The sequence below is a fragment of the Falsiruegeria litorea R37 genome, from assembly GCF_900172225.1.
Lineage (GTDB): Bacteria > Pseudomonadota > Alphaproteobacteria > Rhodobacterales > Rhodobacteraceae > Falsiruegeria > Falsiruegeria litorea.
In genome coordinates, this window is the sequence record NZ_FWFO01000002.1 from 396,229 (window position 1) to 506,468 (window position 110,240).

Here is a 110,240-nt window from a genome sequence, read left to right on the forward strand (position 1 = left end):
CGCGTCGGTGTGCGCTTGGCGTTGGCGTTCATGAAATCGATGACCAGCGGACGGATGTTGTCTCGCCAGCTGCGGCCCGCAAAAATACCATAGTGACCGGCACCCGGCTCAACGTGGCTTGCTTTTTTGCTGTCCGGCAGCCCAGTGCACAAGTCCAATGCTGCAATGCACTGACCGGGGGCAGAAATGTCATCATTTGCGCCTTCGACGGTCTTCACCGCAACATTGGTGATCTTGCCCATATCGACCTTGTGGCCATTCACCACAAACTCGTTCTTGGCAATCTCGCGGTTCTTGAACACGCGCTCGACGGTCGACAGGTAGAATTCGGCAGGCATATCCATGACGGCCAGGTATTCATCATAGAAGCGGTTGTGAGCATCGTGATCCGACGCTTCCCCGCGCATGACGCGCTGGATCTGGTCCGAGAACGCTTTGGAGTGACGTTCGGCATTCATCGACATGAAGGATGTCAGCTGCAACAGGCCCGGATAGACCATGCGGCCCACGCCTTTGTACTTAAAGCCAACACGCTGGATCATCGTCTCTTCGAGCTGGCCCATGGTCACGCGACGGCCAAAATCGGTCACTTCCGTGGGGGTTGCGTCCGGGTCAACAGGGCCGCCGATCAGGGTCAGCGACAGGGGCTGTGCATCCGGATCCTGTTCAGCAAGATAGGCGGTCGCCGCCAGTGTCAGCGGCGCTGGCTGGCATACGGCGATCACATGGGTATCGGGACCCATTTCGCGCATGAAATCAACCAGATACTGGGTATAGTCCTCGACATCGAATTTGCCGGCCGACACCGGGATGTCGCGCGCATTATGCCAATCGGTGACATATACCTCGCAATTGACGATCAGGCTTTTGACCGTGGACCGCAGCAGGGTGGCATAGTGCCCGGACATCGGCGCCACCAGCAAGACCTTGCGGGGCTGTTCTTCGCGTCCGTTCACCTTGAAATGCACCAGATCGCCAAAGGGGCGTTCCACCACCGATGCGATGTCGACCAGGTGGTCTTTTCCGTCTTCGCAGGTGAAGGTGCGGATACCCCAATCGGGTTTGACGACCATGCGCTGATACGTACGTTCCGTCACTTCGCCCCAGGCTGCCATCCAGTTCAACGCAGGGTTTGGCATCATGGAAAAGACCGGGTACGATGCTAATGAGTTCGCCGATGCGCCAAGCCATTGGTTGGTGTTGCGCATGGTCTCCATGAAGTCGTAGGTCAACATATAGCGCATAAATGGGTCTCCTAATTGATAGCACCGAACAGTTCGGACCATTCGTCGCTTTGTCCCCGCAAACCCACGACGTTATTCTGCATAGCAGCGAGATTAAGAGGGTTTCCTTAAAATGACAACTAGCCAAGACACCGCACCGGAATTGACCGGCGAACATATTGATCGGCTTAAGGAAAATATGACCAAAGTCGAAGCTCTGTCGAAACGCCTTGTCGAGATCATGGCGCAGAAAACGCCGCACAACCCGGCTTTGGATGGTCCGAATCAAGAACTTTTTGCAAAAGCAGCAACGGCCTATTGGAACGACGCAATTCACAACCCTGCCAAGCTGTGGGAGCAGCAGATCGAGTTCTGGGGAAAATCTGTGCTGAACTTTGCCGAGGCGCAGAAAGCCATGGCCCAAGGCAATATCGAAGCCCACGAAGAGGCCCCCAAAGATCGTCGGTTTGCCAACCCCATGTGGGACACCAACCCTTACTTTCATTTGATTAAACAACAGTACCAAACCAACGCCGAAGCCATCTCGCAGGCCGTGGCAAACGTTCAGGACGATCTCGAGCCCAAAGATCGGCGTCGACTGGCTTATTTTTCGCAACAGATCATTGATATGATGGCGCCCACCAATTTCCTGGCGACCAACCCCGATGCCTTGGAGCGAGCGGTTGAGACCGAAGGGCAATCCCTGATCAAAGGGCTGGAGAACCTGGTTGCCGATCTTGAGGCCAACGATGGCGAACTGGTTGTGCGCTTGGCTGACGAAAGCGCCTTTGAGTTGGGCGGCAACATTGCCACCACACCGGGCGAAGTCGTGTACCGCAATCGGATGATCGAATTGATCCAGTACAGCCCGGCCACGGAAACCGTGCATGAGACACCAATCGTTCTGTTCCCGCCCTGGATCAACAAATTCTACATTCTCGACCTGAAAGCTCAGAACAGTCTGATCAAATGGGTGACCGATCAGGGCTATACGCTCTTTGTTGTCAGTTGGGTGAACCCGCAGGTCGAATTGTCGGATGTCGGCATGGAGGACTACATCCAAGAAGGGTTCTTGGCCGCAATCGACACAGCAAAAGAGATCTGCAAGGTCAAACAGGTCAACGCCGTGGGATATTGCATCGCGGGCACCACGCTGAACCTGACGCTATCCCTGCTCAAACAGCGCGGTGACAAGTCGATAAAGTCAGCAACGTTTTTCACCACATTGACGGATTTTTCGGAGCAGGGGGAGTTCACGCCCTTTTTGCAGAACGATTTCATAGACGGGATCGAGGAGCAGGTGAGCAAGGATGGCATCCTGCGGTCCTGGGTGATCGGACGTACTATGTCGTTCCTGCGGTCCAACGACCTGATCTATACGCCGGCCATTCGCAGCTACATGCTGGGCGAGACACCGCCCGCGTTTGATCTGCTCTATTGGAACGGTGACGGGGCAAACCTGCCTGCGAAGATGGCGATGCAATATTTACGCGGTCTGTGTCAGCGCAACGAATTCGTGACCGAAGGGTTCGAACTGATGGGGCACAAGCTGCATATCAGTGATGTGGACGTGCCGATGATGGCGATCACCTGTCAGACCGACCACATAGCTGCCTGGAAGGATTGCTATCGCGGCGTACAGCAAACGAGCTCGCGCTCGAAAACCTTCGTGGTTTCCGAGTCAGGTCATATCGCCGGCATCGTGAACCCGCCGAGTAAAAAGAAATACGGCCACTACCTGAACCCCGACCTGAAGGGGGATGCCGATACCTGGATGAACGAGGCGGATTACCACGAAGGCTCGTGGTGGCCGATGTGGGAAGCCTGGCTGAAGAAGCGGTCTGGCAAGCAGGTTCCAGCGCGTGAACCCGGCGATTCGAAGCATCCGCCCCTGTCACCGGCGCCGGGAACCTATGTTGCCGTCAAGGCAAGTGGTTGATTTTATGAGATAAGCGAAGTTTTTTCTGCATCGCAGCAATAAAATTCTTGAAATGCTGCGATGCAGAAAGCATATTCCTCTCAAGCTGATGAACACCGGGGTGGGCCCGGACAGCAAAGAGGATTAAGACAATGGCAAAGACCCAAGACTTTACCGCGATCATGAAAGACGTCATGGGCGCATTCCCCGTCGACACCACCGCAATGGAAGACGCGTTCAAGTCGACCGCGACCCTGAACGAAAAACTGTCGGGCGTTGCTCTGGAAGCTGCTGAGAAATCGGCCGAGATCTCGAACAAATGGACCAAGGACACCCTGGCCAAGCTGAACGAAGTTTCGAAAGCCAAAACCGACCCGGCCGACTATGCCAAAGCTGCAACCGACTTCGCATCCGCGTCGGCCGAAGTTGCTGCTGAAAACATGGCTGCCTTTGCCGAGATCGCGAAGAAAGTTCAGATGGACACCGTTGAGTTGTTCATGGCTGCCGGCAAAGACATCACCGAAGACGCAACTGCTGCTGTGAAAAAGGCCACCAACGACGTGACCGCCGCAGCCAAAAAAGCAGCTGCCAAGTAAGCGACAGAGCGGGTCGCACCGAACCCTCTCCTCCCACTTTTTTGGTGCATCCCGTGCAGGGCAGGTCAAACGACCTGCCCTTTCTTTTTGGTCCGGGGCCGGATCTGCTGACGCGCAAGTCAATAGCTGACCTCTTTTCTTTTGTTCTGCGCTCGCATAGGCTCTTGCTGCAATGCATCATTCCTGGGGAGGAAACTCGGTGGCAGAACAAGAAAAACCACTGCTGATCAAGCGCTATGCCAGCCGACGGCTCTATAATACAGAAACCAGCGATTACGTGACGCTCGAAGATATCGCGGGCTTTATCCGAGACGGGCGCGAGGTTCAGATCGTTGACCTGAAAACCGGCGATGACCTGACACGACAATATCTGCTGCAAATCATTGCCGAACATGAAAGCCGGGGCGAGAACGTGCTGCCGGTGAATGTGCTGAACGATCTGGTGCGCAGCTATATGGTGCCCGGCGGGGGAATGATGCCCCAGTTCCTGCAATCGTCATTCGAGATGCTGCGCGAAAGCCAGTCCAAGATGATGGAGAACATGAACGCCATGAACCCGATGGCCCAGATTCCCGGGTTCGAGGCCATGCAAGCCCAGCAAGAGGCGTTTCTGAAGGCGATGACTGGTGGTCTGTCCACCAATTGGTCGGCCCCGGATCAGTCTGAAAGCGCCAAGTCCGACGAGGGCGGCGAGGATCTGGACGAGATCAAGAAGCAACTGGCGGATTTGCAGAACAAGCTGTCAAAGCTGAGCTGATTTACCGGCCTTCAAGTTCAAAGCCGCGCACGGAGACGAGCGCGGTTTTTTGGTGTTCCGAGGGGCTCCCGCCCGTCGTTGGTGTTCCTGACGGAACGCCGCCTCCCGTTGGGCCGGGCGCCGCGCGGCGCGCGGCGCGGGTGGCGTTTGGTGCAGACGGAGCGCGCCCTCAGGTGCCGTAACAGCGTACCGGACCTGCTGTTTCGGCTATCGCGGCCAGCAGGATATCGGCAATCGCATCCAGCTCGTCTCGGGACAAGGCGACTGGCAAGCGCACGTCGCAGGCGCGCATCAGCATCGCGCGGGTCTGCGGTAACTCGGGCAGATTGGGGATGAACTGCCAGTTCCAGAAGGCCCGCGCGTTGTCATCGCTGAGCCCAAAGACCTGTACCTTGACGCCTCGGGCCTCTGCCGCTTGGGCAAACTGGCGTGTTTCGGCCTCGTCCAGTCCCTGCAAGTTGAACTGGATCGAATCCGGGGCGCGACGTTCAGGGGCAAGCGGGGCGGGCACGGTGATATAGGGCGAGGTGCCGAGCCGTGCGGCTACATAGTCGTGGTTGGCCAGGCCGTCGGTTACACGGCGCGCCAACTCGGGCAGCTGCGGTCGGATCACGGCGGCACTGAGGTTGCTCATCCGCAGGTTATACAGCGGCAGCTGGTTCTGCCATTTGGCAAAGCTGTCCTGTAGCACCGGATGTTTCTTCCAGTTGTGCTCATAAGCTCCAGACATGATGATCGCGCGCGCCACCAGATCGGCGTCATCCGTGATCAGGATGCCGCCTTCTCCTGCGTTGATCATCTTGTAGGACTGAAAACTGAAACAGCCGATCTTGCCGATGGTGCCGATGTTCCGCCCGTTCCAAGTGGTGCCAAGCGAATGGGCTGCATCTTCGATCACGGGAATGCCGCGCGCATCACACTGGGCCATGATGGCATCCATGTCCGAGGTGTGGCCGCGCATGTGGCTGATGATCACGGCTTGCACATCGGGCAGCTTGGCTGCGAAATCGCTCAGATCGACGCGGTAACTGTCGTTCACCTCGCACAGGACCGGCACGCAGTCGGCATGCACGACCGAAGATGGCACAGCGGCAAAAGTGAAGCCGGGGATCAGGACGCGGGCATCACGCGGCAGGCCAAGCGCCTTGAGCGATAGAAAGAGAGCAGCCGAGCAGGACGACACTGCCAGGGCGTATTTCGCCCCCAGCAGATCCGCAAACTCTTGCTCTAGCAAGGCAACCGGCGCGTCCTGTGGCGCGGTATAGCGAAACAGGTCACCAGAGCTCAGCAAGGCGTCGATGGCGTCACGGGCCGCGGCGGGAATGGGTTCGGCCGCATGCACATTCGGGGGCAGTGTCATATTTCAAAATCCTACAGGGTCCCTTTGGGAAACCTAAAACAAACCCTGTGACCTGCCAAGCCAAAGTTCTGTGACACGATGCAAGTTTCTTGGTGAGATGACGCGATTTCCGGGTTGTACGGCATGTGTCCGTTCCCAGGCCAGTTGTGTATCCTGACCCTGCCGTTTGAGGTTTTGAAAGGACGTGAGGAATGATTGCCTATGTGACAGTCGGCGTTGACGACATCACCCGCGCAGAGAGGTTCTATTCGGCGTTCCTGCCCGCATTGGGGTTTGAGTTGGAATGGTATCATGGGGATCTGAGCTATGCCTTGCCGGTTGAACCGGGAAAGGCGCCGACTTCGCCCGACTTTTACGTCAAATCGCCGTTTGACGGGCAGGGCGCGTCGGCCGGGAATGGCACGATGGTGGCCTTTGAGGCGCGCAATCAGCAGCAAGTGCGCGAATTGCATGCTGCGGCCCTGGCCGCAGGGGGCACGGACGAGGGCGCGCCGGGGTTTCGGGCTTCATACGGGGCGAATTTTTATGTGAGCTACCTGAGAGATCCCCAAGGCAACAAGATCGCCTTGTTTTCGAGCGACCCGGATGATCTCGGGCGGGATGGGTAATGCAGGCGCATCGGCGGTCGGTGCCCAAAAAGAACCCGCCGCCGGAGAGATCCGGGGCGGGTCAGTTCGATACCTCCAGTCAAAACTACAGGGATCAGACGTTCAGCAGCAAATGCTCCCGCTCCCAGGGCGAGATCACTTGCAGAAACTCTTCGTATTCAGCGCGTTTGACGATGGAATAGACGCGCGCAAACTCGGGTCCCAGCACTTTGTGCAGGGCCTTGGCACCGTCAAACATATCCAGCGCTTGGCCCAGAACCTGTGGGATGTCGCCTTCGCCCTCATAGGCATCGCCATAGAACTGACGGCGCGGACGCATCTGTTCTGTCAGACCCAGATAGCCACAGGCCAGGGACACGGCGATGCCCAGATAGGGGTTGCAGTCCATACCCGCGATCCGGTTTTCCACCCGGCGCGCCTCGGGTCCTGACAGGGGGACGCGAATGCCGGTTGTCCGGTTGTCGCGCGCCCATTCCAGATTGATGGGTGCGGCGTGGTCTTTCACATAGCGGCGGTATGAGTTCACATAAGGCGCCATGACCGCAAGGCCCGAGGGCAGGTGGTTCTGCAGCCCCGCGATGAAGTGATAAAACGCGTCCGTCTCGCCGCCCTGAGGGCCCGAGAAGATGTTTTGACCCGTTTCGATGTCGATGATCGAGTGGTGGATGTGCATCGCACTGCCAGGCTCATCCTCGATCGGTTTGGCCATGAAAGTGGCGAAACAATCGTGGCGCAGCGCGGCCTCGCGGATCAGGCGTTTGAAATAGAACACCTCATCCGCCAGCTTGACTGGATCGCCGTGCAGCAGGTTGATTTCCAACTGACCGGCGCCACCCTCTTGGGTGATGCCGTCGATTTCAAATCCTTGGTGTTCGGCAAAGTCATAGATGTCGTCGATCACCGGACCAAACTCGTCCACGGCGGTCATCGAATAGGCCTGACGTGCCGCTGCTGGCCGACCTGAACGGCCCATCATCGGTTCGATTGCCTTGGCGGGGTCGACGTTGCGGGCAACCAGAAAGAATTCCATCTCGGGGGCCACAATCGGCTCCCAGCCTTGGTCCCGATAGAGCTGAACCACGCGTTTGAGCACATTGCGCGGCGAATAGGGGATCGGGTCGCCGTCGCGGTCATAGGCGTCGTGGATCACCTGCAGCGTCCAGTCGCCTGTCCAGGGCGCGGCCGAGGCTGTGTCCATGTCCGGTTTCAGGATCATGTCCTTTTCGATGAAACCGTCCTCGCCCGCGGCCTCACCCCAGTCGCCGGTGATGGTCTGATAGAAGATGCTGTCGGGCAGGTGAAAGTAGTCCTGTTTGGCGAACTTGCTGGCTGGCACCGCCTTGCCGCGGGCGATGCCGGGAAGGTCCGAGATCACGCATTCAACTTCATCCAAGCGCCTCCCGTCCAAATAGGTTTGCGCTGCTTGCGGAAGATTGTCTTTCCAATCGGTCATGCTGCACCTGCTTTAGCAAAGAAATGGGCCATCTCTTGCCCGATCTGAGGGCTGTCGATGGGGTTTTCCAGACGCGTCACGGCCGCGTCCAAAAGGGGATCGGGGACCAGCCCGCGCCCGCGTGCCTTGATCAGCCCGTCGACAAAGTCGTTGCTGAATTCGGGGTGGGCTTGAACCGTCCAGATCCGATCGCCATAGGCCAGCATCGCGTGTTTGCACATCGCATTGCTGCCCAGAACCTGCGCACCTTCGGGCAGTTCGGTAACCTGATCCTGATGCCAGGCGTTGATCACGACTTGCCGGTCGCCATAGTCGTATTCGGTTGGACCAACGACCCAACCGCAGCTGAATTTCTCGACTTTTCCCCCCAGGGCCTGGGCGATGATCTGGTGGCCAAAACAGACCCCAATCATGGGAATGCCCCGCGTGTGGATATCGCGGATCAGTTGCTCTAGCGGGGGGATCCAGTCGTGGTCCTCATAGGCGCCATGCTTTGATCCGGTCAGCAGCCAACCGTCGCAGGCGTCAGCGCCGTCCGGGAATTCATTGTCCACTACAGCATAGGCGGCATAGTCAAAGTCATGCCCGTGTCCGTCCAACAGGCGTGCAAAGATCTTGTCATAGTTGCCCGTCTCGCCGATCAGGGCGTCCGGGGCGTGGCCGGTTATCAGAATACCGATTTTCATGGGTCACCAAATTTGATCAAATTTTACGATACCCGAGCAAGGGAGCGCTCGCAAGGGTGTCAGACGGTTTCCAGATAGCTTAGCCAGTGACGTTCCGTCGGGCGCTGTGCAAAGAGCGCGATTTCCTGTCGCTTGGTCATGGCCATGTTGCGGATCAACCCGGGCGACAAGATACGCGCGACAATGGCGCTGTTTTCGAACTGTTCGACGGCTGATGGCAGGGTCGGGGCAAGCTGTGGAACACCATCCAGCGCATAGGCGTTTCCAGTGATCGGGGTCGGCGGCTCCATCGCGTCTTCGATCCCGACCATGGCAGCACCCAAGATGGCAGCCAGCATGAGGTACGGGTTGGTATCACCTCCCGCAACGCGGTGCTCGATCCGGCGCGCGGCTGCGGCACCGCCTGGAATGCGCAGTGCGGCGGTTCGGTTCTCATAGGCCCAGCACGCGCCGGTGGGGGCGTGGGCTCCGGGCACCAGCCGGGTGTATGAGTTCCCGTGAGGAGCAAAGATCAGCGTGCAATCGGGCATCGCGGTCAGACATCCAGCCACCGCATGTCGCAGCAGATCGGTGCCTTCGGGGCCGCCGTTGTCCAGGACATTGGTGCCATTTTCGTCAACAATGGAAAAATGCACATGCATCCCGTTGCCGGCATCATCAGCATAGGGTTTGGCCATGAAGGTTGCTGCAAACCCGTGTTTGCGGGCCAAACCGCGCACCAGAACCTTGAACAGCAGCGTATCATCGGCACATCGCATTGCATCCTGGTGGTTCAAGTTGACTTCGAACTGCCCGATGCCCGCCTCTGAAATTGCGGCCTGTGCGGGGATGTCCATCTGGGCGCAGCTCTCGTAAAGGTCCGAAAAGAAGCCGTCAAAGGCGTCGAGTTCCGTCATGGACAGCACGGCCTCATCTTCAAGCGCGCGGCCTGAAATGGGGTTGCGCGGTGGTTGTGGGGCCTCGCCACTGTCGTCGAGCAGTGTGAACTCCAATTCGGTCGCCGCGATGACGGTCCAGCCGCGCGCGGCGTAGCGGTCCAGCACATCGGCCAGCGCGTGGCGGGGATCGCCATCAAAACGCGTGCCGTCATCGTGATACAGCGCCATGGGTACCAGCGCCGAAGGCCGTGTCAGCCAAGGCATCGGCACCGCCCCCCGCTCGGTCGGGCGCAAGACACCATCGGCATCACCGCTTTCGAACACCAGCGGGCTGTTTTCGATATCCGCGCCCCATAGATCCACATTCAGTGCCGAAAACGGAATGCGGACGGCGCCCTTGTCCAGCTTTCCGGCATAGGCCGCGGGAACCCGTTTGCCGCGCAACTGCCCATTCAGGTCAACGGCGGCGACGCGAAAGGTGTCGAACTGTGCAAGGTCCATGGGACGCTCCGTTATAGTTTGTCGACAGATAACCGAGCTGGAGGGGTCTTGTCACTAGATTTGATCAAATTTCGAAGGGCAGCAAACTGCGCCGTGTTAAACAGGATAGGCGCGGTTCAGGGTCTGTTGTGCCAACCGCAAAATTTTCTTGTCGGATGTTCTGGCCAGATCACGCGCGGGTCCCGCCCCGTTGAAGGCGACCAGAACGGGTTCATCAATATAGGGGGCAAGGTTGAGCCACTGATTGAATTGCCCCGGTGGCAAGCCGTTTTCGGGTGTGAGGATCCATGTGGCATCGGCATCCCAGAACACCGTGTCATAGCGCAGATAGACCTTATCCAGCAGTCCCATGCCGAGCCTCTCAATCGCTGCCCGTTTCTGTTTGGGCAAGGCAGGGACAAAGCGGATGTGATCGGTTTTCAGAACGCCCAAGGGCACGGTGACGATGACGGCATCGACCCCGGTTTCCTGACCTTGCGCGTCGCGCAATCGTACTTTGGTCGGCGTCGTCTCGATCTTGCGGATGTCCGTGTTCAGGCGAATGTCCAGGCCACGATCAAAGGCGCGCAAAATTGCATCATACCCTTTGGGGAATATCCACTCTTCCCCGTCGTAGTCATTGTCTGTTGCATATGCCAGCAAGTTCATTTGGTTCAAACTGGCCCCGGCGTCGTGCTGAACCTCGGTCACTTCGTCAAGCCAATCGGGGGCGTCGGCGTCGCGCATCAAGCGCCCGCCTTGGCCGCGCAGGACGTAGCTTTCGTCGGTGGTGCGATGAGGCATGCCTTGGGATCTGGTCAAGCGGGTCAAAGGGTTGCCATCTGTGCCGTGCAGCCAACTGGCCCCAAGGTCAAGCGGCAGACCCAACCGCCTGTCTGTCCAAATTCGCCCGCCCGTGCGATTGCGGGCCTCAAGCACGACAACATCTGCGCCCGCCTCCGACAGATACCGCGCGGCAGCCAGGCCGCTTATGCCTGCGCCGATGATGGCAATGCGTTTGTGCCCGATACGGGCGGCGGCCTTGCCTGCGAACTGCCCCGATTCCAAAGCCGCATGAACGGTGCCGTTGTATTCGGGATGCGCGGCCTCACCGGCAAAGAAGATCCTCTCGCCCACAGGTTCAGCCAAATCACCAGAGTGCCGGCGGCGCGATCCTTTGGCGAAGAACGAATATGAACCCAGGCTATAGGGATCACGGCTCCAGTTGGTGCGGATATAGCCATTGGCTGAGCGGCCCTGGGTCGCCATTGCAGGCAATGGAGTGAACCCTGCCGTGGCTGTTGCACAAAGTTGCGCGAGAAAGGCACGACGCTTCATTTCCTAACCTCCATTGGTCCCTTCATGGGCGTAGCATGATGGGGTGAGGCCGGGAAGCCATGCGGGCCATCTGTGGATGGCTGTTCTAGCGCACCAGGTTTGGCCGAAACCGCATCTTGGCCTTGCGAGCCTTGGGCAAGTGGCGGTTCAAACGCGTGTTGATCAGCCCGAAAACACCCACGATCACAAGCGTCAGCAGGATGAAATAGAACGCCAGGATCGGGTACGGCACAAACGGATTGAATGTCTTGTCCGCGAAATAACTGGCGTAATAGAGCGCATCGCCTTTTTGCCTCCAGGCCGGGAAGGCTGAAAAGAACACGAGCGTCGTGGCGTGGAACAGAAAGATCGCCTCGTTCGTATAGGCGGGCCAGGCCAGCCGCAGCATGGTGGGCCAGATGATGCGGCGAAACCGCGACCAGCCCGACATGCCATAGGCATCCGCCGCCTCGACGTCGCCCTTGGGGATCGAGCGCAGCGCGCCGTAGAAGATCTCACCCGAATAGGCGGCAGTGTTGAAGAACAGCACAATCAGCGCCCCCAGCCAGGCCGAGGTGAAGGCGTCGAACATTGGATAGGCCTTCTTCAACGACAGGAAGAAGAAGTAGGCAAAGAAGAACTGGATGAAGAGCGGCGAGCCCCGGAAGATGAAGATGAACCATTCCGAAGGTTTGCGCAGCCAGATGTTGCTCGATGCCTTGCCAAGCGCCAGGGCAGTGGCAAAGAAAAACCCGGTCACCAGTGCCATGGCGCCGAAATAAACGTTCCAGATCATGCCCGAGCCGATCAGGGTGAACTGTTCGCACAGGGTAAAGTCGGTCTTGGGCAGCAGGCGCTCGCCATAGCCAAGGGACCGCAGGCCATAGTCCTGGATGGTCTGAAAACAGCTCATGCCCGGTCTCCTTGCAAAAGAGACCGCGCGCGCGAAAGCGACTGCAACGCAGTCGCGTGCGGCGCCCATTGGCAATTCTTGCGAAGAGGGATCATACTGTTGCCTCCTTGCGCTGTGCTTCGCCACCGGTGGTGGCCTGTCCGTGGCTGAGCTTTTGCATCAGACGCTCCAGCGCGATCTCGGACACACGGGTGAAGGCCAGGTAGAATACCAACAGGAACAGGAAGTACCACATGCGCCAGTCGCCATGCGGATAGGCGGTGAACTTGGATGTCTTGGTGCCACCCAGTTCGCGCGCCCAATAGACGATGTCTTCGACACCCAGCAGGAACAGCAGCGGCGTGGCCTTGATCAGCACCATCCAGAGGTTCGACAGGCCGGGCAGGGCATAGACCCACATCTGCGGCACGAGGATGCGCCAGAAGGTCTGGCGGCGGCTCATGCCATAGGCTTCAGCCGTTTCCAGCTGGGCATGGGGCACGGCACGCATGCCGCCAAAGAGAACGTTTGCGGCAAAGGCGCCAAAAACGATGGCAAAAGTGATGACGGCGAGGAAGAAGCCGTATGTTTCATGCACCCATTCGGGTGACGTGCCTAAGGGCAGTTTGGCCTGCGCGCAGACCAGGAAGTCATTGCCCTGCCGGATCGGATCGGTCCAATCGGGGCAGAGGATCTGGTGCCGCGTCCATTCGAATGCCTGATCCAATGCGATGACAAAGAACAGGAAAAACGCGATGTCCGGCACGCCACGCACGATGGCGATGTACCCTTTGCCCAGCCAGCTGACGGGCGGAATATGCGACCGGGCCGACATGGCCCCCGCAAAGCCAAAGGCCAGCGCCACGGGTGCGGTGATGGCCAGCAAGGCCAGAACCTTGATGAAGGACAGGTAGAACGACATGTGCACGCCGTTGGTCAGATAGCACGAGAACCAACGAAAGGTGCCAAGCGTGTCGGGATCGGCGCAGTAGGAAAACATCAAGTCAGCCTTGGGCGGGGCAGGTTTGGCGATCGGGGGTGATCAGCCACAAAAAACCGGCAAAAGAAACGGTCCCGCGCGTGTGACGCACGGGACCGCAAGGATCAGAGATCAGTAAGTGCGGGTGTCTTCGCCGAACCACTTGATCAGCAATTCGTTCAGCGAGCCGTCCTCTTTCATCGAGGTGATGGCCGCATCGAACTTGCCACGCAGTTCGCCGTCGGATTCACGCAGGCCCATGCCAACGCCACCACCCAGCGGAACCGGGTCGCCGACGAAGACCAGCTCGCCGTTCGATTCCTCGACCAGCGGCGCCAGATAGTCACGGTCGGCCAGAACGGCATCCGCTTCGCCGTTGCGGACGGCTGCGATGGTTTCTTCCGGAGTTGCAAACTCGACCAGGGTTGCGCCGGATTCGGCCACGTGACCTGCCTGGATGGTCGCGGTCTGAGCGGCGACAACGCCACCGGTCACGTCAGCACCTTCGGCAGCGGCAACATAGGCCGACGCCGCGGGGGGCTGATAGTTCTGGGTGAAGTCGATGACCTCATCACGCTCGGCAGTGATCGACATGCCGGCGATGATGGTGTCGTAGTTGCCCGAGACCAGGTTCGGAATGATCGAATCCCAGTCGTTCTTGACCCATTCGCAGGTCAGACCGGCGCGTTTGCACATCTCATCGCCCAGCTCACGCTCGAAACCGTCGATCTCGCCGGCGTCATTGATGAAGTTGTACGGAGGGTAGGCGCCCTCGGTGCCCATGCGGACGGTTTCGGCCATTGCCAAACCGGCGCTCAGTGCCAGTGCAGCTGTTGTCAGGATCAGTTTTTTCATGTTTTCACTCCCCTATTTTTGGTTTCGTTTCTAGTTAAGCAGCCTGCGTGGCAGACAAAAAGCCCTGCAGGCGTTCGGATTTGGGCGCGCCAAACAAGGCGTCGGGCGAGCCCTCTTCTTCGATCAGCCCCTGGTGCAGGAACACCACGTGGCTGGAAATATCAGCGGCCATTTTCATGTCATGGGTCACGATGATCATCGTGCGCCCCTCGGCCGCCAGGTCCTTGATCACCTTGATCACTTCCTGTTCCAGCTCGGGGTCAAGCGCCGATGTGGGCTCGTCAAAGAGCAGCGCCTCGGGCTCCATGCACAGGCCCCGCGCAATGGCGGCACGCTGTTGTTGGCCACCTGACAGCTGCGCAGGATAAACGTCGCATTTGTCGCCAATGCCCACCTGGTGCAGGTATTTGCGTGCGCTTTCCTCGACCTCGGCCTTGTCGCGGCCCAGGACAGTGACAGGCGCCTCCATCACGTTTTGCAGGATGGTCATATGGGCCCACAGGTTGAACTGCTGGAACACCATCGACAGGTTCGTGCGGATGCGCAGCACCTGTTTGGGGTCGGCTGGGCGACGCCCGTGGTGTTCACCCTTCCATGCGACGGGCTCGCCCTTGAACAGGATCTCGCCCTGTTGGCTGTCTTCCAGCAGGTTGCAGCACCGCAGCAATGTGGATTTTCCCGATCCCGATGATCCGATCAGCGACACCACGTCGCCCCGGTGGGCCGTGATATCAACGCCTTTGAGCACCTCGAGCTGGCCAAAGCTTTTGTGCAGGTTCTTGATCTGGATGACAGGAGGTGTGTCTGACACGTGGAATCCGAAGGTTTGTACCGGTTTTGGTGGGCTAATAGGGCTGAATTTTTGTCGCAATGCAACTTGCAAAACGAATGTTTCGCCCCGGAAAGCGCCGAATTGACTATACGGAACTGTCTTTTTCGGCGGGCGAAGGCGGTGTTGGGACAGCCAAATATACCTCTGCGGGTATGTCGATCAGCCCCCGGATGTGCAGCAATTGCCGGGTGTCTTCGTCCATCGCAGCAATCGCAGCCCGAACGGCGGCCGCAATCGGTGCAGGGTCGTGTGACTGCGCAGTCACAAAGGGCAAGGTTGGCGTGGGCTCCGTGCGGGTCACAACGCGCAGCTTGCTTGCCAGATTCGGTTCATGTTCGGTCAGCAGAACCCAAGTCAGCGCATCCAGAGCGGCAAGGTCTGCGCGTCCCTCGGCCACCGCCTTCGCCGACAGGGCATGGCCGCCGGATTGCAGCAAAGTGTCTACTTTCAATCCCAGTGAGTGCAGATGTGTCGTTGGCGCAGCCCATCCCGATTGCGACAGCGGCTCGTTATAGGCGAATGTGCCGGTCACCAATTCGTCCAGCGGTCGGGGATCATCCGAGCGGGCCACAAAGGTTGAATAATAATAGCCGGGCGGGCAATCGGGCAGGCCATAGTCGGGCGTACCGATCAAGGTAACCGTGCCATGCAGCTTGGTGCGATACGGCATGCCGCAGGTCTGCGAAAACACCATGCTTGGGTCGTGCCAGATGTCCCAGAAATCCCGCTCTCGATCCAACATCTCGGGGCCGTCCCCCAAATGCGTGCGGATCGCAGCCCAGAAGGCGTCATTGGCGTCTTGCAGGGCGGGCATGTCATACATGCCGAGCATCGCGGTCATGAACGGGCCGCCTTTTGCCGGGCAAGCGCCGAATCGCGGTCATTCACACCCAGCAAGTTGGCCACCAGCCGCAGCAGCGCGTCTTCTTCCTCGGCCCGTTCGCCATCGGCCAGAACCACCGACCACAGCGCCTCGACCACGGCGCGGCGGTCTTCATAGGCCACCGCATCCTTGATCGCGCGGGTAAAGCGCACGGTGTCGGGGGCTTCGGCCTCCAGCCCTTCGGCCTGCGAGCGCAGACCCGCCGCTTCGAACGGGGACAGGCCATAGCGCGCCGCGGTGATGCGGTCGATGCGGGCCATCTCTTCGGGGGCGTAATCATTGTCCGATTTGGCGATGCGCACCAAAAGCGCGGTCAGCGCAAGGCGGGCGTCTTCGTCGGGCAGTTGGGCGGGGTCCGGCTGCGTCAGCCGCGTCAGGAAATCACGAAACATGTAGAAAGGTATAGGCGTGCATCTGCAGTGCGCCAAGAGGCGCCGTGCGCTGCGGTCAGACTTTTTCCATCGCGCGGCGGCGGGCTGCTTCGCTGTCCTTGAAGCTCAACCCCATGGCGATTCGCGCCTCTTCTACAATCTTAAGCTCGCCTTCCTGCTGTTCGCCATCGGCCAGAACGACCTCCCACAGGGCGTCCAGTGCGGCCAGACGCTCCTCAAGACCGGTCGTCTCGCGGATCAGGCGGCCAAAGGTGTCGGTCTCGGGCGCTGCCGCATGCAGCTTTTCGCAAGTCGCACGCACTTTGGCGGCCTCAATCGCGTTGTGTTGATAAAGCCGGGCCAGAATGCGGTCGATCAGGCTGATTTCTTCGAGCTGATAATCGCGGTCGGACTGCGCCACGCGCACAAGCAGTGCCCCAAGGGCCAACTCGGCATCCGGGTCGGGCAGCGGGGCAGGGTCAGATGGGCGAAACGCCTGGAAAAACTTCTTCAGCATGATCTGAAATTACCCCATATTTTGCGTTTCGCCAAGGGCGAACTACCCGGTATAGCCTTCGACGATAACCAGATCCCCGGTTGAAACCGGATCGCGAATGTCCTTGGCTGCCTGATAGCCGATACTCTCATAACACTCGATCGCCTTTTCATAGCTTTCGAATTCCAGCACCACGGTACGGGCCCGCGCGTGACCTTCGCGGACTTGCTGCTCTCCGCCACGCACCAGAAACTTGGCACCATATTCCGCAAACGGCGCGGCGTTTGCCGCGACATAGTTCTTATAAGTCTCCATGTCGTCCACGTCGACATGCGCCACCCAGTACCCTTTGGCCATCTGCCTCTCTCCCCTTCAGTTTGACGTAGAGTGCGGCGGGGCTATGAATAACGCAACCGAGCATCTTCCTCTTGCCAGAAATATCCCGGGGGAGGCGCGCAGCGACGGGGGCAGAGCCCCCATCCAACGTTACACCAACCGCGAGGTGTCCTTGGCTGCGCGCACAAAATCAGCAAACAGGGGGTGCGGCGCAAAGGGCTTGGATTTCAGCTCGGGGTGGAACTGTACGCCGATGAACCACGGATGGTCAGCCCATTCCACGATCTCGGGCAGACGGCCGTCTGGTGACATGCCCGAGAATTTCAACCCGGCGGCTTCCAGCTTTTCGCGGTACTTGATGTCGACCTCATAGCGGTGGCGGTGACGCTCTTCGATCTGGGTCGATCCGTAAACTTCCGCCACATTCGACCCATCGGCCAGTGCCGCGTCATAGGCCCCCAAGCGCATGGTGCCGCCCTTGTCGTCATCGGCTTTGCGCTGCACCGTGTGGTTGCCCTGAACCCATTCTTTCAGGTGATAGACCACCGGCTCGAACCGTTTCTCGCCCGCCTCGTGGTCGAATTCCTCGGACCCAGCGGTCTTGATGCCCGCCACATTACGAGCCGCTTCGATCACCGCCATCTGCATGCCCAGACAAATGCCCAGATAAGGGATCTTGCGGGTACGGGCGAACTCGGCCGCCTTGATCTTGCCTTCGGTGCCGCGCTCGCCAAAACCACCAGGCACCAGAATGGCATGGAAGCCTTCCAGATGCGGGGCTGCGTCGCTGCGGTCGAATACCTCGGCATCAACCCAGGACACGTTCACCTTGACCCGGTTCGCCATCCCGCCATGGGTCAGCGCCTCTTTGATCGACTTATAGGCATCTTCGAGCTGGGTGTACTTGCCGACGATGGCCACGTTCACTTCACCATCGGTGTTGTGGATGCGGTCCTTGACGTCGTTCCAGGTCGCCAGATCGGGCTTGGGCGCGGGCGAGATGTTGAAGGCATCGAGCACGGCCTGATCCAGACCCTGCTCGTGATAAGCCAGCGGTGCCTCATAGATCGAGCTCAGGTCATAAGCCGCGACTACGGCCTCTTTCCGGACGTTACAGAACAAAGCGATTTTCTCGCGTTCCTTGTCCGGGATCGGCTGTTCCGAGCGGCAGACCAGGATGTCGGGCGCTATGCCGATGGATTGCAGCTCCTTGACCGAGTGTTGGGTCGGTTTCGTTTTCAACTCACCCGAGGCCGCCAGATAGGGCAGCAGCGTCAGGTGCATGAAAATGCACTGACCGCGGGGTTTGTCGTGGCTGAACTGACGGATGGCTTCGAAAAACGGCAGGCCTTCGATGTCGCCAACGGTGCCGCCGATCTCGCACAGCATGAAATCGACCTCATCCTCTCCGATCGAGATGAAGTCCTTGATCTCGTTGGTGACATGGGGAACCACTTGAATGGTCTTGCCCAGGTAGTCGCCGCGGCGTTCCTTTTCCAGCACGTTTGAATAGATCCGGCCCGACGACACCGAGTCGGTTTTGCGGGCAGGCACACCAGTGAAACGCTCGTAGTGGCCCAGGTCCAGGTCGGTTTCCGCGCCGTCATCGGTCACGAAAACCTCGCCGTGCTCAAATGGCGACATGGTGCCGGGGTCGACGTTCAGATAGGGGTCCAGCTTGCGCAGGCGGACCGAATAGCCACGTGCTTGCAGCAGCGATCCCAGGGCGGCGGACGCCAGACCCTTGCCAAGCGAAGATACAACACCGCCAGTGATGAAGATAAAACGCGCCATGAGTGTTCGGCTGCCCCCGTGAGTGGTCAAAATTCAGCTGCCCGGTGGCCTCGAACACGTGCTCAAAAACCACTGCATCACGGGACTTCACGTATAAAGGATTCGCGCGCCTAACGCAAGAGAACCGCAAGATGCTGTTGCGGTTCTCATCCAGAATTCAAGGTGTAGTGGTTCAGTCGGCTTTGGGAACCAGCGGTGCGTTGTCGCCTTGTGTGGGCGGCAACAGGTCGGACCCTGCCGGAACGTCAGGTGTGCTCTGCTCGGATGCAGGTGCCGGAACGCCCAGACGGTCGATGACCGACGAGCCTGCGGACTTTTGCGCGGCCAGAATGGTCAGCGTGATCGAAGTCACGATAAAGGCCGCCGCCAGAATCCAGGTCAACTTGCCAAGTGCCGTGGCCGCTGCGCGACCCGAAACGGCACCGCCGCCACCGCCGCCCATGCCCAGGCCTCCACCCTCGGACCGCTGCATCAGAACGACGGCGATCAGGCCAAGAGCCAGGAGAAGGTGAATGATGAGGACGACGTTTTCCATGGAGACCCTGCAGAGCGTGGTATGTACCGCGCGGTATGTAGGCAAGTTTGCGGTCAGGGGCAAGGGAGGAGTTTGCGATCACGTGGCGTGATGAGCCGCATCACGGATTTGACACTGGACTTGGGGCGATGGTGGTTCAATCATGCGCCCCATGCCACATGATGACCACGACCACCCGCACGCCCTGTTGCCGCCCGAGCCCGCCTTGCGGGTCAAGGCGCTGGAAACGATTCTCACCCGCAAGGGGCTGATTGACCCTGCCGCGCTGGATGAGTTGATCGACACCTATGAGAACCGCATTGGTCCCAAGAACGGTGCGCGCGTTGTTGCGCGAGCCTGGGCGGACCCGGAGTTCAAGGCCGCGTTGCTGGCAGATGCCACACCGGTGGTGGCCGACCTGGGCTATTACGGGCGCCAGGGCGAACATATGGTGGTGGTCGAAAATACCCCTGAGCAGCACAATATGGTCGTGTGTACCTTGTGCAGCTGCTACCCGTGGCCGTTGCTTGGCATCCCGCCGGGCTGGTACAAATCCGACGCCTACCGCGCCCGCGCTGTGCGCGAGCCGCGCAAGGTGCTGGCGGATTTCGGCGTGACCCTGCCCGAAGGCACATCCGTGCGGGTTTGGGATTCGACGGCCGAGGTGCGCTATCTGGTGCTGCCGATGCGCCCCGAAGGCACGCAAGGAATGACCAAGGACGAACTGGCCGAACTGGTGACCCGTGACAGCATGATCGGCACCGGCCTGGCGGAGGTGCCGTCATGACCCGCGTGCATGATATGGGCGGGCGATTTGGCGACGGACCCGTCGCGCCCGAGGGCGAAGACGCGCCAGTGTTTGAGAAGGACTGGCATGCACGGGCGCTGGCCGTGACGCTGGCCTCGGGCGCTTTGGGAAAATGGAACATCGACGTCTCGCGCCATGCGCGCGAGCGGTTGTCACCCAAGGATTACACGCGGTTCAGTTACTACGAGAAATGGATCTCGGGGCTTGCGGATCTGCTTGTGGAAACCGGCGTGCTGACGCTGGAGGACCTGAAGGGAGAGGGCGAGGATACCCCACACCCCCTGGCGCATAAGGCGATGACGGCCGAGGCGGTGCCGGGTGTCCTGGCCAAGGGCGGCCCGGCGGATCGTCCGTCGAATGTGGCTCCGGCCTTTGTCGTCGGGCAGGCGGTGCGTACGGCGCGTCCTGCCGCCAATCGGCTGGTGGACGGCGGACACACGCGCTTGCCTGCTTATGCTCAGGGAGCTGTTGGGCGTGTGCTGCTGATGCATGGCGCCCATGTTCTGCCCGACAGCAACGCGCACGGACTGGGAGAGGCCCCTGAGCCGCTCTATGCGGTGGTGTTCCCGGCAACCGAGCTTTGGGCCGACGCGGAAAGTCCCGACGATGAGGTCGTCTTGGATCTTTGGCAAAGCTATCTGGAGCCGGTATGAGCGATTGTGTCGAATTCAGTGCGCCCGAGCCGGTTTTTGCCGAGCCCTGGCATGCGCAGGTTTTTGCGCTGACGGTGCATCTGAACGAGACCGGGCGGTTTGCCTGGCCCGACTGGGCGGAACGGTTTTCTGCCACCTTGAAACGGCATGGATTGTCGCGCGAGTTGGATGGGGGCGATGATTACTTCCACGCCTGGCTTGAAACGCTGGAGGCGGTTCTGGACGAAGACGGCGGGGCGTCGAGGGGCGAGGTGGCCCCGATCAAGGACGCCTGGGAAGAGGCCTATCTGACCACGCCGCATGGGGCACCGGTGTCGCTGGACGGCTAGGCAGGCGCGCGCTGCCCGCCCCATCGAGGGGCGAACACCGCGGCGTGGCCAGGGGCCACGCGGGCGTGCTCAGAGCGTCACGCAGATAATTTCGGTTTTGTCTGGCATGTAAATGTCGCCACTCGTTATCAACGCGGTGTCCCCGGGATTAAGGGTGGTTCCGTTCAAATCGACCGTCCCGTTGAGGCAGTGAACAGCATGATCTGCTGGCGCAAGGTTCAGTGTTTGCGGCCCTTGGTGAAGCCTGACGGACGGTCTCACATGCTGCGGATCGAAGATGAGGTTGAAGTTTCGGACTGGCCCGTCGATCAGGCGCCCGGTCACTGGTAGATCCCCGGCAAAGGCCAGCGGTTGATGAGGCTGCGCGCTCAGCGTTGCGTCATCCGTGTGCAGGGTCATCCCGTTCCCCTCTATCACTGTCAGAATCCTGGAAAGGCCCGGAAAACACGAAAATGGACCGTCCCGATCCACATCTGCGATGCTCAGACGCCAGTGTATGTCATCGATGTTCGAGTGGCTGGCAATCTCGCGTGTGAGGCCACCACCATTTTTCCACGGCGTCGGCACGAGATCTGCCGCCTTGATGATGCGTGTCATCCGCCGGGGTCAGTCGCGGGACCGGGGCCGCGAGGTCAGCCCTGCTTTTTGCAGGAACCGACGCAAACCTGCGCGGGTGGGCAGGGCCAGGCGCGGCACGCGCAAGCGGGGTTTTCCGGCCAGCCGGTTGAATTCGTGCACGTCGATGATCTTTTCGGCACAGCCGCAGCCTTCGCCAAGGCCGACTTTGGTGTAGTAGAACTGTTCGAAGTTTTGTTCAGGCTTACTCATCCACATCGTCCACATCGCTCTGCCCGGCCAGTTGGCGCCGGACGTGGCTCCAGCTTAGACCGATTCCCAGAACGATGGACAGGGCCAGGATGCCCAGCCAGACCTGCACATTCTTGTTATCCAGCTGCAGCAGGCCAAAATCATAAAGCACCCACAACAATGCGGCGACAACGGCCATGACAAGGATCATGCCAAAGCCGCCGATCGAGCGCAGGGTGGCGCGGATGTAGATGATGTAACCGATGGTCAAGAGCAGCCCCATCAGGACCGCCACGGACAAATGCGCCTGATAATTCTCAATGCTCCAGCGGACATAGTTCCAGTCCGTCGGATTATAGGTCAGCGTCAGCAGCGCGAACGCAAACAGCCATCGCAGAAACATGCCCATAAAAAATCACCGCCACATACTTTTTTGTCGCGCAGAATCGCTGAAACGGACGCAGCTGTCCAGTGTTTCGACGACCCTGCGGCGAATTTGCGGTTTCACTGTTGCATGTGCCTCTGTATATGAACGCGGGTTTGATACTTCGCAGCAAAGGACCGGATATGGCCAATGTCGTAGTAGTCGGCGCCCAGTGGGGCGACGAGGGTAAGGGCAAGATCGTGGATTGGCTCAGCGAACGCGCTGATGTGATCGCGCGATTCCAGGGCGGTCACAACGCCGGCCATACCCTTGTGATCGACAGCAAGGTCTACAAGCTGCACGCATTGCCATCCGGCGTTGTGCGCGGCGGCAAGCTGAGTGTGATCGGCAACGGTGTGGTGCTGGACCCCTGGCATCTGATCAAAGAGATCGAGACCGTGCAGGCGCAGGGTGTCGAGATCACGCCCGAGACGCTGATGATTGCCGAGAACACGCCGCTGATTCTGCCGATCCATGGCGAGTTGGACCGTGCGCGGGAAGAAGCGTCCTCCAAAGGCACCAAGATCGGCACCACCGGTCGCGGCATCGGCCCGTGCTACGAAGACAAAGTGGGCCGTCGTGCGGTGCGCGTGGCGGACCTCGCGGATGAAGCGACGCTTGAGGCGCGCGTTGACCGTGCGCTGCAGCACCATGATCCGCTGCGCAAAGGTCTGGGCATCGAGGCCGTGGATCGCGATGCGCTGATCGCGCAACTCAAGGAAATCGCGCCAAAAATCCTGCCGTTTGCGGCGCCGGTCTGGAAGGTGTTGAACGAGAAACGCAAAGCGGGCAAGCGGATCCTGTTTGAAGGGGCGCAAGGCGCACTCTTGGACATCGACTTTGGCACCTATCCGTTTGTGACCTCGTCCAACGTGATTGCAGGGCAATCGGCGACCGGCGTGGGCATCGGCCCGAACTCGATCGACTTTGTTCTGGGCATCGTCAAAGCCTATACCACCCGTGTAGGTGAAGGACCGTTCCCGACCGAGCTGCACGATGACGACGGTCAGCGCCTGGGTGAGCGCGGGCATGAATTCGGAACCACCACAGGCCGCAAGCGTCGCTGTGGTTGGTTTGATGCAGCCCTGTTGCGTCAGACCTGCGCGACCAGCGGCGTCAGTGGCATCGCGCTGACCAAGCTGGACGTGCTCGACGGGTTCGAGACACTGAAAATCTGCGTGGGTTACGATTTGGACGGCGAGCGTCTGGATTATCTGCCGACCGCAGCGGATCAGCAGGCGCGCTGCACACCGATCTACGAAGAAATGCCGGGCTGGAGCGAATCCACCGAAGGCGCGCGCAGCTGGGCCGAGCTGCCGGCAAACGCGATCAAATATGTGCGCCGCGTAGAAGAGTTGATCGACTGCCCTGTTGCGCTACTCTCTACCTCGCCCGAACGTGAGGACACCATTCTTGTCACGGACCCCTTTGCAGACTGATGACTGATCCAAATAAACCCGGACTAAGCTACAAGGCCCGCCGCCGGTGGGCTTTGGTCATCCTTTTGCTGGGGATGCCGATCTACATCATCATGGTGGTGTTCATCCTGAGCTTGCTGAATCGCCCACCGATCTGGTTGGAACTGCTGGTCTACATTGGTTTGGGGATTGCCTGGGTTTTGCCATTCAAGGCGGTGTTCCGCGGGGTTGGACAAGCTGATCCGGATGCACCGGATGATCGCAACACGTGAATTTGGCGCGTTGATCCCAAAAAGGCACCGGATGATCAGGTGCCTTTTTTCGTTTGAAGCCGCGCGCTTACACTCTGCTGTAACACGAAGCACAGGGGGCGCTCCCGCACCCGGGCGATCCTGACTACGTCAGCACCGCCAACGGCCTTGGGCCGGGCGCCTCGCTTGTCGCTCGGCGCGGTCGCGCCCAGAAGCAACCGCCGAGCGCAGCGAGGCCCGGCCCAACGGGAGGAGGTGTCCCGCAAGGGGCATCGACGACGGGCGGGAGGGCTTGCGGGCCGAAGGGGTGTGGATGCGATGGGTTCCGCGTTTTGTGGTTTTGCGGGGGATGGTGCTCAATGTGCTTGGTCGGCTTGGAGGAAAGACCGGCGTGGCATCTATGGTGGGTGGGGAAATGCAAAGGGAGCCGCTCAGATGAGCGACTCCCTTTGCAAATTCTCGGGGCATTACCCAGCGGCGCGCTTGTTTGGATGGAACCCGATGTCACCCGAGGCAACAAAGCGTCCTCCGCCTGCCTTCTCGATCTTGCCGTCGCGAAGTAGCTGACCAAATGACCGCAGGCCGTCTTCGCGGTTGAAGCTTTGATTGTCCAACTGGCGCACTTTGTTCATCAATTGCGGGCGCGAAAACTGCTCGCGACCTTCGACAAACGACATGTAAGCTGCCGCCGCCTCCAGCAGATCGGGCAGGGTCACGGCGCCGTTCTCCGCTGCATATTCGGCAAACCCTTTGCCGGTCTCTCCAGCGGTCTCGTCTGTGACCACCGAAGCCACGCGGCGCGGGCGAACGGGGCCACGGTTCTGTGTCTCGGTCGGCACGTCGATACGCTGCTCGGCCACCAGTTTCAGTGGGGCCGGGCGGTCGCCACCTGCGCGGGGACGCGGGCTGGACGCTTTGGCGGTGGGACGGCGTGGGCGTACAACACTGGCCAGATCTTCACGATAGTCGTCGTCGCTGGTGTGGGTGCCAACGGTGCCACCTGCCGAACGCTCGGCTTGGGCTGCCGCGACGGCGGCGCGCAAATGGGTATAGGCTTCGCGCGAGGAGGAAGTGTCGGGATCGTCCAGCTTCTCATCAGCGGTTGCCATCAGGCGAGACAGGTCGTCTTCATCGGCTTCGACTTTGGGCGCCTCTGTTTGTTCATCGACTTCTGGCTCTGGGTTCAGATCTTCGGAGACATCTTCAAACTCTGCATCGATGTCATCGGCCGCGCCCGTGGCGTCAGGCTCAATCTGTGTCTTCTCCCCGTCGCCTTCCTCGGGGGTGGCATTCAACTCCGCTTCAACGGCGGCCAGTTCGCGCATCAGGTCAGCTTCGTCTTCGGGCAACAAAGAGCTGTTGCTTGCCGCATCGCTTTGCGTTTCTTCATCTGCGGGATCGTCCGTGGCGCTTTCGTCGTCCGCAGGTTGCAGATCGCCAGCGGCAATGGCCGCTTCCAGATCCCGGCGCTTGACCTTCAGAACGCGCGCCGTGGGCTGCGCGGGTTTTTCCGCCGTCTCGTCCGAGCCAAGAATGTTGTCCAGCTCGTCGGTTTCATCCTCATCCTCTTCATCCAAGTCCGAGAACAGAGCTTCGTCTTCCATAGCCGATTTTGCGTCGGCGTCATCTTCTGCATCCAGCTTTTCCAGAATGGCGGAAACATCCTCCGCTTCATCCTCAACTGTGTCTTCGTCGTCTTGCAGCGCTGTGGTCAATCCCGCCGCTGCAGCAGTGACCACATCTTCGGCGTGCTCGTCCTCGGCATAGGTCTCGGACTGAGCGGCTTGCTCATTGCGCGAGACAACGGCCCGAATGCGCTGCAGCTTAGCGGCGATGCTATCGGCGGCCGGGACGGTGTCGTCCTGTTCGACCGGCTCGGTTTCGATCACCGGAGCTTGATCCTCGGGGTCGGATACGCGCGCAGCGATGGCAGCCAAGGCCGCGTCTTCGGCGCTGACTTCGGCGACGTCGACTGCTTCTTCCGAGGTGTCCTGAGACGTTTCGGGCTCTTCCTCAGTCGCTTCGTTCAGGGCATCCACAGCCTCGGAAACTTCGGCTTCGGAAACCTCGGTTTCGGTCTCTTCCGAAGTATCCTCCAGGGTTTCTTCGGCGTCCACGATCTTAGGTGCATTGATCTCGGCGGTTTCGTCAGCGGTTTCTTCGTCAGATTCCGTGATCTCAGCTGCGTCCGAGATCTCCTCGGCAATGGTTTCGTTGGCCGGGGCTTCCTCGGCCTCTTCGACGACACTCTTGTCTTCGAGACCTACGTCCTCATCATCCGTCGCTTCTTCAACGGCGGCTTCAGCGGACGTTTCTTCGACGGTTTCAATGTCGTCCTGGGGGGCTTCGGTTTCGGGCGCTTCTTCGGCAATCGGCTCGACCGCAGGAGCTATTACAGGCGCAGGTTCGGCATCGACAACTTCTGCAGCGGCGGGTGCTACGACGGGGGCTGCTTCGGCGGCGCGCAGGACAATTCCCTTTGAATCGGTGCGGGCCTCGACCTGGCGCGAAATCTCGCGCTGGGCGATCCGCGCCAGCATGTCCGCGTCGGGCTGTGGGGGTTCTGCGCCGAAATAGCGATCGTCCGCTGCGAGATCCCTAAAGTACTCGGCAATGGCTTTCATGGTGTCGAAGGAGTCTTCAAACCCCTCCAACGTGCAGGAAAATGTCCCGTATGAGACGGTCAATACCTTGTTGTTCTGTACCATGGGATGCTCGTCCTCTACATACTTATGGCAACCCGTTTACCATGCCCGAGGCGTCAATTTCGGCCCGAATCTGTGCAAATGAGCGTATCATTTTGTGACCAGATTGTGTCTCGTTTCCTAAATAAGGCTAAATCGACATATGAAACCCCCTATTGTTGAGCATTCGGAACCAATCACGCTGATTGGCGGCGGGGATGTAGGTGAAAACGACCTTAACCTCGCCTCGTCGGTGGCGCCAACGCTTGTGGCAGCAGATGGAGGGGCCGACCTTGCGGTGGCGCAGGGGCACATGCCACAGGCGGTGATCGGGGATTTTGACTCTGTCTCGGATGACGTTCAGCGTCTGGTCCCACCCGAGCGGCTGTTTCCGGTACGAGAACAAGAGACCACGGATTTCGACAAGGCGTTGCGCCACATCCATGCACCGCTTGTGGTGGGTGTGGGGTTTTTGGGCGGGCGCGTCGATCATCAGTTGGCGGTGCTCAACACATTGGTACGCAGGGCCGCGACGCCTTGTGTCCTGTTGGGTGCGCATGAGGTTCTGTTTCACGCCCCCCCCCGGATTGAGCTGGCATTGGATCCAGGCAGCGTGGTGTCATTGTTTCCGTTGGCGCGCGTAAACGGGCGATCGTCGGGGCTGGAATGGCCGATTGATCAGCTGACGTTTGACCCCTCGGGGCAGATCGGCACGTCGAACCGAAGCACGGGGCCGGTGACGTTGGAAATGGATCAGCCGGGGCTGTTGGTCATGGTGCCACGTGGCGCCTTTGATCTGGTCATGCAGGCGTTTCGTTCAACTCGGCACGTGCCGTGGCCCGCTCACGCAGGATGATGTAAAGGCCGGCTGCAATCGTGATGCAGATGCCAACGCTGGCCAGACCATTGGGCAGATCGCTGAAAATCAGCCAGCCAATGACCGTGGCCACAGGAATTTCCAGATACTGCATCGGCGCCAATGTGGCCGAGGGCGCATAGCGCAGCGACCAGGTCATCAGCAGATGCGCCAGCGTGCCCAGAAGCCCGATCGCCAGCATCAACCAACTGGTCATGACGTCGGGCATCACCAGCGTCAGCGGCTCGATACCCATGTTCTGACCGACCAGCAGAGCGGGCAGCAGCACTACCGAAGCCATCACTCCGGAAACCGCCTGCAGGCCCACAGGGTCGGTATCCTTTGCCAATTGTCGGGTCACCAGCATGAAGAGCGAGAAGACGATGGCCACCACCAGGGGCAGCAGCGCGGGCCAGCCGACCTCGACAAAGCTGGGCTGGATCACCAGAAGAGTGCCGATGAAGCCAACGATGCAAGCCCCCAGGCGGCGCGCGCCGACCTCTTCGTCCAGGACATATTTGCCCAGAAGCAGCATGATGAAGGGCATGACAAAGGCAATCGCTACAGCATCCGCCAGCGGCAGGTATTGCAGCGCCGTGAACATCGCGCCGATGCCCACGATATGCAGAACCGTGCGCAGGGCCGTCAGGCGCAAAAGCCGCCCGCGGATGCGCCAGGGGCGCCGCGTCACGATCACCAGCGGGATCAGGACCGCCGCCTGCACGGCAAAGCGGACCAACAACAGTTCTCCCAGCGGAATTGCACCACTCAAAAGTTTGGCCACGGCGTCGCCCATGGGGGCGACGACACAAAATCCCAACATCAAAAGGATACCCAGAACGGGGCGATCATGCGACATGCCGCCACGCTAGGGAAGGACAGGACGGGGATCAACCCACCCTAGAGCTGACCTAGGGTCAGTGCCCGCAATCAGCAGTTTGGAACGTTGACGGCCAAACCACCAAGCGAGGTTTCCTTGTACTTTTCGTGCATGTCATGGCCGGTCTGACGCATGGTCTCGATACAGGCATCAAGCGGCACGAAATGCTGCCCGTCGCCCCGCAAGGCAAGCGAGGCGGCCGAGACCGCCTTGATTGCGGCCAGTCCGTTGCGTTCGATGCATGGGACCTGCACCAGCCCTTTGACCGGATCGCAGGTCATGCCCAGATGATGTTCCAGCGCAATCTCGGCGGCGTTTTCCACTTGCTGCGGTGTTCCGCCCATCACGGCACACAGGCCAGCCGCCGCCATCGCAGCAGCACTGCCGACCTCGGCCTGGCATCCGGCCTCGGCGCCAGAGATCGAGGCGTTGAACTTGACCAGCCCACCGATGGCGGCAGCGGTGAGCAGGAAATCCTCGATGTGGGACTCAGACGCGCCGGGCACGTGGTCGAGGTAATAGCGGATCACAGCGGGCAGGGTGCCTGACGCGCCATTGGTGGGCGCGGTGACGACCTGACCACCGGCGGCGTTTTCCTCGTTCACCGCCATGGCGTAGACGCTCATCCAGTCGTTGATGGTGTGCGGTGCGTTCAGGTTCATGCCCCGTTCGGCCTGCAACGCATCATGGATGCCCTTGGCGCGACGGCGCACGCTCAACCCGCCGGGCAGGATCCCGTCGGTGACCAGCCCACGCTCGATGCAGCCGTTCATGACCTCCCAGATGCGGGCGGTGCCCTTGGCGAAGCTCACGGCGCAACCGCGTGAAATCTCGTTCTCGCGTTTCATCTCGGCAATGGACTTGCCGCTGGCATTGGCCATTTCCAGCATCTCGGCGGCGGATTTGAACGGGTAGGGAACCGGATCGCCTTCGTCCGTGGCCTTGCCCTCGGCCAGTTCCTCTTCGGTCAGGACAAAGCCGCCACCGATGGAATAATAGACCTGCCGCAGGATCACGTCGCCCTGCGCGTCTGTCGCCATCAGGGCCATGCCGTTGGCGTGGCCGGGCAGGGTGTTGTCGTAGTCAAAGATCAGATCGGTCTTTGGGTCAAAGTGCAGCTCGGGCAAACCCTCGGGCGACGCCCTGTGCGTCTCGGCAATCGCGGCAAGGGCGGCTTCGGCCTTGTCGTGGTCATAGCTGTCGGGCAGGAACCCGGCGAGACCCAGAATGGTGGCGCGGTCGGTGGCGTGACCCACGCCGGTAAAGGCCAGCGAGCCGTGCAGCGAGCCGCGCAGACCGTGGAATTCAAACGGCGAGGCGCGCATCAGGTCCAGAAACCGCGCTGCGGCCACCATCGGACCCATGGTATGAGAGGATGACGGGCCAACGCCCACTTTGAACATGTCGAAGACAGAGAGAAACATCTTACTGAGCTGAGCCTTCTGGAGGATTGGCATAGGTGGGTGACGTGAACGGTGTAGCGCCCAGACCTTCGGCCTGAACGGCGGCGCGTACGGCGGGGCGGGTTTCTAGCGCTTGCAGGATCCGTTGCAAATAGGGTGTGTCGCTGATGTTGTACCAGCTGCGGTCGCTGCCCGCAGGGTAGAGCGCCATCCACCGCATCATGCAGGCAACATAATAGGTCATCACCGACGGCGTGTCCGCGCTGAACCAGGACGGCGACTGTTGGGCGATCGCATCCAGCAGACCAAGGTGCTGCCGCAGACGCGGGCGAATGCCTGCGCGCAGGGTCTCGGCCTGGGACGCGTCGATGTATTTTTCCGCGTAGAACAGGATGCGCAAATCGGCATGCAACGTGTTCGAGGCAAAGAACAGCCATTTGAGGAACGCGCCACGCTCTACGTCTGCGGGTTTCAGCTGCTCGTATGTTTCGACCAGCCACAACAGGATCGCGGCGGTCTCAAACAGTGGCCTCTGCGGCGTTTCCAGAACCGGGATCAACCCGTTGGGATTGAGGGCGCGATAAGCTGCGCTGTCCTGTGCGCGGGATTTGCGATCCACCAGCACGGAATCAAACGGCACACCCATCTCAAGCAACGCCAGCCGGATCACCAGCGAGGCGTTGTCAGGGGCGTAATGAAGGCGCAGGTCCTGTGTCATGCTATCGTCCTACAGATCGACATGCCTTTAGGTGGGTTCGATTGCGACGTTTCCAATCGGAAACGCGCAATGTTGTGTCCAAGGCTGATGTTTACCTGACCTTAACCATGGAATCTCTAGCATCAGTCGCGCAGATGGAGGTGCGTCATGCGAAGGGTGCTTTTGGTTGTCGGGATGGTTTTGGCAACGGTTGTGCCGGTTTCGGCGCAACAGGCGTTGGTGGCGCTCGAGGATGAGTTGGCCGAGATGCTGCGCGACAAACCAGACGCGTTTTACGAGGCCGCGACCGAGTTGATCATCGGCTACGGCAGCAGCGGCCGCATTGATGCCGAAGGGATCGAGCGGATGATTGCCCTGCGCCGCGCCAGCCTGCGGGCCGGGCACATCCGGCGGCTGCTGGTGGCGGATCTCGACAACGATGGTTCCGTGACCCGAGCTGAGGTTGGAACGGTTCTGCCGACCCTGTCGGCCACCGTGCGATCCCGCCTTGTGCACGCACACCGGGCGGCGGATCAGAACATGGACGGCATCGTGCGCCCGGATGAACTGCGCGACACGGCGCAAGCAATGGCCCGTAAAACGGCGTCGGACCGGAGCTTTCTGAAGTACCGTTATGTCTTGATGGCGGATCTTGATAACGACGGCTGGGTTACCCTGGATGAGGTGAGCGAGATGATGGCGCAGGTTCTGCCCGAAAGCTGACGCCAAGCCGTGGATCGGCGGCATTTAGCAGATTTCACTCTCGCGCGTTCCAGTTAAGTTGCTATAACCGCTGCACGACCAGCGAGGGGGAGCCTGCCATGACCGGAGAATTGTCGCCCATCGACAAGGCCAAATTCGTGGCTGCCAAACGGGCCGCCGATTTTGTCGAGGACGGGATGCGCGTGGGTTTGGGCACAGGCTCGACCGCAGCCTGGCTTGTGCGTTGCCTGGGTGAGATGGTGCGCGACGAGGGGCTCAAGATCAAAGGCGTGCCGACCTCGACCCGCACAGCGGAACTGGCGCGCGACGTTGGCATCGACGTGATCAGCCTGGACGAGGCGCGCTGGTTGGATCTGACCATTGATGGCGCGGATGAGTTCGACGGCGACCTGAACCTGATCAAGGGCGGCGGCGGCGCGCTGCTGCAGGAAAAGATCGTGGCGACCGCCTCGGATCAAATGGTTGTGATTGCCGACATCGGCAAAGAGGTCGAAACCCTGGGCAATTTCCCCCTGCCGGTCGAGGTGATCCCCTTTGGCTGGCAGACCACACAGGCGCTGATCGAAGAAACGCTGATCTCGATGGACGTGCTGGGCCGCTCGGCCACCTTGCGGATGAACGGGGATACGCCGTTCATCACGGACGAGGGCAATCACATCCTGGATCTGCACCTCAACCGGATCGGCAATGCACGCCAACTGGCGCTGGTGATCAACCAGATGCCGGGGGTGGTGGAAAATGGTCTTTTCATCGATATCTGCGATACGGTTGTGATCGGCTATGGCGACGGCCGGGTCGAACTGCGCGACATCAACCAGGGCACGGTGGAACACGACCGGCTGGATTTCGTTGAAAGCGACAACCTGTTCACGGACCTGGCGGATTGATAGCCCTCAACGCTGCGCCCTTTGAGGCCCGCCTAAGCAGAAGAAAGCGCATAGCAAAGGTGGTGCTTGCCTTGGGGCTTGTGTCGCCGATGGCGGCGATGGCGATCGCATACTTTGGCTTTGCGCCACCTATCGAAGGCAGCCTGGAATGGCTCTGCAACATTGCTTTCGCGTTGATCCTGATGTCCTGCATCTGGCTGCCGATCCATGTTGCGCGTCAACCCGATCTGCTTGTTCGGGTGGACCAATCAGGGTTTTCCGGTGTGTGGTGCCTGTCCTTTTGGAGCAGAGTGGTCCTGTTTTTCCCGTTGTCGGAGATGGATGCCCTGCAAAGGTCTCATCGCAAAAGATGGTTGCGCGCCCCGGAACCAGTCCTGCGTCTTTATTGTGGCAAGACGTCAACGTCGGTCTCGTTGAATCCCCTCCCACAGCTCCTATTTGAGGATTTCGAAACAGCGCTGCGCAGGTTTTGGCCGGACCTGGATGATCCTATAGAACAGCAGCAGCACAGGCGGAACGGGCTGGACAGCAGCCCCCGATAAGATACACCCCTTCTGAGCCGCGACAGCGGTGCAGGTAGACAGATGAGGCGGAAACTCATGAGCTTTGACTATGATCTCTTCGTGATTGGCGGCGGTTCGGGCGGCGTGCGCGCGGCGCGTGTGGCCGCAGGTGACACCGGGGCCAAGGTGGCGCTGGCCGAAGAGGACCGCTATGGCGGCACCTGTGTGATCCGCGGTTGCGTGCCCAAAAAGCTGATGGTCTTTGCCAGCGAGTATTCCGGCATGGTCGAAGACGCGCAAAGCTATGGCTGGGACATCCAGCCGGGCGCCTTCAACTGGGACGCGTTCAAAGGCAAGCTGCATGCCGAGCTGGACCGCCTCGAAGGGATTTATCGCAACATTCTGAAAAACAACGGCGTCGAGAGCTTTGATCAACGCGCCACCGTGGTTGATCCGCACACGGTCGAACTGGCCGATGGCACCCGCAAGACCGCCAAGCACATCCTTGTCGCGACCGGCGGCTGGCCTACGATCCCCGAATTCCCCGGCTCGGACCTGGCGATCACCTCGAACGAGATCTTTCACTTGGATGAGTTGCCCAAGAAGATGTTGATCGTCGGTGGCGGCTACATCGCTTGCGAGTTTGCGGGCATCATGAATGGCCTGGGTGTCGAGGTGACGCAATATTATCGCGGGGCGCAGATCCTGCGTGGCTTTGATGACGAGGCGCGCGGTCTGGTCAGCGAAGAGATGTGCCAGAACGGTATTGACCTGCATCTGGGCACCAACGTGCTGGAAATGAGCAAAGAGGGCGATCAGATCCGGGTCAAGGCGACCAATGGCGACGAAAACCTGTTCGATCAGGTGATGTATGCAACCGGCCGCAACCCGAACTCGACCGGCTTGGGGCTTGAGGCGCTGGGCGTCGAACTGGGCCGCAAGGGTGAGATCAAGGTTGATCAGTACAGCCAGACGGGCGTACCCTCGATCTATGCCATCGGCGACGTCACCGATCGGGTGAACCTGACACCGGTGGCGATCCGCGAAGGCATGGCCTTTGTGGAAACCGTATTCAAGGGCAACCCGACCTCACCCGATCACGACTTGATCCCGACGGCGATCTTCACCCAGCCCGAGATGGGCACCGTGGGCCTGAGCGAGGAAGAGGCTGCCGAGCAGGAGCCGATCGAGGTTTACGCAACCTCGTTCAAGCCGATGCAGCAAAGTTTCGCGGGCCGGTCGGCACGGGTGCTGATGAAGCTGATCGTGTCCAAGGCCACGCGCAAGGTGCTGGGCTGTCACATCGTGGCGCCCGGCGCGGGCGAAATGATCCAGCTGGCCGGGATCGCGGTCAAGATGGGTGCGACCAAGGAAGATTTCGACCGGACCGTGGCGGTACACCCGACCATGTCCGAAGAACTGGTCACAATGAAGCAGCCTGTGCGCAGCGCTTGATTTGCAAGCCGGAACACACAGGTTTAGGTTGACGCCGCAATGTGCGGTCTGACGAAGGGATAACAACATATGGCGGGCAATAACGGTGGCCCCTGGGGGGGCGGAGGCTCTTCCGGCGGCGGCGGCAACCGGGGCAACAACGGGAACGGGCAGCGCCCGCCCGAAGGGGACAAACCCCAGATTCCCGAGATCGACGACCTGATGAAAAAGGGTCAGGAACAGCTGCGCGTGCTGATGGGTGGTCGTGGCGACAACCGCGGCGGCAGCGGCGGACCGGGCCAAGGGGGCGGCGGTGGCCCGCTGTTTACCCGTGGGACCATTGGTCTGGGCCTTGTTGCGGCTGCGGTCCTGTGGGGCTTTGCCAGCATCTATACCGTCAAACCCGAAGAAAAGTCTGTGGAACTGTTCCTGGGTGAATTTTCGGCCATTGGCGAGCCGGGCCTGAACTTTGCGCCCTGGCCGTTTGTGACCGCTGAGGTCATCCCGGTCACCCGCGAACAGACCGAGGATATGGGCGGTGCGCGTGGGGGCAATGATGGCCTGATGCTGACGGGCGACGAAAACGTCGTCGACATCGATTATCAGGTTGTCTGGAACATCAACGACCCTGCCAAGTACCTGTTCAACCTGCGCGACCCGCGTCCGACCATCCGTGCGGTGTCGGAATCAGCGATGCGTGAAATTATTGCTCAGTCCGACCTGGCGCCAATTCTGAACCGCGATCGTGGTATCATTGGCGACCGTTTGCAGGACCTGATCCAATCGACTCTGGACAGCTACGATTCGGGTGTGAACATCATCCGTGTGAACTTTGACAAAGCGGACCCGCCGCCAACCGTGATCGACGCCTTCCGCGACGTTCAGGCGGCCGCGCAGGAACGCGACCGACTGCAGAACGTTGCCGATGCCTATGCCAACCGTGTGTTGGCCGAAGCGCGCGGTGAAGCGGCGCAGCTCTTGGAAGAGGCCGAAGGCTATCGCGCGCGCGTTGTGAACGAGGCTGAAGGTGAAGCCAGCCGATTCTCAGCGGTTCTGGAAGAATATTCCAAGGCGCCCGAAGTGACCCGCAAGCGTCTGTATCTGGAAACCATGGAACAGGTTCTGGGTGATGTGAACAAGGTCATCCTTGATCCCAACACCGGTGGCGAAGGTCAGGGTGTTGTTCCCTACCTGCCGCTCAATGAACTGCAGCGCAAATCCAGCGAGGGGTCGAACTGATGCGGAAAACAACTTTTGTTCTGCCCGTGATCGTGGTCGCCGTTGTGGTGGCCCTGTCGGCACTGTTCATCGTGGACGAGCGTGAAAAGGCGCTGGTCCTGCAATTTGGCCGTGTGATCGATGTCAAGGAAGAGCCGGGTCTGGCGTTCAAGATCCCGCTGATCCAAGAAGTCGTGCGCTATGACAGCCGCATTCTGTCGATCGACGTCCAGCCGCTCGAAGTGACGCCGCTGGATGATCGTCGTCTGGTGGTTGACGCCTTTGCCCGCTACCGGATCCGTGACGTCAAACAGTTCCGTCAGGCTGTTGGTGTTGGTGGTCTGGCCACGGCCGAGGATCGCCTGGACAGCATCTTGCGCGCTGAAACACGCGAAGTTTTGGGTTCTGTCAGCTCCAAGGATATCCTGAGCTCGGACCGTGCGGCGCTGATGCTGCGCATCCGCAACGCGGCCATTGCCGAGGCTATGGCCCTGGGTCTGGAAGTCATCGACGTGCGCTTGAAGGCCACGGACCTGCCCAGCCAGAACCTTGAAGCGACATTCGACCGGATGCGCGCCGAGCGTGAACGTGAAGCGACCGACGAACGTGCCCGTGGTAACGAGGCGGCGCAGCGCGTGCGCGCGCAGGCCGACCGGACCGTGGTCGAGCTGGTGTCCGAGGCCAAGCGTGAGGCCGAGGTCACCCGCGGTGAGGCCGACGCCGAGCGGAACGCCATTTTTGCCGAAGCGTATGGCAAGGATGCAGAGTTCTTTGAATTCTACCGTTCGCTGACCGCCTATGCGCGTGCGCTGAAAGGGGACAACAGCTCGTTGGTGATGAGCCCGGATTCCGAGTTCTTCAACTATCTCAAGTCATCCAACGGCGCGGCGGCGTCTGAATGATGGCAACGATCCTTCTGGCCCTTGGGCTGGTACTGATTGTCGAGGGGCTGGCGTACGCGCTGGCCCCTTCGCTTATTGAACGTATGCTCGAGGCGCTCCGCCAGATCCCTCAGGGTGCGCGGCGGCAGGTGGGACTGCTGGCGCTGGTCAGCGGGCTGATTTTGGTCTGGCTGGCCCATCAAATGGGCGTCTGAGGTCACGAGCGGTTGAATTGACTGCGATCTGACGTTGCGGGGGCGCTCTTTCTGACTACATTAGATGCAAATGCAGGCGTCCGGCCAAACGGGTGACCTGATATATTTGTTCCAAGGAGGCTTCCAGTGCAGTCAAGAGCACGTGCAATTTCCATCACAAAGGACCGCGACACATGGATGTCCCAGGCACGCCTGATGTGGCTTGTGGCCCTGTCGACGCTGTTCGTGCTGGCGCAGGCCCTTGTGGCCCAAGCCCGTCCCGAGAGCCTGGCGCCGCTGGCTGAGAAAATCAGCCCGGCGGTGGTGAACATCACCACCTCGACCTTGGTCGAGGGGCGCGCTGGCCCGCAAGGCATCGTGCCCGAAGGCTCGCCGTTCGAGGATTTCTTTCGCGAGTTTCAGGATCGCAACAACAATGGCAACGGGGATCGCCCGCGCCGCAGCTCGGCCCTGGGGTCGGGCTTTGTGATTTCCGAGGATGGGTTCATTGTCACCAACAACCATGTGATCGCCGAAGCAGACGAGATCCTGATCGAGTTCTTCCCGGGCGAGGGTCAACCCGTCAAGGAATTGGTCGCCAAGGTCATCGGTACTGATGAGAAGACGGACATCGCCCTGTTGAAGGTCGAGGCCGATGGCCCGCTGAAATTCGTCAAGTTTGGTGACAGCGACACAGCCCGTGTGGGCGATTGGGTCATCGCCATGGGCAACCCGCTTGGGCAGGGCTTTTCGGTCAGTGCCGGCATCGTATCGGCCCGCAACCGGGCGCTCAGCGGCTCGTACGATGACTACATCCAGACCGATGCGGCCATCAACCGGGGCAACTCGGGTGGTCCTTTGTTCAACATGGACGGCCAGGTCGTCGGTGTGAACACCGCGATCCTGTCGCCCAATGGCGGCTCGATCGGGATCGGGTTCTCGATGGCGTCCAATGTGGTGACCAAGGTGGTCGATCAGCTCAAGGAGTTCGGCGAGACCCGCCGCGGCTGGCTGGGCGTTCGCATTCAGGACGTGACCGATGATGTCGCCGAGGCCATGGGCCTCAGCAAAGCTTCCGGCGCGTTGATTACCGATGTGCCGGACGGTCCTGCCAAGGAGGCCGGGCTTTTGTCGGGTGACGTGATCATGACCTTCGATGGCGTTGACGTCAAAGATACCCGGGCGTTGGTGCGTCAGGTTGGCGAAACCACCGTGGGCAAGGCCGTGCGCGTGGTGGTTTATCGCGACGGCGGCACTCAGACCGTGCTGGTAACGTTGGGGCGCCGCGAGGACGCAGAGCGCGCCGAAAATGGCGTTGCGACAGAAGACGGTGACGCACCGGACAGCGTGCAGAAAGATGTGCTGGGTTTGACATTGGGGACCCTGACACCGGATCTGCGGTCCGAGTTGGGGCTTGATGAGGACGCGACCGGATTGGTGGTCATGGACATCGACGAGACCTCGGAGGCCTTTGAAAAAGGTCTGCGTGCGGGGGATCTGATCACCGAAGCAGGTCAGCAAAAAGTCACCTCTTTGGCGGATCTTGACGACCGGATCGAAGAAGCGACCGAGGCCGGGCGCAAGTCGCTCTTGCTGCTGGTGCGCCGCGCGGGCGAGCCGCGTTTTGTGGCGCTGACACTCGAACAATAATCACGCGTCCCGGACGTGGGAAACAGGACGGTCGCAGCGGACAAGGCTGCGGCCGTTTTTCTTTGCGGGTCGAAACGCTGCGCGCAAATGAAAAAGAGCCATGCAGCCCGAAGGTGCATGGCTCTTGGTTGTGGTGCGGTGGCGCATTGGGACAGAACACTGGGGATGTTCTTGCGCCCCCTGGTACGGTTACCAAGGTCAGGTTGACATAAGGAGACGGACGCGTCTGTGAACCATATCACAGGGTGCGGGTCTCAGATCTGATCTGGTTCGGCCAGATCGCGCAGCGCGTCGAAATCTCTGATGATCAGCGCGCCCCGTGTGGCGTCGAGTACGCCCATGCGCTTCCAGCCTGAAATGGTTTTTGAAACTGCCTCACGCGTGGCACCTACATATTCCGCCAGCTCTGTTTGCGACAGGTTGATGGTCTGCGGACAGTGGCCACCGACCGACGCCAGGTGCAAGAGCTTGCGCGCCAAACGCGTGGGAACTGGAAGAAACACCTGTTCGTGCAATTGCTGTCCCATCCACCGCATGCGCTGACCGGCCAGGCGGATCAGGTCGCCTGCCAGTTCGGGGTGGGCCTGGATTTGGGCCAGAACATCCGCGCTGCGCACCCGAAGCACGCGGGCAGGCTCGGCTGCTGTAACAGTTGCGGTGCGGGGGCCGGGGTCAAACAGGGCAATCTCACCAAAAATGGCACCGGGCGCCATCAGGTCCAGGGACAGCTTGCGTCCGTTTTGTGACAGGATCGAAAACTCCAGCGTGCCAAGAGTAATCGCATAGAGCGCATCGCCCTTGTCGCCTTGCTCGAACAGGACAGAGCCGCGCTCGAGACTGATTTCGGTCGCTTGCGAGGACAGCATTGCCTTTAGACGTTCTGAAGCCTGGGCCAGAAAGCCGGTCTCAGGTAGTGATGTCATACAAAGCCCCCCTATTTTAGGTCTAGGGGCAGTGAATTTCCAATGCAACGGTTTAGGCGGGTGTTGATTGCACAGCCTTTGGGATGCGCGTCCTGCGGACGGCGGGGGGCGTGGCACCTTGTGGGCAAAGCCCACAAGGTGCCACGCCCAACAGGAGGAGAGGTCCCGTCAGGGACCGCGACGACTGGCGGGAGCGCCCCCGGAGTCGTTTCTCAGGCGTCTTCGTCCTTATCGGGCTCGATCAGATACTGTTGCAACAGGCTGAACTGCATCATCAGGAACGCCATCAGCGCGATGGGAAAGCCAAAGGTCTCGATCTTGACCCACAAGTCGGTCGACATGGTGCGCCAGACCAGCTCGTTGGCCACCGCGAGCAGGACAAAGGCGGCGCAGAGGCGTTTGGTCAGGATCATCCAACCTTCGTCGCGCATGGGCAGCATTTCGTTCAGGATGAACGCCAAATAACTGCGCCCCTGCAACAGGCCGATGCCCAGGATGGCCGAGAAGCAGCCATAAACCAGGGTGGTTTTCATCTTGAAGAAACGCTCGTCGTTGAACCAGGCGGTCAACCCGCCAAAAAAGATCACCATGAAGGCCGTGAAAATCTGCATCCGGCTGAGCTTGCCCGTGAGGAACCACAGCACCCCCATGGCAGCCAAAAGGATGGGAACAAAAATGATCGTGGCCACGATGAAGCCCGAGTATTCGGTCCCCGCGAACACATAGCTGTCGTCGCGGATCCGCAGGTAGATGAGGAAGAACGCCACGGTCGGGCCGAGCTCAAGCACCTGTTTCAGGATCGGGTTGATTTCCATTTTTTCGGCCATGCCAGACTTTCCGTTCTTTATCCGCCCATCTCAACTATCACGGCCCCGAGCGCAATCAACGCCATAAGTGCAATACGACGGGGGCCGACGGTTTCTTTCAGCACCAGCCAACCGATGAGGGCGGCAAACACGGTCGAGGTTTCGCGCAGGACAGCGGCCTCACCCACCTTGTCCAGTCGTGTGGCCAGCATGACCGAGCCAAAAGACATGAAGGCCACCAGGCCACCAATCACGCCGCGCAGCATCAGCGGGGCGGGGGCCGGGCGGTCTGGCATCTTGCGCCAGCGTGCGTAGGCGATGAAGGGAAAGGTTGCCCCGTCGATCATGAAAAACCACGCCAAAAAGGTAAACGGGTCGGCGGTGGCGCGGATGCCATAGGCGTCATAGGTCGTATAAAGCGCCACAAAGAACCCGGTGAACAGGGCCAGCCCCAAGGCGGCCTTCAGGGTGGCGCGGTCGGTTTCGAGGTTCCGCAAATTATACAGCGCCAGCCCAAAAATTCCGGCCAACAGGACCGCGACACCCATCCATTGTGTGAGTGTAAAGGTCTCGCCAAACAGCAGATAGGCGCCAATCACCGTGAACAGCGGCCCGGTGCCGCGCACCACCGGATAGACCACCGTATAGGCCCCGCGGGTGTAGGCCATGGATTGCAGCACCTTATAGGCGATGTGGATGGCCCAGACGGTGGCAAAGATCACCCACATATGCGGCTCGGGCCTGGGCACCACAAATAAGGCAAAAGGCGCGGCCATGAGGCAGTACGAGAAATCAATCGCCCCGCGTGTCAGCCAGGGATCATGGCGACCCTTTTGGAGCGCGCCAAAGACCGCGTGCAAAAATGCCGCAAGCAGGGCCAAGGCCAGGGCCATCTGATGCCCGGCTTCGGTGCCTTCCAGAGAGATCAGCCAGTCGCTCACAGTGAGAGGTCTTTCTAGGTGGAGAGGCTGGGGGCTGTCTGCCCCCAGACCCCCGACCGTATTTTGAACAAGAAGAAGCCAGGGCGGAGGAGGTTAGAGGCCAGTCAGGGCCTTGGCAAAGTCTTTGGGGTCAAACGGGGCCAGGTCGTCGATCTGTTCTCCGACACCAATGGCATGGATCGGCAGGCCAAACTTGTCGGCCAGCGCCACCAGAACGCCGCCCTTGGCGGTGCCGTCGAGCTTGGTCATCACCAGGCCCGAGACGTCCGAGATGTTGCGGAAGACCTCGACCTGGTTCAGCGCGTTCTGGCCGGTGGTGGCGTCCAGCACCAGCAGGGTGTTGTGCGGCGCGGTCTCGTCTTTCTTGCGGATGACGCGAACGATCTTGGCCAGCTCCTCCATCAGGTCGGCGCGGTTCTGCAAGCGGCCTGCGGTGTCGATCATCAACAGGTCAGCACCGTCCTCTTGTGCGCGGGTCATGGCGTCGAACGCCAGGCTGGCGGGGTCGGATCCTTCGGGGGCGGTGAGCACGGGGACGCCCGCGCGCTCGCCCCAGACCTGCAACTGTTCCACAGCCGCCGCGCGGAACGTGTCGCCTGCGGCGATCACGACTTTCTTGCCTGCAGATTTGAATTGGCTTGCCAGCTTGCCGATGGTCGTCGTCTTGCCCGAACCGTTGACGCCGACCACCAGTACCACTTGCGGACGTTTGGAATAAAGCGGCAGCGGCTTGGCCACGGGCTCCATCACGCGGGTGACCTCGTCGGCCAGCATCTGTTTGATTTCTTCGGTCGAGAGTTTCTTGCCATAGCGACCCTCGGCCATATTCGAGGTCACGCGCAGCGCGGTATCCACTCCCATGTCCGAGGCGATCAGAAGCTCTTCGAGTTGTTCGATCATGTCATCGTCCAGCACCCGGCGGGTGACAGTGCGCGCTTCGTCGCGTTTGAACAGGCGCCCCAGGATACCCTTGGATTCTTGCACTTGCGCTTGCGGTTCAGGCGTTGGAGCGGCAACCGGTGCTGCGGTTTGAACCGGGGCCGGTTCCGGGGGCTGCGAAGCGGGCGCGGGTTCGATCTCGGGCGCGGCGGACGCGGGCGGTTCCGCTGGTTTATCAGTCGACGGTGCTGGTTGCGGGGCAGGCTGAGGCTCGGCCGTCAGGGTTTCCTCTTCGCCGCCATCCTCGACAATTGCATCCAGCCCCTGTTCGAGCTTGGACGAGGATTTGAACAGCCTGTCTTTGAGCTTTGAAAAAAACGCCATCGTGATCTCCGCAAGGTGCTGTTCCCACCTAATGCCTATTCACGCGAGTTGCAAAGGGTCACACGAAGGCAATGATGAAGCCGGCCTGGGCACCCCAGTAAAGCGGCCACACTGCGTAAGGCGTGATGCGCAACAAAGGGTGCCCGGTAGGCAGCAGGAATTTCTCGGTCGCAAGGATCAGATCCGAGGCGACAAAGGACATGGCGGCAGGAAAAACCCAGATTAAGGGGCCGGTTGCGGGCAGCGCAAGTGCCGCGATCCCCATCCCCAGGATGATCGGGATATACGCCAGCACTGGCCCGCGCAGCTCGCCTGCTCGGGGCGGCAACAGAACGGCCATGGCCGCGCCAAAGCCAATCAGGGCCAGCAGGGGCAAGAGGTTGGCAGCGATCAGGGCCACGTCGCTTGTCGGCTGCGTCAGGAACACCACGATATAGGCCAGGTGTCCCAGAGCAAAGGCGCCGATTCCGGCCATGAATGTCTGATCGCTCTCTCGGGATAGCAAGGCATCGCCGAGCGCGCACAGTGCAAGGGCCAGGCACAAAAGCCAAAACCCTGCGAAAGCGGCGATCGCTGCCAAGGCGGCCACCGACAGGGTTTTGGTGGCCGTGCGCACCGTGCTGACTGGACGCGCGGTCAGGAACAGGTAGATAAAGGCGTTTGCGGCGGCAAACCAGAGCAGGGTTTGTGTCATGGGGCCTCAGGCAACGTGGACGTCTGGCTCAGAAGGCACCGAAAGGAGCAGGGGGGCAAGGGCAGTCGTTTGACAATTCAGCCTGGCTGACGCCAAGTTATGTTTCGATGGACGCCCCCCAATAGGGTCAAGATGGATCCTCGCCTGATGTTCTGGTTTGCCTTTGCCAGCCTCTCTCCCGTTCTGAGCCTGGGGCTTGCAGCCCTGTGGGGCGGTGGGTGGAGCCTGTGGGCGCTGACGCATATGACGGTGTTTGTGGTTGCAATGGACCGTCTGTCTTCGACCGCTCTTGCGAGCACAAACCAGACCAAAGGCGTGGCACGTTGCCTGAGTTGTTGTTTGGGATTGGTGCATTTCGCGGTTCTGATTGTCGCGGTGGCGGCTCTCTCTGGCGCGCAGCTGGGCGGTGGCAGCAAGCTGGCGCTGGCGGCAGCAGTGGGGCTGTTTCTTGGGCAGGTGTCGAATTCGAACGCGCATGAGTTGATCCACCGGTCCGGGCGGTTTGAGCGGGCTTTGGGCGTGGCGGTCTATGTCTCGCTTTTGTTTGGGCACCATGTGTCGGCCCACCGGCGGGTTCATCATGTCCATGTGGCCTCGGATCTTGATCCGAACTCTGCTCGACGGGGGGTGGGGTTCTATCGGTTCTGGCCGCGGGCCTGGATCGGATCGTTTCGGGCCGGGTATCGCGCAGAAACCACGATCAGGAGGGGGCGGGGCATACATCCCTATTGGGTATATGTCGGCGGGGCCTTGGTTTGTGTCGGTGGATCGGTCCTGCTGTCGGGCGGCAAGGGGGCTCTGATCTGGATTGGGCTTGCGGGGCTTGCCCAGACGCAATTGTTGCTGGCGGATTATGTACAGCACTATGGGCTGCGCCGGATGCAGGGGGCGGACGGGCGGCTGGAACCGGCGGGGCCTGCACACTCCTGGAATGCGCCGCAGTGGTATTCGGGCGCGATGATGCTGAACGCACCACGCCATTCGGATCACCACATGCATCCCGGGCGGATTTTTGCGGCGCTAGAGATGCGGGACGAGATGCCGACCTGGCCCTATGCCATGCCGGTAATGGCGGTGTTGGCCTTGGTGCCGCCTGTGTGGCGGCGGATCATGGATCCGCGTGTCGAATGCTGGGCAGGCGAGCGTGGCCAGAGGTGACGCAATTTGCGACACTTGCCACCATGTTGATGCGTTTCGTGATTCTCTTGTGCTTGTGGGGCGCGCCGGGTGCGGCGCAGACCCAGATGTCGGCGGAAGAGTTTGATGCCTACACCCGGGGCAAGACCCTGTTTTATGGCAATGGCGGAGAGGTCTATGGCGTGGAGCGCTATATGGCCGATCGCCGGGTCGTTTGGTCGTTTCTGGACGGGGATTGCAAGGAAGGCGTTTGGTTCGAACGTGATGGGCAGATCTGTTTCATCTATGAGGATCGCCTGGATCCGCAATGCTGGAGCTTTACCCGGACCCCGCGTGGTCTGATCGCTCAGTTCGAAGATGACCCCGAGGGCACCGAGCTTTATGAGGCAGAGGATATCGGCGAAGAGATGATCTGTTTTGGGCCCGATGTCGGGGTTTGACGCTCTGTTTCTCTGATACTTGATGTTGATTGTCGGCGTCTTTGCTTAGGCGTGTGTGAAGCAGAAACGGGGGGCTCCCGCGCCCGAGCAGGCCTGACTTCGTCAGCCCCGCTAACGGCCTTGGGCCGGGCGCCGCGCTGCGCGCGGCGCGGTTGCGGCAAGATGCACGCTGTTGCAAAAAAACAACGGTCGGTCGAAGCGGTGCGCAACAGAGGCGACCGAGCGCCAAATGCCGCGCGAAGCGCGGCCCGGCCCAACCAGAGGAGGTTTTTCGCATGAAAAATCGACGATGGGCGGGAGCGCCTCGCCCTTTGGCCCGCTTTATGAAGACGTGGATGTTACGCGCAGAGCATCATAGGACACCATGACATGCTCACGGTAGGCCGGCCGCTCGCTGAGGGCGTCATAGTAGCGTCTCAAATTGGGCAGTTTGGCCCGTTCGATGTCGATGTCGTAATATCGAAACAGGATATGACCCAGTTGTATGTCGGCCAGGGTCAAGGTTGTCCCTACCAAGAACGCGTGTTTTTCAAGTTGCCCGTCCGCAAGGGCCAGTTTGGTTTCCAACGTTTGCACGGCTGCGGCAATCGCCTTGGGGTTTTGACCCCAAGGCGCAGTGCGCACCCGCTGCCAGAACACCGGTCCGGTGAACTCCATTGCCACATTGATCTTGGCCCACTCAGCCCATTTGTCGACCTGTGCACGCCGGGCCGGGTCCTGGGGCCAAAAACCGTCCTTTGCATAGCGCGTGGCCAGGTACCGCAGGATCGCCCCGGTTTCCCAGATCGGCGCATCCTCGCCATCTTGTAGCACCGGGACCGTGCGGTTGGGGTTGAGCGCGCCAAAGGCGTCGGTGTCCAAACCGCCGTGGAGGTGGCCCACATCATGGCGCGTGAAAGACAGCCCAATCTCGCCCACACACCACATCAGGGCCTGCACATTCGATGACGTCTTGCGGCCCCAGATTGTCAGCATGTCAAAACAGCGATCCTTGGCTGGGAGGTGTCGGTTTGGACTTCTTAGCGGCAGGTTTGGGGGACGGTTGAGTCCCGTCGTGCCCCGTCGTGACACGCCCATCGTGGAACTGGATTTCCAGCGTTGTGGCCTGTTCGGCCTGCACTTTGGACGTCACCAGCTCTGTGCCGGACCGCACCACGGCAAACCCACGCTCCAACGTGGCCTCATAGCCCAGAGAGCTGAGCATCCTTGCGCTGTGCTCCAACTGCGCTTGCAGCCGGTCCATCTGTGTCTTGCCAATGGCCGAGAACCGTTGCGACAAAGTGGTAAAGTCAGATCGTTTGCGCAGCACATCCTGTGTCAATCGGTCGGTGTTCAGGCCCCTGGCCTGACTCTGGAACCGCTCGCGTCGCATGGCGATCATGCGGGTAAGGGCGGGGGCCGCGCGATCGCTTAACCGGATCAGGTTCTGCCCCTCGGTAGAAATGCGGCGTTGCAAGGTCGCGGCGCGCAGGGGGGCGGCAACCTCTGCCAACGACAACCTTCGCCTCTGTACGCCCTGTTTCAGAGCGTTCGGCAGTTTGTCGCCCGCCATGTCCAGCCGCTGGCGGGGGGTGTCCAACAGCGTTTCGGCGCGGGGCAGGGCGCGCGACAAATCGCGCAGGCGTTGGGATCGGCGTTGCACGCCGTCCGTGGTGGCACGCGACAGGCGGGCGCCTTGTTCTTCGATCCAGGCCGCGAGCTCCAGTCGCACGGGAACGGCAAGTTCTGCCGCAGCGGTAGGTGTAGGCGCCCGGCGGTCCGAGACAAAGTCGATCAGCGTGGTGTCCGTCTCATGCCCCACGGCCGAAATCAGGGGAATGTCGCTGGCGGCGGTGGCGCGGGCCACCACCTCTTCGTTGAAGCCCCATAGGTCCTCGACCGAGCCGCCACCACGTGCCACGATCAGCAGATCGGGGCGGGGCAGAGCGCCGCCTGGGGTCAGTTTGTTGAACCCTTCGATGGCGCGGGCCACTTCGGGGGCGCAGTTGGCGCCTTGCACTGCCACGGGCCAAATCAGCACCTTGCGCGGGAACCGGTCCCGCAACCGGTGCAGGATGTCCCGGATCACCGCACCCGAAGGCGAGGTCACCACCCCAATGATCTGCGGCAGATAGGGCAGCGCCTTTTTGCGTTCCGGCGCGAACAGCCCCTCGGCCTCGAGTTGCTTCTTGCGCTTTTCGAGCAGCGCCATCAGCGCGCCCTGACCGGCGACCGCCACCTCATCCACGTTCATGTTGTATTTCGACTGCGCGCCAAAGGCCGTCAAACGGCCTGTGACGACCACCTCAAGCCCTTCTTCCGGGACCACGGACAAGCCGCTGATTTGACCTTTCCAGGTGGTGCAGGCCAGCACACTGCGGTCATCCTTGACGTCGTAATACAGATGTCCCGAACGGGCCTTGAACACACGGCCCACTTCGCCGCGCACACGGATTCGCCCGAACGTGCCCTCTAGCGTACGCTTGACCTCGCCCGACAGCTCGGACACCGAATATTCAGGCATGTTTTGACCCGGAATTGGATCATCTAGAAGGTCGGACATTTCGGCACCTTGTGTGAATGGTCAGGCCAGCTTAGAACGCGCGGCAAGCAAGGCCAAGCAGATCGGAGCGCGTTTCATGAATATCCTTATCCTCGGCAGCGGCGGGCGGGAACACAGCTTGGCCTGGGCCGTGCTGCAGAACCCCAAGTGCGACAAGCTGATCGTGGCGCCGGGCAACGCAGGTATCGCGCAGATCGCCGATTGCGCGTCGATCGATATCGAAAGCGGTGGCGCGGTGGTCAGCTTTGCCGAAGAGAACGCAATCGACTTTGTGATCGTGGGCCCCGAGGCGCCTTTGGCGGCAGGCGTGGCCGATCGTCTACGCGAGGCGGGTATCCTGGTCTTTGGCCCCTCGGCAGCAGCGGCCCAGCTTGAGGCGTCGAAAAGCTTCACCAAGGAAATCTGCGCTGCGGCCAATGCGCCGACGGCTGGCTACGGACATTTCACTGATGCTGAGGCGGCCAAGGCTTACATCCTCGACCAAGGCGCACCCATTGTGGTCAAGGCCGACGGCCTGGCGGCCGGCAAGGGCGTGATCGTGGCGATGGATGAGCAGACCGCACTGGACGCCATCGACGACATGTTCGGCGGTGCCTTTGGCGGCGCGGGTGCCGAGGTGGTGATCGAAGAGTTCATGGAAGGCGAAGAAGCCTCGCTCTTCGTGCTCTGCGATGGCGAAGACATCCTGTCCATCGGCACCGCGCAAGACCACAAACGTGTGGGCGAAGGCGACACCGGGCTGAACACCGGCGGCATGGGCGCCTATTCCCCGGCACCGGTGCTGAGCGCCGAGATCGAAGCGCTCGCGATGGACCAAATCGTGCGCCCGACAATGGCCGAAATGGCCAAGCGCGGCATGCCGTTTCAGGGCGTGCTGTACGTCGGGTTGATGATCAAGGACGGCCAGCCGCGCCTGGTGGAATACAACGTGCGCTTTGGCGACCCGGAATGTCAGGTGCTGATGATGCGACTGGGCGCACAAGCGATGGACCTGATGCATGCAGCGGCGCAGGGGCGTCTGGGGCAGGCGCAGGTGAACTGGGCGGATGACCACGCGATCACCGTGGTCATGGCGGCCAATGGCTATCCGGGGTCTTATGAAAAGGGCACTGAGATCAAAGGGCTGGAGGGATTGCCCGAGGATAGCTCTAACATGGTGTTTCATGCAGGTACCAAGGCCGAAGCGGGGGCTGTCTTGGCCTCGGGCGGGCGTGTGTTGAACGTCACCGCACGTGGAGCGTCCCTGCAAGAGGCACGCAATCGGGCCTATGAAATGGTAGAAGCCATCGACTGGCCCGGCGGATTCTACCGCCGCGACATCGGCTGGCGCGCGCTGTAAGAGGTCTTGCGTTTGGTTGCGGACTGGAAAAGGTCCCGAGAGGGGCATTGGGGGGAGAGCGGCCAAAGATATCTGGCATGTCGCAATCGTGTGGCTGCAATCACATGTTTGGAATGAGCTTTTGGGGATCAATGCCTCAGCAGACCTGGGCGTGCGATTGCGCCGGTCAGTTCCCCGTGTCATCCAGAATGCGTGGGGGACAAATCGATGGACCAAGATGAATGACTTTGAAATCTATTGGGCTTGTGATCGCGGCCTTGTTTTTTGCCTCTGTGGAACATGTGCAGGCGCAAGAATTTGAGGTCGGGGCGAGGCTGGAGCAGTGCGTGTTGACAGCAGCTGAGGTGCAGGGTGTTGACAATAGCGACGGCAAGACGATGCAATTCAGTGTCACGAGTTGTCTGACGACTGCCCGGCGTACCTGCCAATTCACCACCGATGCAGAGGATTGCTTTTCCCAATATGTAGAGAGGGTTGAGGAGCTTTCTCGCGGCATCCGCGCAAGTCTTCCGTACAAAGTGGATGGAGTTGACGGGCAAAGCAACCGAATGAACCGCAGGTTATCTGAGGCCAAGAGTTCCGTCGACGCCTTCAGAGAATATTGTTTGAATTCTGTCGAAAGTGATTTGCCCGTCGAACTTTTGTATTTGCCTGCCGAACTTCGCTCTCCTGCCAAGGCTTGCGAAATCCTTGTTCCTTCATATGACCTAAGCAGTCTCCTCTTAACGAAAGCTCTACTCGATAGTATGAAGGCAAAGAAGTAACCTCAGGGATGCTGTCGGAGAAGCAAGGTGCGCAAACCCGCAATGCCAGCTTTCCCTGTCTTGCGGACATTTGCTGAGCGACACAACAGAAAGCCGTGATGTCGCTTTTCGTTTTCCCTAGGTTGTTCAGTTCTTTGTATCCTAGATTGGTGTCTGCGTCGGCCCTATGGGCAACGCCAAAGGTCGATTGCGGCTATAGGTAAGTTGGCAAGAGTTCTCTTTTTTGGTGATCTCGTGATTTGCAGGTGATGCGCTGAAATGGCCTGTGCTTCCGTTGGTGTCTTTTTCAGCGCCGATCGGGTGGATAAATAGATACGGAATATCCGTAGCCGTTGTTCGCTGTCGACATCTTGGCGATCGATACGGAAGCCAAAGGTATCGAAGCGTTGGAGGCAAAAAACGGTTGTTTCGCCGCGGGGGATGACGGGGGTGCTCCCGCCCATCGTTGACGCCATGCGGCGTCGCCTCTGGTTGGGCCGGGCGCCGCGCTGACGCGCGGCGCGGTTGCGTCTAGGATCAGCAGCTGCGCGCCGCCTCGAGGCTTTGGCGATCGGTGAAAGGTCCAAGGTCGCTTTGCTGCCAGGATTGCCCGTCATAACGGACCGAGATGATGCGGCGCCAGTCGCCTGAGGCGAGGATCAGCTCGGGTGTGCTACCGCAATCGCGCAATCCGCCCGAGATGAAGTCCTCGCCGATCCGATGGTTGGTCAGACCGGGTAGAGCGGCGATCTCGATGAGTGTGCCGTCCTTGTATCGCCAGATGCGCAGGGTCTTGGCCAGATGGGGGCGGTCGACATAGGCGAGCTCGACATGGCCATCGCCGTCCAGATCATCGACACCGGCAGGGGCCAACCACCGGTTGCGGGTGCCGATATGGGGCGTGGAGGCGATCTTTTTGCCGGTCAGATCATAAATAGCCAGTTGTGCCCCGGTTTGTGCCTGACTTTCGATGGTGACGATTTCGGGCACCTCGTCGCCATCAAGATCGGCAAGCCGGGGCGAGAGATCCTCGAACACGCGATCCTTGGGCAGGCGGACGGTGACTTTCTGTCCGTCGGCATGGATTACCAAAGCGCCGTATTCGATGTAATCGCCCAGCACACCATGGGGATAGCGCCGTGTCGGCTCATCATATTCGGCACTTACGGCCGTCTGTGTTGTTTGTGACGTTCCCGCTTGCGGAAGTGGCCACAGACACAAAGCCATCACCGCGCCGCGGATGGGCGCGGGCCAGGGGCGCGACGGTTGGCGCGGCGCCCCCTGTCGCATCAGATCTGTTTCTCGGGCATCTGCACGATCAGACCGTCCAGCGCGTCGGTCACCTTGACCTGGCAGGTCAGGCGCGAGCGGGCGGCGTCGGGCTCGAAGGCAAAGTCCAGCATGTCCTCTTCCATGTCGTCCTTGGCGGGCAGCTTCTCGACCCAGTCGGGGTGGACATAGACATGGCAGGTCGAGCAGGCGCAGGCGCCGCCGCAGTCAGCCTCGATGCCGGGAATGTTGTTGTCCCGTGCGCCTTCCATCACGGTCAGGCCGTTGGCGACATTGACGGTATGCTCTTTGCCACCGTGCTCGATGTAAGTGATCTTTGCCATTGCTCACGTCTTCCTTTGCGATGTTCCGCGAACTCCTTAGACAAGGGACATGGACGACGCCAGTGTCATTTGCGACCCCGAGCGACGCGTCTGGACTTTCGTAACGTATGTTCTATCTTTGTTCCTGTGATTGTGATCCAAAACAGGGCGGGACCGTGATGTTCGTGACACCGATTCACCAAACCTCTGGTTCAGGCGGTTGGCCACGCCCGCCTGCCTGCGTGATGGCCGCCCGGTTGGAGGAACCACCCGAGGGCGCGCGGATCACGGTAGCGGGGCTGGTGATCCTGCGCCAAAGGCCTGGAACCGCAAAGGGGGTGATTTTTCTCACGCTCGAAGATGAAACCGGTGTGGTCAACATCGTGGTCTGGCGCAAGATCTACGAACGCTTCCGCCGCGCGGTCATTGCCGGGCGGCTGTTGCGGGTGACGGGTCGAATGCAGCGGGCGCATTCGGTCACTCACGTGATCGCCGAAGAGATCGAGGACATCTCGGACATGCTGGACCATCTTCTAGCCCCGCAAGACGCCCCCTGATGTCTTCCTTTGCGCCGCGCGCCCTTTTGCGGTATGGTCACGCCAAACGCCCACAGAGGCCCGAGCATGACCCAGTTTCGCACCATCTTGAGCGCGCTTGCGCTGACGGTCTTGGCGGCCTGTGGCTCGGCTGTGCCTGATTTGGGTGGGTTGAACGAGCCGGAAGTCACGCGTTTCAACGCCGAGGCCCCGCCCGGTGCCGCACCCAACACCTGTTGGGGCAAGGATGTGACACCTGCCATCATCGAAACCGTCACCAATCAGGTGATGCTGCAACCGGCCGAAGTGCTGGCTGATGGCTCTGTACAGCAGCCCGCGATCTTCAAGACAGAAACGCAACAGCAGATCGTTCGCCCCCGGCAAGAGACTTGGTTTCAGACCCCCTGTGCGGACGAAATGACATCCGAATTCGTCTCTTCGGTTCAGCGTGCCCTGGCGGTCCGGTATTTGTACCGCGGGCCAATCAATGGCGAAATGGACGCGCGCACCCGGGCTGCGGTGCGCCGGTATCAAAAGCCCGAAGGGCTCGACTCTGGCATTCTGAGCCTTGCGGCTGCGCGCAAACTGGGACTGGTCACTGTTGAACTTGATGGTGTCGAAGCAGACCTTGAACCCGATAAAGTCCAGCAAGAAGACATCTGAGCCGCCTTGTTTCACTTTCGTTTGAACAGCGTATCCTGCGCCTGTTTGCTGCGGTGATCCCCTCGCAATTCGATTTTCAAGGATTGCCCAGCCTGCACGCCGGGGCGGTTGCCGACCTGCTCCAGCCAACGTGCGAAATGGGGTTTGTCCTCAAGCATCTGCTGCTGCCCCTCCCAAAGACAAGCCCATGGCCAGATCGCCATGTCCGCAATGGAATAGAAATCGCCAGCCACATATTCGTTTTCGGCCAAGCGCCGATCCAGAACGCCGTAAAGACGGCCCACCTCGGCGCGATAACGGTCCTTGGCATAGGGCAGGTCCTGCGGTGGATCCATGTTGGGCGCGTACTTCAGAAAGTGATGTGCCTGTCCCGCCATTGGTCCGACACCCCCCATCTGCCACATCAGCCATTGCTCGACGCTCAGGTGGTCGCGTTCGGATTCGCCATAGAACTGCCCGGTTTTGCGCGCCAGATACATCAGGATCGCGCCGCTTTCGAACAGCGACACCGAGACGCCATCCGGGCCATCAGGATCAACAATGGCAGGCATCCTGTTGTTGGGCGCGATTTTCAGAAACTCGGGGTCGAATTGATCCCCTTTGCCGATGTTGACCAGGTGCAGGTTGTAAGGCAGTCCCATCTCTTCGAGAGCGATCGACACTTTCCACCCGTTGGGCGTAGGCCAGTAATACAAATCAATCGGTTGTTGCATGTCACGCTCCCTTTGTCGCGCCGGATGGCCCGGATATCAGAAGCGGATCATGGGGTATTTTGTACAAACGGCAAGGGAAAGTCATAGCGCGGCATTGCAAACAAACGTGACCAACGCGCGTCGGTCTGTTCGGGCAGGGCATTTCGCAGCGTAGCCAAAGAAAGCGGTTTGTCTGAGGACAGCAGGCGGTCATACAGGGCAAACACGCCGGGGCGCATGTAGCTGGACCAATGACAGACCCGGCGGTCTGGGGCTTCGATCGACACGCCAAGGGCGGCCAAAGCGTTCAGGCTGTCGCGGCAATCCAACTGAAGCGTTACGGCATTTGCAGCGGCAATACCTTGGCCAATGGCCCGGTCATGGGGAAGGGGCGGTGCAATCAACCGTTCAAACAAAAAATCGAACAGATCGTTTTCGCGCGCGGTCACATTGATGAATTCCGCCGCTGCTCCGGCCGGCGTGGACAGCGCCGCAAGTGCCCGCGCCCGGTAGGTTGCGCCTGTCAGAGAGATGATCCGGCTCAGGTCACCCGGTTCCAAGTGGTGCAAGGCCTCCAGCGCCAGTTCGACGCCTAGGGAATGGCCAATGAAATGGATCGGGCGGTTCGGGTTCTCTTGTTTCAGGCCGATGACGACACGGGCCAGTGCCTGCCCGGCCTGCAGCGCACACCGCCGCGCGGACCAAAGGGTTCCATGTGCATTCCACCCAAAGGCAACGGTCAGTCGGTCGGTGCGGTCAAGCCCGAGCGCGCGCGGCCAGCTTTTGACGCGTTTGGGATAGGTTTGAGGCGTCATGGAAAACACAAGGTGGTGTGGGCAGTCGACCGGATCGTGGGGGCAGTAGGTGTACCCGTGGGTCATGATCACAACTGGTCCGGGAATGTCGCGTGTTTGCCGGATCAGGCTGTCCACCGATTGCGGGCTGTCATGCAATCCCGGCTGCGTTCCTTGCGCGTTGATCCGAAGTATCGTCATCCAGTTGCCCCAATCCAGATGTGCATGATCGGCTTTGCATGACGCTATGACGGTTGGGTGAAGCCCCGGTTACAGCTCCGTGACGGTTGGTGTTGCCAGCTGCAATAGATCGTGACCGAGGTAGGCTTGACGCAGCTTGTCGCGAGGCGTAAACGCTGAGACACGAGCTACGTGGCGATTTGTTACCGGATTGCGGGCCACGCTAAACAACACCGCTAAAAGGTCAGGATGAAAGCCCCCTTTCGCTTGACCGCGTTAGGGGTTTTTTATTTTGAGCTTTCCGCCGGAAAGCAGAGAAAGGAATGACGACATGAGCGACAGCTGGAATAAGCGGACCCAAGCCGTCCACGGTGGTGTGCGCCGCAGCCAATACAACGAAGTCAGCGAAGCGATCTTTCTGACCCAGGGGTTCGTCTACGATAACGCCGAAGCTGCCGAAGCGCGGTTCATCGAATGCGGTGATGATGAGTTCATCTATGCCCGCTACGGTAACCCGACTGTTTCCATGTTCGAACAGCGTATTGCGGCGCTTGAAGGCGGCGAAGACGCCTTTGCCACCGCATCCGGTATGGCGGCTGTCAACGGTGCGCTGACTTCGATGCTCAAGGCAGGCGATCACGTGGTGTCGGCCAAGGCGCTGTTCGGCTCCTGTCTCTATATCCTGGAAAACATCTTGGCCCGTTTCGGGGTCGAGGTGACGTTTGTCGATGGCACCGATCTGGCGCAGTGGGAGGCGGCGATCCGCCCCGACACCAAGGCTGTTTTCTTTGAATCCATGTCCAACCCCACACTCGAGGTGATCGACATCGAAGGTGTGGCCAAGCTTGCCCATGCGGTTGGGGCGCTGGTTGTGGTCGACAACGTGTTTTCGACCCCGGTGTTTTCCCGCGCGATCGAGCAGGGCGCCGACGTGGTCGTCTATTCGGCGACCAAGCATATCGATGGTCAGGGCCGCGCGCTGGGCGGTGTGATCATCGGCACCAAGGAGTTCATCCGCGGCACCGTCGAACCCTATCTCAAGCACACAGGCGGGGCGCTCAGCCCGTTCAACGCCTGGGTCATGCTCAAGGGGATCGAGACGATGGCTCTGCGTGTGAATGCGCAAGCGGCGTCAGCGCAAAAGATTGCCGAGGCGTTGGAAGGGCATGCGGCACTGGAACGCACGCTTTATCCGGGCCTAGCGACCCATGCGCAAAATGAATTGGTGCAACGCCAGTTGGGTGGCAAGGGCGGTACGGTTTTGTCGCTGGACATCAAGGGCGGTAAAGAGGCGGCATTTGCGTTTCTGAATGCACTGACGATCCCGGTGATTTCGAACAACCTGGGCGACGCGAAATCCATCGTGACCCACCCGGCGACAACCACTCACCAGCGTCTGAGCGAAGAACAGCGGGACGAGTTGGGCATCACCCCCGGCCTGATCCGCTTCTCTGTCGGTCTGGAAGACGCCGACGATCTGTTGTCGGATGTGCGCCAGGCGCTGGACAACCTGCAGGCATAACGCGCGGTTGGATTGACAGGACATGGCTCGGGGGGCTCCCGCGCCCGAGCAGACCTGACTGCGTCAGCCCTGCTAACGGCCTTGGGCCGGGCGCCGAGCCTTCGGCTCGGCGCAGTTGCGTCCAGACGGGATGTTTTCCAAAAACATTAACGTTGGAAGGACAGGTTTCCGAGATTTGGCGCCAACCGCCGAGCGAAGCGAGGCTTGGCCCAACGGGAGGCGGTGCATCTTCGATGCATCGACGACGGGCGGGAGGACCTCCGAGCTACCAAGCTACGCTTGTTATTTGCAGATCGGCAGCTCCAGCGGCGGTTGTTTTGGCAAGGACTGTCGCCACTGGTTGATCACGGGCTGCAAGGTTCGCTTGGGCCAGAAACGCGGCGCGCCTATGGCTTTTAGACAGGTTGCACTCCAGTAGAGCCCAGCACCTGGCACTGACATGCCTTTCTGGACCGCTTTGGCCACCGCGTTGATGTCCTTGCCTTCCGGGTAGATGTAGAGCGTTGTCGGGTTGCCATTGGTCAGCGCCAGAATATCGCGCGATTCTGATGGCGACCAAGTCGTGCAGCCGTTGCTGCGCCCGCCCGTATAATTCACCAACCTGCCATAGGGCACATAGCCCTCTTTGTCCGCATGGGGGCTTTGAGGCTTCTTCATCCGGCATTGCCATTTCAGAAACACAGCCTGATGCCCGCCAATCGCTCGCTCGCGCGCGTTTGAGGTTTCGCCTTCGCCATCAAACAGCAAAAACGTGCGATGAAAAGGCACTTTCCTGCCGCCCTGGGTGTAATACCCTTTGAAGGACGTCCGCGACTCGGCGGTGACATAGGCCCCACCCATCGTCAGCTTAGAGCCTTCGGCGTTGCTGAAATTCTTTGCGCATTGCCGCCCATTGGAAAAATTGGCGCGCTGCAGCTTGCGCCCGTTGCCATAGCCCGACGACACCGCGCGGAACATTCGCCTGTCCTCGCAGATCACATAGAACCGCCGCCCGGGTCGCCCCCCGACCGTGCTGGGGCGGGTGGCGTCCTTGGCCAGATAGCAAGGGTTGCTGATCTTCCCCTGCCGTCGTTTCTCAAAGTAGAGCGCCCGCGCGCGGGTCAGCACCACGCGGGCAATCTGCCCCTCGCCAGTACCGACATGTTTGCGCAGCCAGTTCGGAATGTCCGAGCTTTGCGCGGACGCTTGCGTGGAAAGAACACCCGCCATCGGGATCAGGATCGTTGCTGCAATGGCGAGACGAAGTGAATGCGACAACATCGACACATCTCCTGCTTGATCAACCTCTGCTGAAGTGTAGCACAGATTGCACATTTGGGACGTGGAAAAGTCAGCGATGGCAGCAATCAGCCCGAAGCGGTCAAAGACATGGGTTGATACGCCCTGGATGCTGCCGGTGCAAAATCCTTGGTCCATCTCACCAAGAGCGACCACTCACCGAACCTAGTGGACTACCTCCGATGCTGTGGACCGCATCAAGGGTTGCGATGTGCAGATGGCGGGGTTTGCAAAGTTTGACCGACAGCCTGAAGTCGACATTTATGCACGCCGTCGTGTTGGTCGCTTCGAGCCCACACCGGAAGACCAAAATGATGCTACGCGCGCTCGCAGCGCAGGAAATTCTGCGCGACTGCATCGCCCGGTGTTGCAGCGCGGTGTAAATGCAGACATAGGCGAAACACCGCGTTTAGCCCCAGTGGCCTTCTTTCCGGCAAATGTCCGATCTGAATAGCCGCAATTCCACGGATTGATTCCGGGACAGCAGCAATGCATCGCAAGGAAAAGCGAAAATACGCCTGCGAAACTCGCCCAGGTCATCTTTGACTTTCGTGCTTGGGTTTGAGGAGCAAGGGACCATAGGCCGCCGCAAACCCGACAAATGCCATCAACCGCAGAACGCCGGGCAAATGGCTGAAATCCGGCTTCAGGAGGGGCAGGAACCGTGTGAAAGCGGTAGCGAATACGCAAAGATAATTCACGACGGTTGCACAATTTGCAGTCAGAACCCGACCTGTGTGGCGCAGCGTTGCACGGCTCATAACCGCGAGGGTCATCGGGCCGATCGCACCAGCCATCTAGGGGGGCTGCGCCCCTGCGGTCCCTGGATTGCCCACGATCTGATCCAAACAAGTCGCGAAAGTCCCAAGCGGGGTCAAGTCATAGGAAGCACGAAGCACAAAAGCCTGCGGGTCGGCCGGATCAGGTGCAGAACCCCGAACGCCATCAGACGATCATGGCGATTGCGACCCGCAGTACACCAAGGAGGAGAAGGGGACGAACCCGAAACTGAAAAGCGCGGATCCCTGCCAGCGGCGCGATTGCCTTGACGATGTCTGTGCTGTCATGGCGATCCCGATTTTCCTCTACTGTTCTTTGAAATTCGGCCGTCCGAGGAGCGGGTCCGTTGCATTCTCATGCTTCTGACCTTTCTTCGGCGACATCCATGAGATGGCGGATGTGCCGCGCGAAATACCAAGTCGCTGGCACGCCGAGGATCGCACCGATCAGGATCGACAGGCTGGTGGACAACACGGGTCCGCCTACCCAACTGAATATCAGGGACGCAAAGAACACATTGACCGCTGCGGCACCCGCGCCGAACGGGTATAGCGCAATCGCGATTTTGACCGTGGACCAGCCCTGCGGGGTCATCTGCGCGAGACCAGCCATTGTACCGCGATCATGCTGAGGATGAGCGCGATGCAGGCCATCGCATACCAGAATTCGGCCAATGCAGATTGCGCCTGTGGGATCGGACGATCAAAGCCCTCGGCGAAAAGACGCGAACCGATAAGAACGAAAAAGCCTGTCAGAGGAAAAAGGAAGCGCATGTTATGTCTCCTGTGTCAGAGTGCGATAGATTTCGGGCAGCGCGCGCGTCAGCCGCTCGGGGTTGGGCAACAGGGTGAAACCACCGCGGCCAAAAATGCGGGCGAACCAATCCTGGCCGTCCTCATCAATGATGACGCCATGCAGGCTCAACCCATTTCGACGGGCCTCTTGCACAGCCATATGACTGTCTTCGATGCCGTGCTGGCCCTCGTAATGGTCCAGATCGTTGGGCTTGCCGTCGGTCAGAACGACCAACAGCTTGTGGGCCGAAGGTTCCTCGGCCAACTGCGTGCTGACGTGGCGGATGGCGGCACCCAGGCGAGTGTAGTGTCCGGGGCGCAGCGCGCCGATGTTGGCGGTTGTGTCGGCGTTCAGCGGGGCGTCGAAGGGTTTGCACTTGGTCAGGAACACCCGGTCGCGCCGGAGCGAGGAAAAGCCCCAGATGCCGAGCCGGTCGCCTGCGGCGTCGATCCCGGCGGCGAGCGCCGCCATGGCTTCGCGGGCCACTTCGATCACGGATGTGTCGCCGATGGCGGCCTCGGTCGAGCGGGAATTGTCGATCAGAAAGGCGACCGACAGATCGCGATCCGTTTGACGCAAGGCCTGCCAGATGCGGTCTGAGCCGCGCCCGGTTGCGACCAGATCGGCCCGCGCCGTCAGCAGTGCATCCAGATCCAGCTCCGAACCGTCCACCTGCCGCGGTTGCAGGATACGACGGGGGCGTAGCGCCTCGAACTGACGCCGCACCTCGCGCACGCGGCGCTCATGAGGGTGGAACGGGTGCTCGTCATCCGGCTGCGCCGGGGCTTCGAGCACACGGCAATGCCCGTCCATGTAGCTGCGCGAGCGATGGTTCCATTCGGGGTAGGTGAATTCGCCTGCCAGTGCTTCGTGGTCAGCATCAGCTGGCGACAGATCCAGATGCAACCGCAAGCGCGTTGCTGCCTTGCGGTCGTGTTTGGACAGGGTGATCTGGTCCTGATCGTCCGCCGCTTTCTGGGCGTTTTCATCGTCATCATCATCGACGCTGCGGTTGATGTTCATAGACTCGACCCAGGACAGGATCGATTCAAAGCGATGGATGATAAAGCTGTCCTTGCGGTTCTGTTGGTCCTGATCCTTGCGCTGCCCAAGCTTGCGGTTGGTTTGGGCCGCGTTCGGGGGCGGAGCGACGGGGTCGGCCTGCTCGTCCGTGGCCGCAGCTCCGGACCCCGGCTTGGTGTACCGTAGCCAGATTGGCACAGGCGCAAAGGGTTTGTAGCCGCGCGGGGTGGCACCTGTTTCCAGAGCTGAAGGGACACCACAGAGTTGATCACACACGGCTTTTTCGATTGCAGCCTCAAGTCCTGACCGGATTACCTGGGGCCGCGCACCCGTACAGTGATGCGCCATTTCGGCATAGGCTTGCCGCAACCCCGGACAGTGCTTGAATGCCAGATCGGCGGCGCGGGCATTGGCCTGAATTTGTGCCACGTCGAGGGCGGGATCGCCTTCGGGAAAATGCATCTCGGACAACTGACTGACGGCGGCTTGCGCGGTCAGCCAGAAATAGGCCGCCCTGTTCAGGCGGGCCTCGGGGAAGGCGGCGATGGCAGGTGGCAAGGAAAGACGTTCGCCGTCATAGCTAGCCACCCACTCCCGATCCCGTTCAGCCCCCAGGGCGCGGCGGATGGGGCGACGATGGCGCACCAAGGTCGCCGGAACCTCTGACAGCTCTACCCCCTTGGCACCGCCCAAGGCGCGAAACAGCACTGAAAGGCTGGCGCGGACCGAGGCAAACGTGACCGCCGCCTGCGGGTGGCTTTCACCCAAGGCGATGCCGCTGGCCATGTCGTGCCAGAGATTGCCAACCGTCTCTTCGGGCTCCATCAGATCGAGAAGTCGCATCGGTCTATCCGTAGATCGTGGCGACCAGATCGCGCAGCGCCTGCTGCATGTCCGGCTCATCCGTCAATGGTTCGACAATGGCTGCCTCGATCGCCTGGGTGACGCCCATTCCGCCCGCCATCAACGTGGCGGCATAGATCAACAAGCGCGTGGATACGCCTTCTTCGAGATCCATGCCCGACAGCTCGCGAATATGCCCGCCCAACCGGACCAGAGGTGCAACGCGGCCGGGTTCCAACCGGCTTTCTTGCGCGACAATGGCGATCTCGATCTCTTCGCGTGGAAAGTCGAAGGATGCAGACAGAAACCGCTGCCGGGTCGAAGGTTTCAGTCGTTTGAGCACGTTCTGATAACCAGGGTTATAAGAGGCCACCAACATGAACTCAGGCGGCGCAACCAGCTCTTCACCCGTGCGGTCGATCATCAGCGTGCGTCGCGTGTCGGTCAGCGGGTGCAGGACCACGGTGACGTCTTTGCGCGCCTCGACCACTTCATCAAGGTAACAGATGCCACCCTCGCGCACGGCACGTGTCAGCGGACCATCGACCCAGACGGTTTCGCCGCCCTTGAGCAGATAACGCCCGATCAGGTCGGCCGCCGACAGGTCGTCGTGGCAGGCGACAGTGTAAAGCGGCTTGCCCAGCTTTGCCGCCATATGTTCCACAAAGCGGGTTTTGCCGCAGCCGGTCGGCCCCTTCAGAAGAAGGGGCAAACCGTTGTCATAGGCCGTCTCGAACAGCTCGCATTCACGCGCGACGGGATGGTAAAACGGCAGGGTGGGGGGAGATTGCATGTTCATACCTTACTCTCCTGGAACCGAGCTTGCTGCGCCGGGGGCAATGACTTCGTCTTTGCGCACAACAAGCATCGCGTAGATGAAGAGCAGCGCCCCGATCACCACGGCGGCACCTGCGCCGAACCGCATCAGGTAGAACACCGACAGCGCGTCCTGCACCTCCATGTAATAGTCACCGACAACCCGCTGCATGTGGGTCTGGATGGTGCCCGCAAAGGTCAGAACAAAGGTCATGAACGCCATCCCGCCTGTCATCAACCAGAACGAGGCCATGTTGAGCACCTGGTTGTAAGGCATCCGCCCGCGTAGCATCGGCATCGCGTAGGTGAAGACCGCCAGGTTCAGCGCCACATAAGCCCCATAGAAGGCCAGGTGACCGTGGGCCGCGGTGATCTGTGTGCCGTGGCTATAGAAGTTCACCCCGTGCAGCGTGTGCAGAAAGCCCCAGACACCAGCACCAAAGAACGCAACGGTTGACGATCCCAGCGACCACAGCAGCGCGGCCTTGTTGGGGTGGTTCTTGCGACCTTTCCAGACCATGACAAAGGCAAAGCTCATCATCAGGAAGAAGGGGATCACCTCAAACGTCGAGAAGATGGAGCCGATCCACTGCCAGTAGCCCGGCAAGCCGATCCAATAGAAATGGTGTCCGGTGCCAAGGATGCCGGAAAAGAGCGCGGTGGCCACGATGACATAAAGCCATTTCTCGACCACTTCGCGGTCCACGCCGGTCAGTTTCAGCAGCAGGAAGGCCAGGATTGCGGCCATTACCAGTTCCCAGGTCGCCTCGACCCAGAGGTGCACAACAAACCACCAATACATCTTGTCCAGCGACAGGTTGTCGGGGTTGATGAAGGCAAAGATCCAGAGCAGCGACAAGAGCCACAGACCCATGAGCAGCACGTTGGTGATCGCAGTTTTCTTGCCCGCGAGAACCGTCATCGAGACATTGAACAGGAAGATCAGCGCAGCCACGAGAATGCCGAACTTGACCCAGAGCGGTTGTTCTAGGAACTCGCGCCCACCGTGGATGCCCACAAGGTAGGACCCCACCGCGCCAAGCGTGCCGACCAGCAGAATGATCAATTGGATGTAAGCCAACTTGACCGAATAGATCTCGCGCTCGGATTCTTCGGGGATCAGGAAATAGGCGGCCCCAAAGAAGCCCAAGAGCAGCCAGACGATCAGCGCGTTGGTGTGGATCATGCGAATGATGTTGAACGGCAAAAGTTCAGACAGGAAATTGGGCGAGACATAGATCCAGCCTGCCAACAGCCCACCCAGCACCTGAATGCCAAACAGGGCAATGGCCGCCAGAAAGTAGTAGTACGCCACCTTTTGAGATTGATATTTCATGGTTTTTCTCCTTGCGCCTCTTAACCCGCGTCGTTGGGCGGCCAGCCCTGCGTGTCGGTTTGATCGGCCCAACGAAGGAACTCGGCCAGGCCGCGTGTCTCTTCTTCGGTCAGCTCGAAAAACGGCATCTGGCGACGGCCTTCGATGCCGGTGGGCTGCGATTTCATCCAGCCATCCAGCACTTCATAGGCGTCCTCAGGCGACTCCATCACGTCCCACCGGGTCATGACGTTGCCCAACTCGGGCGCGAAATAGGCGCCTTCGCCGTGCAGGCTGTGACAGTTGATGCAGGAATGGCGCTCCCAGACGTGTTTGCCCAACACGACCTCTTCGCTCAGTTCCATACCTGCGGTTGATTGGTTCACCACGTAACGGTGGCTGTGGACGGTCATCCCCACAAAGATCACGACAAAGAATATCGAACCCCCGTAGAAGATGTTGCGCGCCCGCGATTTTGTTAAGATTTCAGCCATGCCTAGGCCTCCTTCACCTCGGGATGCCTATTGGTAGCTTGGCCAATACGGCGCCAATTTGCGCCAGCACAACGTTTGTCGCGGTTCAGCCCCTAGCGTGAGAGGGGAAAGGACACGCGCATGCCCCGCCTGGATGACCCAGATTTGATGTTGTCGGATGTAATGAAGATCTGGCCCCAGACCATCGAGGTCTTTCTGAGCCACGGGATGTTATGCGTCGGCTGTCTGGTCAATCCGTTCCATACGGTCACAGATGCCTGCACAGAGTACAATCTGGACGAAGAGGTGTTCAGGGCTGAATTGCAACGCGCGGTGGACGGTCAGAGCTGAGACAGCTCGACCAATGCATGTGGATCGCAGACCTTGATGCGCTTGCGCTTGCTCTCGACAATCCCCTGCTTTTCCCACGCGCTCAGCAACCGGCTGACCGTGTGCAGGGTGGTTGCAGTCAGTTCCGACAGGTCCTGTCGGGTGATCGGAAAGTCGATCTCGATCCCGTCGTCGACTTTGCGCCCGGTCTGATTGATCAATCGCAACAACGCATTGGCCACCCGCTGCTCAACCTGTTGCGTGGCAAGCTCAACGATGCGTGTGTTCAACTCTCCGACGCGATGGCCGACGGTCTTATAGGTCTCGGTCGCAAAACCGTCGTAGTCTGCCACAAAGGTGTCCCACAATCGCATGGGCCAGCTGAGCACGATGGACTCGGTCGCGGTGACGGCTGTGGCGGGATAGCTCTCGCGCCCGATGGCCTTGGCAATGCCCAACAGCTGCCCGGATGGAATGTGCAGCGCCGTGACCTGTTCGCCCGTCTGGGTGACACGGACGACGCGGACGTAGCCATCGAGCAGCATGAAAAACCGCTCGGCGGCCTCACCCTCTTCAAAAATGTGTGCGCCCTCGTCGTAGCGCCGTGAACTGGCCTGATCCAGAATAACACGGATCTGGCGCCGTTCGAGTTGCGAAAAGGGCGGCAGGTGCGTCAGCAAGCTTTCATCAAGCCGCGGCAGGGTTTTCTTTGCGTTCTCAGTCATTGCCCATCCGAATTGGCACATTCGCGATGACAAAGCCAGTTCACTGCCAACCCCGGCCTTCCAAAAACGCCGGAAACCTTGCGCCAGCGCAAATTCCGCCGCGCCGAACCCAATAAAGTCCATCTCAAGAGATCAAAAATGGAAGGACAGACTGATGATCCGCACAGTTACAACCGGCGTTGCCCTGGCCACGTTGATGGCAGGCGCCGCTTTTGCGGAAACCTTTGAGGTCAAGATGCTCAACAAGGGCAGCGATGGCGAGCGCATGGTGTTTGAACCGGCGTTCATCCAAGCCGCGCCCGGGGACACGATCAAGTTTCTGGCCAGCGACAAGGGGCATAACGCTGAGACCGGAAAAGGCCTGATCCCAGAAGGGGCAGAAGGCTTTAAGGGCAAGATCAACCAAGAGATCGAGATCACTCTGGATGCCGAAGGTGTCTATGGCGTGATCTGCAAGCCGCACTACGCCATGGGCATGGTGATGACGATCGTCGTTGGCGACGTCCAACCGCCCGAGGATTTTCTGGCCGGCCGCGTGCCGAAGAAAGCCAAGAAACGTTTCGAAGCCCAACTGGCGGGCCTGTGAAGCGCGCCAACCTAAGCACACGAAAAGGTCAAACCCACAATTGATGGAGGATGAAATGGCCAAATATGTAAACCCAGGATTGATGAAAACCAGCCGCCGCAATGTCCTGCGTGGCAGTATGCTCGCCGGAGCAGCTGCAATGACAGGGGCCACTGCGATGGCTGCACAGCGGACACCGAAACTGCACGGTATTAACACGGTCTCGAACAACATCTATCGGGTGGCGGGCAAAGAAGAGGCCGCAACAGATGCCAAGCCTGCCGATTTGTCGGGCTACACCCGTGTGAAGCAGAAGCTCGTACCCCCACCTTTTGCACCCGCACACGAGCAGGTCGCGACTGGCGGGCCCAAGATCGTTGAGATCACTATGGAAACCGAAGAGCGGCTTATGGTGGTTGACGAAGACAATGGCGCAAGCGTCTGGGCACTGACCTACAATGGTTCCGTTCCTGGTCCACTGATCATCGTCCACGAGGGCGACATGGTAGAGTTGACGCTGCGCAACCCGACTTCCAGCATGATGGAACACAATATCGACTTCCATGCTTCGACCGGCGCCCTAGGTGGCGGTGGCCTGACCCATATCTACCCCGGCGAGGAATGCGTGCTGCGCTGGAAGGCAACCAAGCCTGGTTGCTTCACCTACCATTGCGCTCCGGGCGGCGACATGATCCCGTATCACGTTACTCACGGCATGAACGGTGCCATCATGGTGCTGCCGCGCGATGGCCTGAAGGACAAGGATGGCAACCCGCTGCGCTATGACAGCATCGCTTATTTCGGCGAGCAGGACTATTACTTGCCCAAGGACGAGAACGGCGACTACCGTACCTACGAGGCGGCAGGCGACGACTATGCCGACAGTCTTGAAGCAATGCGTGGCCTGATCCCAACCCATTCCGTGTTTAACGGTGCAGTGGGTGCCCTAACGGGTGAAGGCGCGATCAAAGCCAAGGTTGGTGAGACCGTGCTAATGATCCACAATCAGGCAAACCGGGATTCCCGGCCGCACCTGATCGGCGGACATGGCAACTATGTCTGGGAAAGCTCGTTCACTGACGCGCCTCTGCAAGACATGGAAACTTGGTTCGTGCGTGGCGGCAGTGCCGTAGCGGCGATGTACACCTTCGAGCAGCCGGGCGTCTACGCCTATGTAAACCACAACCTGATTGAAGGTGTGATGCTGGGCGCAACTGCTCACGTCGTGGTCGAAGGCCAGTGGGACAACGCGCTCATGGAGCAGGTCGTCGCCCCGCGCAGTTTCGAAGCCTAAGAGAGGGGGAGGACCGATGTCCGCCGCTGCAAGCTCAAAGGCCAGTCTTGGCAAGACGTCCCTTTGTTTCGCCTCCTTGTGTCTTGCGGCGGCAACCATCGCTTGGGTCGCGCTCTCGCAGCGCGGCCCGGACCCAGCCTATCTGCCAATGATGGCTGGGCAGGCCATCATTTTGCCGGACGGGCGTTCGATCTACGTGCAAAAGCATGAAGTCACCGTAACCGAATGGAACAGATGTGCAGACGAGGGTGCCTGTGAGTTCACCTTGCGTGCACGACCTGACCAAGACCCCGCCAAAACACCGGCAACCGGCCTGAACTACATGGATGTTCAGCACTATGTCACCTGGATCAACAAGAGAAGTCGTCATAACTTCCGGCTGCCGACTGCTGGAGAATGGAATGTCATGGCGGCCGCCGTTCTCCCTGAGAAACCCGATCCACTGTTCACGGATCCGTCGCTGACGTGGGCTTCCAGCTACCTTGTTGAAGGTCTGGCCCCTCGGGCACTCAAACCCCAGGGCAGTTTTTCTGCCTCCCCAGAAGGCGTCGTGGATCTCGATGGCAGCGTTTGGGAATGGACCATGGAATGCTATGATGGGCTGGATGGCGGGACATCTCCTGATCGCTGTCCGGCATTCTTCGTGGGTGGAGAGCACTTGGCCGCAATGTCTTTCTTGGTCAGGGACCCCGCGCGTGGTGGATGCGCTGTAGGAACGCCGCCGGCCCACCTCGGGATGCGTCTGATCAGTGACGAAGCCTTATGAGCGAGATACGCGGTCATAGAATTATGTGATCGGATGACCGCTTCGAAGCGCAAGTCACAAAAGCAACGAGCTCGACACCGCAACAGCCAAGGCTTTCTGCGTAAGCAAAAAAATTGCAACTGCACAGGTCCGCGTTGCGCACATTGCCGTCACTCATTGCTGCCGCTTCGCTGACGCGGCGTTCTCTTGCTCGCGCAGCGTTGTGTTTTCTGCGGGGGCCGCAGGTTCCCCGTTTGCAGCCATTCAAGAGGGCGGAAACCTACAATATCCAAACTGGTTTTTGCTCTGCGGTCTGTTTCGACAGCCAAGTCGCGGACAAAACAGGCGCAGTGTTTTATTGCGTTGTCTATTTGCTGTTTGATGAAAGTCGATCGAGTTCTCGGTCAAGGAAAAATGCAAGCAGAATCCTGATAAGAACGATCGCCCCAAGCGCCCCAAGATCTTCCAGAGACCGATGGGCAATGCTGTGCAAAATATCTGAGACAATCAGCACTTCAAGCGCAAGTAAGATCAGTTGTCCGAGATTAAGCCGTAAATTCAAGAAGACGGCTTTAGGCGTTTCACCACGCCTTCGTAATTTGAAGCACTGGACGAGCAGGAGGCAAAGGCCGCCTGCGAGGAGCACGATTACGCCAGCATCAACGATGTCAGCGATAATTTCTGCGGTATTCTCGATTATAGTCATCCCCGAACCACTATCTTTTCAGCTTCAAAACCCACCTAGCAGAGTCCCAAGCAGGATGATCGCAATCAACGCGATCATCGGCACCAGAACAGCAACTACAAAGATATCACCATATGCTTCACGATGGGTCAGGCCACAAATGCCGAGCACTGTTATCACCGCACCATTATGGGGCAAGGCATCGAGGGCGCCTGAAGCGACGGACGTGACGCGATGCATCGCTTCCAACGAGGTATGGGTTGCGGCCGCAAGTTCGACAAATTGCGCGCCTAATGCATCAAGCGCGATGCTCATGCCGCCAGAAGCAGACCCCGTGATTGCTGAGAGCGTCGTGACAGAGGCCGCCACGGCTACAAGCGGATTTCCGTCGCTTAATCCGAGCATGGCATCTGTGATGGCCTGAAAAACCGGCAGGGCCGCGATAACCGCGCCAAAACCCACGAGGCTGGCTGTGTTGAAAATTGGCAATACGGCCGCATCGGCCCCTTTGTTTAGGCTTGTTTTGACGCTTGCCAGTCGTGTCCAACTGGTTGCAAGCAAGAACAGGATCGATGTGGTCAGTGCAACGATTATAGACCATACGCCACGCACGGCCTCTATGGTTGTCGGTCCAAACAACGGTTCAGCCAGGTAACTGGTATCCAAACGCGGAACCGCGAGTTGGACGAAGAGAAAATTCACCACGACCACAAGCACAACCGGCGCGATGGCAAGCGAAAAGCTTGGCTCGTTTGTCATGTTTGCATTGGCTGGTTCAATCTCGTTCAGGTCAAACCCTTCCCCTTGAGAGCGCACTCGCATCTCTTTGTCTGGCTCGGGAAGCCCTTCATCGTGTTCACCATAGCCTTCGCCGATAGACGCGGCGCGAGAGGCCCGACGGTTGAGCCAGGCCATTCCGAGGCCCGCCATGATGGCTGCCGCGATAAGACCAAGACCCGGTGCTGCAAAGGCAGTGGTTCCGAAGAACGGCATGGGGATGGCGTTCTGGATTGCAGGGGTGCCCGGCAATGCAGACATGGTGAAAGTGAACGCGCCAAGCGCCAACGCTCCGGGGATGAGTCGTTTGGGAATATCTGCGTCGCGAAAGAGTGCCGCCGCGATCGGGTAGATTGCGAATGCCACAACAAATAGCGAAACGCCGCCGTAGGTCAGCACGCCGCAGCACAACACCACCGCTAAAATGGCTTTGTCAGCGCCAAGTCTGGCGATCACCCAGTGGGCGATCGACCGCGCCGATCCACTGTCGTCCATCAGCTTTCCAAAGATTGCGCCAAGGAAGAAAAGCGGAAAGAACGAAATAATGAAATCGCCCGTGTTGGTCATGAAAATCTGTGTGAAGCTGGCCAGCATCGGCAGCGCCCCCGTCAGGGCAGCAGCCAGCAAAGCAAGAAGCGGCGCCAATATCAGCAACGTGACACCGCGAAACGCAAAGTACATGAGCAACACGAGCGACAGTAGAACTGAAAGGATATCGATCATTTCCGCGGACCCCGATTGGTGCCTTCGGCCAGATGCGCCGGTTTCAGACTTTCGTCAAAAATCTCTCTTGGCTGCCAGGTTGACGTCTTTCCAACGTCCGGCCAGGCTGTCTCCACCCAATCATCGGCGGTTTTGCGACCGATTTCAAAAAGGTGTTCCAGAAAGGCCATTTCGGCATTCATCTTGCTGGATACACTGAGATTACACATTTCCTCAGAAGCATGGATACGGTGCAAACGCCCATCACGGTACGCCTTCCGATCAAGTTGGTCGTTCTCGATTATTTCCCACAAAAAGCCAATCGAGCGGAGCTCCTTCATTAAGCTGGAGTTGAAAGTGATCTCGTTGAGGCGGTTTTCGATCTCGTAGGGGGTCGTTGGGATATCTGAACGTTCGAACGGATTGACCTGCACGATGACGACGTCTCGCGCCTCGGTCTCGTCGACCAAGGGGAAAAGCGGCGGATTGCCCATGTATCCGCCGTCCCAATAAGCTTCTCCGTCGATTTCCACAGCTTTAAAGACATGTGGAAGACAGGCTGACGCCATGACCGCGTCTGCGCTCAGATCGGGTTGGCGAAACACTTTCGAGCGCCCCGTTCGCACATTTGTCGCAGACAGAAATATGCGCGGCCCGTCTGTTGAATTGATGGCATCAAAATCAAAACAGTCCTTCACGAGGTCGCGCAACGGATTAATGTTGAGCGGATTGAACTGATAGGGTGACGCCATCTGACGCATGAACTGCGAAATGACAAAGCCGGGTGAATGCTCCAAGCTCCAATCGCCGCGCAACCTGTCCCATAGAGTTCGTTTGTAGGGGCTCGTGCTGCTCGCGCGACTCACCCGTGTCCAGTAGCGCCTGAGCAATTCGCGCGCACCTTCAGGGCCAGCTTGTGTCAGGCCCTGTGCCAGAGCGACGGCATTCATCGCGCCCGCGCTGGTGCCGGAAATGCCAACGATTTCAATGTCGTTAAGCTCCAGAAGTCGATCAAGGACGCCCCAAGTGAACGCGCCATGCGAACCACCGCCCTGAAGCGCGACATCAATTGGTTTCTTGGGCATGCTCACATCTCCTTGAGACCACCTTGCAGGCGCAATATCAGTATCGCTGCAATGCAGCAATTTCTCAAAGAAAAAGAGCTAGACCGAACTATTTGCCGCAATTCAATTGCCATATTGGACCATTGCAGAAGGCGCCGCCGTAGGCGCTTTCTTCGCCTATTCCGAAGCCAAACGTCGCGCTAAAGATCCCAAGGCCTTTGGCACTGGCATCCCCAAAGGCATCATCGCGCCCGAAACTGCGAACAACGCGACCGTTGGCGGCGCACTTGTGCCAACCTTGACGCTCGGCGTGCCCGGCTCACCTGCCGCTGCAGTTCTGCTGGGGGCGCTGCTGATCCAGGGACTGACACCCGGGCCCAAGCTTTTCTCGGAAGAGCCGGACCTGATGTATGCGATTTTTGTCGGGGTGATCATGGTGCCTATGTCGGTCGTTGTTCCGACGGTCATGTTGCTCAGTTTTGTCGGAATCTATTCGGTGTCGAATTCAGTCTTCAACGTTGGCGTTTTGCTGGGGGCTGGCATTCTTGGCTACGTTGTTCGCAAACTGGGTTATTCCATTGCGCCCTTGTCCATTGGCTTTGTTCTTGGCCCGATCTTAGAGAATTCACTTCGCCAGTCGCTGACCATCGCCGGCGGCAGCATTACCGAGTATTTTCAATACGCCTATTGGCCTAACGATCTATGGGGCCTTGGCGCTGACGATCCTTTGGGGGCCCGTCACATCCCGCCTTAAACGCGGCACGGAGGACGCATGATCGACCTACCGAACATCCTGATCATTTATGCCGACCAGATGCGTTACGACGCAATGGGTTGTGCGGGCAATCCAGTGATCCGTACGGCGAACATCGACAGGTTATCAGCCGACGGTGTGCATTTCAGCGAGGCCTTTACCTCTTACCCAATCTGCTGTCCGTTTCGCGCCTCGGTCCTTACGGGCAACTACGCTCAGGGGCACGGGATGGTGCAAAACCAGTTTCCTTTGTGCGGTGGCCAAGGGCGGGCACATTCCGATTGCAACTTGCTTTGCCTGTTACATCACACGCCGCGCCTATGACCAGATGATGATCTGTATGGGAACGGGGTCAGGCCCGGGGAGCAACCAAGACACGGGACCGACCAATATCACCAGTGGCTTTACGCCCGGCATCGCAAATCCGGGCCGCATTCACCACCAGACCGCGGAAGATCTTGGGATGGAACGGGCTATCCCGAACGCGACGGTGATTGCCCCGATGGATCCAACGGATTTTCGCGCCGTGGTTGAAGCCGCAGTTGATCTTCCGGGACTGACGTACATCCGCGGCCACCGGGGTGATACGCCGCGTTTGCTTGACCCGAAAAAATTCACGTTCGAACTGGGCCGGACATACACGCTCAAAGAAGGGTCCGGCATCGGCATCATCGCGACCGGGCACGGATCGCAATGGGCGCTTGAGGCTTCGGATATTCTGAAGGAACGAGGCATCGCGCATTCACTGTTGCACGTCCCGACGATCAAGCCGGTGAATGAGGCCGAAATCGCGGATTTCGCTTTTGCGCACAATCAGATCGGTACCGTCGAAGATTATCAAATCGTCACTGGGCTAGGGTCGCTTGTGGCCGAAATTGTCTCGGACATTGGGGGCGGACCATGGATAACGCGCATCGGTCTGCCCAACGCATGGGCACCGGGCGGCACGCTGCCCTACATTCGAAGGCAGCTTGGGTTGGATGCTGATACAATGGCAGACCGCATCGCAGGGGGGATGGTATGAGACGCAACACCTCGGTTCTTGCGCTCGACCTTGTCGCTGCCAAAATCCGGCGCAACGTATTGGAAATCTGCCGTCAACGGGGGGATATGCCACGCAGGGGGGGGCATTTTCTGACATTGCCGCGACGCTCTATTGCGACGAGCTGCGTCCGGATGAACACGGTTGGTTTCAGGACCGGCTCGTTTGTCCAACGGTCAAGACGCGATCATGACATATGGCGCCTTGGCCGAGACGGGTCACTACACAATGGACGACCTTCGCACCTTCAATGCTGATGGCGGTTGGGTCGACCAGAGCCCCATCGAAGGCCAGCTTGGGTTTGAGATTACCGCTGGATCGCTGAGACAAGGTCCAAGCCAGTCGGCAGGCCTCGCCTGGGCGCTTCGTCAACAAGGATCGCACAAGCGGGTCTATTGCCTATTCTCAGACGGTGAATTGCAGGAAGGCAATGTCTGGGAAGGAGCGATGTTTGCCGGGCATCAGAAGCAGGATAACCTTTGCTACATCGTCGACAACAACGACATGCAAGCGTCTGGCCACGCGCGTGACGTGATGAGCGTTGAACCGGTGCCGGGGAGGTTCGAGGCCTTCGGATTCAAAACGCGCCGGATCTCCGGGACGGGTGTGCAGGAATTGCTGGATACGTTCGAAGAAGCCCGCGCCACTGTTGGGGCCCCCTTTGTCATGGTGTGCGACACACGGCTTTGGGACGGGATCAACTGCCTGCAAAAGGCATTACCCACCCGAAGCGGACATTTCAGTCGGGCGCTCTGATACACTTCGGCACCTGCAACCAATGCCGAAAAATTGGCTGCCATCCCGGTGTTTTCAGCCTCACATTTCCCACGGAAAGCTGTCCAGACGCTCCGGTCCATCGTCAGTGATCAGCACCTGGGTTTCCAGTTTGATGCTTTCCGAACCTTTCTCACCAATCAGGCTCTCGACGCAAATCACCTGACCGATCTCGAATTGACCGCCGTGGCTCGCTTCGAAATCTGGATGCAGCAGAACCACCGGCCATTCGTCCGCCATGCCGACGCCATGTGCGGCCAGCGAATAACGGTAGGGTTGATAGGCATCAGGGATCTGCCAGCTTTTGGCGTTGAACTCGGCAAAACTCAGTCCCGGTTGCAACAGCGTCATGTTGTGCTCGATCTGGGAGCGCGCGGCTGCGTACAGCCGTTTCTGCGTGTCACTCATCGCAGCATCGCCGCAGGTCCAGGATCGGCTCAGGTCCGCGCAATAGCCATAAGGCCCAATCATGTCGGTATCAAAACTGATCATCTCGCCCAACTGGCATTCCCGGTCCGAGCATTCCTTGTACCAAGGGTTGGTATTCGGCCCGCAGGTGAGCAGCTTTGTCTCCAGCCACTCGCCGCCTGAACGGGCGTTTTCGAAATGTAGATGCGCCCATAATTCGCGCTCGGTCACGCCGGGGGTCGAATGCTGATAGATGCGGGCCATCCCGGCCTCGCACACCCGGATCGTCCAGCGCATCAGCTCGATTTCGTCCGCAGATTTGATCGAGCGGGCGATTTCAGTGATCTGGCCGCCCTCGATGATCTGTACCCCGCGCGCGGTGAGCGCGGCGACCCCCTCGGGTTCCATCCGGTCCACCGCCAGCCGCATGTTGCCACCGCCGTGGGTGCGCAGTTCGGCGGCGATCTCATCGGCCCAAAGGTTCAACCTCTCATCTGCGCGGTCGCCCGCGGTCATGAACATCCAGCCAATGGAATTGCGCAACTCGTCAATGCCGGGCAAGCCGTTGTTCAGATGCTCGCAGCCTTTGAATTCGAACATGATCCCCGGCCCGCCATTCAGGATCATCGCGTAGCGGATCGGGTTGTGGCTGGTCCAGACACCCATGTTGGAGCTGTCAAACGCATAGCGGATGTTGACCGGATCATAGAGCAACAGCCCCGCCACATCATGCGCATCCATCAGCGCGCGGAACCGTGACAGGCGATAGGCGCGGGCGCGCTCCAGCACGTCATGCGATACCGGGCTTTTGAGCGGCTTGTCGGCGCCTTCGGAATTCAGATAAGCCAGTTTGCGATCGTCCTTGAACGGCGCGTTCATGAGGCGCGTCCGTAAAAGCCAATACGCTCTGCATCAGAAAACACGACGCCGGGGTTCTCGTAGAAGGAAAAGACCGAAATCACGCGCTCCTTGTCGCCCGACACAGGGGTCACCCGGTGGGCGGTGTTCTTGCCCTTGAACACATTCAAGGTGCCGGGGCTCAGCGTGATGACCTTAGAGGCGGGATTCTCGCCGTTCAACAGCTTGGCCACGCCGTCGTAATTCGGATCCTCCTCGCTGCGCAGGTCAGTGCGGTATTCGAACCCGCCGCCCTGGTCAGGGGCTTGCAGCAGCAGGGTTGTGGTAAATTCAGAGCGGTCGAAATGCCAGTTCAGCGCCTGACCCTCCTGGTAGGACATCACATTCACCCGGGCCAGCGGATCGTCCATCACGTGCAGTTCCGGCATCTCCATGGTGGCGGCCAGAAAGGTGGCGAACTCGGGCCATTCATATAGGCGCAGCAGGGGCGAACCTGCGATCTGGTCGGCGCAGAGCGTCCGGTTCGAGGTTTGGAATTGCCGCAGGGCAGGGTGGTCTTCGGGCAGACCGTCGATGTGTTTGAAATAGATGTTGTGCATCCGCTCGTGCAGGAATGCATCTGTCGCAAAGGGGGCTGACATCGCATCGACCGCCCTGGCTGCGACCTCTGGCAGCATCAGGCCATCCAGGTTGAACATGCCTTCGGCCTTTAGATCCGCTTTGCAGCGGTCAACAAGGGCTTGCCATTCAGAGCTGTGGGGGCGCTCCAGGGGAAAACGGTCAAGATCGAGAATATCGCGCATTGGGGAACCTCGGGAGTTGTGCTGCGATGACCCTGTCATCGTCATGCCAGGGTTGACCACTATGAAAAATCTTGGTGAGCATTAGGAAAACTTGGAGCAAACATGAACCTGCCCCCTTTGAACGCCTTACGGGCCTTTGAATGTGCTGCACGTACGGGCAGTTTTTCTGCTGCGGGTTCCGAATTGGGTGTAACTGCGGCTGCGGTCAGCCTGCAGGTGCGCAATTTGGAAGAGTGGCTGAACCTGCAACTGTTTGTGCGCAAGGCCAACCAGCTGCGGATCACCGATGCAGGGCGCGACTACTATCAAAACGCAGCCTCGGCCCTGACGGAAATTGCGCGCTTTACCGATGCCCTGAGCCAAGGCGATCGGCAGCGTCCTTTTGTGATCAGTGCCACGCCAGCTTTGGCGCAATTGTGGCTGCCGCCTGCTCTGGCGCGTTTTGCCGAGTTGCGGCCGGATGTGCCGATTGACCTGCGGTCCGAGGCCGAGGATCTGGATCTCGAGCAGTATGGCATCGATGTCCGGCTCAGCTATGGGGGGGAACTTCCGGATTATGCCAGTCGAGCGCTGTTTGCCGATCACCTTGTGCCGGTTGCAGCAGGCGAGGCCGAGATAGTCAGCCTGCGCGCGATCAACGTGAACTGGGGCAGCCGGATTTCATCCGTGCCCGGATGGCGGCAATGGCGTGAAATTCACGGCAATGGCCCATTCGAGGATTCCCACGTGGCGGCGGCATCGGTGCCCGAGGCGCTGGCGCTGTGCGAGGCGGGAATTGGTGTCGCCCTTTTGCCGCAGCGGGTTATCGCCGGGGCACTAAGAGCGGGGCGCGTCAGAAAATGTGATCCGCGATCAATCCAGATGCCGCGCCCCTACGTAATGATCAATGCACACTACAAGGCAAAATCGCGACGGTTGATGGAGTTTCAAAAAGCGCTTCTCGGGGATGACGGAGCGTAAATCAGAAAAGTAAGTGATCGATCATTAAATTTCGATGTTGAGCCTCTATCTGAGCTTCACTGACGCTTTCTGATGAAAAACGACGAAAATTCCACGTTGCTTTTTTGTTTGGACTGCTAAATGACGCCAAAATGGGCTAAATGTTCAAATGGCCCGTGACCGCCCTTAGATGGGTGGGACCATGCAAAGGAACTGCGCAGATGAACTTTCATACTCGTGACATGAACGAGACCCCGGACCGCGAAGAGGCTGCTGCGGCGCTGGATGTGCTGCGCGCCTGGGCGAAAACTGCGACCGAGGCCGAAATTGCGCAGCTTGACCCCAGCGTGGCCCGCCTGGTTCCCGGATTGGTTCCCGTGAACTATCCGCCGCTGTCGCGCAGCTATCCCGAGGAATTTGAGGTCGACGACGCTTATAAGGCCTCGCTGCCGGATCTGCAGAATGGCCCATCCAGCCTGATCCGGGGTGCAAAGCAGCAGATCCAGCATGTGGGGATTTCCAATTTTCGTCTGCCGATCCGGTTTCACCGCAAAGAGGGGGCGGATCTGACGCTTGAGACCTCGGTTACAGGCACAGTGAGCCTGGAGGCCGAGAAAAAAGGGATCAACATGTCGCGCATCATGCGATCCTTCTACAAACACGCGGAACGCACGTTTTCGTTTGAGGTGATCGAGGCGGCGCTGGATGACTACAAAAGCGATCTGGAAAGCTTTGATGCGCGCATTCAAATGCGGTTTTCTTATCCGGTGAAAGTGGAAAGCCTGCGCTCGGGCCTGTCTGGGTATCAATACTACGACATCGCGCTGGAGCTGGTGGAACAGAACGGTGTGCGTCAGAAAATTATGCACCTGGACTATGTATACTCGTCGACGTGTCCCTGTTCGCTGGAACTGAGCGAGCATGCGCGAATGAGTCGAGGCCAGCTGGCAACGCCACACTCGCAACGCTCTGTCGCGCGGATTTCGGTGGTTGTGGATTGTGATGCTGACTGTTTGTGGTTCGAGGATCTGATCGCGCTCTGCCGTCGGGCAGTTCCGACCGAGACGCAGGTCATGGTCAAACGCGAAGATGAACAGGCCTTTGCCGAGTTGAATGCAGCGAATCCGATCTTTGTCGAAGACGCCGCGCGCTCGTTTTGTGCAGAGCTTCTTGCCGACCATCACGTTGGCGACTTTCGGGTCATTGCCAGCCACCAGGAGAGCCTGCACAGCCATGATGCGGTGTCAGTGCTGACCGAAGGCCCGACCTTCGCTGCGGCCAGCCTGGATCCCAAGCTGTTCAACACCCTGTTCCACGTCGGCTGACGTTGGAGGAGCGAGGCGGGGAGGCTCCCGCCCGTCGTCGATGCATCGAAGATGCACCGCCTCCCGTTGGGCCGGGCGCCGCGCTTTGCGCGGCGCGCCACCGCCTGCCGCCAGGGGGGCAAGCCGGTTGCGGTGACAAGGGCGGTTGCTCGTGCGGCGTTCCAAGCTGCTCAATTTTTAGGCGCTTGTGTTGCTAAAGTCCGGCTGAAGCGAATTTGCGCCGGTATTTTGCGGGTGCGGCATAATTTTTGCTGCAAGTGCAGAATTGTGTCTTATATTGAGACTGAAAGCGTCAGCCGCGTAAGAGCCTCGCAGCTGCGTCCATATGAGTGGGGCCGTTATGCGAAACCCAATCGAGACACGCCTTGATCCTTCTGTGGGTCGATTTGCGCCGGTTACGGATGCTTTTGTTGATCCTTCCTTTTTGACTTGGGACCCCCGAACATGACCCCATTTCTCTATCCTATCCATGCTCAAACCGCAGCCATTCGCATGGCAGGCTACGCCCTGACGAAGCAGATCGAGCTGTTTCAAGCCATGTCACGCCTTACGACATTGAGCCCGATGTCCTCTGCTCAGAAATCGAGCGCACCGGTGTCCCAATCTGTGCCAGCGGTGAAATCGACCTCGGCACGCAAGGCGGCCAAGGCGCAACCTGCAAAGACCGCACCTGCGCAGCGGTCCAAAGCCTCGGTAGCCAAGGCTGCACCCGTGGCAAAGGCCGACAGCGCGGCAAAACCGACCGCTGCCAAACGCAAGCCAGTCGCACAGGCCACAAAACGCACAGCGGCAGCAACCGCAGCCTCTGCGCCCCGGACCAAGGCCAATGCAGCCAAGCCAGCCTCGGCTACGTCCAAATCCCCTGGAGATAAGGCCTCGGCAGCGACCAAGCCGTCGCCGACACGCGCCCGGCGTGCTCCGTCGCGACCGCCCAGCATGCCCAAACCCAAGTCGCAAACAGAAGGTTAAGCTGTCGCCTTCGTCTTGACAGTCCACGACGCGCAAGCCAACCCTGCGCCTCATGTTGGATATGCGCCCAGTTGGATATGTGATCGGGCTCTTGGTTGCCATTCTGGGCGCGACCATGATGCTGCCGATGCTGGCCGACCTCGTCGAGGGGCGGGGCGAATGGCATGTGTTCCTGCAAAGTGGGGTGATCACGGTCCTGATCGGCGGTCTGATTGCGTTGAGCTGCTCGAATGGCCTGCGTGAGGGGCTGACCATTCAGCAGACGTTTTTGCTGACCACTGGTGTTTGGGTGGCGCTGCCGATCTTTGGTGCGATCCCTTTTATGTTCGGCGAAACCGAGTTGCGGTTTGTCGATGCGTTTTTCGAATCCATGTCGGGGCTGACCACGACCGGATCCACCGTGATCTCGGGGCTGGATGACTTGCCGCGCGGGCTGCTCTTGTGGCGTGGGTTGCTGCAGTGGCTGGGGGGCATCGGTATCATTGTTGTCGCGATGGTGTTTCTGCCCGAATTGCGCGTGGGGGGGATGCAGATCTTCCGCTCTGAAGGGTTTGATACCTTTGGCAAGATCTTACCGCGCGCAACCGAGATTTCGTCGCGGATTTCCGTGATCTATATCACGCTGACGATGACCTGTGCGCTGGCTTATGCGGCGTCTGGCATGGGGGCCTTTGACGCCTCGGTCCATGCGATGACCACTGTGGCGACGGGTGGGTTTGCCAACTACGACGCCTCGTTCGGAGCCTTCTCGGGTGCGGCGGAATATGTCGCGGTGATCTTCATGTTGCTGGCGGCCCTGCCGTTTGTGCGGTTTGTGCAGATGACAGCAGGCAGTGCGAGACCCTTGCTCGAGGACACGCAGATCCGTGCCTTTCTGGCCACTGCTCTGGTTCTGGTGTTGGTGCTGACGGCCTGGAACGTGTTCTACACCGGCGCGGCTGGAGAGGCTGCGGTGCGCAAAACCCTGTTCAACACCGTGTCTCTGATGACCGGCACGGGATACGCCAGCGAAGACTACATGGCCTGGGGCGGGTTTCCGGTGACGCTGTTGTTCTTTGTCGGGTTGATCGGTGGCTGCGCGGGCTCGACCGCTTGTTCGATCAAGATCTTCCGGTATCAATTGCTCTTTGCTTCGATCAAGGCGCAGTTGCAGCGTATTCGCACGCCGCATGGGGTGTTCACTCCGCGCTATGCCGGGCGTCCCGTCGGGCCAGATGTCTTGAGTTCGGTCATGAGCTTTTTCGTCTTTTTCATTGTCACCATGGGGGCGGTGGCCTGGATGCTGGGACTGACGGGACTGGACCTGACGACGTCCGTGTCTGGGGCCGCGGCAGCCCTGGCCAACATCGGGCCAGGCTTGGGCCATGAGATCGGACCGGCCGGGAACTTTAGCGGGCTCAACGATACCTCGAAGTGGATATTGGTCGCTGCGATGCTGATCGGGCGGCTGGAACTGTTGGCGGTATACGCCATCCTCACCGTGCAATTCTGGAGAGCATGATGAAAAGACCGTTGGGTGCGCAGATTTCCCACATGTTGAAAGATCGCGGGGTAGACGTGATCTTTGGCATTCCGGGGGTGCACAATCAGGAAATGTACCGCGGCATCGAAGAGGCCGGGATCATCCATGTTCTGGCGCGCCACGAGCAGGGGGCAGGGTTCATGGCCGATGGCTATGCCCGGGCCAGTGGCAAGCCTGGCGTGGCCTATGTCATCACGGGGCCGGGGCTGTGCAACATCATGACGCCGATGGGGCAGGCATACTCGGATTCCGTGTCGATGCTTGTCTTGTCGTCCTGCCTGGATGAAACGGCGGCCCGCAAGGGGCAGCTGCACCAGATGAAGGACCAGGAGGGCGCGGCGGCCACCGTCTGCGATTGGTCTCATACGGCCCATACCGCGCAGGCGGCATACGGGCTGATCGAGCGTGCGTTTGAAGAATTCGAGACACAGCGCCCGCGACCCAAGCACATCCAGGTGCCGATTGCACAGCTTGAGGCTGACGCCGAGCCCGCACCGTTCCCGAACCAGCCCGCCCTGACACTCAAGGCCAAAGAGCCGGATATCGGGTCGGTACTCTCTCTGTTGAACATCTCTCAGCGACCCCTGTTCATTCTGGGCGGCGGGGCCAAATCCAACCTCTGGCGGCAAGTGCTGACGCAGATCGGTGCGGCATGCCTGACCACCTATGCCGGGCGCGGCATGGTGAGGGCGGGCTATGCGCTGGATTACGGGGCGGGCTTGGCGCGTCCCGGCAGTGCGGATGTGATTGCCTCTGCCGATCTGGTTGTGGCTGTTGGCACCGAACTGGCCGAGGTCGATCTGTGGCGCGCGGATCTGGGGCACACGGCAAATCTGGTCCGGGTCGACATCGACCCCAGCGTTCTGGCCGATCCGCAGCGGGCTGCGATCAAGCTGCAGATGGACGCCGAGAGCTTTGCTTATGCCCTGTGGGAGGCGACCGAGGCGGCGTCTCCCAAAACGGGTTGGAGCGCTGAGGAGGTCGCTGCAACCCGCGCGCGATGGCATGCCGAAACAGATGCTGAACGTCCTGGGATCATTCCGGTCGCAGACGCGCTGCGCGATGCCATGCCCACGGATACGATGATCTTCTCGGACATGACGCAGTTTGCCTATGTGGCAAAAGAGGTCTGGGAAATGCACCGCCCCTATCATTGGCACCACCCCTATGGGTTCGGCACGCTTGGCTATGCTTTGCCCGCAGGTATCGGTGGGGCCGTGGCGCGACCGGGGCAACCGACGGCAGTGATCATCGGGGACTATGGCCTGCACTACACGCTGCCTGAATTGGGCGTTGCGGTGGAATTGGGTCTGCCGCTGCCGATCATCCTGTGGGACAACGGCAAACTGAAAGAGATCGAAGACAGCATGACCCGCGCTCAGATCGCGCCAAATGCCGTGATCGCCCGCAATCCGGACTTCTGCAAGCTGGCCGAGGCCTTTGGGGCGCATGCCGTGGCGCCCAAGGAGCTGACGCAGATGCAGGCTGCGGTGCAGGCCGCTTTTGCCGCCGATGGCCCGACGTTGATCTACCTGACACCTGACATTCTGTGATGACCTGCGCGGCCTGACGGCCTTGCGTCCTGCGGACGGCGGGGGGCGAAACACTCAGGGGCGCGGCAAAGCCGCGCCCCTGAGTGTTTCGCCGGACAAGAGCTGATGATCCGCAAGGGGCACCGGAGCTTGGCGAGAGCGCTGTCCGGTTCCCGCACTTTGGTGTTTCAGTTCCAGCAGCTCACCAGAACCGTCATGCCATTGGCACGGCGGGACAGTTCGTTTGGTGACACGCCGTGCGTTTCACTTGCGTCGGCCGAGCGCAGGCCAGCGGCTTGCAGCACGTCCCGCAAGGCCTGAGCATCAGCGGCAAAGCTGACGCCGCGTGGCAGTTGCTGACCAGATTGCGCCGCAGGCAACAGCATGCCCACTACCGAGCCAGCCGGATCGAACACGGGGCCACCCGCGTCGCCGGATTGGGCAGAAAGTTCAAGCCGTGAAAGCTCGGTCTCACCGCGCAGGCCCTTGACGTCCGACAGTTTGCCAAAGGTCAGGGTCGGCGCGCCCAGAACGCCCTCAAAGCTGTAACCCGCGACTGTCACATCCGATTGCAGGCGGGGCTGCTCAAGGCTCAGCTGTGCCACTTCCATAGGGGCCAGGGATTGCTGAGGACGCAGAACCGCAACACCCAAACCCGCATCCGCGCTGATCAGATCGGCGGTGTAGTCATTGTCCAGCGTGATCCGCGTGCAGCCATCCACCGCTTCGGAAACGGTCATGACCGTGCCTTTGCCATCCACAAAGAACCCCGAGCGAGAGACCCGGGGGCGGCGCACCTGCAGGCCGGACACAAGGTCGATGGATTGCGCAGCATCCGCCCCGGCGCCTGGGTCCAATACGCCATCGGTGCGCGCAAAGCTGGCCTTCATGGCGGCCAGCACGCGGGTCCGGCGAGCCTCATCGCCTTCGGGCCAAATCAGGGTGAAGCCCTTGATTTCACCATTCTTCAACGCGGCCTCAGTGTAGGAAACCATGCCATTGCCGCGCCCTTCCAGGGTGAAGTTGTCCTTTTTGCGTTCGCGCGGCCCCTCAAGTGGCACGATCTCCAGCGTCTGCATGATGTCGTAGAGACCAAAGAGCGTCGCCTGATCGCCGGGCTGGCTGATCAGCAGCACGCGCGCGCCCAGATCCGCAGCACTGTCGAAATGCACAAACGGCGGCTCGTAGCGTGAGAACCGGACCACATCCAACGGCAGGTCCATGTCGATCCCGGCCGAACGGTCCGAATGTGGTCTCATACCGGTGCTGATCAGCGGCTCGTTATATTGATCCATCAGAACCTTGCGCTGCGCCGTGGTCAGGATGCCGGTCTGCTCAAAGCCATTGAATAGCTGCCATTCGCCCATCGACCGACGGGTGCCAGAGCCAAAGGCGCCGTCAATAGCGGCGCTATAGAACCCTGCCGCTTGCAGGGCGACCTGCAGGTCCTTGCGTTCCTGCGCCGACAACAGCCGTTCGCTGCGTCGGGCTTCGGCAGGGGTTTCATCAGATGGTTCGGGCTGTGCAACGGGTTCGGCAACTTGTGTTTGGTCGCTGTCCAGAGCAGGGGCCGCAACCACGCCGCGGTTCAAAACATTGGCGCCCACGGGCCAGTATTGCTGTCCCAAGGCTTGGGATTGCGCGATAAAGCTGTCGCGGGGGATCTGACGCTCGTTGCGGTAGACACGCAGAACACGCTCGGCGTCGTCTGCGGTATAGGGGCCCAGCACGATGCCGTACCAGCTACCTCCCAAAGAGAACCCGTTCACGTCCGGCAGGGCGTCGGCGTAGATCCGAGCGCGCTGTTGCGCGACGTTCAGACTGGGGTGGGCTTCGATCTGGACCCAGACCACGTCACCCCCGGCTTGTTGGGCCTGAGCGGAGTTCAGGGAAAATAGGATCGCGAAAATGAACGCGGTGAAGACTCTTATCATCGTTGGGTCTCTTGCCTTTGAAATCGGTATTCTGGACGCAGCATAATCGGGTTTGTAGGGCAAACGCTATGCCTATGCGGGGCCTGCGAGGGGGAATGACAAAGGTGTGTCGATAACACGACAGGGCTGCAACAAGTGGCGTTGACCCTTTGGGGTGGGCGGCATAGGAAAGGGCCGAAGTGAAAACCCCATGCGCTTGCACGCGCGCTGGAAGGGAATGCCATGACCGATCAGACCAACGCCCCGCGTTCGTTCCAGGAGATCATCCTGCGGCTTCAGACCTATTGGGCCTCGAAGGGATGTGCCATCCTGCAGCCTTACGACATGGAAGTGGGCGCCGGTACATTTCACCCGGCCACAACCCTGCGCGCGCTCGGGTCCAAGGCCTGGGCGGCCGCTTATGTGCAGCCCTCGCGCCGCCCGACAGATGGGCGTTATGGTGAGAACCCGAACCGGTTGCAGCACTACTATCAGTATCAGGTGCTGATCAAACCCAGCCCGCCGGATCTGCAAGAGCTGTATCTGGGCTCGCTTCAGGCGATCGGCATCGACATGGAACTGCACGACATCCGCTTTGTCGAGGATGACTGGGAAAGCCCGACCCTGGGCGCCTGGGGCCTGGGATGGGAAGTCTGGTGTGACGGGATGGAAGTCAGCCAGTTCACCTATTTCCAGCAGGTTGGCGGACACGACTGCACGCCCGTGTCTGGCGAGCTGACCTATGGGCTTGAGCGACTGGCGATGTATGTCCTGGGCATCGATCACGTGATGGACATGCCGTTCAACGACCCGCAATCGCCAAGCCCGCTGAAATACGGGGACATCTTCAAGCAGACCGAAGAGGAATACGCGCGCTGGAACTTTGACGTGGCCAACACCGAGGTCCTGCTGCGCCATTTCGAAGAGGCCGAAGCCGAATGTGCCGCGATCCTGGCGCAAGAGCATGACGATCCCAAGACCGGCAAGCGCATCATCATGGCGCATCCCGCCTACGATCAGTGCATCAAGGCAAGCCACATCTTCAACCTGCTGGATGCGCGCGGCGTGATCTCGGTCACCGAACGTCAGGCCTATATCGGGCGTGTACGTGCGCTGGCCAAACAGTGTGCCGATGCCTTTGTGCAGACCGAGGCGGGGGGCTACGCGGCCTGATGGGCCGCGTGATGCTGTTATCCAGCCAACCCGGGCAGCACCGCTTTCAACCCTTCGGCAATCATGCCGATGGCGATGGCGGCCAGAATCATGCCCATCAGGCGGCTCATGATAACGCGCGCGGTGCCCGACAGGTGTTTGGCCAGAGTCGGCGCGTTCCAAAAAGTCAGGGCCAACAGCGCCACCATTCCGGCAAAAACGCCAGCGTATGCAATCGCGTGGGCCGCGTCCGTCACTTGATGCGAATAGACGATCAGCGTCGTGATGGTGCCGGGGCCAACCAGAATGGGAAAGGTCAACGGGTAAAAGGCAACAGTTTCGGGGGCCGGGTAGTCGGCCTTTTCGGCGTCTGTCCCGTGATGCGCGCTGCTTTCATTGCCGCTGAGCATGTTGAGAGCCAGAAGAAGAACCACCAGGCCACCGGCCACGCGGAAGTCATCGACGCTGATGCCAAACAGATGCAGCACCTGACTGCCTGCCACAGCAAAGCAACCGCCCAGGATCAAACAGTAGAGCGCGGTCTTGATCGCGATCTTGCGTTGATCCGCGACCGAGGCCTCGGCCGTGACACTCAGAAAGATCGGCAGGTTGCTGATCGGGTTCATGATGGCAAAAAGGGCGCCAAAGAATGTGATGGCAAATCCGGTATCCATGCCGTGTCGTACCTCGTGTATCTGAATTGCGGATACCCTGTCGCATTCCCTGAACGTATGAAAGGGGCGTATCCCTTTATGAAGGAGATTTAATCCATGGCGGGCAAACTGCTGGTAATCGCTTTGTTGCTGTCGACCGCAATTGCGGGGGGCGCGCTCTATTATCTCCAGATCTATGGGTTCTACTATACCGTTGATGCACAGCCGGGGCAGGACGTGCAGTTGATGGAACAGGACACCAATGCGCCGCAGCCGATTGCCTATACCGGGTTCACGGCGATTGACGCCGACAGCTCACCCATTCGCTACCGCGCCTGTTTCACGACCGACCTGTCGCTGGAAGATCTGTCTGCGGCATATGTCGAATCCGACAAGACAGAGCCGCGCGTGGCACCCGATTGGTTCGATTGTTTCGATGCGCAGACCATTGGCACAGCGATCAGCGAAGGGCGCGCGCGCACCTATCTGGCGGCCAAGAACATCCATTTTGGCGTCGACCGGATCGTTGCGGTGATGGACGACGGCAAGGGCTATGTCTGGCACGAATTCAACGACTGCGGCGAAAAGGCGTATGACGGCACCGTCGTGGGCGAGACGTGCCCGGAACGACCCACCAACTGATCCACAATCAGGAGGCCGCTCATGGCCGAAGCATATGTGATACCGGATTTCGTAACTGCAACGCTTGGGTTTGCAGTCTATCTGCTTGGGGCCGAGATCAACGGTCGGGTCGCGGTGCTGAGGCAGTTCAACATCCCCGAGCCGGTGACCGGGGGGCTGCTGGCCTCGCTGGTGGTGTTGGGTCTCTATCTGGGGTTTGATCTGGAATTCGCGTTCGAGATGGCGACGCGGGATTTCCTGTTGGTGTTGTTCTTTGCAGGCATCGGCCTGAACGCACGGCTGTCGGATCTGATCGCGGGGGGCAAGCCGCTGATGCTGCTGCTCATCCTGACTGTGGCGACCATCCTGATCCAGAACGTCATCGGCGCGGTGGGGGCATCCCTCTTTGGCTACCCGTGGAAAGCCGGTGTTCTCTTCGGCTCGGCCTCGCTGATTGGCGGGCATGGCACCGCCATCGCCTGGGCGCCCGAGGTGGCCACTGCAACCGGTTTGGTCGGTGCGACTGAATTGGGCGTGGCTGTTGCGACCCTGGGCCTCGTGCTGGCCGCACTTGTGGGCGGACCGGTGGCGAAATACCTGATCGAGACGCACAACCTGACTCCAAGCCGCCCCGACGAAGGCCCCACGATTGGCGTTCCAAATGCCAACGAACAAGGTCAAAGCAAAATTGACCACGTTTCGGTCATGCGTGTCCTGCTGTTTCTGAACATCGCGATCATCCTGGGCTATGCGCTGTCCGAGGCAATCAGTGCCGCTGGCTTGAAGCTGCCGCTCTTTGTGCCGTGCCTGATCATGGCCATCGTGATCGCCAATCTGCGCAGCGCGTTTCGGCCCGATGCCAAACCGATTTCGCGCACGCCTGCGCTGGCGATGATCTCGGAATTCGCGCTTGGCGCGTTTCTGGCGATCTCGCTGATGACGCTGCAACTGTGGACCATTGCCGAACTTGGCGCCGTGATCGCCGTGGTGATGATGGCGCAGACCACATTCACCGTGGCCTTTGTCATCTTCGTCCTCTTTCCCATCATGGGCCGCGGCTATCGCGCCGCCGTGCTGGCCGCGGGTTTCGGGGGCTTCGCCTTGGGCGCCACCCCCACCGCAATTGCAAATATGACCGCCGTGACCAAGCGATATGGCCCGTCGCCTATTGCCTTTATCGTGCTCCCCCTTGTATCCGCTTTCTTCGTGGATATCGCCAATGCCATCGTCATCCAGACGATTGTGAACTTCTAAGGACCGACCATGCCCGACCTGCTGATCGAACTGTTTTCCGAGGAAATCCCCGCGCGCATGCAGACCCGCGCTGGTGAGGATCTGAAAAAGCGCATCACCGATGGTTTGGTCGAGGCGGGTTTGACCTACGCCGGTGCCGCGGTGCTGACCACGCCGCGCCGTCTGACACTGACGGTGCAGGGGCTGCTGGCGGAAAGCCCCACAGTGCGCGAAGAGCGCAAAGGCCCAAAGGTGGGCGCCCCCGACAAGGCGATCGAGGGCTTCCTGCGCGGCGCGGGTGTCACCCGCGACCAACTCGAAGAGCGCGACACGCCTAAAGGGGCGGTGTATTTTGCCACCATCGAAAAAGCCGGTCGCCCGGCGGCCGAGATCATTGCCGAGGTGCTGAACAGCACCATCCGCAACTTCCCCTGGCCCAAATCCATGCGGTGGGGCAGTGGGGCGATGCGGTGGGTGCGCCCGCTGCATTCGATCCTGTGCATCCTCAGCGATGAGACGGGCACCGAAGTGGTGCCGCTTGAGGTCGAAGGGATCACATCCGGCGACACAACCGAGGGCCACCGCTTCATGGCACCCGGTCGCTTTGCCGTGAGTTCGTTCGAGGATTACGAGACCAAGCTGAAACGCGCCTTTGTGGTGCTGAACCCGTCCGAGCGCGCCGAACACATCTGGAATGATGCCACCAATCAGGCGTTCGCCGCAGGGCTGGAAGTGGTCGATGACAAGGGTCTGCTGGCCGAGGTTGCCGGTCTGGTCGAATGGCCTGTCGTGCTGATGGGCAAGATCGACGATGACTTTCTGGAGCTTCCTCCGGAAGTGCTGCAAACCTCGATGAAAGAGCACCAGAAGTTCTTCTCAGTCAAGAACCCCAAAACGGGCCGGATTGAGCGTTTCATCACCGTGGCCAACCGCGAAACCACCGACAACGGCGCGACCATTCTGGCGGGCAACCAAAAGGTGCTGTCGGCTCGTCTGGCCGATGCCAAGTTCTTTTGGGAGAACGACCTGCGCGTCGCCAAATCGGACATGAGCACCTGGACCGGGTCGCTGGAAAACGTGACCTTCCACAACAAGCTGGGCAGCCAGGGCGACCGCATCCGTCGCATCGCGGCCTTGGCGCGCGCCTTGGCGCCTGTCACCGGCGCAGACGCGGAGCAGGCCGAGAAAGCCGCGAAGCTGGCCAAGGCCGACCTGAGCTCGGAAATGGTCTATGAATTCCCCGAACTGCAGGGCCTGATGGGCCGCTATTACATCGAGGCCGCAGGCGAAGACACCGCCGTGGCTGCCGTGGCTGAAGAGCATTACTCGCCGCTTGGCCCCTCAGACGATGTACCAACCGCACCGCTGTCGGTTACCGTGGCGCTGGCCGACAAGCTGGACACGCTGACCGGCTTCTGGGCGATTGACGAAAAACCCACCGGCTCGAAAGACCCCTTTGCCCTGCGCCGTGCGGCCTTGGGTGTTGTTCGGTTGGTGTTAGAGAATGATTTGCGCTTCAAAATTGATCGAGAGGAGATTGAAGCTCACGCATCCAAGGCCTTAAAATCTGAAGATTTGTCTTTGGCGGTTGCACATAAGAAAGAAGCGGTTGAGTTGCAGTCAGAAATAGCGGCGAGTGACGCTCAAGAATTTCAAGGCACCGCAGCCGGTGCTAACAAGGAATTTCTGCGTTTAAAGATGGAAGACTCTCAGGCGGATTTAAGAATACTCCGAAAAGAGTTGGAGGCCGCTGAAGGCAAGCTCCAATCGGTGTATTCGATTGTTGAGGCCGTGCCGTATGACCTCCTCTCCTTCTTCCACGACCGCCTCAAGGTCTTCCTCCGTGACGAGGGCATTCGCCACGACATCATCGACGCCTGCATCGCGATGGAAGGCAATGATGACCTCAACCTGCTGGTCAAACGTGCCCGTGCCCTGAACGCCGTGATCGCGACCGAGGATGGTGAAAACCTGGTGCAGGGCTTTAAGCGTGCCAACAACATCCTGACCCAAGCCGAGGACAAGGATGGCGTTGAATACTCTTATGGCGCGGACCTGAAATTTGCCGAGACGGACAGCGAAAAGGCGCTCTTTGCAGCGCTGGCCGAGGCCGAAAAACAGATCGCCCCGGCGCTGGAGGCCGAGGATTTTCCAACCGCCATGTCGGCAATGGCCGCGCTGCGAGTGCCTGTTGATGCCTTCTTTGAGGAAGTGCAGGTTAACACCGACAACGATGTTCTGCGCCGCAACCGTCTGAACCTGCTCAGCCAGATCCGCACCATCTGTTCCAGCGTTGCGGACCTGACAAGGGTTGAGGGCTGAGGTAACGGGGCCTCTTTCTAGCCCGGCACCGCCGGGCAGCGCCCGACCCTCTCCGTCGCACCTTTGGTGCGCCAGATAATGAAACGCACGCCATAGGCGTGAGGGGGAGGACGCTTTCAGCACCCACCCAGAGCCGGGCGCTGCCCTCATTGCTGTGTTCCACCCCTTGCGCCACGCCAAAACCCTCTTATGCTGCGGTGAAACCAAAAGGTGCCGCAGTGCAGAATAATCCCAACACCACCCTCATTACGGCCTCTGCCCCCGTGGCGGCCACAACTCATGGCGGGCGGGCGAAATGTTTGCAGCGTCTTGTGCGGTTGGAGCTGCCAGTGCCACGCACCGTGGCCCTGTCGTTCGGTGCTGTGCATGACATTGCCGAGGGGCAGATGCCGGATATCGCGGCCATCGTCGAACAATTCGACGAGACCGATCTTTTGTGTGTGCGGCCCAGTTCCGAAGACCCCGATTGGGGGGGGCCGGGGGCGATCCTGAACATCGGTATGAATGATGCCCGTTATGTCGAGCTGTCCGACAGCTTGGGGGCCGAGGCCGCCGCGGCGCTTTATCTGCGGTTCGTGCAAAACTATGCCGTGCATGTCGCGCGCCTGGACCCGGATGTGTTCGAAGATGTGGCAGATGACGGCCCGCAGGGCCTGAGCGAAGTGCTGCACGCCTATGAGGCCGAAACGGACGAGCAATTTCCGCAAGACCCCGGCGAGCAGCTCTCGGAAGTGTTGAAGTCGATGGCCCGCGCCTGGGAGGGCACCACCGCCCGCCTGCTGCGTCAGGCCAAGGGGGCGCCAGCGGATGCGGGGCTGGGCCTTGTGGTGCAGCAGATGATCCCGGGTGTGGGGCAGGGAGAGTGCGGTTCGGGCGTGCTTCAATTGATCAACAGATCAACGGGTATGCCGCAGATCACCGGTCGATACCTGAGCCAAAGTCAGGGACGTGATGCGCTTGGGGCAGGGTCCGGGGCGCTCTATCTGGAAAAGGACGCACGCGGACCATCGCTGGAAGAGCTGGCGCCCGAGGCGTTTGAAGAGCTCAAGACGCATGCCGCTTTGATGCGTGCCAAATTGCGCGAAGAGATGCAGGTCGAGTTTGTGATCGAAAGCGGTCACGCCCATATTCTGGACGGTGTCCGGGTGCCGCGCAGCGCACGCGCGTCGGTGCGGATTGCTGTGCGCCTGGCCGAAGATGGCATCATCCCGCAGGAAGAGGCCGTCATGCGGATCGAGCCGCATTCACTGAATGAGCTTCTGCACCGGCAGGTTGACCCCGAGGCAGAGCGGGATGTGCTGACCACCGGTATCGCCGCCAGCCCTGGTGCTGCCACCGGCAAGATCGTCTTTACCGCTGCCGAGGCGCAGGCGAGTGCGGCGCGGTCGGAACCTTGCATTCTGGTGCGTCGCGAGACCTCTCCCGAAGATGTGCGGGGCATGCACGCGGCGGTGGCTGTGCTGACCGAAAAGGGCGGGATGACCAGCCACGCGGCGGTGATCGGTCGCGGTATGGGGCTGCCGTGCATCGTCGGGGCGTCGGACATGACGTTCCAGACCAAGAAGAAAACGCTGACCGCCCCGGATGGGCGCGTGTTCAAGACCGGCGATACGCTGACCATTGACGGCAGCTCGGGTCAGGTGCTGGCGGGACAGCCCGCCATGCTTGAGGCGGCGCTGGATGAGTGTTTTCAGACGTTGATGGGCTGGGCGGATCAGGCCCGCGATATCGGCATTCGGGCCAACGCGGACACGCCCGCAGATGCGCAGACCGCGCGGAATTTTGACGCGCAGGGGATTGGGCTGTGTCGGACCGAGCACATGTTCTTTGATCCCGGTCGCCTGACAGTGATGCGCGAGATGATCTTTGCAGATGAGCCCTCGGGCCGTGCGGCGGCGTTGGAACGGCTGCTGCCGATGCAGCGCGAGGATTTCACCCAGCTGTTTCGCATCATGCAGGGCAAACCGGTCTGCATTCGTCTGTTCGACCCGCCTTTGCACGAATTCCTGCCCACCACCCGAACCGGTCAGCGCGAGCTGGCCGAGGCGCTGGACATCCCCGTCAGCGACGTGACCCGCCGGGTCGAGGCTATGACTGAATACAACCCCATGTTGGGGCTGCGCGGCGTTCGTCTGGGTGTGACGGTGCCGGAAATTTATGACATGCAGGCCCGGGCAATTTTTGAGGCCACGATCGACGCCAGCCGCGACGGCGCCCCGGTCGTTCCCGAAGTGATGATCCCTCTGGTCAGTGCCAAGCGCGAGGTCGAACTGGTCAAGGTTCGCATTGATGCGGTGGCCGCCGCCGTGGCGCAGGAACGCGGCCAGGATTTTGACTATCGCCTGGGGGTGATGGTCGAAACGCCGCGTGCATGTCTGCGCGCGGACGAGATCGCGCCAAACACCGCCTTCCTCAGCTTTGGCACCAACGACCTGACCCAGATGACCTACGGTCTGTCACGCGACGATGCGGGGCGGTTCATGTCGGCCTATGTTCAGCAGGGGGTCTTTAACGAAGACCCGTTCCATGTGCTGGACACGGACGGGGTCGGAGAGCTGTTGCAGTTGGGGGCGGCCCGTGCACGTGAGGCGCAGCCGGATCTGACCCTTTCGGTCTGTGGTGAACACGGCGGCAACCCCGAATCAATCGCCTTTTGCCGAGCTGCGGGCTTTGATTATGTGTCGTGCTCGCCGTTTCGGGTGCCAGTAGCGCGTCTTGCCGCCGCTCAGTTGGCCATCGCCCATAAACTGGGAGAGAGCACCCGTTAAACCCACTATATCTTGTGTTTCAATACGTTAACGTCGGTGTGCGAGTAGGCGTGTTTTGACGCATTTCTACTTGCATTTTTCGAAAAACTGGACCTTTGCCACAACCTGCGCTAAATGCCTGCCTGCGCCGTCGGGGGAGGGTCTGGCGCGCGAGTGCCGTTTGGGGTTTTTGAGATGAAACGTTTCTTTGTGGCTGCAGCCGTAATCTTGGCTGCATTGGGGTCGAAATCGGCCATCGCAGATACTGGACTGAACATGGTAATCGAACGCGAGCAGGCATCCCTGAACGCGCAGCCCGGTTCGCGTTTCCGCCAATACCTCAAGTCATTCCGCCCAAAGCCCAAACCGGTCGAGGTGACCTATTCGCGCGCTTGGCTGGACGAACAGCCCAAGCCCGAAGGCGACGAAAACTTCCGTTGCCTGTCCGAGGCTCTGTACTTCGAAGCCCGTGGTGAGACCGTCAAAGGTCAGTTTGCGGTCGCTGAAGTGATCATGAACCGGGTCAAGAGTGGCCGTTTTCCGAACACCTTGTGTGGTGTGATCCGTCAAGGCACCGGCAAGAAATACCAGTGCCAGTTCACCTACACCTGTGATGGTCGCAAGGAAGTCATAGCCGAAAAACAGGCTTTCGAACGTGTGTCCAAAGTTGCGCGTACCATCATCGACGGGGTGTCCCACGAGTTGACCAATGGCGCGACCCACTATCACACCACAGCTGTGCGCCCCAGCTGGTCGCGGGTCTACAAGCGCACGGCCAAGATCGGCGTGCACATCTTCTACCGCCATAACTATCGGACAGCTTCGAGCAACTGATACGTGTTGGGTCTGAGGGGTGATTTTTCACCCCGGATGATGCGGTGCGACGCATTCGGCCGCTGGTATGGCGTTTGCGACTCTGTTATGGGCGCGTCAGCCGCGTATGATGGTATCTCACTATCCTGCTTCTGGAAGGCACCCGAATGAGCTCTGAAGTCCGTCTTGCATTTGCGCATCCATCGGAGCGCTCTGAAGCCACTGCACCGCGGGGTCCGCTGGATCGCATCTCGCTGCGCGATCACACCGTCGAAGTTGAAATCGGCGCCTTTCAGGCCGAGCGCGGCACCACGCAGCGTATCTGTTTCAACGTGGTGGTTGAGGTCCAACCGCTGACGGGCCCCATCGACGATGATGTTGATCGCATCCTGTCCTATGACCGCGTGACCGAAGCCATCGCGCATGAGCTGTCCGAGGAACGCCTGAACCTGCTTGAGACATTGGCTGAACGTGTGGCCGAACGCATCCTGCTCGAGCCACAAGCCGTGCGGGCCTTTGTCCGCATCGAAAAGCTGGACCGTGGACCGGGGGCGTTGGGTGTCGAGATCGTGCGCGGCAAGGACACGCTGCAGCATGAGGTCGCCGAGGAAGAGCGCCCGCATCCTCGTTTGGCTTATCTGTCGAATACGGCCATTGCTTCGGACAATCTGAGCGGCTGGATCGACCAGTTGGAAACCCGCGAACGCCCGTTGGTCATCTGCGTCGGTGCGCCGGATTTGCCCGCGCCGCAGACCGGACACGCGATGACGCAACGCCGGATCGACTTGCTGGCGATTGAGCAGAACGCCTGGAGCCTGGCCGCCCGCGATCACCGTTGCGTTGTTGTCTCGACCCGGACCGAATTGGACTGGGGCATAAAGAACGGGCAGATCTGTGTCTGGGCGCCCTCCAAGATCGTGCTGGACGCGGTTGATGGACCTTCGGCGGCGCCTTCGGAAGCGGTGGCTTTGGCGGCTTGGTTCGCCGCGACATTCGAGGCAGGCGAGATGCTGGTGATCGGGGCCGAACTGCCTGACGATGCCAGCGTGCCGCTGTGCGCGGTTTCGGTCGAGCAATCGAGCCTGTGACCCTTTGCTATCGCCCTTTGCCGCAGTCAGGACAGGTGCGACCGGCGGATGCCGTGTCGCTTGTCGGCTCAGAGCAGTGGTTCACCCATGCCGAAGTGTTGGAGCGTGGCCGGACACCCGAGATGGTTCCGGCGCAAGAGCTGCCACAGGACGTCGCCGCGCGCCTGACCGCCCCGCGTGAGGCTCTGGCAGGTTTGGACATGAACCTGCCGCACATCATGGGCATTCTGAACACCACGCCTGACAGTTTCTCGGATGGAGGTCTGCATGCCGGGGTCAAAGCGGCAGTTCAAGGCGCGCGCGACATGGTTGCAGCGGGGGCTACGATCTTGGACGTTGGGGGCGAATCCACGCGGCCAGGCGCGGCTTTTGTGCCCCATGACGAGGAAATCGCCCGCACCGCGCCGGTGATTGCTGCAATCCGGGCCGAGACACAGACCGCGATCTCCATCGACACACGCAAAGCACCTGTGGCGCAGGCTGCGGTTTCGGCGGGCGCCACTGTCGTCAATGATGTATCTGGTTTCACTTTCGACCCTGAACTTGCTCCGCTTTGCGCCGATTTGGCGGTGCCGGTCTGTGTGATGCATGCACAGGGCGACCCGGCGACGATGCAGGACGATCCGCAGTACGATGATGTCGTGCTGGACGTCTATCAGTTCCTTGAGGATCAGGTCGCGCGGCTCGAAAAGTTTGGGCTGCGGCGCAGTCAGATCATCGTCGATCCCGGCATCGGGTTCGGTAAGACCATGGATCACAACTTGGCGCTTCTCAGAAACCTGTCGGTGTTTCACGGGATCGGATGCCCGGTTCTGCTCGGGGCCTCGCGCAAGCGCTTCATTGGCGCCATCGGACAAGAGCCGCAGGCGCATGCCCGTGCACCTGGTTCCATCGCTGTGGCGCTGGCTGCGGCGGCGCAATCTGTTCAGATCCTGCGGGTTCATGATGTGGCAGAGACTGCACAGGCTCTGCGACTTTGGCAGGCGGTTCGTTAGCGCCGGAACAGGCGTGTGAGCGCGCCATATTGGCTGAGACCTACGCCCCCCAGGATCAAAAGAAGCGCCCAGATCAGTGACGGGGGCAGGGGTTCGCTGAGGACCAGCCACCCCATGATTACCGACCAGATCGGCACTTGATAATTGGTCAGGCTCATGAAGGTCGGACCGGCGCTGAGCACCACCATGATCCGCAGCAAAAAGGCCCCTGCTGTCGGGATCAGCCCAAGGATAGCCAGCGCCCAAAACGTGGGCGCATCAACTGCAGGGGGCAGACCTTCGAACGTCAGGGCGACGGCCAGGACAGGTGCCAATCCGATCAGCAGCGTGACGGCGGTCAGGCCAACTGGATCGGCCGGGGGCAGCTTGCGCAACATGACCGAGCTTACAGCATAACAGGCAGCCGCCGACAAACAGGCCAAACGACCCCAAATCTCGGCCTCGTTGCCGCTGCTTTCAAACGCTTGGCCGCCAATCAGCACAACGACCCCGGCAAAACCCACGACAAAGCCAAGCGCCTTACGCCAGCTGAGCTGCTCGCCAGGTACCAGGAAATGCGCAAGCGGCAGCACCATCAAAGCAACCGAAGCCATCGAGACGCCGGTGAAGCCGCTGGTGACAAATTGCTGTCCCCAGCTGATGAGCAGAAAGGGCACGGCAGTCGACAATGCTCCGGTGACGATCAGAAGAACCCAAGTGCCTGGGCTGACCGGCGCGGAAAACAGCCGTGCGCCCTTGGCGAGCCAGAACAGACCGACCAGGGCCGAGGCAAATACGATCCGGGCAGAGGCGAGCCAGAAAGGCGTGATGCCGCGCAGGGCGATTTCGATCACCAGAAAAGTGGAGCCCCAGATGACGCCCAGGGCCACCACCATGATCCAGTCGCGGCGGGAAATGTCAGGAGAATTGCTCATCTCGCGACCTGACCCTGAACCGTTGGTGGGGTCAAGCGTTAGAACTGCCAGCGTGTCAGAAAGAGGAGGGGGCACTCCCGCCCGTCGGAGACGCCCCTTACGGGGCGCCACCTCCCGTTGGGCCAGGCCTCGCTACGCTCGGCGGTTGGCACGTGCTGCCTCTGTCGAGATCAACAGGACAAAGGTCGCTCGTACGTTGGCGATTCAGGCTGAGCAGAGGCCACGGACGGGCCCGCGCCGAGCCGCTAGGCGAGGCGCCCGGCCCAAGGCCGTTAGCGGGGCTGACGCAGTCAGGTCTGCTCGGGCGCGGGAGCCTCCCCTTCGGCTCTTCATATGCAAGCGTCGCGCACCATTTTTTGAAACTCGGCCAGCATGACCTCTCCCCCTAAGCCTTCGGCCAGGGCGGCGACCGAGTAATCCGGCGAGCGCAGGGACCGCTGCATCTTTTCGCAGACCCAGACGTCCTCGGTCTGGAAATCGCCTGTCTCCAGCGGATGATCCGTCCAGTTTTTGGATTCGATCATTCCGGTCTCGGGGTCATACCCCGGCGTCCCCTTGAGCGGTTCCTTGTAGCTCCACCAGCTTTTGGGCGACCAGGTGCGCGAGCGCATGATCGTGGTGTCGCCATCCACCGGTTCCAGCGTGGAAATGGTCAGCGACCAGGGTGAGGGGACAATCATAGTTGTCGGAAACATCATGTAGACGCCACCATAGCCGGGATCGCCCGCGCCCTTGATCTTGGCCATCCCAGCCCCGCGCGTCTGCTGTTCGACAAAGACCGGGATGCGGTTCTTGATCCCGTCGCGCTCGGTCGAATACCAGACCATGTGCTCGCCATGCAGGTCCCAGACGTTCACACCAACCTTGGGCCCACCCAGCGTGTTTTCATGCAGATAGGCCAAATGATACCCGTCGATGGCATTCTCGAAGAATACCTTCCAATTGCACTTGAGCTTATAGACGAATTCTTCGCTGGCCTGCAGTTTAGGGTCGGTGATGTCATGCGGAAACGGGGCTGCATCCAGCGGCGCGATCCAATCGGCAAAACTGGCCTTGGGATCCGGATTGACAAAGATCATCCCCTTCCACCGCCCGATCGAGGCGTCATGCAGGTTCAGCGACTTGCGATCCAGGTCGGGGAAGCACTCGGACCGGTCCGGCACGCCGCGTAACTGCCCGTCCAATCCAAAGGTCCAGCGGTGATAGGGGCAGACCAGCGTCTTGCCTGCATTTCCGCGCCCTTCCAGCAGTTCGGTCCCCCGGTGGCGGCAGATGTTCTTGAACGCGTTCAAGTTGCCTTCGGCATCCTGAACCACGGCAATGGGCTGCACGCCGATACGGGCCGTGACATAATCGCCGGTGTCTTTGAAATCGCTCTCATAGGCCACAAGCTGCCAGGTTTTGGTGAACAGGGTCTCCTGTTCCCGCTGAAACCACTCGGGCGAATAATAAGCGTCCTTAGGCAGAATTTGCGCTGGCATGGGGGGTCCTTTCCTTGCTGGCATTCAATTAGCTGTCGCATGAGACAGTTTAAAGGGGCGCCTGCAAGAAATCTTGCCCCGTTCTAGCATCTAGACAGGTCTCAACGTCCTTGAAACATGTATGAGGCTCTGTTCGCCTTGTGATAATTCACCTGTTCTTGGGACATGTTCGACGGTGGCTCACACCCGGACAGCACGAAGCCCAATACTCCAACAATCAATGCGCGTAGCGGTGTCATGATCTATTTGTCCGTGTGAACAGGTCAAAGGCTCAAATTTATCGTCTATTGGGTCAGTGTAGCGTCATCCAAAGGGCAAGCCAATTCTTACATCGTTTGGACAGCGCGAGACCACGAAAACAAAAAAGGGCGAAGCATCTCTGCTCCGCCCTCGAACGTGAAAAAGATCTGAAAGATCAGTTCTTTTCTTTGTCGACCATTTTGCCGGCCGAAATCCAGGGCATCATGCCGCGCAGCTTTTCGCCAGTGGCTTCGATCTGGTGCTCGTCGTTGTGGCGACGCGCGGCTTTGATGGTCGGCTGACCGACGGCGTTTTCCAACATGAAGTCACGAACGAATTTACCGGTCTGAATGTCGGTCAAAACGTCTTTCATACGCGCTTTGGTTTCGTCGTAGTTCAGGATGCGCGGGCCGGTGACGTACTGGCCGTACTCGGCGGTGTTCGAGATCGAGTAATCCATGTTTGCGATGCCGCCTTCATAGATCAGGTCCACGATCAGCTTCACTTCGTGCAGACACTCGAAATAAGCCATCTCGGGCGCATAGCCCGCTTCGACCAGGGTCTCGAAACCGCAGCGGATCAGCTCAACCAGACCACCGCACAGAACGGCCTGCTCGCCGAACAGGTCAGTTTCGCATTCTTCGCGGAAGTTGGTCTCGATGATGCCCGAGCGGCCGCCACCGATGGCCGAGCAATACGACAGGCCGATTTCCAGCGCCTTGCCCGATGCGTCGCGGTCAACCGCCACCAGGCAGGGCACGCCGCCGCCTTTGGTGTATTCGCCGCGCACGGTGTGGCCTGGGCCTTTGGGGGCCATCATGATGACGTCGACGCCTTCTTTGGGCTCGATCAGGCCAAAGTGCACGTTCAGACCGTGAGCAAAGGCAATTGCAGAGCCCGGCTTGATGTTGTCGTGAACATATTTCTTGTAAGTCTCTGCCTGCAGCTCGTCGGGCATGGTGAACATGATCACGTCACACCAGGCTGCCGCTTCGGCGATACCCATGACTTCCAGACCTTCGGCTTCGGCTTTCTTGGCCGATGCAGAGCCTTCGCGCAGAGCAACAACAAGGTTCTTTGCGCCCGAGTCGCGCAGGTTCAGCGCATGCGCGTGACCTTGCGAGCCGTAGCCCAGGATGGCCACTTTTTTGTCTTTGATCAGGTTAATGTCGCAATCGCGATCGTAGTAAACGCGCATGTCAGCGGTCCTTTGCAGAATTGAACTGAGGCTGTTCTATCCGGGCGTTGCCGGATTGGCGAGAGGGTTGGGGTTGAGGATTTGTGGGAATTGTGAAGAATAATTCGTCAACAACGTGAATCTTGAGAAAATCATGCTTGATGATATCGATCGCCGTATCTTGCGGCACTTTCAGGCCGACCCAAGCCTGAGCACGGCTGACTTGGCGGACCTGTGCCGTATCACCTCCGGTGTCTGCTGGCGGAGGATCGAAAAAATGCAAGCGACCGGGATTATCCAGGGCCAGGAGGCGGTGATCGACTGGGCCATCTTGGGCTATGCGGTCGAGGTGTCCTTGCGCGTGACATTGGACAAGACGCAGGCGCGCGCTTTTGACGAATTCACGGCAGCGGCGCGCCAGGTGGCCGAGGTGATCGAGATTCAGACTTTCCTGGGGCGGGTCGATGTGCGCCTTTCGGTGATCGCACGAGACATGGCGCATTATCAGCAGCTCTACCGTGATCGTATCCTGACCCTGCCACATATCGCCGATATCGAGGCCTTGATGCACATCGCGCGCGTCAAAAGTGCCGAGGGGCTGCCGTTGTGATCGAACTGGACGACATGGACCGCAACATTCTGAGGGCGCTGGTGCAGGACGCGAGCCTGAGCGCAGGCGCTTTGGGGCGTCGGTTCGGCTTGTCCCAGCCTGCCACATGGCGGCGAATCAAGCGGTTGGAGCAGGCTGGTGTGATCAAAGGGCGACGGCTCCGGCTCAATGCCGAGGCGCTCGGGTTTGGGGTGACGGTGTTTCTGGGTGTCAAACTGGCACGAAAGGGACAGGTGAGCCTGGAGGATTTCGAACGCGCCGTCAGCGCCATCCCCGAGGTGCAGACGGTCGAGCACGTGCTTGGGCTCTATGACTACCGCTTGCGCGTGGTTGCGCGGGACCTTTCGGATTTCGAGCGTGTTCTGCGCCGCCGGATCATGACCTTGCCGGGGGCAGGGGACGTCGAGGCCAATGTCCTTCTCAGCGAAGAGCGACGGCCAGGACCAATCGGCTGACCCTGATTTCAGGCGCGCCCGCAGGCGAGGGCGCAGCCCGAGCCTGCCGGGCCCAACGGGAGGAGATGTCCCGGAAGGGAGATCGACGACGGGCGGGAGTGCCCCCCCGGGACCCTGGTGCTGTCTTCAATACTGGGTGCGGAACCGATAGCCGGGGTGGTGGGTCATGCGGACATAGGTGACCGGTTTCCCCTGCAACCAGGTGGTGCGCTCCAGTTGGATCACCGGTGTTCCGACGGCTGTCGACAGAAATTCGGACAGCTTGGCATCCGTTGCCACCGCCGAAAAGGTGATTTCCGCATCGGTAAACGGGACCGCGTTCAGCAGCCACTCGTTGGGTCCCACTGTTGTCAGATCCGCATATTCGATGTCGGGTACCGTCGCTATGTTGATCCACCGTTCTTCGAATTGAAACGGTCGGTTGTCGGCGTAGTGCATGCACAGCAGATGCAGAACTCGCGTCCCGGGTGCCAGCCCCAATTGCGAGGACAGCCAGGCCGGCGCCTCGGATAACGACCGTTCAACCAGCGCATAGCGGTACACGGCGTTCTGTTCTTCGACCGTTTGCCGCACGACCGCGATTTCAATCTTGGCGTGTTTTGTCGGGGCGGTCTTGACCCGCGTCCCGCTTTTGCGCCGCCGCTCGACAAATCCCTGATCCGCCAATTCCCGAAGCGCCCGGTTCACCGTGGCGCGGGCACAACCGAATTCCTCGGCCAGTTCGGTTTCGGTCGGGAGCAAAGCCCCTTGGGGCCAGATCCGCGCCTCGATCCGTCTTTTGACCTCGTCACGCACGGCGTGAAAGGTGGTTCGTTTCGGGGTCTGCAAAACTGAGCGACTCCTATTTCCTGAGTGAGTGCGTTTATCTGCCCAGATTCAACCAAAAGAGTAAAGGGAAGCTGACTCGGTTTAGCATCAAATGGCGTCAATGAGCGACCGAATGGCGAGAGTATATGACGAAACAATCTGTTCCCTCTCCAAGTGGCGCCCATTCTGGACCATATGTCGGCCCGCAGACCAGACGTCGGTGACCACGTTGTCGCTTGCGGCAAACACCAAAGCGTCCAGCAGTTGATCGCCCTCTACAGCGCACAGCGCCGTGTCCGCGCCATTCACCGCCACAAGATCGGCAAGGCTGCCGGTGCTGATGTGCCCGGCCTGCCGTCCCAGGGCCTGCGCCCCACCTTGAGCGGCGTCCAGGTAGATCGCGGCCCCGACAGAGCCTTCGCCCGGGATCATCACGTTGCGCTGTAAGTCCCGCAGGCGCTGCGAATACTCCAGCGTGCGCAGCTCTTCGGTAAGCGAGATCCGCACGTTGGAATCCGAGCCGACGCCATAGGCGCCACCCTCGGCCAGGAAGGTCGGGCCAATGAATGGACCATCGCCCAGATTTGCCTCGGTGATTGGGCACAGGCCCGCAACAGCACCCGAGCTGGCCATATTGCGGGTTTCCTCGTCGGTCATGTGGGTGGCGTGGATCAGGCACCATGAGGCGTCGACGGGGGCGTGCCCCAGCAGCCATTCAACCGGGCGGGCGCCCAGCCAATCCTGAATGTCGGCCACTTCCTTGGGTTGTTCCGAGATGTGGATGTGAACCGGGTTCTGATCCTGTAGTGACAAGGCCTCGGCCAGATCCGAGGGAGAGGTGGCGCGCAGCGAATGCGGCGCAATGCCCACGCGGGCATCGTGCGGCAGGTTGCGTGCGGCATGGGCGCGGGCTTGTGTCACCAGTTCGGCAAAACTGTCCACTGTATTGCCGAACCGCAGCTGGCCACCGCTCAGGGGCTGCGCCCCCGCACCACCATAGGTGTAGAGAACGGGCAAATGGGTCAGGCCGATGCCTGTGGCGTTGGCGGCAGCAAACACGCGGTCGCTCAGTTCCGTCATCGTGTCAAACCGCGCGCCGCCGGGCTGGTGGTGGACATAGTGGAATTCCCCGACCGAAGCATAGCCCGCCTCGAGCATCTCCATGAACACCAAGGCGGCGATGGCCTCGTACTGTTCGGGCGTGATGTGCTCCATGAAACGGTACATCAGCGTGCGCCAGGTCCAGAAGCTGTCTTTCCCGGCCGCGCGTACCTCGGTCATGCCCGCCATGGCGCGTTGGAACGAATGCGAATGCGAGTTCCCCAGCGAGGGCAGCAAAACGTCCACGCGCGTGTCATGGGCTTGCGGGGATCGGCCCGCTTCAATCGACGCAATCCGACCCTCTTCAACCGTCACAACAACGTCGCTTAGCCAGCCATCGGGGGTGCGGGCGCGGTTCGCGAAAATTCTCTGCATCGCTTCCTCATATGTATAGACATAAGATTTATAATCCCATACGTTTCGCCGCATCAAGAGAGAAGTGGACGCTGATGAGCGACAAATTCAATTATGTGCTGTTGAACGCCCAACTGGCGACAATGGACGAAAACTCAGAGGGTTACGGGCTGATTCAGGGTGCCGTGGCTGTGCGGGATGGTCGAATCGCCTGGATCGGAGAGAACCTGCCCGAAGATTACGCAGATTTGCCCCGCCGCGATGCCGATGGGCGGCTGGTGACGCCGTCCTTTATCGATTGTCATACGCACATCGTCTTTGGCGGTGATCGCGCAATGGAGTTCGAGATGCGCCTCAATGGTGCAAGCTACGAAGAGGTCGCGCGGGCCGGGGGGGGCATTGTCTCGACCGTCACTGCCACGCGCACAGCCAGCGTCGACGAGCTGGTGCGGCTTGCGTTGCCGCGTCTGGATGCGCTGTTGGCCGAGGGTGTGAGCGTGGTCGAGGTCAAATCCGGCTATGGACTGGATCTTGAGACTGAACTGAACATGCTGCGTGCTGCGCGCCGGCTGCAAGAGCTGCGCCCGGTGCTGATCAAAACGACCTTTTTGGGTGCCCATGCCACGCCTGCCGAATACTCAGGCCGTGATGGCGCCTATATCGATGACGTCTGCATTCCCGCCCTGCGCGCGGCCCACGCCGAGGGGCTGGTGGATGCGGTCGACGGGTTCTGCGAAGGGATCGCGTTTCAGCCGGATCAGATCGAGCAGGTGTTCAAAGTGGCCCAAGAGCTGGGCTTGCCTGTCAAGCTGCACGCCGAACAGCTGAGCCATCTGGGCGGTACACAATTGGCGGCCCGCTACGACGCACTGTCGGTGGATCATGTGGAATACGCGACAGAAGATGACGCGCGAGCGATGGCCAACAGCGGGTCGGTTGCGGTAATCCTGCCCGGCGCTTTCTACACGATCCGCGAGACGCAAGCTCCCCCCATCGATCATTTCCGCGCCCATGGCGTGCCGATGGCTCTGGCGACTGACTGCAACCCCGGTTCCTCACCGTTGACCTCACTGCTGTTGACGATGAACATGGCCTGCACGCTCTTTCGAATGACGCCGCTCGAGGCGCTGACAGGTGTGACCCGCAACGGCGCCAAGGCACTTGGCTTGTCCGACCGGGGTCAGTTGCGTGAAGGGTTTGTTGCGGATTTCGCGATCTGGGATGTTCAGACGCCTGCCGAGCTGTCTTATCGCATTGGATTCAACCCTCTCCACGAACGTCTTAACGGAGATACTGCATGATTTCTCTCACCCCCGGGGCCGTGAACCTGGCCACGCTGCGCGAGATTTACCGAAATATGGCACCCGCCAAACTGGACGCTTCGGCGCGCCCGGCTGTCGAGGTGGCCGCACAGATGGTGGCCGATGCTGCCGCTGGCGAGGCGGCGGTCTATGGCATCAACACTGGCTTTGGAAAGCTGGCCAGCAAAAAGATCGCGCCCGAAGATACCGCGACCCTGCAACGTAATCTGATCCTGTCGCATTGCTGTGGCGTCGGTCAGCCCTTGGCCGAGGATCGCACACGCCTGATGATGGTGCTCAAGTTGCTGTCGCTGGGGCGCGGTGCATCTGGCGTTCGGTGGGAGGTGATCGCGCTGATCGAGGCGATGCTCGAGGCGGGCGTGACGCCTGTGATCCCGGAACAGGGTTCGGTCGGGGCCTCCGGTGATCTGGCACCACTGGCGCATATGGCGGCTGCTATGATCGGTGCGGGCGAGGCGACTTTTCGGGGCGCGCGGATGCCTGCGGCTGACGCCTTGGCCCAAGCGGGCCTGACCCCGGTTGTGCTTGGCCCGAAAGAGGGGCTGGGCTTGATCAACGGCACGCAGTTTTCCACCGCCAACGCTCTGGCTGGCCTGTTTGATGCCTGGCGCATGGTCGAAGCCTCGATGACGATCGCCTCGCTGTCGACGGATGCGATCATGGGCTCGACTGCGCCCTTGTTGGCCGACATCCACACCCTGCGCGGCCATGCCGGTCAGATTGATGTGGCGCAGGGGATGCGAACGCTGATGGACGGCTCTGAGATCCGCGAAAGCCACCGCGAGGACGATACTCGCGTGCAGGACCCGTATTGCATCCGTTGCCAGCCGCAGGTTGTTGGCGCCGCGCTGGACGTGCTGCGCATGGCCGCCAAAACGCTGGAGATCGAAGCCAACGCCGTCACCGACAACCCGCTTGTACTGGTGAACGAGGGACGGATCGTTTCGGGCGGCAACTTCCATGCTGAATACGTGGGCTTTGCGGCGGATCAGATCGCACTGGCCGTGGCCGAGATCGGCGCGATTGCACAACGCCGGGTGGCGCTGATGGTCGATCCAACGCTCAGCTACGATCTGCCGCCCTTCCTGACCCCTGATCCGGGTCTGAACTCGGGCTTCATGATTGCCGAGGTTACAACAGCGGCCTTGATGAGTGAAAACAAGCACTTGGCCAACCCTTGTGTGACTGATTCCACGCCCACCTCGGCCAATCAAGAGGACCACGTGTCCATGGCCGCCCATGGTGCGCTGCGTCTGCGCCGGATGAACGACAACCTGTCAGTGATCTTGGGGGTCGAGTTGCTTTGTGCGGCTCAGGGCGTCGAGGCCCGCGCGCCGTTGGTCACCTCAACCGGTCTGCAAGCGGTGATAGCCCATTTGCGCGACACCGTCCCAACTTTGGCCGAGGACCGCTATCTGGCACCCGATATCGAGGCTGCATCCGCCATGGTCCGCTCTGGCGAACTGGCTGGGGTCGCAGGCCTTGAGGTGCCCGCATGATCGAGGTTACCCAAGGCAACAGCCCGCTGGTTCTGGGCCTGCCGCACACCGGGACGGATGTGCCGCCCGAGATCTGGGAGACGCTGAACGAGACCGGCCAGGCGTTGGCCGACACCGATTGGCATATCCATGATCTCTATGCCGGGTTGGTCGAAAACATCACCACCGTGCGCACGCCGGTGCACCGTTATGTGATCGACGTGAACCGCGACCCTGCGGGCGTGAGCCTTTATCCGGGGCAGAACACCACAACCTTGTGCCCGACCACAGATTTCGACGGTTTGCCAATCTACCGCGAAGGGATGGCGCCGGATGAAGCTGAGATCACCCGTCGCCGCGACAGCTATCATGCGCCGTATCATGCGGCGCTTGAGGCAGAGTTGCAGCGCGTGAAGGACATTCACGGGTTTGCGGTGCTCTACGACTGCCACTCGATCCGGTCGCACATCCCGTTCCTGTTCGACGACGTGCTGCCCGATTTCAACATCGGCACCAATCTGGGTGAAACCTGCGCGCCTGGGATCGAAAATGAAACCTATGAAATCTGCAGAAATGCAGAGGGTTACACGCATATCCTAAATGGTCGCTTCAAGGGTGGTTGGACCACGCGCCACTATGGTCGCCCGGCGGAAAACCTGCACGCGATCCAGATGGAACTGGCGCAATCCACCTACATGACCGAGGTCGCGCCCTGGGATTACTTGCCTGCCAAAGCGGATGCCCTGCGCGCCCATCTCACCGATATTCTGACCATGCTCAAACAATGGAGCCCCGTATGACCGATCCCCGCAAAAACTCTCGCGACGTCTTTCCGCCCACTGGCCCCGAGATCACGGCAAAGTCCTGGATGACCGAGGCGCCGATGCGGATGCTGATGAACAACCTGCACCCTGATGTGGCTGAAAACCCGCACGAGCTGGTGGTCTACGGCGGCATTGGCCGTGCTGCGCGGACCTGGGAAGATTTCGACAAGATCGTCGCCAACCTGAAGGATCTGGAAGAAGATCAGACGCTTCTGGTGCAATCCGGTAAGCCGGTGGGTGTGTTTCGCACCCATTCAGATGCGCCGCGAGTGCTGATTGCAAACTCGAACCTGGTGCCGCACTGGGCCAATTGGGATCACTTCAATGAGCTCGATAAGAAAGGTCTGGCGATGTACGGCCAGATGACGGCTGGTTCGTGGATCTACATCGGCACCCAAGGCATCGTGCAGGGTACATACGAGACCTTTGCCGAGGCCGGGCGCCAGCACTTTGATGGGGACCTGACGGGCAAGTGGATCCTGACTGGCGGATTGGGCGGCATGGGCGGCGCGCAGCCGCTGGCCGCTGTGTTCGCCGGAGCCTGCTGTCTGGCCGTGGAATGCAACCCGGATTCCATCGATTTCCGGTTGCGCACCAAATACCTGGACGAGAAAGCTGAGACTCTGGATGAGGCGCTTGAGATGATCGAGCGCTGGACGGCTGCGGGCGAAGCCAAGTCCGTTGGCCTGTTGGGCAATGCTGCGGATGTCTTCCCAGAACTGGTGCGCCGGATGAAAGCTGGCGGTACGCGTCCTGATATCGTGACCGACCAGACCTCGGCCCACGACCCGATCAACGGCTACCTGCCGCAGGGCTGGACCATGGGCGAATGGCGCGCCAAACGCGAAAGCGACCCCAAGGCCGTCGAAGCGGCGGCGCGCGCGTCGATGAAGGTGCATGTCGAGGCCATGGTAGACTTCTGGAACGCCGGTGTGCCTACGCTGGACTATGGCAACAACATTCGTCAGGTGGCCCTGGACGAGGGGTTTGAGAACGCGTTCGACTTCCCCGGCTTTGTGCCCGCCTATATCCGCCCGCTGTTCTGCAAGGGTATCGGCCCGTTCCGCTGGTGCGCGCTGTCCGGCGACCCCGAGGATATCTACAAGACCGACGCCAAGATGAAGGAGCTCTTCCCCGAGAACGAGCATCTGCATCGCTGGCTCGACATGGCGCAAGAGCGGATTGCGTTCCAGGGCTTGCCTGCGCGCATCTGCTGGATCGGTCTGGGCGATCGTCACAAGGCGGGGCTGGCGTTCAACGAGATGGTGCGCAATGGCGAGCTGAAAGCGCCGGTTGTCATCGGACGCGATCACCTCGACAGCGGCTCGGTAGCCTCGCCCAACCGCGAGACCGAGGCGATGATGGACGGCTCGGATGCTGTGTCGGACTGGCCGTTGCTGAATGCGCTGCTCAACACCGCCTCGGGCGCGACCTGGGTGTCGCTGCATCACGGTGGTGGCGTCGGCATGGGGTTCAGCCAGCATTCGGGCATGGTGATCTGTTGCGATGGGAGTGAGGACGCGGATCGTCGGATCGCCAATGTCCTGTGGAATGATCCGGCCACCGGTGTGATGCGCCACGCGGATGCGGGCTATGACATCGCCAAGGATTGCGCGCGGGAGCATGATCTGAACCTGCCGGGCATTTTGTGACACTGGGATGGGGGCTCTGCCCCCAAACCCCCGGGATATTTTCTGCAAGAGGAAGGAGAGGCGTCGGTTTCTAAGTCGATCTGTGTCGGTTTGGCGCTTTACGTGGTGGAATTGGGGCGGCAAGGTTCCTGCGACTTGAACAAAAGGACACCGCCCATGCCTGCCTTGCTTGATACCGTCGATCCCAACGGGCTCGAAGAGTTTTCGGTGGTTTTCACCGACCGGTCCCTGAACCACATGTCTGCCACCTTTCAGGGTGTGATGCGCGACATCTCGGACATGCTGAAAGATGTCTATGGCGCCCATGGCGTGGCTGTGATTCCGGGTGGCGGCACCTATGGGATGGAGGCTGTGGCCCGCCAGTTTGCGCGCGGGGCCAATGTTCTGGTCGTGCGCAACGGCTGGTTTTCCTATCGTTGGAGCCAGATCTTTGAGACCGGCGATCTGACCGCCAGCACCCAGGTGATGAAGGCGCGCCAGACCGGCAATTCCAGCCCGTCGCCGTTCACTCCGGCCCCGATTGACGAGGTTGTCGCCGCGATCCGCGAGCAGAAGCCGGATATCGTCTTTGCGCCGCATGTGGAAACCGCTGCGGGTGTCATCCTGCCCGATGACTATGTGACCGCGACGGCCGCTGCCGCGCATGAGGTGGGGGCGCTGATGGTGCTGGACTGCATCGCCAGCGGCTGCGCCTGGATCGACATGAAGGCGACCGGCGTCGACGTCTTGATCTCGGCCCCGCAAAAGGGGTGGAGCGCGTCACCCTGCGCCGGTCTGGTGATGCTGTCAGAGCGCGCCGAGCAGCGGTTGGAAGAGACGACATCGGACAGCTTTGCCATCGACCTGAAAAAATGGCGCCAGATCATGCAGGCCTATGAAAATGGCGGCCATGCCTATCACGCGACCATGCCCACCGATGCGCTGCGCGCGTTCCGTGACACGATGGTCGAAACCCGCGACTATGGCTTTGACAAGCTGCGCGATGCGCAGTGGGCGCTTGGCGACGGTGTGCGTGCGATGTTGGCCGAGAAGGGCATCGTTTCGGTCGCCGCCGACGGCTTTGGTGCGCCGGGTGTGGTGGTCAGCTATACCAGCGACCCTGAGGTGCAGAACGGCAAGAAGTTCGCCGCCTTGGGCATGCAGATTGCGGCCGGTGTGCCGCTGCAATGTGACGAGCCTGCGGACTTCAGCACCTTCCGCCTAGGCCTCTTTGGTCTCGACAAACTTTATGATGTCGACGGCACCATCGGGCGCCTGAAACGCGCGTTGGATCAGGTTCTGTAACGCGACTTGTTTGCGGGGCGGATGTTGCTGTCCGCCCCCAATCCGTAGCGCAGGCACAGGGCAAGCACGCCCAGGCTGAGCACGATCCATAAAGCCCCCCACATCACTGTGGCACCACCGAATTCTTCGGCCAGCATGCGGGCGTCGGATCGCAGATTCGAGCGTTGGATCGTATCGCTGAAGATGTCGTAAGGCACGTAGATCATGCTCGCCAGGCCAATAACGCGCAGGATCAGATCACTGTAATCGCGCGGTAGAAAGCGTGCGATGGCGAGCATGCCAAGGCCTGTGATCAGGCCGAACCCCACGGCAAACGGCTCTCGACTGTAAAACACGGTGGTCAGCAGGATGATCCCGCCCAGAACGCCCAAGATGGCGCGATCAGCCTGTGTTCGAACGGCGGCTACAAAGAGCAGAGCGCCGAGGAGGAGCGAGCCGAGGTAGCCAGCGCTGAGGCTCAGGAAACGGTTGCCGCCGCGTGAGATGACCAACCCGCCTTCGCTCGCGTTGACCGTCAGGCTTTCAACCGAACCGCCCGTGGCCAGGATCGCGATGACATGCGAAAGTTCGTGCAGATAAACGATCAGGATCTTGAGCGGTGCCACCACCGGCGTTTGCCAAAGGGCGAACAACAGCGTCGTCAAAAAAATCAGCTGCCAATGGCCGCGCAGAAGGGCCATCAGGCGGTTCACCGGACGCCCAGGCCCATCTGCATCAAGGTCTTGCGCACAGGTGCCAGCGAATACAGCGCATTCAGCCCGGCGGCCCGCACGTCACGCAGCGCGCGGGTTTCCACCATCGAGGCGCGGTTCAAAAGGTCGATGCCCTTGACGCGCAACGCGATCTCATTGTGGCGGGCCTTGTGATAGGCCTCGAGCATCTGAGCATCGCCCAACCCCTCGGGGCGGGCTTGTGCCAGCTCCAACAGGGTCCCCAGATCACCCAGCGACATGTTCAGCCCCTGCGCGCCGATGGGGGGCACCACATGGGCGGCTTCGGCCATCAGCGCCACGCGTTCACCGCTCAAATGCTCGGCCGATTGGCTGATGATGGGCCAGATGGTGCGGCGCGAGGCGAGTTTCAGCGGACCAAAAAGGCCACAGGACCGTTCGGTCATCGCGGCCTCGAACGCCTCGGGCTCCATCGCCAGCAACTCTTGCGCGGTTGCACCGCGTTCCATCCAGACGATGGCAGACGACGGCGAGCCTTGCCAGTCAGGCAGGGGGACCAGCGTGAACGGGCCGCCTGAACGGTGGATTTCGGTCGAAACGTTCTGGTGCGAAATCGGGTGTGTCACGGCAAACGCCAGCGCCTTTTGACCATAGCGGATGGTGTTGACGCCAATCCCTGCAGCCTCGCGCATGGGCGAGTTGCGGCCATCAGCGGCCAGTACCAGTTTGCAGCGGACGCGGGTGCCGTCGGTCAAGGTCACGCGGGCCTCGCCCGTGCGGGTGAACAGGCCGGACGTGCCTGTGCCGGGACGGAAATCTACGTTTGGCAGTTCTGCCAGACGCGCCACCATCTCTCGGCGCAACAGCCAGTTGGGCAGGTTCCAGCCAAAGGGCTTGTCCGAGATGTCGGCGGCGTTGAAGTCCCGCACGATGCGCGGCTCTGGCAACTCTCCGCCCGCATCCACGATGCGCATGATCTGCAAAGGTGCAGCGTGGTCCGACAGGCGTGCCCACAGGCCGCAAGTGTCCAGAAGGGTCTGCGCCGGTTGCAGAAAGGCCGTCGTGCGCATGTCCGAGCCGTCAACGTCCCGCTCGGTGATGGGCGGCGCAGGGTCGACGCAGATAACGCTGAACCCTGCGTGGCCAAAGGCCGCCGCCGCAGTCAGGCCCGCAATGCCGCCGCCGGAAATCAGGATGTCGCAGGTGTCAGTCATGGTGCGCCTCATTTTCTTAGGCGCAACTTAGTGCTGATAGGGGGGCAAGGCCAAGCGACATCCTGTCCTTTGTCATCCCCGCGAGATGACGATCAGCACCAGGAACATCACCGGCACCAGCGCCAAGGCGGGTAGATAGAGACCGGGCAAGCCAAAGAGCATGATCGAACAGCCCCAGCCGCAGATGAACGCGATTGCGGCGTAAAGCAGGTTTTCCTCGTCGCCGTAAGCCACTTCGCGCGCCATTCGGCCAAAGATTGGCACCGAAAACACCGCGCGCTGCCAGAATGGAAGGCGGGGGGGCATGTCGATTGCGGCCATGGAAAACGCTCCTGTGTGATGTGGATATGACCGGCATATATGGGGTCAAAGATGCATCTTTTAGGTGCGTTTTCGTCGCAGTTGACGGGCTAGTTCAGAAGGTCAAGAAACGATTTAAGATCAACGGTTTGGTGGTGGATGTGGTCACCGTCATGGCGCTCGGGCGCGACCAGGATCGTGCGCATGCCCATGGCGTGCGGCGCAGCCAGATTTCGTGGGTCATCCTCGAACATCGCCGCCCGTGTGGGCGTGATGCCGTCACGGTCAAACACCTGCTCAAATGCGGCGCGTTCCGGCTTGGGGCGAAAACCCGCATCCTCGACCCCATAGATCGCATCAAAAAGCCCGCTCAACCCCCGCGCGGCCAGAACCCGCTCGGCATAAGGCGCCGAGCCGTTGGTATAGACGATGCGGCGACCGGGCAGGGCGCGGATACAGTCGGCCAGGCCGGGGGTGGGGGTCATGTGGGTCATGTCCACATCGTGCACTGCAACCAGATAGGGGGCGGGGTCGATGTCGTGTTCGCGCATGAGGCCAGCCAGCGTCGTGCCATGCTCGCGCCAATAGTGCGAGCGCAGACGGTCGGCCTCGGCCCGGGACACGCCAAGCTGAGTCATGACGTATTCCGTCATCTTTACTTCGATTTGATCGAACAATCCCATTTGAGGCGGGTATAGGGTGTTGTCCAGATCGAACACCCATTGGGAAACTTCTGTGAACGCGTCTTTGACCATGTCCCGCTATCTAGGACAGCTGAGACGGGCAATCAACGGCAAGACTTGATTGCGGTGTGTCCACAGGGATAGACATATCCGACACAAGGGAGGTCCAGAGACCAAATGAGCCAACGGCATTCGCAGAAAGACGCCTATCACCTGATCCTCGAGGCGATTGATGTCGGGGTTTACAAACCCGGTGACAGGTTGG

At 60.1% G+C, this 110,240-nt stretch carries 112 protein-coding genes and 1 riboswitch (2 of these 113 only partly in view); of the genes, 52 read left to right on the top strand and 60 right to left on the bottom strand.

The window, feature by feature from the left end; translation table 11 throughout:
• Positions 1-1,244 carry the 5' portion of a polyhydroxyalkanoate depolymerase gene (gene phaZ, locus TRL7639_RS15545; RefSeq protein ID WP_085796762.1) on the bottom strand. 43 nt of this gene lie to the left of the window's left edge, so 1,244 of the gene's 1,287 nt are visible here — the first part of the coding sequence; the start codon lies at positions 1,242-1,244; the stop codon falls past the left edge of the window.
• Between the two features lie 112 nt (positions 1,245-1,356).
• On the opposite strand from phaZ, the gene TRL7639_RS15550 reads away from it, so the two are divergent.
• The 3 genes from TRL7639_RS15550 to phaR all read left to right on the top strand — a co-directional run bounded on the left by TRL7639_RS15550 (position 1,357) and on the right by phaR (position 4,494).
• Positions 1,357-3,162, top strand: coding sequence for a PHA/PHB synthase family protein (locus TRL7639_RS15550; protein ID WP_085796763.1), 1,806 nt, complete (start codon positions 1,357-1,359; stop codon positions 3,160-3,162).
• Positions 3,163-3,293: 131 nt separating this feature from the next.
• On the top strand, positions 3,294-3,737 hold the full coding sequence (locus TRL7639_RS15555; protein ID WP_085796764.1) for a phasin family protein: 444 nt from the start codon (positions 3,294-3,296) through the stop codon (positions 3,735-3,737).
• A gap of 199 nt (positions 3,738-3,936) precedes the next feature.
• Positions 3,937-4,494, top strand: a complete 558-nt coding sequence (phaR, locus tag TRL7639_RS15560) for a polyhydroxyalkanoate synthesis repressor PhaR (protein ID WP_085796765.1) — start codon at positions 3,937-3,939, stop codon at positions 4,492-4,494.
• Positions 4,495-4,663: 169 nt separating this feature from the next.
• Here phaR and TRL7639_RS15565 read toward each other — a convergent pair whose 3' ends face one another.
• The gene (locus TRL7639_RS15565; RefSeq protein WP_085796766.1) at positions 4,664-5,854 is read right to left on the bottom strand and encodes a DegT/DnrJ/EryC1/StrS family aminotransferase; all 1,191 of its coding nucleotides are present in this window, start codon (positions 5,852-5,854) and stop codon (positions 4,664-4,666) included.
• Positions 5,855-6,045: 191 nt separating this feature from the next.
• Here TRL7639_RS15565 and TRL7639_RS15570 point away from each other — a divergent pair, with 191 nt between their 5' ends.
• Positions 6,046-6,462: a VOC family protein gene (locus tag TRL7639_RS15570; protein WP_085796767.1), complete on the top strand. Its 417-nt coding sequence runs from the start codon at positions 6,046-6,048 to the stop codon at positions 6,460-6,462.
• Positions 6,463-6,556: 94 nt separating this feature from the next.
• Here TRL7639_RS15570 and TRL7639_RS15575 read toward each other — a convergent pair whose 3' ends face one another.
• From TRL7639_RS15575 to secG, 14 genes are all read right to left on the bottom strand, one after another.
• The gene (locus TRL7639_RS15575; RefSeq protein WP_085796768.1) at positions 6,557-7,915 is read right to left on the bottom strand and encodes a glutamine synthetase family protein; all 1,359 of its coding nucleotides are present in this window, start codon (positions 7,913-7,915) and stop codon (positions 6,557-6,559) included.
• Positions 7,912-8,601, bottom strand: coding sequence for a type 1 glutamine amidotransferase (locus TRL7639_RS15580; RefSeq protein ID WP_085796769.1), 690 nt, complete (start codon positions 8,599-8,601; stop codon positions 7,912-7,914). The genes TRL7639_RS15575 and TRL7639_RS15580 overlap by 4 nt, the downstream gene beginning before the upstream one ends.
• A gap of 59 nt (positions 8,602-8,660) precedes the next feature.
• Entirely contained in the window at positions 8,661-9,980 is a 1,320-nt protein-coding gene (locus TRL7639_RS15585) for a glutamine synthetase family protein (RefSeq protein WP_085796770.1), read from the bottom strand.
• A 96-nt stretch (positions 9,981-10,076) separates the two neighbouring features.
• Positions 10,077-11,297 carry a flavin monoamine oxidase family protein gene (locus tag TRL7639_RS23505; RefSeq protein ID WP_085796771.1) on the bottom strand — a complete coding sequence of 407 codons (1,221 nt, stop codon included), beginning with the start codon at positions 11,295-11,297 and terminating at the stop codon, positions 10,077-10,079.
• Positions 11,298-11,382: 85 nt separating this feature from the next.
• Positions 11,383-12,189: an ABC transporter permease gene (locus tag TRL7639_RS15595; RefSeq protein ID WP_085796772.1), complete on the bottom strand. Its 807-nt coding sequence runs from the start codon at positions 12,187-12,189 to the stop codon at positions 11,383-11,385.
• Positions 12,190-12,280: 91 nt separating this feature from the next.
• Positions 12,281-13,168, bottom strand: coding sequence for an ABC transporter permease (locus TRL7639_RS15600; protein WP_085796773.1), 888 nt, complete (start codon positions 13,166-13,168; stop codon positions 12,281-12,283).
• A gap of 111 nt (positions 13,169-13,279) precedes the next feature.
• Positions 13,280-14,002: a transporter substrate-binding domain-containing protein gene (locus TRL7639_RS15605; RefSeq protein ID WP_085796774.1), complete on the bottom strand. Its 723-nt coding sequence runs from the start codon at positions 14,000-14,002 to the stop codon at positions 13,280-13,282.
• A 34-nt stretch (positions 14,003-14,036) separates the two neighbouring features.
• On the bottom strand, positions 14,037-14,813 hold the full coding sequence (locus TRL7639_RS15610) for an ABC transporter ATP-binding protein (RefSeq protein WP_085796775.1): 777 nt from the start codon (positions 14,811-14,813) through the stop codon (positions 14,037-14,039).
• A 106-nt stretch (positions 14,814-14,919) separates the two neighbouring features.
• The gene (locus tag TRL7639_RS15615; protein WP_085796776.1) at positions 14,920-15,675 is read right to left on the bottom strand and encodes a phosphate/phosphite/phosphonate ABC transporter substrate-binding protein; all 756 of its coding nucleotides are present in this window, start codon (positions 15,673-15,675) and stop codon (positions 14,920-14,922) included.
• Positions 15,672-16,109 (bottom strand): tellurite resistance TerB family protein, encoded by a 438-nt coding sequence (locus TRL7639_RS15620; protein WP_085796777.1) that lies wholly within the window; start codon positions 16,107-16,109, stop codon positions 15,672-15,674. The genes TRL7639_RS15615 and TRL7639_RS15620 overlap by 4 nt, the downstream gene beginning before the upstream one ends.
• A gap of 55 nt (positions 16,110-16,164) precedes the next feature.
• Positions 16,165-16,605 (bottom strand): tellurite resistance TerB family protein, encoded by a 441-nt coding sequence (locus tag TRL7639_RS15625; RefSeq protein ID WP_085796778.1) that lies wholly within the window; start codon positions 16,603-16,605, stop codon positions 16,165-16,167.
• Between the two features lie 42 nt (positions 16,606-16,647).
• Positions 16,648-16,941 carry a DUF1330 domain-containing protein gene (locus tag TRL7639_RS15630; RefSeq protein ID WP_085796779.1) on the bottom strand — a complete coding sequence of 98 codons (294 nt, stop codon included), beginning with the start codon at positions 16,939-16,941 and terminating at the stop codon, positions 16,648-16,650.
• A gap of 129 nt (positions 16,942-17,070) precedes the next feature.
• Positions 17,071-18,714 (bottom strand): CTP synthase, encoded by a 1,644-nt coding sequence (gene pyrG, locus TRL7639_RS15635; RefSeq protein WP_085796780.1) that lies wholly within the window; start codon positions 18,712-18,714, stop codon positions 17,071-17,073.
• Positions 18,715-18,886: 172 nt separating this feature from the next.
• Positions 18,887-19,249, bottom strand: a complete 363-nt coding sequence (gene secG / locus TRL7639_RS15640; protein ID WP_085796781.1) for a preprotein translocase subunit SecG — start codon at positions 19,247-19,249, stop codon at positions 18,887-18,889.
• A gap of 151 nt (positions 19,250-19,400) precedes the next feature.
• Between secG and nthA the strand changes: the two genes are divergently transcribed.
• Genes nthA through TRL7639_RS15655 form a run of 3 tightly spaced genes read left to right on the top strand, consistent with a single transcriptional unit; the run spans position 19,401 to position 21,018 of the window.
• Positions 19,401-20,015, top strand: coding sequence for a nitrile hydratase subunit alpha (gene nthA / locus TRL7639_RS15645; protein ID WP_085796932.1), 615 nt, complete (start codon positions 19,401-19,403; stop codon positions 20,013-20,015).
• Positions 20,012-20,689 carry a nitrile hydratase subunit beta gene (gene nthB, locus TRL7639_RS15650; RefSeq protein ID WP_085796782.1) on the top strand — a complete coding sequence of 226 codons (678 nt, stop codon included), beginning with the start codon at positions 20,012-20,014 and terminating at the stop codon, positions 20,687-20,689. The genes nthA and nthB overlap by 4 nt, the downstream gene beginning before the upstream one ends.
• Positions 20,686-21,018, top strand: a complete 333-nt coding sequence (locus tag TRL7639_RS15655) for a nitrile hydratase accessory protein (RefSeq protein ID WP_085796783.1) — start codon at positions 20,686-20,688, stop codon at positions 21,016-21,018. Before nthB ends, TRL7639_RS15655 begins: the two co-directional genes overlap by 4 nt.
• Before the next feature lie 69 nt (positions 21,019-21,087).
• Here the strand turns inward: TRL7639_RS15655 and TRL7639_RS15660 are convergent, their stop codons facing one another.
• The 3 genes from TRL7639_RS15660 to TRL7639_RS15670 are packed head-to-tail and all read right to left on the bottom strand — an operon-like array spanning position 21,088 to position 22,234.
• Positions 21,088-21,615, bottom strand: coding sequence for a HutD/Ves family protein (locus TRL7639_RS15660; RefSeq protein WP_085796784.1), 528 nt, complete (start codon positions 21,613-21,615; stop codon positions 21,088-21,090).
• A 9-nt stretch (positions 21,616-21,624) separates the two neighbouring features.
• Positions 21,625-21,846, bottom strand: a complete 222-nt coding sequence (locus TRL7639_RS15665) for a hypothetical protein (RefSeq protein WP_085796785.1) — start codon at positions 21,844-21,846, stop codon at positions 21,625-21,627.
• Positions 21,839-22,234, bottom strand: a complete 396-nt coding sequence (locus TRL7639_RS15670; RefSeq protein WP_085796786.1) for a DUF6524 family protein — start codon at positions 22,232-22,234, stop codon at positions 21,839-21,841. The genes TRL7639_RS15665 and TRL7639_RS15670 overlap by 8 nt, the downstream gene beginning before the upstream one ends.
• A 158-nt stretch (positions 22,235-22,392) precedes the next feature.
• On the opposite strand from TRL7639_RS15670, the gene TRL7639_RS15675 reads away from it, so the two are divergent.
• Together TRL7639_RS15675 and TRL7639_RS15680 are read left to right on the top strand one after the other, a co-directional pair.
• Positions 22,393-23,688 carry an adenylosuccinate synthase gene (locus TRL7639_RS15675; protein ID WP_085796787.1) on the top strand — a complete coding sequence of 432 codons (1,296 nt, stop codon included), beginning with the start codon at positions 22,393-22,395 and terminating at the stop codon, positions 23,686-23,688.
• Complete coding sequence (locus TRL7639_RS15680; protein ID WP_085796788.1) at positions 23,688-23,939, top strand: DUF2842 domain-containing protein; 252 nt, start codon at positions 23,688-23,690, stop codon at positions 23,937-23,939. The genes TRL7639_RS15675 and TRL7639_RS15680 overlap by 1 nt, the downstream gene beginning before the upstream one ends.
• 446 nt (positions 23,940-24,385) lie before the next feature.
• Here the strand turns inward: TRL7639_RS15680 and TRL7639_RS15685 are convergent, their stop codons facing one another.
• On the bottom strand, positions 24,386-26,626 hold the full coding sequence (locus TRL7639_RS15685; protein ID WP_085796789.1) for a midas domain-containing protein: 2,241 nt from the start codon (positions 26,624-26,626) through the stop codon (positions 24,386-24,388).
• Positions 26,627-26,765: 139 nt separating this feature from the next.
• Between TRL7639_RS15685 and TRL7639_RS15690 the strand changes: the two genes are divergently transcribed.
• Positions 26,766-27,458 (top strand): thiamine diphosphokinase, encoded by a 693-nt coding sequence (locus TRL7639_RS15690; protein WP_085796790.1) that lies wholly within the window; start codon positions 26,766-26,768, stop codon positions 27,456-27,458.
• Here TRL7639_RS15690 and TRL7639_RS15695 read toward each other — a convergent pair.
• The 3 genes from TRL7639_RS15695 to TRL7639_RS15705 form a co-directional block, all read right to left on the bottom strand.
• Complete coding sequence (locus TRL7639_RS15695) at positions 27,403-28,317, bottom strand: DMT family transporter (RefSeq protein WP_085796791.1); 915 nt, start codon at positions 28,315-28,317, stop codon at positions 27,403-27,405. The genes TRL7639_RS15690 and TRL7639_RS15695 overlap by 56 nt on opposite strands.
• A gap of 71 nt (positions 28,318-28,388) precedes the next feature.
• Positions 28,389-29,762: an L-serine ammonia-lyase gene (locus TRL7639_RS15700; RefSeq protein ID WP_085796792.1), complete on the bottom strand. Its 1,374-nt coding sequence runs from the start codon at positions 29,760-29,762 to the stop codon at positions 28,389-28,391.
• Position 29,763: 1 nt separating this feature from the next.
• Positions 29,764-30,459, bottom strand: coding sequence for a glutathione S-transferase family protein (locus TRL7639_RS15705; protein WP_085796793.1), 696 nt, complete (start codon positions 30,457-30,459; stop codon positions 29,764-29,766).
• A 147-nt stretch (positions 30,460-30,606) separates the two neighbouring features.
• On the opposite strand from TRL7639_RS15705, the gene TRL7639_RS15710 reads away from it, so the two are divergent.
• From TRL7639_RS15710 to TRL7639_RS15745, 7 genes are all read left to right on the top strand, one after another.
• Positions 30,607-31,161: an EF-hand domain-containing protein gene (locus TRL7639_RS15710; RefSeq protein WP_110647156.1), complete on the top strand. Its 555-nt coding sequence runs from the start codon at positions 30,607-30,609 to the stop codon at positions 31,159-31,161.
• A gap of 98 nt (positions 31,162-31,259) precedes the next feature.
• Positions 31,260-32,048, top strand: coding sequence for a ribose-5-phosphate isomerase RpiA (rpiA, locus tag TRL7639_RS15715; RefSeq protein WP_085796795.1), 789 nt, complete (start codon positions 31,260-31,262; stop codon positions 32,046-32,048).
• Positions 32,049-32,647: 599 nt separating this feature from the next.
• Positions 32,648-34,006, top strand: a complete 1,359-nt coding sequence (gor, locus tag TRL7639_RS15725; RefSeq protein ID WP_085796797.1) for a glutathione-disulfide reductase — start codon at positions 32,648-32,650, stop codon at positions 34,004-34,006.
• Between the two features lie 69 nt (positions 34,007-34,075).
• On the top strand, positions 34,076-35,224 hold the full coding sequence (gene hflK, locus TRL7639_RS15730) for an FtsH protease activity modulator HflK (RefSeq protein WP_085796798.1): 1,149 nt from the start codon (positions 34,076-34,078) through the stop codon (positions 35,222-35,224).
• Entirely contained in the window at positions 35,224-36,105 is an 882-nt protein-coding gene (gene hflC / locus TRL7639_RS15735; protein ID WP_085796799.1) for a protease modulator HflC, read from the top strand. The genes hflK and hflC overlap by 1 nt, the downstream gene beginning before the upstream one ends.
• The gene (locus TRL7639_RS15740; protein ID WP_085796933.1) at positions 36,105-36,299 is read left to right on the top strand and encodes a DUF2065 domain-containing protein; all 195 of its coding nucleotides are present in this window, start codon (positions 36,105-36,107) and stop codon (positions 36,297-36,299) included. The genes hflC and TRL7639_RS15740 overlap by 1 nt, the downstream gene beginning before the upstream one ends.
• A 177-nt stretch (positions 36,300-36,476) precedes the next feature.
• On the top strand, positions 36,477-37,928 hold the full coding sequence (locus TRL7639_RS15745; RefSeq protein WP_207559682.1) for a Do family serine endopeptidase: 1,452 nt from the start codon (positions 36,477-36,479) through the stop codon (positions 37,926-37,928).
• 254 nt (positions 37,929-38,182) lie between these two features.
• Here TRL7639_RS15745 and TRL7639_RS15750 read toward each other — a convergent pair whose 3' ends face one another.
• The 5 genes from TRL7639_RS15750 to TRL7639_RS15770 all read right to left on the bottom strand — a co-directional run bounded on the left by TRL7639_RS15750 (position 38,183) and on the right by TRL7639_RS15770 (position 42,555).
• On the bottom strand, positions 38,183-38,851 hold the full coding sequence (locus tag TRL7639_RS15750) for a Crp/Fnr family transcriptional regulator (protein ID WP_085796801.1): 669 nt from the start codon (positions 38,849-38,851) through the stop codon (positions 38,183-38,185).
• A 212-nt stretch (positions 38,852-39,063) separates the two neighbouring features.
• Positions 39,064-39,678, bottom strand: coding sequence for an inner membrane-spanning protein YciB (locus TRL7639_RS15755; RefSeq protein WP_085796802.1), 615 nt, complete (start codon positions 39,676-39,678; stop codon positions 39,064-39,066).
• A 17-nt stretch (positions 39,679-39,695) separates the two neighbouring features.
• Positions 39,696-40,598 (bottom strand): DMT family transporter, encoded by a 903-nt coding sequence (locus tag TRL7639_RS15760; RefSeq protein WP_085796803.1) that lies wholly within the window; start codon positions 40,596-40,598, stop codon positions 39,696-39,698.
• A gap of 93 nt (positions 40,599-40,691) precedes the next feature.
• Positions 40,692-41,861, bottom strand: coding sequence for a signal recognition particle-docking protein FtsY (ftsY, locus tag TRL7639_RS15765; protein WP_085796804.1), 1,170 nt, complete (start codon positions 41,859-41,861; stop codon positions 40,692-40,694).
• Positions 41,862-41,919: 58 nt separating this feature from the next.
• Positions 41,920-42,555 (bottom strand): lysoplasmalogenase, encoded by a 636-nt coding sequence (locus TRL7639_RS15770; RefSeq protein WP_085796805.1) that lies wholly within the window; start codon positions 42,553-42,555, stop codon positions 41,920-41,922.
• Positions 42,556-42,654: 99 nt separating this feature from the next.
• Here TRL7639_RS15770 and TRL7639_RS15775 point away from each other — a divergent pair, with 99 nt between their 5' ends.
• Both TRL7639_RS15775 and TRL7639_RS15780 read left to right on the top strand, forming a co-directional pair.
• Positions 42,655-43,713, top strand: coding sequence for an alkane 1-monooxygenase (locus TRL7639_RS15775; RefSeq protein ID WP_235820402.1), 1,059 nt, complete (start codon positions 42,655-42,657; stop codon positions 43,711-43,713).
• Between the two features lie 29 nt (positions 43,714-43,742).
• Positions 43,743-44,132, top strand: a complete 390-nt coding sequence (locus tag TRL7639_RS15780) for a hypothetical protein (RefSeq protein WP_110647164.1) — start codon at positions 43,743-43,745, stop codon at positions 44,130-44,132.
• Positions 44,133-44,453: 321 nt separating this feature from the next.
• Here TRL7639_RS15780 and TRL7639_RS15785 read toward each other — a convergent pair whose 3' ends face one another.
• On the bottom strand, positions 44,454-45,107 hold the full coding sequence (locus tag TRL7639_RS15785) for a glutathione S-transferase family protein (RefSeq protein WP_085796807.1): 654 nt from the start codon (positions 45,105-45,107) through the stop codon (positions 44,454-44,456).
• A gap of 1 nt (position 45,108) precedes the next feature.
• Positions 45,109-46,674, bottom strand: a complete 1,566-nt coding sequence (xseA, locus tag TRL7639_RS15790; RefSeq protein WP_085796808.1) for an exodeoxyribonuclease VII large subunit — start codon at positions 46,672-46,674, stop codon at positions 45,109-45,111.
• Between the two features lie 76 nt (positions 46,675-46,750).
• On the opposite strand from xseA, the gene purD reads away from it, so the two are divergent.
• Together purD and TRL7639_RS15800 are read left to right on the top strand one after the other, a co-directional pair.
• Positions 46,751-48,013, top strand: a complete 1,263-nt coding sequence (purD, locus tag TRL7639_RS15795) for a phosphoribosylamine--glycine ligase (RefSeq protein ID WP_085796935.1) — start codon at positions 46,751-46,753, stop codon at positions 48,011-48,013.
• Between the two features lie 221 nt (positions 48,014-48,234).
• Positions 48,235-48,777, top strand: coding sequence for a hypothetical protein (locus tag TRL7639_RS15800; protein ID WP_085796809.1), 543 nt, complete (start codon positions 48,235-48,237; stop codon positions 48,775-48,777).
• A 516-nt stretch (positions 48,778-49,293) separates the two neighbouring features.
• On the opposite strand, the gene TRL7639_RS15805 is transcribed toward TRL7639_RS15800, so the two are convergent.
• Entirely contained in the window at positions 49,294-50,046 is a 753-nt protein-coding gene (locus tag TRL7639_RS15805) for an FG-GAP repeat domain-containing protein (protein WP_235820404.1), read from the bottom strand.
• The gene (locus TRL7639_RS15810; RefSeq protein ID WP_085796810.1) at positions 50,046-50,369 is read right to left on the bottom strand and encodes a 2Fe-2S iron-sulfur cluster-binding protein; all 324 of its coding nucleotides are present in this window, start codon (positions 50,367-50,369) and stop codon (positions 50,046-50,048) included. Before TRL7639_RS15810 ends, TRL7639_RS15805 begins: the two co-directional genes overlap by 1 nt.
• A 158-nt stretch (positions 50,370-50,527) precedes the next feature.
• Here TRL7639_RS15810 and TRL7639_RS15815 point away from each other — a divergent pair, with 158 nt between their 5' ends.
• The gene (locus TRL7639_RS15815) at positions 50,528-50,905 is read left to right on the top strand and encodes an OB-fold nucleic acid binding domain-containing protein (RefSeq protein ID WP_085796937.1); all 378 of its coding nucleotides are present in this window, start codon (positions 50,528-50,530) and stop codon (positions 50,903-50,905) included.
• Positions 50,906-50,971: 66 nt separating this feature from the next.
• Complete coding sequence (locus TRL7639_RS15820) at positions 50,972-51,547, top strand: peptidoglycan-binding domain-containing protein (protein ID WP_085796811.1); 576 nt, start codon at positions 50,972-50,974, stop codon at positions 51,545-51,547.
• An 11-nt stretch (positions 51,548-51,558) separates the two neighbouring features.
• Here the strand turns inward: TRL7639_RS15820 and TRL7639_RS15825 are convergent, their stop codons facing one another.
• Positions 51,559-52,260, bottom strand: a complete 702-nt coding sequence (locus tag TRL7639_RS15825; RefSeq protein WP_085796812.1) for a glutathione S-transferase N-terminal domain-containing protein — start codon at positions 52,258-52,260, stop codon at positions 51,559-51,561.
• Between the two features lie 47 nt (positions 52,261-52,307).
• Positions 52,308-53,234 carry an alpha/beta hydrolase gene (locus TRL7639_RS15830; protein ID WP_085796813.1) on the bottom strand — a complete coding sequence of 309 codons (927 nt, stop codon included), beginning with the start codon at positions 53,232-53,234 and terminating at the stop codon, positions 52,308-52,310.
• A 161-nt stretch (positions 53,235-53,395) separates the two neighbouring features.
• Positions 53,396-53,473, top strand: a riboswitch (SAM riboswitch).
• Positions 53,474-53,544: 71 nt separating this feature from the next.
• Between TRL7639_RS15830 and metZ the strand changes: the two genes are divergently transcribed.
• Complete coding sequence (gene metZ, locus TRL7639_RS15835; RefSeq protein WP_085796814.1) at positions 53,545-54,735, top strand: O-succinylhomoserine sulfhydrylase; 1,191 nt, start codon at positions 53,545-53,547, stop codon at positions 54,733-54,735.
• A gap of 282 nt (positions 54,736-55,017) precedes the next feature.
• Here metZ and TRL7639_RS15840 read toward each other — a convergent pair whose 3' ends face one another.
• From TRL7639_RS15840 to TRL7639_RS15875, 8 genes are all read right to left on the bottom strand, one after another.
• Positions 55,018-56,169, bottom strand: coding sequence for a murein L,D-transpeptidase catalytic domain family protein (locus tag TRL7639_RS15840; RefSeq protein ID WP_235820406.1), 1,152 nt, complete (start codon positions 56,167-56,169; stop codon positions 55,018-55,020).
• 380 nt (positions 56,170-56,549) lie between these two features.
• A complete protein-coding gene (locus TRL7639_RS23575; protein ID WP_085796815.1) occupies positions 56,550-56,810 on the bottom strand; it encodes an NnrS family protein in 261 nt (86 codons plus the stop codon).
• A 337-nt stretch (positions 56,811-57,147) separates the two neighbouring features.
• Positions 57,148-57,387 carry an NnrT protein gene (locus tag TRL7639_RS15850; RefSeq protein ID WP_085796816.1) on the bottom strand — a complete coding sequence of 80 codons (240 nt, stop codon included), beginning with the start codon at positions 57,385-57,387 and terminating at the stop codon, positions 57,148-57,150.
• Positions 57,384-57,566, bottom strand: coding sequence for a hypothetical protein (locus TRL7639_RS15855; RefSeq protein ID WP_085796817.1), 183 nt, complete (start codon positions 57,564-57,566; stop codon positions 57,384-57,386). Before TRL7639_RS15855 ends, TRL7639_RS15850 begins: the two co-directional genes overlap by 4 nt.
• A gap of 1 nt (position 57,567) precedes the next feature.
• Positions 57,568-59,454, bottom strand: a complete 1,887-nt coding sequence (locus TRL7639_RS15860) for a nitric oxide reductase activation protein NorD (RefSeq protein WP_085796818.1) — start codon at positions 59,452-59,454, stop codon at positions 57,568-57,570.
• A 4-nt stretch (positions 59,455-59,458) separates the two neighbouring features.
• Positions 59,459-60,253: a CbbQ/NirQ/NorQ/GpvN family protein gene (locus tag TRL7639_RS15865; RefSeq protein WP_085796819.1), complete on the bottom strand. Its 795-nt coding sequence runs from the start codon at positions 60,251-60,253 to the stop codon at positions 59,459-59,461.
• A gap of 3 nt (positions 60,254-60,256) precedes the next feature.
• Positions 60,257-61,606 (bottom strand): cbb3-type cytochrome c oxidase subunit I, encoded by a 1,350-nt coding sequence (locus TRL7639_RS15870; RefSeq protein WP_085796820.1) that lies wholly within the window; start codon positions 61,604-61,606, stop codon positions 60,257-60,259.
• 20 nt (positions 61,607-61,626) lie between these two features.
• Complete coding sequence (locus tag TRL7639_RS15875) at positions 61,627-62,079, bottom strand: c-type cytochrome (RefSeq protein WP_085796821.1); 453 nt, start codon at positions 62,077-62,079, stop codon at positions 61,627-61,629.
• 120 nt (positions 62,080-62,199) lie between these two features.
• Between TRL7639_RS15875 and TRL7639_RS15880 the strand changes: the two genes are divergently transcribed.
• Complete coding sequence (locus TRL7639_RS15880; protein ID WP_085796822.1) at positions 62,200-62,409, top strand: DUF1858 domain-containing protein; 210 nt, start codon at positions 62,200-62,202, stop codon at positions 62,407-62,409.
• On the opposite strand, the gene TRL7639_RS15885 is transcribed toward TRL7639_RS15880, so the two are convergent.
• A complete protein-coding gene (locus TRL7639_RS15885; protein ID WP_110647166.1) occupies positions 62,400-63,113 on the bottom strand; it encodes a Crp/Fnr family transcriptional regulator in 714 nt (237 codons plus the stop codon). The genes TRL7639_RS15880 and TRL7639_RS15885 overlap by 10 nt on opposite strands.
• A gap of 154 nt (positions 63,114-63,267) precedes the next feature.
• On the opposite strand from TRL7639_RS15885, the gene TRL7639_RS15890 reads away from it, so the two are divergent.
• The 3 genes from TRL7639_RS15890 to TRL7639_RS15900 are packed head-to-tail and all read left to right on the top strand — an operon-like array spanning position 63,268 to position 65,738.
• Positions 63,268-63,699 carry a pseudoazurin gene (locus tag TRL7639_RS15890; RefSeq protein ID WP_085796823.1) on the top strand — a complete coding sequence of 144 codons (432 nt, stop codon included), beginning with the start codon at positions 63,268-63,270 and terminating at the stop codon, positions 63,697-63,699.
• A 55-nt stretch (positions 63,700-63,754) separates the two neighbouring features.
• Positions 63,755-64,972 (top strand): copper-containing nitrite reductase, encoded by a 1,218-nt coding sequence (gene nirK, locus TRL7639_RS15895; protein ID WP_085796940.1) that lies wholly within the window; start codon positions 63,755-63,757, stop codon positions 64,970-64,972.
• A gap of 16 nt (positions 64,973-64,988) precedes the next feature.
• Positions 64,989-65,738 (top strand): formylglycine-generating enzyme family protein, encoded by a 750-nt coding sequence (locus TRL7639_RS15900; protein ID WP_085796824.1) that lies wholly within the window; start codon positions 64,989-64,991, stop codon positions 65,736-65,738.
• Between the two features lie 346 nt (positions 65,739-66,084).
• Here TRL7639_RS15900 and TRL7639_RS15905 read toward each other — a convergent pair whose 3' ends face one another.
• Genes TRL7639_RS15905 through TRL7639_RS15915 form a run of 3 tightly spaced genes read right to left on the bottom strand, consistent with a single transcriptional unit; the run spans position 66,085 to position 69,026 of the window.
• A complete protein-coding gene (locus TRL7639_RS15905; protein ID WP_085796825.1) occupies positions 66,085-66,423 on the bottom strand; it encodes a DUF1622 domain-containing protein in 339 nt (112 codons plus the stop codon).
• 24 nt (positions 66,424-66,447) lie between these two features.
• Positions 66,448-67,902, bottom strand: coding sequence for a GntP family permease (locus TRL7639_RS15910; RefSeq protein ID WP_085796826.1), 1,455 nt, complete (start codon positions 67,900-67,902; stop codon positions 66,448-66,450).
• Complete coding sequence (locus TRL7639_RS15915; protein WP_235820408.1) at positions 67,899-69,026, bottom strand: patatin-like phospholipase family protein; 1,128 nt, start codon at positions 69,024-69,026, stop codon at positions 67,899-67,901. The genes TRL7639_RS15910 and TRL7639_RS15915 overlap by 4 nt, the downstream gene beginning before the upstream one ends.
• A gap of 46 nt (positions 69,027-69,072) precedes the next feature.
• On the opposite strand from TRL7639_RS15915, the gene TRL7639_RS15920 reads away from it, so the two are divergent.
• The 4 genes from TRL7639_RS15920 to TRL7639_RS15935 all read left to right on the top strand — a co-directional run bounded on the left by TRL7639_RS15920 (position 69,073) and on the right by TRL7639_RS15935 (position 71,497).
• On the top strand, positions 69,073-69,699 hold the full coding sequence (locus TRL7639_RS15920) for a tripartite tricarboxylate transporter permease (RefSeq protein ID WP_165759827.1): 627 nt from the start codon (positions 69,073-69,075) through the stop codon (positions 69,697-69,699).
• Between the two features lie 18 nt (positions 69,700-69,717).
• On the top strand, positions 69,718-70,023 hold the full coding sequence (locus TRL7639_RS15925) for a sulfatase-like hydrolase/transferase (protein WP_085796829.1): 306 nt from the start codon (positions 69,718-69,720) through the stop codon (positions 70,021-70,023).
• A gap of 4 nt (positions 70,024-70,027) precedes the next feature.
• Entirely contained in the window at positions 70,028-70,723 is a 696-nt protein-coding gene (locus tag TRL7639_RS15930) for a transketolase C-terminal domain-containing protein (RefSeq protein WP_085796830.1), read from the top strand.
• A 183-nt stretch (positions 70,724-70,906) separates the two neighbouring features.
• Entirely contained in the window at positions 70,907-71,497 is a 591-nt protein-coding gene (locus TRL7639_RS15935) for a thiamine pyrophosphate-binding protein (protein WP_085796831.1), read from the top strand.
• A 60-nt stretch (positions 71,498-71,557) separates the two neighbouring features.
• On the opposite strand, the gene TRL7639_RS15940 is transcribed toward TRL7639_RS15935, so the two are convergent.
• Both TRL7639_RS15940 and TRL7639_RS15945 read right to left on the bottom strand, forming a co-directional pair.
• The gene (locus tag TRL7639_RS15940; protein ID WP_085796832.1) at positions 71,558-72,802 is read right to left on the bottom strand and encodes a M24 family metallopeptidase; all 1,245 of its coding nucleotides are present in this window, start codon (positions 72,800-72,802) and stop codon (positions 71,558-71,560) included.
• The gene (locus tag TRL7639_RS15945) at positions 72,799-73,584 is read right to left on the bottom strand and encodes a HalD/BesD family halogenase (protein ID WP_085796833.1); all 786 of its coding nucleotides are present in this window, start codon (positions 73,582-73,584) and stop codon (positions 72,799-72,801) included. Before TRL7639_RS15945 ends, TRL7639_RS15940 begins: the two co-directional genes overlap by 4 nt.
• A gap of 102 nt (positions 73,585-73,686) precedes the next feature.
• Between TRL7639_RS15945 and TRL7639_RS15950 the strand changes: the two genes are divergently transcribed.
• Positions 73,687-74,544 carry a LysR family transcriptional regulator gene (locus TRL7639_RS15950; protein WP_085796834.1) on the top strand — a complete coding sequence of 286 codons (858 nt, stop codon included), beginning with the start codon at positions 73,687-73,689 and terminating at the stop codon, positions 74,542-74,544.
• Between the two features lie 200 nt (positions 74,545-74,744).
• The gene (gene folE2 / locus TRL7639_RS15955; protein ID WP_085796835.1) at positions 74,745-75,848 is read left to right on the top strand and encodes a GTP cyclohydrolase FolE2; all 1,104 of its coding nucleotides are present in this window, start codon (positions 74,745-74,747) and stop codon (positions 75,846-75,848) included.
• Between the two features lie 575 nt (positions 75,849-76,423).
• Here folE2 and TRL7639_RS15960 read toward each other — a convergent pair.
• Positions 76,424-76,786 carry a hypothetical protein gene (locus TRL7639_RS15960; RefSeq protein WP_133057664.1) on the bottom strand — a complete coding sequence of 121 codons (363 nt, stop codon included), beginning with the start codon at positions 76,784-76,786 and terminating at the stop codon, positions 76,424-76,426.
• Between the two features lie 83 nt (positions 76,787-76,869).
• On the opposite strand from TRL7639_RS15960, the gene TRL7639_RS15965 reads away from it, so the two are divergent.
• Together TRL7639_RS15965 and TRL7639_RS15970 are read left to right on the top strand one after the other, a co-directional pair.
• Complete coding sequence (locus TRL7639_RS15965; protein ID WP_085796837.1) at positions 76,870-78,318, top strand: TrkH family potassium uptake protein; 1,449 nt, start codon at positions 76,870-76,872, stop codon at positions 78,316-78,318.
• On the top strand, positions 78,318-79,892 hold the full coding sequence (locus tag TRL7639_RS15970; protein WP_085796838.1) for a thiamine pyrophosphate-binding protein: 1,575 nt from the start codon (positions 78,318-78,320) through the stop codon (positions 79,890-79,892). Before TRL7639_RS15965 ends, TRL7639_RS15970 begins: the two co-directional genes overlap by 1 nt.
• Before the next feature lie 167 nt (positions 79,893-80,059).
• On the opposite strand, the gene TRL7639_RS15975 is transcribed toward TRL7639_RS15970, so the two are convergent.
• Positions 80,060-81,805 carry a serine protease gene (locus TRL7639_RS15975; RefSeq protein ID WP_085796839.1) on the bottom strand — a complete coding sequence of 582 codons (1,746 nt, stop codon included), beginning with the start codon at positions 81,803-81,805 and terminating at the stop codon, positions 80,060-80,062.
• A 222-nt stretch (positions 81,806-82,027) separates the two neighbouring features.
• Between TRL7639_RS15975 and TRL7639_RS15980 the strand changes: the two genes are divergently transcribed.
• Entirely contained in the window at positions 82,028-82,957 is a 930-nt protein-coding gene (locus tag TRL7639_RS15980) for a glycine--tRNA ligase subunit alpha (RefSeq protein WP_085796840.1), read from the top strand.
• A gap of 17 nt (positions 82,958-82,974) precedes the next feature.
• Here the strand turns inward: TRL7639_RS15980 and TRL7639_RS15985 are convergent, their stop codons facing one another.
• Positions 82,975-83,610, bottom strand: coding sequence for a MarC family protein (locus TRL7639_RS15985; RefSeq protein WP_085796841.1), 636 nt, complete (start codon positions 83,608-83,610; stop codon positions 82,975-82,977).
• A 96-nt stretch (positions 83,611-83,706) separates the two neighbouring features.
• On the opposite strand from TRL7639_RS15985, the gene TRL7639_RS15990 reads away from it, so the two are divergent.
• The 7 genes from TRL7639_RS15990 to folP all read left to right on the top strand — a co-directional run bounded on the left by TRL7639_RS15990 (position 83,707) and on the right by folP (position 93,408).
• On the top strand, positions 83,707-84,231 hold the full coding sequence (locus TRL7639_RS15990; RefSeq protein WP_085796842.1) for a DUF6446 family protein: 525 nt from the start codon (positions 83,707-83,709) through the stop codon (positions 84,229-84,231).
• A gap of 21 nt (positions 84,232-84,252) precedes the next feature.
• Positions 84,253-85,464: a sodium/glutamate symporter gene (gene gltS / locus TRL7639_RS15995; RefSeq protein WP_085796843.1), complete on the top strand. Its 1,212-nt coding sequence runs from the start codon at positions 84,253-84,255 to the stop codon at positions 85,462-85,464.
• 9 nt (positions 85,465-85,473) lie between these two features.
• Entirely contained in the window at positions 85,474-87,765 is a 2,292-nt protein-coding gene (gene glyS / locus TRL7639_RS16000; protein ID WP_085796844.1) for a glycine--tRNA ligase subunit beta, read from the top strand.
• A gap of 197 nt (positions 87,766-87,962) precedes the next feature.
• On the top strand, positions 87,963-90,533 hold the full coding sequence (locus tag TRL7639_RS16005; protein ID WP_207559683.1) for a putative PEP-binding protein: 2,571 nt from the start codon (positions 87,963-87,965) through the stop codon (positions 90,531-90,533).
• A 174-nt stretch (positions 90,534-90,707) separates the two neighbouring features.
• A complete protein-coding gene (locus TRL7639_RS16010; RefSeq protein WP_085796941.1) occupies positions 90,708-91,346 on the top strand; it encodes a cell wall hydrolase in 639 nt (212 codons plus the stop codon).
• Positions 91,347-91,492: 146 nt separating this feature from the next.
• Complete coding sequence (locus tag TRL7639_RS16015; protein WP_085796846.1) at positions 91,493-92,413, top strand: dihydroneopterin aldolase; 921 nt, start codon at positions 91,493-91,495, stop codon at positions 92,411-92,413.
• The gene (folP, locus tag TRL7639_RS16020) at positions 92,410-93,408 is read left to right on the top strand and encodes a dihydropteroate synthase (protein ID WP_085796847.1); all 999 of its coding nucleotides are present in this window, start codon (positions 92,410-92,412) and stop codon (positions 93,406-93,408) included. Before TRL7639_RS16015 ends, folP begins: the two co-directional genes overlap by 4 nt.
• On the opposite strand, the gene TRL7639_RS16025 is transcribed toward folP, so the two are convergent.
• The 3 genes from TRL7639_RS16025 to ilvC all read right to left on the bottom strand — a co-directional run bounded on the left by TRL7639_RS16025 (position 93,405) and on the right by ilvC (position 97,241).
• The gene (locus TRL7639_RS16025) at positions 93,405-94,322 is read right to left on the bottom strand and encodes a DMT family transporter (RefSeq protein WP_085796848.1); all 918 of its coding nucleotides are present in this window, start codon (positions 94,320-94,322) and stop codon (positions 93,405-93,407) included. The two genes, folP and TRL7639_RS16025, sit on opposite strands and share 4 nt — an antisense overlap.
• A 329-nt stretch (positions 94,323-94,651) precedes the next feature.
• Positions 94,652-95,803 carry an aromatic ring-hydroxylating oxygenase subunit alpha gene (locus TRL7639_RS16030; protein ID WP_235820410.1) on the bottom strand — a complete coding sequence of 384 codons (1,152 nt, stop codon included), beginning with the start codon at positions 95,801-95,803 and terminating at the stop codon, positions 94,652-94,654.
• Positions 95,804-96,218: 415 nt separating this feature from the next.
• A complete protein-coding gene (gene ilvC, locus TRL7639_RS16035) occupies positions 96,219-97,241 on the bottom strand; it encodes a ketol-acid reductoisomerase (RefSeq protein ID WP_085796850.1) in 1,023 nt (340 codons plus the stop codon).
• Between the two features lie 133 nt (positions 97,242-97,374).
• On the opposite strand from ilvC, the gene TRL7639_RS16040 reads away from it, so the two are divergent.
• Both TRL7639_RS16040 and TRL7639_RS16045 read left to right on the top strand, forming a co-directional pair.
• Complete coding sequence (locus tag TRL7639_RS16040; protein ID WP_085796851.1) at positions 97,375-97,830, top strand: Lrp/AsnC family transcriptional regulator; 456 nt, start codon at positions 97,375-97,377, stop codon at positions 97,828-97,830.
• Positions 97,827-98,285 (top strand): Lrp/AsnC family transcriptional regulator, encoded by a 459-nt coding sequence (locus TRL7639_RS16045; RefSeq protein ID WP_085796852.1) that lies wholly within the window; start codon positions 97,827-97,829, stop codon positions 98,283-98,285. The genes TRL7639_RS16040 and TRL7639_RS16045 overlap by 4 nt, the downstream gene beginning before the upstream one ends.
• Before the next feature lie 126 nt (positions 98,286-98,411).
• On the opposite strand, the gene hutC is transcribed toward TRL7639_RS16045, so the two are convergent.
• Complete coding sequence (gene hutC, locus TRL7639_RS16050) at positions 98,412-99,113, bottom strand: histidine utilization transcriptional repressor HutC (RefSeq protein WP_207559684.1); 702 nt, start codon at positions 99,111-99,113, stop codon at positions 98,412-98,414.
• Between the two features lie 87 nt (positions 99,114-99,200).
• Positions 99,201-100,568: a formimidoylglutamate deiminase gene (locus TRL7639_RS16055; RefSeq protein ID WP_085796854.1), complete on the bottom strand. Its 1,368-nt coding sequence runs from the start codon at positions 100,566-100,568 to the stop codon at positions 99,201-99,203.
• Between the two features lie 74 nt (positions 100,569-100,642).
• Here TRL7639_RS16055 and hutI point away from each other — a divergent pair, with 74 nt between their 5' ends.
• From hutI to TRL7639_RS16080, 5 genes are all read left to right on the top strand, one after another.
• Positions 100,643-101,848: an imidazolonepropionase gene (gene hutI, locus TRL7639_RS16060; protein WP_085796855.1), complete on the top strand. Its 1,206-nt coding sequence runs from the start codon at positions 100,643-100,645 to the stop codon at positions 101,846-101,848.
• Complete coding sequence (hutH, locus tag TRL7639_RS16065; protein WP_085796856.1) at positions 101,845-103,368, top strand: histidine ammonia-lyase; 1,524 nt, start codon at positions 101,845-101,847, stop codon at positions 103,366-103,368. Before hutI ends, hutH begins: the two co-directional genes overlap by 4 nt.
• The gene (hutG, locus tag TRL7639_RS16070; RefSeq protein WP_085796857.1) at positions 103,365-104,147 is read left to right on the top strand and encodes an N-formylglutamate deformylase; all 783 of its coding nucleotides are present in this window, start codon (positions 103,365-103,367) and stop codon (positions 104,145-104,147) included. Before hutH ends, hutG begins: the two co-directional genes overlap by 4 nt.
• On the top strand, positions 104,144-105,823 hold the full coding sequence (hutU, locus tag TRL7639_RS16075) for a urocanate hydratase (protein ID WP_085796858.1): 1,680 nt from the start codon (positions 104,144-104,146) through the stop codon (positions 105,821-105,823). Before hutG ends, hutU begins: the two co-directional genes overlap by 4 nt.
• Before the next feature lie 156 nt (positions 105,824-105,979).
• The gene (locus TRL7639_RS16080) at positions 105,980-107,107 is read left to right on the top strand and encodes an aminotransferase class V-fold PLP-dependent enzyme (protein ID WP_085796859.1); all 1,128 of its coding nucleotides are present in this window, start codon (positions 105,980-105,982) and stop codon (positions 107,105-107,107) included.
• Here the strand turns inward: TRL7639_RS16080 and TRL7639_RS16085 are convergent.
• The 4 genes from TRL7639_RS16085 to TRL7639_RS16100 all read right to left on the bottom strand — a co-directional run bounded on the left by TRL7639_RS16085 (position 107,095) and on the right by TRL7639_RS16100 (position 110,047).
• Complete coding sequence (locus tag TRL7639_RS16085; protein ID WP_085796942.1) at positions 107,095-107,787, bottom strand: M50 family metallopeptidase; 693 nt, start codon at positions 107,785-107,787, stop codon at positions 107,095-107,097. The genes TRL7639_RS16080 and TRL7639_RS16085 overlap by 13 nt on opposite strands.
• A gap of 8 nt (positions 107,788-107,795) precedes the next feature.
• Positions 107,796-108,992, bottom strand: a complete 1,197-nt coding sequence (locus tag TRL7639_RS16090; protein WP_085796860.1) for a UbiH/UbiF family hydroxylase — start codon at positions 108,990-108,992, stop codon at positions 107,796-107,798.
• 72 nt (positions 108,993-109,064) lie between these two features.
• Positions 109,065-109,313 (bottom strand): hypothetical protein, encoded by a 249-nt coding sequence (locus tag TRL7639_RS16095; protein ID WP_085796861.1) that lies wholly within the window; start codon positions 109,311-109,313, stop codon positions 109,065-109,067.
• Positions 109,314-109,402: 89 nt separating this feature from the next.
• Positions 109,403-110,047, bottom strand: coding sequence for a pyrimidine 5'-nucleotidase (locus tag TRL7639_RS16100; protein ID WP_085796862.1), 645 nt, complete (start codon positions 110,045-110,047; stop codon positions 109,403-109,405).
• Between the two features lie 105 nt (positions 110,048-110,152).
• On the opposite strand from TRL7639_RS16100, the gene TRL7639_RS16105 reads away from it, so the two are divergent.
• A protein-coding gene (locus TRL7639_RS16105; RefSeq protein ID WP_085796863.1) for a GntR family transcriptional regulator crosses the window boundary here: on the top strand, positions 110,153-110,240 show its beginning. 560 nt of this gene lie beyond the right edge of the window; the window shows 88 of its 648 coding nt (coding positions 1-88); the start codon lies at positions 110,153-110,155; its stop codon lies beyond the right edge, outside the window.

Excerpts from the sequence above, each read along its gene's own strand:
- TRL7639_RS16030 (WP_235820410.1), bottom strand. The coding sequence starts at position 95,803 with ATGCCAGCGCAAATTCTGCCTAAGGACGCTTATTATTCGCCCGAGTGG.
- TRL7639_RS15710 (WP_110647156.1), top strand. The coding sequence starts at position 30,607 with ATGCGAAGGGTGCTTTTGGTTGTCGGGATGGTTTTGGCAACGGTTGTG.
- TRL7639_RS15570 (WP_085796767.1), top strand. The coding sequence starts at position 6,046 with ATGATTGCCTATGTGACAGTCGGCGTTGACGACATCACCCGCGCAGAG.
- gltS (WP_085796843.1), top strand. The coding sequence starts at position 84,253 with ATGGCCGAAGCATATGTGATACCGGATTTCGTAACTGCAACGCTTGGG.
- TRL7639_RS16100 (WP_085796862.1), bottom strand. The coding sequence starts at position 110,047 with ATGGTCAAAGACGCGTTCACAGAAGTTTCCCAATGGGTGTTCGATCTG.
- TRL7639_RS15600 (WP_085796773.1), bottom strand. The coding sequence starts at position 13,168 with ATGTTTTCCTACTGCGCCGATCCCGACACGCTTGGCACCTTTCGTTGG.
- TRL7639_RS15655 (WP_085796783.1), top strand. The coding sequence starts at position 20,686 with ATGAGCGATTGTGTCGAATTCAGTGCGCCCGAGCCGGTTTTTGCCGAG.
- TRL7639_RS15925 (WP_085796829.1), top strand. The coding sequence starts at position 69,718 with ATGATCGACCTACCGAACATCCTGATCATTTATGCCGACCAGATGCGT.
- nirK (WP_085796940.1), top strand. The coding sequence starts at position 63,755 with ATGGCCAAATATGTAAACCCAGGATTGATGAAAACCAGCCGCCGCAAT.
- nthA (WP_085796932.1), top strand. The coding sequence starts at position 19,401 with ATGCCACATGATGACCACGACCACCCGCACGCCCTGTTGCCGCCCGAG.
- folE2 (WP_085796835.1), top strand. The coding sequence starts at position 74,745 with ATGAACTTTCATACTCGTGACATGAACGAGACCCCGGACCGCGAAGAG.
- TRL7639_RS16055 (WP_085796854.1), bottom strand. The coding sequence starts at position 100,568 with ATGCAGAGAATTTTCGCGAACCGCGCCCGCACCCCCGATGGCTGGCTA.
- TRL7639_RS15800 (WP_085796809.1), top strand. The coding sequence starts at position 48,235 with ATGACTTTGAAATCTATTGGGCTTGTGATCGCGGCCTTGTTTTTTGCC.
- TRL7639_RS15695 (WP_085796791.1), bottom strand. The coding sequence starts at position 28,317 with ATGTCGCATGATCGCCCCGTTCTGGGTATCCTTTTGATGTTGGGATTT.
- TRL7639_RS15595 (WP_085796772.1), bottom strand. The coding sequence starts at position 12,189 with ATGAGCTGTTTTCAGACCATCCAGGACTATGGCCTGCGGTCCCTTGGC.
- TRL7639_RS15820 (WP_085796811.1), top strand. The coding sequence starts at position 50,972 with ATGACCCAGTTTCGCACCATCTTGAGCGCGCTTGCGCTGACGGTCTTG.
- hutI (WP_085796855.1), top strand. The coding sequence starts at position 100,643 with ATGAGCGACAAATTCAATTATGTGCTGTTGAACGCCCAACTGGCGACA.
- TRL7639_RS15815 (WP_085796937.1), top strand. The coding sequence starts at position 50,528 with ATGTTCGTGACACCGATTCACCAAACCTCTGGTTCAGGCGGTTGGCCA.
- TRL7639_RS15860 (WP_085796818.1), bottom strand. The coding sequence starts at position 59,454 with ATGCGACTTCTCGATCTGATGGAGCCCGAAGAGACGGTTGGCAATCTC.
- TRL7639_RS15630 (WP_085796779.1), bottom strand. The coding sequence starts at position 16,941 with ATGGCCAAAGGGTACTGGGTGGCGCATGTCGACGTGGACGACATGGAG.
- TRL7639_RS16090 (WP_085796860.1), bottom strand. The coding sequence starts at position 108,992 with ATGACTGACACCTGCGACATCCTGATTTCCGGCGGCGGCATTGCGGGC.
- TRL7639_RS15990 (WP_085796842.1), top strand. The coding sequence starts at position 83,707 with ATGGCGGGCAAACTGCTGGTAATCGCTTTGTTGCTGTCGACCGCAATT.
- TRL7639_RS15900 (WP_085796824.1), top strand. The coding sequence starts at position 64,989 with ATGTCCGCCGCTGCAAGCTCAAAGGCCAGTCTTGGCAAGACGTCCCTT.
- TRL7639_RS15780 (WP_110647164.1), top strand. The coding sequence starts at position 43,743 with ATGCGTTTCGTGATTCTCTTGTGCTTGTGGGGCGCGCCGGGTGCGGCG.
- TRL7639_RS15680 (WP_085796788.1), top strand. The coding sequence starts at position 23,688 with ATGACTGATCCAAATAAACCCGGACTAAGCTACAAGGCCCGCCGCCGG.
- metZ (WP_085796814.1), top strand. The coding sequence starts at position 53,545 with ATGAGCGACAGCTGGAATAAGCGGACCCAAGCCGTCCACGGTGGTGTG.
- TRL7639_RS15940 (WP_085796832.1), bottom strand. The coding sequence starts at position 72,802 with ATGAACGCGCCGTTCAAGGACGATCGCAAACTGGCTTATCTGAATTCC.
- TRL7639_RS15575 (WP_085796768.1), bottom strand. The coding sequence starts at position 7,915 with ATGACCGATTGGAAAGACAATCTTCCGCAAGCAGCGCAAACCTATTTG.
- TRL7639_RS15865 (WP_085796819.1), bottom strand. The coding sequence starts at position 60,253 with ATGAACATGCAATCTCCCCCCACCCTGCCGTTTTACCATCCCGTCGCG.
- pyrG (WP_085796780.1), bottom strand. The coding sequence starts at position 18,714 with ATGGCGCGTTTTATCTTCATCACTGGCGGTGTTGTATCTTCGCTTGGC.
- TRL7639_RS15885 (WP_110647166.1), bottom strand. The coding sequence starts at position 63,113 with ATGACTGAGAACGCAAAGAAAACCCTGCCGCGGCTTGATGAAAGCTTG.
- rpiA (WP_085796795.1), top strand. The coding sequence starts at position 31,260 with ATGACCGGAGAATTGTCGCCCATCGACAAGGCCAAATTCGTGGCTGCC.
- TRL7639_RS15980 (WP_085796840.1), top strand. The coding sequence starts at position 82,028 with ATGACCGATCAGACCAACGCCCCGCGTTCGTTCCAGGAGATCATCCTG.
- TRL7639_RS15705 (WP_085796793.1), bottom strand. The coding sequence starts at position 30,459 with ATGACACAGGACCTGCGCCTTCATTACGCCCCTGACAACGCCTCGCTG.
- TRL7639_RS15670 (WP_085796786.1), bottom strand. The coding sequence starts at position 22,234 with ATGGGCATGTTTCTGCGATGGCTGTTTGCGTTCGCGCTGCTGACGCTG.
- TRL7639_RS15850 (WP_085796816.1), bottom strand. The coding sequence starts at position 57,387 with ATGACCCCGCAGGGCTGGTCCACGGTCAAAATCGCGATTGCGCTATAC.
- TRL7639_RS15785 (WP_085796807.1), bottom strand. The coding sequence starts at position 45,107 with ATGCTGACAATCTGGGGCCGCAAGACGTCATCGAATGTGCAGGCCCTG.
- TRL7639_RS15890 (WP_085796823.1), top strand. The coding sequence starts at position 63,268 with ATGATCCGCACAGTTACAACCGGCGTTGCCCTGGCCACGTTGATGGCA.
- TRL7639_RS16080 (WP_085796859.1), top strand. The coding sequence starts at position 105,980 with ATGCCTGCCTTGCTTGATACCGTCGATCCCAACGGGCTCGAAGAGTTT.
- TRL7639_RS15620 (WP_085796777.1), bottom strand. The coding sequence starts at position 16,109 with ATGTTTCGTGATTTCCTGACGCGGCTGACGCAGCCGGACCCCGCCCAA.
- TRL7639_RS16015 (WP_085796846.1), top strand. The coding sequence starts at position 91,493 with ATGAGCTCTGAAGTCCGTCTTGCATTTGCGCATCCATCGGAGCGCTCT.
- TRL7639_RS15875 (WP_085796821.1), bottom strand. The coding sequence starts at position 62,079 with ATGGCTGAAATCTTAACAAAATCGCGGGCGCGCAACATCTTCTACGGG.
- TRL7639_RS15675 (WP_085796787.1), top strand. The coding sequence starts at position 22,393 with ATGGCCAATGTCGTAGTAGTCGGCGCCCAGTGGGGCGACGAGGGTAAG.
- TRL7639_RS16040 (WP_085796851.1), top strand. The coding sequence starts at position 97,375 with ATGCTTGATGATATCGATCGCCGTATCTTGCGGCACTTTCAGGCCGAC.
- TRL7639_RS15585 (WP_085796770.1), bottom strand. The coding sequence starts at position 9,980 with ATGGACCTTGCACAGTTCGACACCTTTCGCGTCGCCGCCGTTGACCTG.
- TRL7639_RS15750 (WP_085796801.1), bottom strand. The coding sequence starts at position 38,851 with ATGACATCACTACCTGAGACCGGCTTTCTGGCCCAGGCTTCAGAACGT.
- ilvC (WP_085796850.1), bottom strand. The coding sequence starts at position 97,241 with ATGCGCGTTTACTACGATCGCGATTGCGACATTAACCTGATCAAAGAC.
- TRL7639_RS15950 (WP_085796834.1), top strand. The coding sequence starts at position 73,687 with ATGAACCTGCCCCCTTTGAACGCCTTACGGGCCTTTGAATGTGCTGCA.
- TRL7639_RS23505 (WP_085796771.1), bottom strand. The coding sequence starts at position 11,297 with ATGAAGCGTCGTGCCTTTCTCGCGCAACTTTGTGCAACAGCCACGGCA.
- TRL7639_RS15960 (WP_133057664.1), bottom strand. The coding sequence starts at position 76,786 with ATGCTGGGCGGTCGCGACGGAGCACGCCGGGCGCGTGTCGGCGACGGC.
- TRL7639_RS15625 (WP_085796778.1), bottom strand. The coding sequence starts at position 16,605 with ATGCTGAAGAAGTTTTTCCAGGCGTTTCGCCCATCTGACCCTGCCCCG.
- TRL7639_RS15770 (WP_085796805.1), bottom strand. The coding sequence starts at position 42,555 with ATGACACAAACCCTGCTCTGGTTTGCCGCCGCAAACGCCTTTATCTAC.
- TRL7639_RS15855 (WP_085796817.1), bottom strand. The coding sequence starts at position 57,566 with ATGCGCTTCCTTTTTCCTCTGACAGGCTTTTTCGTTCTTATCGGTTCG.
- TRL7639_RS15605 (WP_085796774.1), bottom strand. The coding sequence starts at position 14,002 with ATGAAAAAACTGATCCTGACAACAGCTGCACTGGCACTGAGCGCCGGT.
- TRL7639_RS15550 (WP_085796763.1), top strand. The coding sequence starts at position 1,357 with ATGACAACTAGCCAAGACACCGCACCGGAATTGACCGGCGAACATATT.
- gor (WP_085796797.1), top strand. The coding sequence starts at position 32,648 with ATGAGCTTTGACTATGATCTCTTCGTGATTGGCGGCGGTTCGGGCGGC.
- TRL7639_RS16010 (WP_085796941.1), top strand. The coding sequence starts at position 90,708 with ATGAAACGTTTCTTTGTGGCTGCAGCCGTAATCTTGGCTGCATTGGGG.
- TRL7639_RS15905 (WP_085796825.1), bottom strand. The coding sequence starts at position 66,423 with ATGACTATAATCGAGAATACCGCAGAAATTATCGCTGACATCGTTGAT.
- TRL7639_RS15755 (WP_085796802.1), bottom strand. The coding sequence starts at position 39,678 with ATGGCCGAAAAAATGGAAATCAACCCGATCCTGAAACAGGTGCTTGAG.
- TRL7639_RS15975 (WP_085796839.1), bottom strand. The coding sequence starts at position 81,805 with ATGATAAGAGTCTTCACCGCGTTCATTTTCGCGATCCTATTTTCCCTG.
- TRL7639_RS15580 (WP_085796769.1), bottom strand. The coding sequence starts at position 8,601 with ATGAAAATCGGTATTCTGATAACCGGCCACGCCCCGGACGCCCTGATC.
- TRL7639_RS16095 (WP_085796861.1), bottom strand. The coding sequence starts at position 109,313 with ATGGCCGCAATCGACATGCCCCCCCGCCTTCCATTCTGGCAGCGCGCG.
- TRL7639_RS23575 (WP_085796815.1), bottom strand. The coding sequence starts at position 56,810 with ATGGCTGGTGCGATCGGCCCGATGACCCTCGCGGTTATGAGCCGTGCA.
- purD (WP_085796935.1), top strand. The coding sequence starts at position 46,751 with ATGAATATCCTTATCCTCGGCAGCGGCGGGCGGGAACACAGCTTGGCC.
- secG (WP_085796781.1), bottom strand. The coding sequence starts at position 19,249 with ATGGAAAACGTCGTCCTCATCATTCACCTTCTCCTGGCTCTTGGCCTG.
- hflK (WP_085796798.1), top strand. The coding sequence starts at position 34,076 with ATGGCGGGCAATAACGGTGGCCCCTGGGGGGGCGGAGGCTCTTCCGGC.
- TRL7639_RS16085 (WP_085796942.1), bottom strand. The coding sequence starts at position 107,787 with ATGGCCCTTCTGCGCGGCCATTGGCAGCTGATTTTTTTGACGACGCTG.
- ftsY (WP_085796804.1), bottom strand. The coding sequence starts at position 41,861 with ATGGCGTTTTTTTCAAAGCTCAAAGACAGGCTGTTCAAATCCTCGTCC.
- TRL7639_RS15555 (WP_085796764.1), top strand. The coding sequence starts at position 3,294 with ATGGCAAAGACCCAAGACTTTACCGCGATCATGAAAGACGTCATGGGC.
- TRL7639_RS15870 (WP_085796820.1), bottom strand. The coding sequence starts at position 61,606 with ATGAAATATCAATCTCAAAAGGTGGCGTACTACTACTTTCTGGCGGCC.
- TRL7639_RS15775 (WP_235820402.1), top strand. The coding sequence starts at position 42,655 with ATGTTTCGATGGACGCCCCCCAATAGGGTCAAGATGGATCCTCGCCTG.
- TRL7639_RS15985 (WP_085796841.1), bottom strand. The coding sequence starts at position 83,610 with ATGGATACCGGATTTGCCATCACATTCTTTGGCGCCCTTTTTGCCATC.
- TRL7639_RS15745 (WP_207559682.1), top strand. The coding sequence starts at position 36,477 with ATGTCCCAGGCACGCCTGATGTGGCTTGTGGCCCTGTCGACGCTGTTC.
- TRL7639_RS15880 (WP_085796822.1), top strand. The coding sequence starts at position 62,200 with ATGCCCCGCCTGGATGACCCAGATTTGATGTTGTCGGATGTAATGAAG.
- TRL7639_RS15700 (WP_085796792.1), bottom strand. The coding sequence starts at position 29,762 with ATGTTTCTCTCTGTCTTCGACATGTTCAAAGTGGGCGTTGGCCCGTCA.
- TRL7639_RS15690 (WP_085796790.1), top strand. The coding sequence starts at position 26,766 with ATGAAACCCCCTATTGTTGAGCATTCGGAACCAATCACGCTGATTGGC.
- TRL7639_RS15830 (WP_085796813.1), bottom strand. The coding sequence starts at position 53,234 with ATGACGATACTTCGGATCAACGCGCAAGGAACGCAGCCGGGATTGCAT.
- TRL7639_RS15930 (WP_085796830.1), top strand. The coding sequence starts at position 70,028 with ATGATGATCTGTATGGGAACGGGGTCAGGCCCGGGGAGCAACCAAGAC.
- TRL7639_RS15805 (WP_235820404.1), bottom strand. The coding sequence starts at position 50,046 with ATGCGACAGGGGGCGCCGCGCCAACCGTCGCGCCCCTGGCCCGCGCCC.
- nthB (WP_085796782.1), top strand. The coding sequence starts at position 20,012 with ATGACCCGCGTGCATGATATGGGCGGGCGATTTGGCGACGGACCCGTC.
- xseA (WP_085796808.1), bottom strand. The coding sequence starts at position 46,674 with ATGTCCGACCTTCTAGATGATCCAATTCCGGGTCAAAACATGCCTGAA.
- TRL7639_RS15665 (WP_085796785.1), bottom strand. The coding sequence starts at position 21,846 with ATGAGTAAGCCTGAACAAAACTTCGAACAGTTCTACTACACCAAAGTC.
- hutU (WP_085796858.1), top strand. The coding sequence starts at position 104,144 with ATGACCGATCCCCGCAAAAACTCTCGCGACGTCTTTCCGCCCACTGGC.
- TRL7639_RS15810 (WP_085796810.1), bottom strand. The coding sequence starts at position 50,369 with ATGGCAAAGATCACTTACATCGAGCACGGTGGCAAAGAGCATACCGTC.
- TRL7639_RS15965 (WP_085796837.1), top strand. The coding sequence starts at position 76,870 with ATGTTGGATATGCGCCCAGTTGGATATGTGATCGGGCTCTTGGTTGCC.
- TRL7639_RS15565 (WP_085796766.1), bottom strand. The coding sequence starts at position 5,854 with ATGACACTGCCCCCGAATGTGCATGCGGCCGAACCCATTCCCGCCGCG.
- TRL7639_RS15660 (WP_085796784.1), bottom strand. The coding sequence starts at position 21,615 with ATGACACGCATCATCAAGGCGGCAGATCTCGTGCCGACGCCGTGGAAA.
- TRL7639_RS15740 (WP_085796933.1), top strand. The coding sequence starts at position 36,105 with ATGGCAACGATCCTTCTGGCCCTTGGGCTGGTACTGATTGTCGAGGGG.
- hutG (WP_085796857.1), top strand. The coding sequence starts at position 103,365 with ATGATCGAGGTTACCCAAGGCAACAGCCCGCTGGTTCTGGGCCTGCCG.
- TRL7639_RS15825 (WP_085796812.1), bottom strand. The coding sequence starts at position 52,260 with ATGCAACAACCGATTGATTTGTATTACTGGCCTACGCCCAACGGGTGG.
- TRL7639_RS15970 (WP_085796838.1), top strand. The coding sequence starts at position 78,318 with ATGAAAAGACCGTTGGGTGCGCAGATTTCCCACATGTTGAAAGATCGC.
- TRL7639_RS15910 (WP_085796826.1), bottom strand. The coding sequence starts at position 67,902 with ATGATCGATATCCTTTCAGTTCTACTGTCGCTCGTGTTGCTCATGTAC.
- TRL7639_RS16025 (WP_085796848.1), bottom strand. The coding sequence starts at position 94,322 with ATGAGCAATTCTCCTGACATTTCCCGCCGCGACTGGATCATGGTGGTG.
- TRL7639_RS15685 (WP_085796789.1), bottom strand. The coding sequence starts at position 26,626 with ATGGTACAGAACAACAAGGTATTGACCGTCTCATACGGGACATTTTCC.
- hutH (WP_085796856.1), top strand. The coding sequence starts at position 101,845 with ATGATTTCTCTCACCCCCGGGGCCGTGAACCTGGCCACGCTGCGCGAG.
- hflC (WP_085796799.1), top strand. The coding sequence starts at position 35,224 with ATGCGGAAAACAACTTTTGTTCTGCCCGTGATCGTGGTCGCCGTTGTG.
- TRL7639_RS15615 (WP_085796776.1), bottom strand. The coding sequence starts at position 15,675 with ATGACCGCGATGCTCGGCATGTATGACATGCCCGCCCTGCAAGACGCC.
- glyS (WP_085796844.1), top strand. The coding sequence starts at position 85,474 with ATGCCCGACCTGCTGATCGAACTGTTTTCCGAGGAAATCCCCGCGCGC.
- TRL7639_RS15945 (WP_085796833.1), bottom strand. The coding sequence starts at position 73,584 with ATGCGCGATATTCTCGATCTTGACCGTTTTCCCCTGGAGCGCCCCCAC.